This is a genomic window from Rhizobium sp. L43 (assembly GCF_002531725.1).
GTDB lineage: Bacteria > Pseudomonadota > Alphaproteobacteria > Rhizobiales > Rhizobiaceae > Rhizobium.
The window spans coordinates 1-105,087 of sequence record NZ_NWSQ01000024.1 but is presented as its reverse complement, the minus strand read 5'-3'; the positions used below and the strand labels follow the sequence as shown (position 1 = coordinate 105,087).

At 58.7% G+C, this 105,087-nt stretch carries 110 protein-coding genes and 4 pseudogenes; 75 read left to right on the top strand and 39 right to left on the bottom strand.

Going from position 1 to position 105,087, the window contains the following annotated elements; genetic code table 11:
• Positions 1-81 precede the first annotated feature (81 nt).
• Positions 82-336: pseudogene (locus CO667_RS36000) on the top strand (LuxR C-terminal-related transcriptional regulator); the annotation flags it as partial.
• Positions 337-407: 71 nt separating this feature from the next.
• On the opposite strand, the gene CO667_RS26920 reads toward CO667_RS36000, so the two are convergent.
• Both CO667_RS26920 and cysQ read right to left on the bottom strand, forming a co-directional pair.
• The gene (locus CO667_RS26920) at positions 408-1,133 is read right to left on the bottom strand and encodes a sugar transferase (RefSeq protein ID WP_097621328.1); all 726 of its coding nucleotides are present in this window, start codon (positions 1,131-1,133) and stop codon (positions 408-410) included.
• Positions 1,134-1,761: 628 nt separating this feature from the next.
• Positions 1,762-2,559 (bottom strand): 3'(2'),5'-bisphosphate nucleotidase CysQ, encoded by a 798-nt coding sequence (gene cysQ / locus CO667_RS26915; protein ID WP_097621327.1) that lies wholly within the window; start codon positions 2,557-2,559, stop codon positions 1,762-1,764.
• A gap of 540 nt (positions 2,560-3,099) precedes the next feature.
• On the opposite strand from cysQ, the gene CO667_RS26905 reads away from it, so the two are divergent.
• The 6 genes from CO667_RS26905 (at position 3,100) to CO667_RS26880 (ending at position 8,628) form a co-directional block, all read left to right on the top strand.
• Positions 3,100-4,002, top strand: a complete 903-nt coding sequence (locus CO667_RS26905) for a branched-chain amino acid ABC transporter permease LivH (protein ID WP_097621326.1) — start codon at positions 3,100-3,102, stop codon at positions 4,000-4,002.
• 4 nt (positions 4,003-4,006) lie between these two features.
• On the top strand, positions 4,007-5,398 hold the full coding sequence (livM, locus tag CO667_RS26900; protein WP_097621325.1) for a high-affinity branched-chain amino acid ABC transporter permease LivM: 1,392 nt from the start codon (positions 4,007-4,009) through the stop codon (positions 5,396-5,398).
• Positions 5,398-6,276 (top strand): ABC transporter ATP-binding protein, encoded by an 879-nt coding sequence (locus CO667_RS26895; RefSeq protein ID WP_097621324.1) that lies wholly within the window; start codon positions 5,398-5,400, stop codon positions 6,274-6,276. Before livM ends, CO667_RS26895 begins: the two co-directional genes overlap by 1 nt.
• Positions 6,276-7,019 carry an ABC transporter ATP-binding protein gene (locus tag CO667_RS26890; protein WP_179874224.1) on the top strand — a complete coding sequence of 248 codons (744 nt, stop codon included), beginning with the start codon at positions 6,276-6,278 and terminating at the stop codon, positions 7,017-7,019. Before CO667_RS26895 ends, CO667_RS26890 begins: the two co-directional genes overlap by 1 nt.
• A 19-nt stretch (positions 7,020-7,038) precedes the next feature.
• On the top strand, positions 7,039-7,392 hold the full coding sequence (locus tag CO667_RS26885; protein ID WP_097621323.1) for a DUF6867 family protein: 354 nt from the start codon (positions 7,039-7,041) through the stop codon (positions 7,390-7,392).
• Between the two features lie 120 nt (positions 7,393-7,512).
• Entirely contained in the window at positions 7,513-8,628 is a 1,116-nt protein-coding gene (locus CO667_RS26880) for a branched-chain amino acid ABC transporter substrate-binding protein (RefSeq protein WP_097621322.1), read from the top strand.
• 194 nt (positions 8,629-8,822) lie between these two features.
• On the opposite strand, the gene CO667_RS26875 is transcribed toward CO667_RS26880, so the two are convergent.
• Both CO667_RS26875 and CO667_RS26870 read right to left on the bottom strand, forming a co-directional pair.
• Positions 8,823-9,740, bottom strand: coding sequence for a response regulator transcription factor (locus CO667_RS26875; RefSeq protein WP_097621321.1), 918 nt, complete (start codon positions 9,738-9,740; stop codon positions 8,823-8,825).
• On the bottom strand, positions 9,733-13,119 hold the full coding sequence (locus CO667_RS26870; protein WP_097621320.1) for an ATP-binding protein: 3,387 nt from the start codon (positions 13,117-13,119) through the stop codon (positions 9,733-9,735). Before CO667_RS26870 ends, CO667_RS26875 begins: the two co-directional genes overlap by 8 nt.
• Positions 13,120-13,297: 178 nt before the next feature.
• On the opposite strand from CO667_RS26870, the gene CO667_RS26865 reads away from it, so the two are divergent.
• The 19 genes from CO667_RS26865 to ureG all read left to right on the top strand — a co-directional run bounded on the left by CO667_RS26865 (position 13,298) and on the right by ureG (position 30,316).
• Entirely contained in the window at positions 13,298-15,193 is a 1,896-nt protein-coding gene (locus CO667_RS26865; protein ID WP_097621319.1) for a phosphatase PAP2 family protein, read from the top strand.
• A 190-nt stretch (positions 15,194-15,383) separates the two neighbouring features.
• A complete protein-coding gene (gene urtA / locus CO667_RS26860; protein ID WP_097621318.1) occupies positions 15,384-16,676 on the top strand; it encodes an urea ABC transporter substrate-binding protein in 1,293 nt (430 codons plus the stop codon).
• Positions 16,677-16,788: 112 nt separating this feature from the next.
• Positions 16,789-18,441, top strand: a complete 1,653-nt coding sequence (gene urtB / locus CO667_RS26855; protein ID WP_097621317.1) for an urea ABC transporter permease subunit UrtB — start codon at positions 16,789-16,791, stop codon at positions 18,439-18,441.
• Complete coding sequence (gene urtC / locus CO667_RS26850) at positions 18,438-19,601, top strand: urea ABC transporter permease subunit UrtC (RefSeq protein WP_097621316.1); 1,164 nt, start codon at positions 18,438-18,440, stop codon at positions 19,599-19,601. Before urtB ends, urtC begins: the two co-directional genes overlap by 4 nt.
• Before the next feature lie 5 nt (positions 19,602-19,606).
• Entirely contained in the window at positions 19,607-20,362 is a 756-nt protein-coding gene (urtD, locus tag CO667_RS26845; RefSeq protein ID WP_097621333.1) for an urea ABC transporter ATP-binding protein UrtD, read from the top strand.
• 76 nt (positions 20,363-20,438) lie between these two features.
• Positions 20,439-20,957, top strand: coding sequence for a hypothetical protein (locus CO667_RS26840; RefSeq protein ID WP_097621332.1), 519 nt, complete (start codon positions 20,439-20,441; stop codon positions 20,955-20,957).
• An 18-nt stretch (positions 20,958-20,975) separates the two neighbouring features.
• On the top strand, positions 20,976-21,671 hold the full coding sequence (gene urtE, locus CO667_RS26835) for an urea ABC transporter ATP-binding subunit UrtE (RefSeq protein ID WP_027683363.1): 696 nt from the start codon (positions 20,976-20,978) through the stop codon (positions 21,669-21,671).
• Between the two features lie 152 nt (positions 21,672-21,823).
• On the top strand, positions 21,824-22,645 hold the full coding sequence (locus tag CO667_RS26830; protein ID WP_097621315.1) for an urease accessory protein UreD: 822 nt from the start codon (positions 21,824-21,826) through the stop codon (positions 22,643-22,645).
• Positions 22,646-22,673: 28 nt separating this feature from the next.
• Positions 22,674-22,976 (top strand): urease subunit gamma, encoded by a 303-nt coding sequence (locus tag CO667_RS26825; RefSeq protein ID WP_097621314.1) that lies wholly within the window; start codon positions 22,674-22,676, stop codon positions 22,974-22,976.
• 9 nt (positions 22,977-22,985) lie between these two features.
• Entirely contained in the window at positions 22,986-23,237 is a 252-nt protein-coding gene (locus CO667_RS26820) for a DUF1272 domain-containing protein (protein WP_097621313.1), read from the top strand.
• 11 nt (positions 23,238-23,248) lie between these two features.
• Positions 23,249-23,554 (top strand): urease subunit beta, encoded by a 306-nt coding sequence (locus tag CO667_RS26815; protein WP_003542314.1) that lies wholly within the window; start codon positions 23,249-23,251, stop codon positions 23,552-23,554.
• A 17-nt stretch (positions 23,555-23,571) separates the two neighbouring features.
• Complete coding sequence (locus tag CO667_RS26810; protein WP_097621312.1) at positions 23,572-23,979, top strand: lysozyme inhibitor LprI family protein; 408 nt, start codon at positions 23,572-23,574, stop codon at positions 23,977-23,979.
• A gap of 49 nt (positions 23,980-24,028) precedes the next feature.
• Positions 24,029-24,619: a Urease operon accessory protein gene (locus tag CO667_RS26805; RefSeq protein WP_179874226.1), complete on the top strand. Its 591-nt coding sequence runs from the start codon at positions 24,029-24,031 to the stop codon at positions 24,617-24,619.
• Between the two features lie 3 nt (positions 24,620-24,622).
• The gene (gene ureC, locus CO667_RS26800; RefSeq protein ID WP_097621310.1) at positions 24,623-26,335 is read left to right on the top strand and encodes an urease subunit alpha; all 1,713 of its coding nucleotides are present in this window, start codon (positions 24,623-24,625) and stop codon (positions 26,333-26,335) included.
• A 31-nt stretch (positions 26,336-26,366) separates the two neighbouring features.
• Positions 26,367-27,038 (top strand): TIGR02117 family protein, encoded by a 672-nt coding sequence (locus tag CO667_RS26795; protein WP_097621309.1) that lies wholly within the window; start codon positions 26,367-26,369, stop codon positions 27,036-27,038.
• 330 nt (positions 27,039-27,368) lie between these two features.
• On the top strand, positions 27,369-28,232 hold the full coding sequence (locus CO667_RS26790; protein WP_097621308.1) for a GGDEF domain-containing protein: 864 nt from the start codon (positions 27,369-27,371) through the stop codon (positions 28,230-28,232).
• 84 nt (positions 28,233-28,316) lie between these two features.
• Complete coding sequence (gene ureE, locus CO667_RS26785; RefSeq protein ID WP_097621307.1) at positions 28,317-28,907, top strand: urease accessory protein UreE; 591 nt, start codon at positions 28,317-28,319, stop codon at positions 28,905-28,907.
• Positions 28,908-28,913: 6 nt separating this feature from the next.
• Positions 28,914-29,585, top strand: a complete 672-nt coding sequence (locus CO667_RS26780) for an urease accessory protein UreF (RefSeq protein WP_097621306.1) — start codon at positions 28,914-28,916, stop codon at positions 29,583-29,585.
• A gap of 119 nt (positions 29,586-29,704) precedes the next feature.
• Positions 29,705-30,316: an urease accessory protein UreG gene (gene ureG, locus CO667_RS26775; RefSeq protein ID WP_097621305.1), complete on the top strand. Its 612-nt coding sequence runs from the start codon at positions 29,705-29,707 to the stop codon at positions 30,314-30,316.
• 122 nt (positions 30,317-30,438) lie between these two features.
• Here ureG and CO667_RS26770 read toward each other — a convergent pair whose 3' ends face one another.
• From CO667_RS26770 to CO667_RS26740, 6 genes are all read right to left on the bottom strand, one after another.
• The gene (locus CO667_RS26770; protein WP_097621304.1) at positions 30,439-33,762 is read right to left on the bottom strand and encodes an efflux RND transporter permease subunit; all 3,324 of its coding nucleotides are present in this window, start codon (positions 33,760-33,762) and stop codon (positions 30,439-30,441) included.
• A gap of 12 nt (positions 33,763-33,774) precedes the next feature.
• Positions 33,775-34,965, bottom strand: a complete 1,191-nt coding sequence (locus CO667_RS26765) for an efflux RND transporter periplasmic adaptor subunit (RefSeq protein WP_097621303.1) — start codon at positions 34,963-34,965, stop codon at positions 33,775-33,777.
• Between the two features lie 398 nt (positions 34,966-35,363).
• Positions 35,364-36,335 (bottom strand): ABC transporter substrate-binding protein, encoded by a 972-nt coding sequence (locus tag CO667_RS26760; protein ID WP_097621302.1) that lies wholly within the window; start codon positions 36,333-36,335, stop codon positions 35,364-35,366.
• A gap of 58 nt (positions 36,336-36,393) precedes the next feature.
• Positions 36,394-37,521 carry an ABC transporter permease gene (locus tag CO667_RS26755; protein WP_097621301.1) on the bottom strand — a complete coding sequence of 376 codons (1,128 nt, stop codon included), beginning with the start codon at positions 37,519-37,521 and terminating at the stop codon, positions 36,394-36,396.
• Complete coding sequence (locus CO667_RS26750; RefSeq protein ID WP_097621300.1) at positions 37,518-38,447, bottom strand: ABC transporter permease; 930 nt, start codon at positions 38,445-38,447, stop codon at positions 37,518-37,520. Before CO667_RS26750 ends, CO667_RS26755 begins: the two co-directional genes overlap by 4 nt.
• 231 nt (positions 38,448-38,678) lie before the next feature.
• Positions 38,679-39,464, bottom strand: coding sequence for an ABC transporter ATP-binding protein (locus tag CO667_RS26740; RefSeq protein WP_097621298.1), 786 nt, complete (start codon positions 39,462-39,464; stop codon positions 38,679-38,681).
• A gap of 94 nt (positions 39,465-39,558) precedes the next feature.
• Between CO667_RS26740 and CO667_RS26735 the strand changes: the two genes are divergently transcribed.
• On the top strand, positions 39,559-39,972 hold the full coding sequence (locus CO667_RS26735; protein ID WP_097621297.1) for a cupin domain-containing protein: 414 nt from the start codon (positions 39,559-39,561) through the stop codon (positions 39,970-39,972).
• 58 nt (positions 39,973-40,030) lie between these two features.
• On the opposite strand, the gene hydA is transcribed toward CO667_RS26735, so the two are convergent.
• Genes hydA through CO667_RS34995 form a run of 4 tightly spaced genes read right to left on the bottom strand, consistent with a single transcriptional unit; the run spans position 40,031 to position 43,611 of the window.
• Complete coding sequence (gene hydA / locus CO667_RS26730; RefSeq protein ID WP_097621296.1) at positions 40,031-41,485, bottom strand: dihydropyrimidinase; 1,455 nt, start codon at positions 41,483-41,485, stop codon at positions 40,031-40,033.
• Positions 41,482-42,072, bottom strand: a complete 591-nt coding sequence (locus CO667_RS26725; protein WP_097621295.1) for an endonuclease domain-containing protein — start codon at positions 42,070-42,072, stop codon at positions 41,482-41,484. The genes hydA and CO667_RS26725 overlap by 4 nt, the downstream gene beginning before the upstream one ends.
• Positions 42,072-43,325, bottom strand: coding sequence for a Zn-dependent hydrolase (locus CO667_RS26720; protein WP_097621294.1), 1,254 nt, complete (start codon positions 43,323-43,325; stop codon positions 42,072-42,074). Before CO667_RS26720 ends, CO667_RS26725 begins: the two co-directional genes overlap by 1 nt.
• Positions 43,326-43,353: 28 nt before the next feature.
• The gene (locus CO667_RS34995; RefSeq protein ID WP_143540752.1) at positions 43,354-43,611 is read right to left on the bottom strand and encodes a hypothetical protein; all 258 of its coding nucleotides are present in this window, start codon (positions 43,609-43,611) and stop codon (positions 43,354-43,356) included.
• Positions 43,612-43,627: 16 nt separating this feature from the next.
• Here CO667_RS34995 and CO667_RS26715 point away from each other — a divergent pair, with 16 nt between their 5' ends.
• A complete protein-coding gene (locus CO667_RS26715) occupies positions 43,628-44,278 on the top strand; it encodes a TetR family transcriptional regulator C-terminal domain-containing protein (RefSeq protein WP_097621293.1) in 651 nt (216 codons plus the stop codon).
• A gap of 3 nt (positions 44,279-44,281) precedes the next feature.
• Here CO667_RS26715 and CO667_RS26710 read toward each other — a convergent pair whose 3' ends face one another.
• From CO667_RS26710 to CO667_RS26700, 3 genes are all read right to left on the bottom strand, one after another.
• Positions 44,282-46,852, bottom strand: coding sequence for an HWE histidine kinase domain-containing protein (locus tag CO667_RS26710; protein ID WP_097621292.1), 2,571 nt, complete (start codon positions 46,850-46,852; stop codon positions 44,282-44,284).
• Positions 46,849-47,382, bottom strand: coding sequence for a biliverdin-producing heme oxygenase (locus CO667_RS35995; protein WP_097621291.1), 534 nt, complete (start codon positions 47,380-47,382; stop codon positions 46,849-46,851). Before CO667_RS35995 ends, CO667_RS26710 begins: the two co-directional genes overlap by 4 nt.
• 159 nt (positions 47,383-47,541) lie before the next feature.
• Positions 47,542-48,441 carry a LysR family transcriptional regulator gene (locus CO667_RS26700; RefSeq protein WP_097621290.1) on the bottom strand — a complete coding sequence of 300 codons (900 nt, stop codon included), beginning with the start codon at positions 48,439-48,441 and terminating at the stop codon, positions 47,542-47,544.
• A 100-nt stretch (positions 48,442-48,541) separates the two neighbouring features.
• Between CO667_RS26700 and CO667_RS26695 the strand changes: the two genes are divergently transcribed.
• On the top strand, positions 48,542-49,564 hold the full coding sequence (locus CO667_RS26695) for an NAD(P)-dependent alcohol dehydrogenase (RefSeq protein ID WP_097621289.1): 1,023 nt from the start codon (positions 48,542-48,544) through the stop codon (positions 49,562-49,564).
• A 105-nt stretch (positions 49,565-49,669) separates the two neighbouring features.
• Here CO667_RS26695 and CO667_RS35990 read toward each other — a convergent pair.
• Positions 49,670-49,825 (bottom strand): annotated as a pseudogene (locus tag CO667_RS35990) (rhodanese-like domain-containing protein); the annotation flags it as partial.
• A 304-nt stretch (positions 49,826-50,129) separates the two neighbouring features.
• Between CO667_RS35990 and CO667_RS26685 the strand changes: the two are divergent.
• The 16 genes from CO667_RS26685 (at position 50,130) to CO667_RS26605 (ending at position 60,223) form a co-directional block, all read left to right on the top strand.
• Positions 50,130-50,492 carry a DUF2958 domain-containing protein gene (locus CO667_RS26685; protein ID WP_097621288.1) on the top strand — a complete coding sequence of 121 codons (363 nt, stop codon included), beginning with the start codon at positions 50,130-50,132 and terminating at the stop codon, positions 50,490-50,492.
• Positions 50,493-50,717: 225 nt separating this feature from the next.
• The gene (locus CO667_RS26680; RefSeq protein WP_097621287.1) at positions 50,718-51,044 is read left to right on the top strand and encodes a hypothetical protein; all 327 of its coding nucleotides are present in this window, start codon (positions 50,718-50,720) and stop codon (positions 51,042-51,044) included.
• 131 nt (positions 51,045-51,175) lie between these two features.
• Positions 51,176-51,589 (top strand): hypothetical protein, encoded by a 414-nt coding sequence (locus tag CO667_RS34990; RefSeq protein ID WP_143540751.1) that lies wholly within the window; start codon positions 51,176-51,178, stop codon positions 51,587-51,589.
• Positions 51,586-51,963, top strand: coding sequence for a hypothetical protein (locus CO667_RS26670; RefSeq protein WP_097621285.1), 378 nt, complete (start codon positions 51,586-51,588; stop codon positions 51,961-51,963). Before CO667_RS34990 ends, CO667_RS26670 begins: the two co-directional genes overlap by 4 nt.
• A 309-nt stretch (positions 51,964-52,272) precedes the next feature.
• A complete protein-coding gene (locus CO667_RS26665; RefSeq protein ID WP_097621284.1) occupies positions 52,273-52,839 on the top strand; it encodes a hypothetical protein in 567 nt (188 codons plus the stop codon).
• Positions 52,840-53,262: 423 nt separating this feature from the next.
• Complete coding sequence (locus tag CO667_RS26655) at positions 53,263-54,723, top strand: VapE domain-containing protein (RefSeq protein ID WP_179874223.1); 1,461 nt, start codon at positions 53,263-53,265, stop codon at positions 54,721-54,723.
• Positions 54,724-55,175: 452 nt separating this feature from the next.
• Positions 55,176-55,409: a hypothetical protein gene (locus CO667_RS26650; RefSeq protein ID WP_097621281.1), complete on the top strand. Its 234-nt coding sequence runs from the start codon at positions 55,176-55,178 to the stop codon at positions 55,407-55,409.
• A complete protein-coding gene (locus CO667_RS26645) occupies positions 55,409-55,813 on the top strand; it encodes a hypothetical protein (RefSeq protein WP_097621280.1) in 405 nt (134 codons plus the stop codon). The genes CO667_RS26650 and CO667_RS26645 overlap by 1 nt, the downstream gene beginning before the upstream one ends.
• Positions 55,814-55,817: 4 nt before the next feature.
• Positions 55,818-56,129, top strand: coding sequence for a hypothetical protein (locus tag CO667_RS26640; protein ID WP_097621279.1), 312 nt, complete (start codon positions 55,818-55,820; stop codon positions 56,127-56,129).
• 24 nt (positions 56,130-56,153) lie between these two features.
• Positions 56,154-56,600, top strand: coding sequence for a hypothetical protein (locus CO667_RS26635; protein ID WP_097621278.1), 447 nt, complete (start codon positions 56,154-56,156; stop codon positions 56,598-56,600).
• Positions 56,601-56,602: 2 nt separating this feature from the next.
• A complete protein-coding gene (locus tag CO667_RS26630) occupies positions 56,603-57,064 on the top strand; it encodes a hypothetical protein (protein WP_097621277.1) in 462 nt (153 codons plus the stop codon).
• Entirely contained in the window at positions 57,061-57,357 is a 297-nt protein-coding gene (locus CO667_RS26625; RefSeq protein WP_097621276.1) for a hypothetical protein, read from the top strand. The genes CO667_RS26630 and CO667_RS26625 overlap by 4 nt, the downstream gene beginning before the upstream one ends.
• Before the next feature lie 43 nt (positions 57,358-57,400).
• The gene (locus CO667_RS26620; protein ID WP_097621275.1) at positions 57,401-57,778 is read left to right on the top strand and encodes a hypothetical protein; all 378 of its coding nucleotides are present in this window, start codon (positions 57,401-57,403) and stop codon (positions 57,776-57,778) included.
• 135 nt (positions 57,779-57,913) lie between these two features.
• On the top strand, positions 57,914-58,354 hold the full coding sequence (locus CO667_RS26615; RefSeq protein ID WP_097621274.1) for a lysozyme: 441 nt from the start codon (positions 57,914-57,916) through the stop codon (positions 58,352-58,354).
• Positions 58,355-58,371: 17 nt separating this feature from the next.
• A complete protein-coding gene (locus tag CO667_RS26610) occupies positions 58,372-58,578 on the top strand; it encodes a hypothetical protein (protein ID WP_097621273.1) in 207 nt (68 codons plus the stop codon).
• Positions 58,579-59,014: 436 nt separating this feature from the next.
• Positions 59,015-60,223 (top strand): GDSL-type esterase/lipase family protein, encoded by a 1,209-nt coding sequence (locus CO667_RS26605; RefSeq protein WP_179874222.1) that lies wholly within the window; start codon positions 59,015-59,017, stop codon positions 60,221-60,223.
• A gap of 122 nt (positions 60,224-60,345) precedes the next feature.
• Here CO667_RS26605 and CO667_RS26600 read toward each other — a convergent pair whose 3' ends face one another.
• Both CO667_RS26600 and CO667_RS26595 read right to left on the bottom strand, forming a co-directional pair.
• Complete coding sequence (locus tag CO667_RS26600) at positions 60,346-60,900, bottom strand: hypothetical protein (RefSeq protein WP_245433300.1); 555 nt, start codon at positions 60,898-60,900, stop codon at positions 60,346-60,348.
• Positions 60,901-61,103: 203 nt separating this feature from the next.
• Positions 61,104-61,370 carry a hypothetical protein gene (locus tag CO667_RS26595; RefSeq protein ID WP_143540750.1) on the bottom strand — a complete coding sequence of 89 codons (267 nt, stop codon included), beginning with the start codon at positions 61,368-61,370 and terminating at the stop codon, positions 61,104-61,106.
• A gap of 264 nt (positions 61,371-61,634) precedes the next feature.
• On the opposite strand from CO667_RS26595, the gene CO667_RS26590 reads away from it, so the two are divergent.
• Positions 61,635-62,252, top strand: coding sequence for a recombinase family protein (locus CO667_RS26590; RefSeq protein WP_097621269.1), 618 nt, complete (start codon positions 61,635-61,637; stop codon positions 62,250-62,252).
• Between the two features lie 103 nt (positions 62,253-62,355).
• Positions 62,356-62,739 (top strand): hypothetical protein, encoded by a 384-nt coding sequence (locus tag CO667_RS26585; RefSeq protein WP_097621268.1) that lies wholly within the window; start codon positions 62,356-62,358, stop codon positions 62,737-62,739.
• A 411-nt stretch (positions 62,740-63,150) separates the two neighbouring features.
• Here CO667_RS26585 and CO667_RS26580 read toward each other — a convergent pair whose 3' ends face one another.
• The gene (locus CO667_RS26580) at positions 63,151-63,609 is read right to left on the bottom strand and encodes a hypothetical protein (protein WP_097621267.1); all 459 of its coding nucleotides are present in this window, start codon (positions 63,607-63,609) and stop codon (positions 63,151-63,153) included.
• Between the two features lie 495 nt (positions 63,610-64,104).
• Here CO667_RS26580 and CO667_RS26575 point away from each other — a divergent pair, with 495 nt between their 5' ends.
• Entirely contained in the window at positions 64,105-64,560 is a 456-nt protein-coding gene (locus CO667_RS26575; protein ID WP_097621266.1) for a hypothetical protein, read from the top strand.
• Positions 64,561-64,583: 23 nt separating this feature from the next.
• Here CO667_RS26575 and CO667_RS26570 read toward each other — a convergent pair whose 3' ends face one another.
• Positions 64,584-64,964 (bottom strand): hypothetical protein, encoded by a 381-nt coding sequence (locus tag CO667_RS26570; RefSeq protein ID WP_097621265.1) that lies wholly within the window; start codon positions 64,962-64,964, stop codon positions 64,584-64,586.
• A gap of 119 nt (positions 64,965-65,083) precedes the next feature.
• Positions 65,084-65,398, bottom strand: a complete 315-nt coding sequence (locus tag CO667_RS26565) for a hypothetical protein (protein ID WP_097621264.1) — start codon at positions 65,396-65,398, stop codon at positions 65,084-65,086.
• A 202-nt stretch (positions 65,399-65,600) separates the two neighbouring features.
• On the opposite strand from CO667_RS26565, the gene CO667_RS26560 reads away from it, so the two are divergent.
• Positions 65,601-66,059 (top strand): hypothetical protein, encoded by a 459-nt coding sequence (locus tag CO667_RS26560; RefSeq protein WP_097621263.1) that lies wholly within the window; start codon positions 65,601-65,603, stop codon positions 66,057-66,059.
• Here CO667_RS26560 and CO667_RS26555 read toward each other — a convergent pair.
• The gene (locus tag CO667_RS26555) at positions 66,056-66,343 is read right to left on the bottom strand and encodes a hypothetical protein (protein WP_097621262.1); all 288 of its coding nucleotides are present in this window, start codon (positions 66,341-66,343) and stop codon (positions 66,056-66,058) included. The genes CO667_RS26560 and CO667_RS26555 overlap by 4 nt on opposite strands.
• A gap of 157 nt (positions 66,344-66,500) precedes the next feature.
• Here CO667_RS26555 and CO667_RS26550 point away from each other — a divergent pair, with 157 nt between their 5' ends.
• From CO667_RS26550 to CO667_RS26480, 15 genes are all read left to right on the top strand, one after another.
• Positions 66,501-67,901 carry a terminase family protein gene (locus tag CO667_RS26550; protein WP_097621261.1) on the top strand — a complete coding sequence of 467 codons (1,401 nt, stop codon included), beginning with the start codon at positions 66,501-66,503 and terminating at the stop codon, positions 67,899-67,901.
• 157 nt (positions 67,902-68,058) lie between these two features.
• The gene (locus tag CO667_RS26545) at positions 68,059-70,290 is read left to right on the top strand and encodes a hypothetical protein (RefSeq protein WP_097621260.1); all 2,232 of its coding nucleotides are present in this window, start codon (positions 68,059-68,061) and stop codon (positions 70,288-70,290) included.
• 9 nt (positions 70,291-70,299) lie between these two features.
• Entirely contained in the window at positions 70,300-70,551 is a 252-nt protein-coding gene (locus tag CO667_RS26540; protein WP_097621259.1) for a hypothetical protein, read from the top strand.
• 65 nt (positions 70,552-70,616) lie between these two features.
• On the top strand, positions 70,617-71,612 hold the full coding sequence (locus tag CO667_RS26535) for a hypothetical protein (RefSeq protein ID WP_097621258.1): 996 nt from the start codon (positions 70,617-70,619) through the stop codon (positions 71,610-71,612).
• A 16-nt stretch (positions 71,613-71,628) separates the two neighbouring features.
• Positions 71,629-72,561 (top strand): DUF5309 family protein, encoded by a 933-nt coding sequence (locus CO667_RS26530; protein WP_097621257.1) that lies wholly within the window; start codon positions 71,629-71,631, stop codon positions 72,559-72,561.
• A 72-nt stretch (positions 72,562-72,633) separates the two neighbouring features.
• Positions 72,634-72,984: a hypothetical protein gene (locus CO667_RS26525; RefSeq protein WP_097621256.1), complete on the top strand. Its 351-nt coding sequence runs from the start codon at positions 72,634-72,636 to the stop codon at positions 72,982-72,984.
• On the top strand, positions 72,984-73,568 hold the full coding sequence (locus CO667_RS26520; protein ID WP_097621255.1) for a hypothetical protein: 585 nt from the start codon (positions 72,984-72,986) through the stop codon (positions 73,566-73,568). The genes CO667_RS26525 and CO667_RS26520 overlap by 1 nt, the downstream gene beginning before the upstream one ends.
• The gene (locus CO667_RS26515) at positions 73,562-75,088 is read left to right on the top strand and encodes a hypothetical protein (protein WP_097621254.1); all 1,527 of its coding nucleotides are present in this window, start codon (positions 73,562-73,564) and stop codon (positions 75,086-75,088) included. Before CO667_RS26520 ends, CO667_RS26515 begins: the two co-directional genes overlap by 7 nt.
• A gap of 29 nt (positions 75,089-75,117) precedes the next feature.
• Positions 75,118-76,383 (top strand): hypothetical protein, encoded by a 1,266-nt coding sequence (locus tag CO667_RS26510; protein WP_097621253.1) that lies wholly within the window; start codon positions 75,118-75,120, stop codon positions 76,381-76,383.
• Positions 76,373-76,765, top strand: a complete 393-nt coding sequence (locus tag CO667_RS26505; RefSeq protein ID WP_245433298.1) for a hypothetical protein — start codon at positions 76,373-76,375, stop codon at positions 76,763-76,765. The genes CO667_RS26510 and CO667_RS26505 overlap by 11 nt, the downstream gene beginning before the upstream one ends.
• 2 nt (positions 76,766-76,767) lie before the next feature.
• Entirely contained in the window at positions 76,768-78,090 is a 1,323-nt protein-coding gene (locus CO667_RS26500; protein WP_097621252.1) for a tail fiber domain-containing protein, read from the top strand.
• Positions 78,080-79,966, top strand: a complete 1,887-nt coding sequence (locus tag CO667_RS26495) for a hypothetical protein (RefSeq protein ID WP_097621251.1) — start codon at positions 78,080-78,082, stop codon at positions 79,964-79,966. Before CO667_RS26500 ends, CO667_RS26495 begins: the two co-directional genes overlap by 11 nt.
• 65 nt (positions 79,967-80,031) lie before the next feature.
• Complete coding sequence (locus CO667_RS26490; RefSeq protein ID WP_097621250.1) at positions 80,032-80,844, top strand: phage tail tip lysozyme; 813 nt, start codon at positions 80,032-80,034, stop codon at positions 80,842-80,844.
• Positions 80,844-83,012, top strand: coding sequence for a hypothetical protein (locus tag CO667_RS26485; protein ID WP_097621249.1), 2,169 nt, complete (start codon positions 80,844-80,846; stop codon positions 83,010-83,012). The genes CO667_RS26490 and CO667_RS26485 overlap by 1 nt, the downstream gene beginning before the upstream one ends.
• A 182-nt stretch (positions 83,013-83,194) precedes the next feature.
• Positions 83,195-84,265, top strand: a complete 1,071-nt coding sequence (locus tag CO667_RS26480) for a phage tail protein (RefSeq protein WP_097621330.1) — start codon at positions 83,195-83,197, stop codon at positions 84,263-84,265.
• 4 nt (positions 84,266-84,269) lie between these two features.
• Here the strand turns inward: CO667_RS26480 and CO667_RS26475 are convergent, their stop codons facing one another.
• Both CO667_RS26475 and CO667_RS26470 read right to left on the bottom strand, forming a co-directional pair.
• Entirely contained in the window at positions 84,270-86,066 is a 1,797-nt protein-coding gene (locus tag CO667_RS26475) for a recombinase family protein (protein ID WP_097621248.1), read from the bottom strand.
• 82 nt (positions 86,067-86,148) lie between these two features.
• Positions 86,149-86,421 (bottom strand): annotated as a pseudogene (locus CO667_RS26470) (rhodanese-like domain-containing protein); the annotation flags it as partial.
• Between the two features lie 70 nt (positions 86,422-86,491).
• On the opposite strand from CO667_RS26470, the gene ftrA reads away from it, so the two are divergent.
• A complete protein-coding gene (ftrA, locus tag CO667_RS26465) occupies positions 86,492-87,493 on the top strand; it encodes a transcriptional regulator FtrA (RefSeq protein ID WP_097621247.1) in 1,002 nt (333 codons plus the stop codon).
• Positions 87,494-87,570: 77 nt separating this feature from the next.
• Here the strand turns inward: ftrA and preA are convergent, their stop codons facing one another.
• From preA to CO667_RS26445, 4 genes are all read right to left on the bottom strand, one after another.
• On the bottom strand, positions 87,571-88,884 hold the full coding sequence (preA, locus tag CO667_RS26460; protein WP_097621246.1) for an NAD-dependent dihydropyrimidine dehydrogenase subunit PreA: 1,314 nt from the start codon (positions 88,882-88,884) through the stop codon (positions 87,571-87,573).
• A 15-nt stretch (positions 88,885-88,899) separates the two neighbouring features.
• A complete protein-coding gene (locus tag CO667_RS26455; protein WP_097621245.1) occupies positions 88,900-90,261 on the bottom strand; it encodes an NAD(P)-dependent oxidoreductase in 1,362 nt (453 codons plus the stop codon).
• Positions 90,262-90,660: 399 nt separating this feature from the next.
• Positions 90,661-91,656 (bottom strand): HWE histidine kinase domain-containing protein, encoded by a 996-nt coding sequence (locus CO667_RS26450; RefSeq protein WP_179874225.1) that lies wholly within the window; start codon positions 91,654-91,656, stop codon positions 90,661-90,663.
• A 191-nt stretch (positions 91,657-91,847) separates the two neighbouring features.
• A complete protein-coding gene (locus CO667_RS26445; protein WP_003581798.1) occupies positions 91,848-92,642 on the bottom strand; it encodes a response regulator in 795 nt (264 codons plus the stop codon).
• A gap of 253 nt (positions 92,643-92,895) precedes the next feature.
• Between CO667_RS26445 and CO667_RS26440 the strand changes: the two genes are divergently transcribed.
• Complete coding sequence (locus CO667_RS26440) at positions 92,896-93,102, top strand: NepR family anti-sigma factor (protein ID WP_007630755.1); 207 nt, start codon at positions 92,896-92,898, stop codon at positions 93,100-93,102.
• A gap of 10 nt (positions 93,103-93,112) precedes the next feature.
• A complete protein-coding gene (locus tag CO667_RS26435) occupies positions 93,113-93,670 on the top strand; it encodes an RNA polymerase sigma factor (protein WP_007630757.1) in 558 nt (185 codons plus the stop codon).
• Positions 93,671-93,999: 329 nt separating this feature from the next.
• Here the strand turns inward: CO667_RS26435 and CO667_RS26430 are convergent, their stop codons facing one another.
• The 7 genes from CO667_RS26430 to CO667_RS26400 all read right to left on the bottom strand — a co-directional run bounded on the left by CO667_RS26430 (position 94,000) and on the right by CO667_RS26400 (position 99,015).
• The gene (locus CO667_RS26430) at positions 94,000-94,401 is read right to left on the bottom strand and encodes a hypothetical protein (protein WP_097621244.1); all 402 of its coding nucleotides are present in this window, start codon (positions 94,399-94,401) and stop codon (positions 94,000-94,002) included.
• Positions 94,402-94,410: 9 nt separating this feature from the next.
• Positions 94,411-94,755 (bottom strand): DUF883 family protein, encoded by a 345-nt coding sequence (locus CO667_RS26425; RefSeq protein WP_097621243.1) that lies wholly within the window; start codon positions 94,753-94,755, stop codon positions 94,411-94,413.
• Positions 94,756-94,902: 147 nt separating this feature from the next.
• Positions 94,903-95,697 carry a heme ABC transporter ATP-binding protein gene (locus CO667_RS26420; RefSeq protein WP_097621242.1) on the bottom strand — a complete coding sequence of 265 codons (795 nt, stop codon included), beginning with the start codon at positions 95,695-95,697 and terminating at the stop codon, positions 94,903-94,905.
• A gap of 24 nt (positions 95,698-95,721) precedes the next feature.
• Positions 95,722-96,831, bottom strand: a complete 1,110-nt coding sequence (locus tag CO667_RS26415) for an iron ABC transporter permease (RefSeq protein ID WP_097621241.1) — start codon at positions 96,829-96,831, stop codon at positions 95,722-95,724.
• Between the two features lie 2 nt (positions 96,832-96,833).
• Positions 96,834-97,763, bottom strand: a complete 930-nt coding sequence (locus CO667_RS26410) for an ABC transporter substrate-binding protein (protein WP_097621240.1) — start codon at positions 97,761-97,763, stop codon at positions 96,834-96,836.
• 11 nt (positions 97,764-97,774) lie between these two features.
• Positions 97,775-98,824: a ChuX/HutX family heme-like substrate-binding protein gene (locus CO667_RS26405; protein WP_097621239.1), complete on the bottom strand. Its 1,050-nt coding sequence runs from the start codon at positions 98,822-98,824 to the stop codon at positions 97,775-97,777.
• 8 nt (positions 98,825-98,832) lie between these two features.
• Positions 98,833-99,015 carry a hemin uptake protein HemP gene (locus CO667_RS26400; RefSeq protein WP_012758649.1) on the bottom strand — a complete coding sequence of 61 codons (183 nt, stop codon included), beginning with the start codon at positions 99,013-99,015 and terminating at the stop codon, positions 98,833-98,835.
• Between the two features lie 178 nt (positions 99,016-99,193).
• On the opposite strand from CO667_RS26400, the gene CO667_RS26395 reads away from it, so the two are divergent.
• From CO667_RS26395 to CO667_RS26375, 5 genes are all read left to right on the top strand, one after another.
• The gene (locus CO667_RS26395) at positions 99,194-99,616 is read left to right on the top strand and encodes a hypothetical protein (RefSeq protein ID WP_097621238.1); all 423 of its coding nucleotides are present in this window, start codon (positions 99,194-99,196) and stop codon (positions 99,614-99,616) included.
• Positions 99,617-99,762: 146 nt separating this feature from the next.
• The gene (locus tag CO667_RS26390; protein WP_097621237.1) at positions 99,763-101,088 is read left to right on the top strand and encodes a TonB family protein; all 1,326 of its coding nucleotides are present in this window, start codon (positions 99,763-99,765) and stop codon (positions 101,086-101,088) included.
• Positions 101,089-101,196: 108 nt separating this feature from the next.
• Positions 101,197-101,604, top strand: coding sequence for a DUF2325 domain-containing protein (locus tag CO667_RS26385; protein WP_097621236.1), 408 nt, complete (start codon positions 101,197-101,199; stop codon positions 101,602-101,604).
• Positions 101,601-101,873, top strand: coding sequence for a hypothetical protein (locus CO667_RS26380; protein WP_097621235.1), 273 nt, complete (start codon positions 101,601-101,603; stop codon positions 101,871-101,873). Before CO667_RS26385 ends, CO667_RS26380 begins: the two co-directional genes overlap by 4 nt.
• An 8-nt stretch (positions 101,874-101,881) precedes the next feature.
• Positions 101,882-102,196: an antibiotic biosynthesis monooxygenase gene (locus CO667_RS26375; RefSeq protein ID WP_097621234.1), complete on the top strand. Its 315-nt coding sequence runs from the start codon at positions 101,882-101,884 to the stop codon at positions 102,194-102,196.
• Between the two features lie 276 nt (positions 102,197-102,472).
• Here the strand turns inward: CO667_RS26375 and CO667_RS26370 are convergent, their stop codons facing one another.
• Together CO667_RS26370 and CO667_RS26365 are read right to left on the bottom strand one after the other, a co-directional pair.
• Positions 102,473-102,844, bottom strand: coding sequence for a DUF423 domain-containing protein (locus CO667_RS26370; RefSeq protein ID WP_097621233.1), 372 nt, complete (start codon positions 102,842-102,844; stop codon positions 102,473-102,475).
• A 2-nt stretch (positions 102,845-102,846) separates the two neighbouring features.
• A pseudogene (locus CO667_RS26365) lies at positions 102,847-103,265 on the bottom strand (group II truncated hemoglobin).
• A gap of 164 nt (positions 103,266-103,429) precedes the next feature.
• Here CO667_RS26365 and CO667_RS26360 point away from each other — a divergent pair.
• The 3 genes from CO667_RS26360 to CO667_RS26350 form a co-directional block, all read left to right on the top strand.
• A complete protein-coding gene (locus CO667_RS26360) occupies positions 103,430-103,993 on the top strand; it encodes a TetR/AcrR family transcriptional regulator (protein ID WP_097621232.1) in 564 nt (187 codons plus the stop codon).
• 18 nt (positions 103,994-104,011) lie between these two features.
• The gene (locus tag CO667_RS26355) at positions 104,012-104,353 is read left to right on the top strand and encodes an SMR family transporter (protein WP_097621231.1); all 342 of its coding nucleotides are present in this window, start codon (positions 104,012-104,014) and stop codon (positions 104,351-104,353) included.
• 195 nt (positions 104,354-104,548) lie between these two features.
• The coding region (locus CO667_RS26350; protein ID WP_097621230.1) for a ThuA domain-containing protein at positions 104,549-105,087 on the top strand (539 nt) is incomplete at its 3' end.

Below are 105,087 nucleotides of genomic sequence, written 5' to 3'. Positions count from 1 at the left end.
TCGTTCAATTCTCCTGCTTGCAACAAGAGAATCAGAAGGCAATCCCATAGGCAATTTTAAATGTGTGAATGCCATAGGCCGGAGGAGGGGAGGTTGAAGAGGCTGAACCGACACGAAATCGGATGTCTTCGCTGATCTGCGGCCGGCAAGAGCAACGACGAGATCGCGATCATTCTCGATCTCTCGTCGCATATGGTGGGTTATCTGAAGAGCGGGATGCGCAAGCTTGATTCGCTCAGCCGTATGCAGGCGGCCGTCAGTCGCTATCCCGGAAATGCTGCACGCTTCCGGGCGTGCATTCAAGCGCGTCACCGCGCGCCTCAGGTTCCGTTTTAACGCATGTAGGCCAAAACCGATGCACGGTTTTGGCCTACATGCGTAAAGGCAGCCGGTTATTCTCGGAAAACTTAGAAACCTTTTCCGCGGGTCAGCTCCGACACGACAGTGCCGGCAATGATGCGGATATCCATCAGGATCGAAAAATTGCCGACGTAATAGAGATCGCTGGCGATACGGGCGCGCGCCTTGGCCGGACGATCGGTCGGGCCGCGCAGGCCGCGCATCTGGGCAAGACCCGTCATGCCGGGGCGCATGGCGTGGCGCTGATGATATTCTGGCACAAGCTCTTCGTAGAGCATGCCGCCGGCGCGCATGCCGATCGCATGGCAGCGCGGACCGACGACGGACATGTGGCCCATCAGCACGTTCAGCAGCTGCGGCAGCTCATCGACGTTCGTGCGGCGAAGAATGGCACCGATACGGGTGATGCGCGGGTCGTTCTTCACCGTCTGGGCAACACCCGAGACATCGCAGAGATCAGTGCGCATGGAGCGGAACTTGTAGACCTTGATGGCCTTGCAGTTCTTACCCCAGCGGGTCTGCTTGAAGAGCACCGGTCCCGGGCTGTCGAGCTTGATCAGCAGCGCGACGAAAAGAAGGAAGGGGGCAAGGACGAGGAGGGCGCTCAACGACGAAACGATGTCGAACGCCCGCTTCAGGGCAATGTCCATCAGCGGCGCCTGCGGCGCATCGCTATGGATGACGGGGGTCTGAACCTTCAGGCTCGGCTGCTGGCGGCGGCTCGGCCTGAAGGAGTCAGTCGAAATGCTGTTGTTTAGTTCCGTGATGCTCAAGGATCGTACTCTGTTGTCTTCGAGGGGCGCGGCGGCAATAGGCGATCAATGGTTAACCCTGTCACCAGGGGTGCACTCAGGTCTTGGTAACCCTACTAAAACGGAAAAATGCGACAATTGTGTAATGGTGTCCAGAGAAATATCGCATCGCAATAAATCTTTCGCATCTGCGTTAAGTTGAGGCAAGCTCATGATATTTTGTTAATAAATGGAATTTCGTCAAAGTTTTTAGGCCTTTGACGAGAGCTTCCAGGGGTGGTCCGACGTGTGGTTTCGGCACGCGACCAATACCCGTTAACCGATATTTTTAACCGGATCCTAAGCGAAATTTTTTTGGCGAAGATGCCCGGTCGGCATCAAACTGTGTCACAATATGACAAAATCAAGGCGGGATCGGCAGCATCCGGCACGGAAGATTCGGCGAATCGGATTCGCGCCGGGGTATCGCCTGGCCCATCCTGGCGTTGCAAATCACACTCTACAGCTGTCCGCATTCGAAGCTGTGCAGACAGCGGCCTTAAAGAAGGGGGCGAACGGGAGCCACGTGCCGAGGCCGGCGACAGGCACGAGGTATCGCTTGGTGCGAGCGATTTACCCGGTGTCGGTCGTTCGTGCCTGCTGCGGGGGATTACGCCGGTTCGAGGACGCGCTTCCTGCCGCCCCATGAGATGAAGTTCGGGTTGGCGAAGTCGAAATCGGCCGCGGTTCCGGTCTTGCCGTAGGTCAGCGGCGCTCCGTCGAGCGTTACCGTCGAACCGCCGGCGGCGCGCAGCACCGCATCTCCGGCCGCGGTGTCCCATTCCATCGTGCGGGTAAAACGCGGATAGACGTCGGCCTTGCCTTCGGCCAGCAGGCAGAACTTCAGCGAGGAGCCGATATTGGTGCACTTGAAGATCGCGTGATCGGCAAGGAAGCTCCCGGTCTCCGGACTGTTGTGGCGAAGGCTTGCAAGCGCCAGCCTGTCGGCCGGCTGTTCGCGCACGGTGATTGCTGCGCGCGCGCCAACCGCGAAATCGTCGGTGACGACGAGCCGTTCGGCCCGGCCGCGTTCTCCGGAGAAGGCAAGCCCGAGCGCCGGCGCGTAGACGATGCCGGCCACCGGGGCGCCGCTCTCGATATAGGCGATGTTGACGGTGAATTCCTGCCGTCCGTCGACGAATTCGCGCGTGCCGTCGAGAGGGTCGACGAGGAAGAAGCCTCGGCCGGCGATATCGGGCACTTTTCCGGCGGCGACCGATTCTTCCGCCACGACCGGTATTTCGGGATAATCTCTGGCGAGATGCGCGAGGATGATGCGTTCGGCCTCCTCGTCGGCGACCGTGACCGGACTGGCATCCGCTTTCATGGCGACCGGGAAGCCTTGGCGCAAGACCGTGATAATGGCCCTGCCGGCTTCGAGCGCCGCCCTTTCAAATGTCCTTAGCATTGTCGTTTTGCCGTTTCGCCACGCGGGCCGAGCACCCCACTGTCGCTCGTCCGCAAACCATCCCTGTCACCACTAATACTTGATATGGTGTTTCCCGTCGCGCTCCGCCTCCCCGATAACGCCGTTGACGATGCTACCATAAGCTTTCAGCCTTGTCAGACGAAGATGGGGCATTTGCCGGCGAAATGGTATTCGTAAAAGCAGCCGGCTTGAGGTTTGAATTTGCGCCATCTTCCAATTCTATGGAATAGCTTGCGCAGTAGGCAGCGTAGGGAATCGCCGGCGACATCCGCGGATGGTTAACTCAGTGGCAGTTTCTGACTGAAAATACGCCCTTCCCTGCCGATTTTCTGTGGATTTTGGTTTAAAATGCGCCACTTCGGCCTGTTCGGGCAAGAATTTGGCGGAGTAAATCCTTTTTGTCTTCACATTTTCAACGAAACCGGTATGCATTCGGCCTATGAGGTTCTCTGAAACGGGGAACCAAAGAACCAAAAAGAGATGCAGCCTGTTCGGCTCGCATCCAGGGGAAAACGACATATGGAGTATTTCGTCCAGCAGCTCTTCAATGGGCTGACGCTTGGATCCATCTATGGCCTTGTGGCTATCGGCTATACGATGGTTTACGGCATTATCGGCATGATCAATTTCGCCCATGGCGACATCTTCATGCTCGGTGGTTTCGCCGCTCTTATCGTCTTTCTCGTCCTCACATCCATCTTCGCAGGTCTTCCGGTGGCAGTTCTGCTGCTGGCGATGCTTGTCGTCGCGATGCTGATGACGAGTTTATGGAATTGGACGATCGAGCGCGTCGCATACCGTCCGCTGCGTGGTTCCTTCCGCCTGGCGCCGCTGATCACCGCGATCGGCATGTCGATCACGCTGTCCAACTTCATCCAGGTGACGCAAGGTCCGCGCAACAAGCCGATCCCGCCGATGGTGAGCACGGTTTACCAGTTCGGCAACATCTCGGTGTCGCTGAAGCAGATCATCATCATCGTCATCACGGCGGTGCTGCTCACGATCTTCTGGTATATCGTCAATCGTACCGCACTCGGCCGCGCCCAGCGCGCCACGGAGCAGGACCGAAAGATGGCGGCACTGCTCGGCGTCAATGTCGACCAGACGATCTCGATCACCTTCGTCATGGGCGCGGCGCTGGCTGCCGTCGCCGGCACGATGTATCTGATGTATTATGGCGTCGCTTCGTTCGCCGACGGCTTCACGCCGGGTGTGAAGGCATTTACCGCAGCTGTTCTCGGCGGCATCGGCTCGTTGCCGGGCGCCGTTCTCGGCGGGCTGATGATCGGCCTCATCGAATCGCTGTGGTCGGCCTATTTCACCATCGCGTACAAGGATGTCGCGACCTTCGCCATCCTCGCTTTCGTGCTGATCTTCAAGCCGACAGGTATCCTTGGGCGGCCGGAAGTCGAGAAGGTATAACGTCATGGCAAACATTACGAATTCTGCAGACAAGCCCGATGCCGGACTTGTCCGCAAAGGCCTTACCGAAGCCCTTTTCGCCGCCGTATTGTCGTTCGGCATGTTCGTTCTCTATGTCGGCCTCAAGACCGACCAGAATATCAACAACGAGTTGATCATCGTCCAGCGCTGGGGATTGCTTGCGATCTTCGTCGCAGTCGCCGCGATCGGCCGTTTCGCCATGGTCGTTTTCATCAAGCCGAGTATCGACCGCCGCAAGCTCCATAAGGCGCGGGAAGGCGATCTCGACATCTCGACCGAGAAGAACTTCTTCCATCGGCATTTCCTGAAGATCGCGCTGATTGCACTGCTGCTCTATCCTGTGGTGATCGTGGCGTTGGTCGGTGCTCAGGGCTCACTGAAATGGGTCGATAACTTCGGTATCCAGATCCTCATCTACGTGATGCTTGCCTGGGGCCTCAACATCGTCGTTGGTCTCGCCGGTCTGCTCGATCTCGGTTACGTCGCCTTCTATGCCGTCGGCGCCTATTCCTACGCGCTGCTGTCGAGTTATTTCGGCCTGTCCTTCTGGGTGCTGCTGCCGCTGTCGGGCATCTTCGCAGCACTCTGGGGCGTCATTCTCGGCTTCCCGGTGCTGCGCCTGCGCGGCGATTACCTCGCCATCGTGACGCTTGCCTTCGGTGAAATCATTCGCCTCGTCCTCATCAACTGGACTGACGTGACCAAGGGCACCTTCGGCATCTCGAGCATTCCGAAGGCAACACTCTTCGGTATCCCCTTCGATGCGTCGGCCGGCGGCTTTGCCAAACTCTTCCACCTGCCGATGTCGTCTGCCTACTACAAGATCTTCCTTTTCTATCTCATTCTGATGCTCTGCATGCTGACGGCCTATGTCACCATCCGGCTGCGCCGCATGCCGATCGGGCGTGCCTGGGAAGCGCTGCGTGAAGATGAGATCGCCTGCCGTTCGCTCGGCATCAACACCGTGACGACCAAACTCACGGCATTTGCAACGGGTGCGATGTTCGGCGGTTTCGCCGGCTCGTTCTTCGCGGCCCGCCAGGGCTTTGTCTCGCCGGAATCCTTTGTCTTCCTGGAATCGGCCGTCGTTCTTGCCATCGTCGTTCTCGGCGGCATGGGATCGCTGACCGGCATTGCCGTCGCCGCGATCGTCATGGTCGGCGGCACCGAAGCGCTGCGCGAGATGGACTTCCTGAAAGCGGTCTTCGGCCCCGACTTCACGCCGGAACTTTACCGCATGCTGCTCTTCGGCCTCGCCATGGTTGTCGTCATGCTGTTCAAGCCGCGCGGTTTCGTCGGCTCACGTGAACCGACCGCCTTCCTCAAGGAGCGAAGGGCGATATCAGGAAGCTTCATCAAGGAGGGCCATGGTTGATGAGCCCGGTAGCAACGAACACGATGTCTGACGACACTCTTCTCAAGGTCGAGCACCTGTCGATGAAGTTCGGCGGCCTAATGGCCATCAACGACTTCTCCTTCGAAGCCAAGCGCGGCGATATCACCGCGCTGATCGGGCCGAACGGTGCAGGCAAGACTACCGTCTTCAACTGCATCACCGGTTTCTACAAGCCGACGATGGGCATGATCACGCTCAATCAGAAGAGCGGCAAGCAGTACCTGCTGGAGCGTCTGCCGGACTTTCGCATCACCAAGGAAGCCAAGGTGGCGCGCACCTTCCAGAACATCCGGCTGTTTTCCGGTCTGACTGTTCTCGAAAACCTGCTCGTCGCCCAGCACAACAAGCTGATGAAGGCATCGGGTTATACCATCCTCGGCCTTATCGGCGTCGGTCCCTATAAGCGGGAGGCGGCTGGAGCGATCGAGCTTGCGCGTCACTGGCTTGAGAAGGCGGATCTGATCGACCGTGCCGACGATCCGGCAGGCGATTTGCCCTACGGCGCCCAGCGGCGCCTCGAAATCGCCCGTGCCATGTGCACTGGTCCGGAGCTGTTGTGCCTGGACGAACCGGCCGCAGGCCTGAACCCGCGGGAATCAGCAACGCTCAACGCGCTGCTGCAGAACATCCGGGCCGAGACGGGAACATCGATCCTGCTTATCGAGCATGACATGTCGGTGGTCATGGAAATTTCCGACCACGTCGTCGTTCTCGAATACGGCCAGAAGATTTCGGATGGCACGCCGGATCACGTGAAGAACGATCCGAGGGTCATCGCGGCCTATCTCGGCGTCGAGGATGAAGAAGTGGAAGAGGTGATCGCAACCGTCGAGCAGCTCGAAGGAGGCGCAAACTGATGGGCGATGAAGTAATGACGGGTCAACCGCTCCTTCAGGTGAATGGCGTCGAAACCTATTATGGCAATATCCGTGCGCTGGCCGGCATCGATGTCCAGGTCAACAAAGGCGAGATCGTCAGCCTGATCGGTGCCAACGGCGCCGGCAAGTCGACGCTGATGATGACGATCTGCGGCAGCCCGCAGGCCCGCACCGGTTCGGTGGTCTTCGAGGGCCGCGACATCACGCGCATGCCGACGCATGAAATCGCCCGCCTGCGCATCGCGCAATCACCGGAGGGCCGCCGCATCTTTCCGCGCATGACGGTTCTGGAAAACCTTCAGATGGGCGCCGGCCTCGACAATCTCAAATACTTCGCCGAAGACGTCGAGAAGATCTTCACGCTCTTCCCGCGTCTCAAGGAACGTCATGCCCAGCGTGGCGGAACACTTTCGGGCGGTGAGCAGCAGATGCTGTCGATCGGCCGCGCGCTGATGGCGCGCCCGAAGCTACTTCTTCTCGACGAACCTTCGCTCGGTCTTGCGCCGCTGATCGTCAAGGGCATCTTCGAGGCGATCAAGAAGCTCAACGAGGCGGAGGGGCTGACCGTTTTCCTTGTCGAGCAGAACGCGTTTGCCGCCCTCAGGCTTTCGCACCGCGCCTACGTGATGGTGAACGGCAAGGTGACGATGAGCGGCTCCGGCAAGGAGCTTCTCGCCAATCCCGAGGTCCGCGCTGCCTATCTCGAAGGCGGAAGACACTAGGTCGAAAGGAGAGTTTGATATGCAGGGACTTTTCTTCGAAGGCGATGCCGGCCCCCTTGTGGCGATCCGTGTCATCGTCGTGCTCTTGGGCTTCTGGACGGCTTGGCGTGCCGGCAAAGCAGTCGCCGAGGGCTGGAACAACTATCCGCTGGCCGTCGTCTACACCTTCCTGCTGGCCTGGGCGATGCAGTTCCTGCACCACGCCCTGTTCAATGGGCCGATGCTTGACGCTTTCTACTACATCATCGATTTCGTGACGCTGCTGGTCTTTTCGACGGCCGGCTTCCGCTACCGCCGCACCAATCAGATGGTCAACAACTATTACTGGCTGTACGAAAAAACTTCCGCGTTCTCGTGGAAGGACAAACATTGACAGTCCGTTGAAACTAGGCATGAATTGCCTTCCGAGTGGAACAGCTTCCCTGGCGCAGTCAATGGTGGGTAATGCGCCGGGTCTTGGACCGAAACCCGCCCAAAAATTGGGAGTAACAATATGAAGAAGTCTCTTCTGTCGGCAGTGGCTCTGACGGCGATGGTCGCCTTCAGCGGCAACGCTTGGGCCGACGTCCTCATCGCTGTCGCTGGTCCGCTGACTGGTCCGAACGCCGCATTCGGCGCTCAGCTTCAGAAGGGTGCCGAGCAGGCGGCCGCCGATATCAACGCTGCCGGCGGCATCAACGGTGAGCAGATCAAGATCGAGCTCGGCGACGACGTCTCCGACCCGAAGCAGGGCATTTCGGTCGCCAACAAGTTCGTTGCTGACGGCGTCAAGTTCGTCATCGGCCACTTCAACTCGGGCGTTTCGATCCCGGCTTCGGAAGTCTATGCCGAAAACGGCATCCTCGAAATCACCCCGGCCGCGACGAACCCGAAGTTTACGGAACGGGGCCTCTGGAACACGTTCCGCACCTGCGGCCGTGACGACCAGCAGGGCGCCATCGCCGGCAAGTATCTTGCCGACCACTTCAAGGACGCCAAGATCGCCGTCGTTCACGACAAGACCCCCTATGGTCAGGGCCTTGCCGATGAAACCAAGAAGGCGATGAATGCCGCCGGTCTCACCGAAGTCATCTATGAAGGCATCAATGTCGGCGACAAGGACTTCTCCGCCCTCATCGCCAAGATGAAGGAAGCCGGCGTCTCGATCATCTATTGGGGTGGCCTGCACACTGAAGCCGGTCTCATCATCCGTCAGGCGGCTGACCAGGGCCTGAAGGCGACGCTGGTTTCGGGCGACGGTATCGTTTCGAACGAACTGGCCTCGATCGCCGGCGACGCAGTCGCCGGTACGCTGAACACCTTCGGTCCCGATCCGACGCTGAACCCGGCCAACAAGGAACTCGTCGAAAAGTTCAAGGCCGCCGGTTTCAACCCGGAAGCCTACACGCTCTATTCCTACGCTGCGATGCAGGCGATCGCCGGTGCTGCCAAGGCTGCCGGTTCGACGGACGCAGAAGCCGTTGCCACGGCCATGAAGGAAAAGGGTCCGTTCCCGACCGTTCTCGGCGACATCTCGTTCGACGAAAAGGGCGACCCGAAGATCCCCGGCTACATCATGTATGAGTGGAAGAAGGGTCCGGACGGCAAGTACAGCTACTTCCCGCAGTAAGCTTTCCCCATTCTGGGACATGACTATCGAAGCCCGGTTCCGACCGGGCTTCTTTTTTGGGACGTTTGCATTCCCTTCCGCCTGCGACAATCATCGCGGAAGTGTCAGGCATGTCTCCGAACACCTGTCAGCCCGGCATCAGGGCCGTAACAGGTGGGGAGATGGCCGGCCGCCAGAGGGAACTTCAATATTCCTCACATCTCGTGCAGCACATGCGTCGCCTTTACGGCGGCTGATGCCCGGTTCTCGACGCCGAGCTTCACGTAGATCTGTTCGAGGTGCTTGTTCACCGTGCGCGCCGACAGTCCCAATATTTCGCCGATGTCGCGGTTGGCTTTGCCCTTGGCGATCCAGAGCAGCACTTCGGATTCACGCTGGGTAAGCGAAAAGCGCTGGCGCAGCATCTCGTCGTCGCTGCGCTGATTGGCGGCGGTGAGGCGGAAGAGATATTCGTCGGGGCCGATCGCGCCGAGGAAGGCGAGCTGCAGCGCCGCCTGGCCGGCATGGGCGATCGAGATGATGCCGTCACGCACCGCGGCGACGCGGTCGCGCATCCAGCCGGCGATATGGCGAACGACGATGTCCATGCCGTCGTCGCTGCCCATGGCGGCATTGACCAGCCGTGTTGCCTGCGGCGTCGACCAGTGGATGGCGCCGTCACCTTTGACTGCCAGCAGATGGCGGCCGGCGGCGTCGAGCGCCACGCGGGCGCTTTGGGCCGAGCGGGCGTTGCGCAGATGGACACGGATGCGGGCGCGCAGCTCGTCGATGTTGATCGGCTTGCTGAGATAGTCGACGCCGCCGGATTCCAGCGCGTGCACGACATGCTCGGTCTCGGTCAGGCCGGTCATGAAGATGACAGGCACCTGCGCCACCGCGGCATTCGCTTTCAGCCGGCGGCAGGTTTCGAAGCCATCCATGCCGGGCATCACCGCGTCGAGCAAGATGAGATCGGGGGTGATGCGCTCGACGATACCAAGTGCTGCGGTGCCCGACGTGGCGATCAGCACGGAAAAGCCGGATTGTTCGAGCGCGTCGGTCAGGAAGCCGAGCGCTTCGGGCGAGTCGTCGACGAGCAGAACGATGTCGCGGGGGAGGGCCGGCTCAGCCAATGGATTCCACCTTTTCGTCGAAGTCGTGCAGGAAGGTCATGAAGCCGGCGAGATCGAAGGCGGCGACATAGGTGCGGAGTTTCTCGGTGAATGGCTGATTTGCCTCCACCTTGGCAAGGTCCGAAAGCTTGGCTTCGATGCCTCTGATATAGCCGATCTCGCCGAGCCGCAGCAATTCCTGCACATGGGCGGCACCGGGGCTCAGCATCGGTGCCTCGGCCTTGACGGGAACGGCGGGTGCTGCGTCGGCATAGATCCACTTCAGGCCAAGATGCAAAGCGAGCTTGTCGCGGAGCTGACGGATGTCGACCGGCTTGCCGATCGCATCATTGTGGCTGTCGTCACTGTCGCCGAGAACCGCCGCATCGCCGATATTGGCCGAAAGCATCAGTACCGGCGCCGTCTGACCGGCCTCGCGCAGACGCGAGACGAGCTGCCAGCCGTTCATGCCGGGCATCAGTATATCGACAAGGAAGAGGTCCGGTATAATTCCCTCGATCAGCGTCAGGCATTCGGCGCCGCCCGCCGCCGTCAGCACGATGAAATCGAGCGGCGCCAGGATTTCCCGCATCATCTCGCGATGGTCTTCGTTATCGTCGACGACAACGATCGTGCGGCGCGGGCCGTCATAACCGACGATGCGTTTTTCCTGCGGTGCGGCGGCCACGGCGCGCATGACGGCGGACAGCATCAGCCGGACGCGGAAGGTCGAACCCTCATCCTTCACGCTCGAAACCGAAATCTCGCCGCCGAGCGTGTTGGTCAGAAGCCGGGTGATGGTGAGGCCGAGGCCGAGGCCCGGCATCGGCCGCACGCTTTCGGCCTCGCCGCGCTGGAAGGGTTCGTAGATGCGGGGCAGGTCTTTCTCGGTGATGCCGCGGCCGGTATCGGCAATGGTAAAGGTCGCGACCTGGCTGCGATAGCCGACATCGAAGGTGACGCTGCCGTCGTCGGTGAATTTGATGGCATTGGAGAGTAGGTTGACGAGGATCTGACGCAGCCGTTTTTCGTCGGTGCGGACGAATTGCGGCAGCGCGGTTGAGCGCTGATGGATGAAGGCGAGCCCCTTGGCCTGCGCCTGCGGGCGGAACATGTCGACGATCTGGTCGAGGAAATCCTGGATGTTGATCTCGTTGGAATAGACCTGCAGGCGGCCGGCCTCGATCTTGGAAATATCCAAGAGGCCGTCGATCAGCCCGGAGAGGTGTTCGGCACTGCGGCGGATGACCTTGATCGAGGATTGGCGCGGCGCCGGGATGGTCTCGTCGCGTTCGAGGATCTGGGCATAACCGAGCACGGCGTTGAGCGGTGTGCGCAATTCGTGGCTGAGACCGACGACGTAACGGCTCTTGGCGCGGTTGGCGGCCTCGGCCGTCTCCTTGGCGTTCTGCAGGGCGGTGTCGGTCTTCTTGTGGGCGGCGATCTCCTTGAGCAGCAGCGTGTTCTGGCGTGAGGATTCCTCTTCGGCGACGACGCGGCTGTCATGGGCGAGCACATAGAACCAGCAGACGACGCCTGAGATCACCGAGAAAACGAAGAAGACGATGAGGATGGTGCGGTTGACGACCTCGGCCGTTTCGGGTGAGGCGGCGGCGACCTGATGGGCGATCATCGCCAGGATGGCACCGATGGCGGTCAGGGCCAGCACGACGGCGATGCCGTAGCGGCCGAGGCGTGTCGTCAGCTTTCCCAGAACGGTTTCCGGCAGCAGTGCCTTGGCGACGGTGCCGACCTGCGCGTTGAAACGGGCGGCCGGCTTGCACATGTCGTGGCAGCGGCTGTCGAGCGAGCAGCAGAGCGAGCAGATCGGCGCGGCATAGGCCGGGCACCAGGCCATGTCCTCCGGCTCGAACGGATGTTCACAGACCGAGCAGGTGATGCTCGTCAGCTTCTTCCAGCTCTGGCGCGGCTTGCGGGCGAGGTAGAATTTTCCTTTCGTCGCCCAGGCGAGCGCCGGCGTGGCGATGAGTGCGATGACGAGGGTGATATAGGGGGCAAGCGAGGCGGCGGTCTCGCCGAAGGCGCCGAAATGGGCGATCAGCGACACCGTCGCCGACAGCGTCATGGCGCCGAGGCCGACCGGATTGATGTCGTAGAGATGGGCACGCTTGAACTCGATGCCGGGAGGGGCAAGCCCCAGCGGCTTGTTGATGAAGAGATCGGCGGAGATCGTGCAGAGCCAGGCCATGGCGACGATCGAAAAGATGCCGAGCGTCTCTTCCAGCAGCCGGTAGATGCCGAGCTCCATCAAAAGCAGGGCGATGGCGACGTTGAAGACCAGCCAGATGACGCGGCCGGGATGGCTGTGGGTCAGCCGCGAGAAGAAGTTCGACCAGGCGAGCGAGCCGGCATAGGCGTTCATCACGTTGATCTTCAGCTGCGAGACGACGACGAAGGCGGCCATCAACAGCAGCGCCGCATTGTGCCAGGGGAGCATGTAGCCGAAAGCGGTCAGATACATCTGCGCCGGATCGGCGGCGCGGTCGAGGGGCACGCCCGAGGCGAAGGTCAGCACGACGAGGAAGGAGCCGGCAAGCAGTTTCGGCGCGCCGATAATCACCCAGCCGGGTCCGGCGAGGAAGACGGCGAGGCGATGGCGCCACTTGCGCTGCGGGTCCGGCGGCAGGAAACGCAGAAAGTCGGCCTGTTCGCCGATCTGCGACATCAGCGCCAGGATGACGGCGGAGGCCGCGCCGAACTCGACCAGATCGAAATCGGCGACAGTGCCGGGCGGACCCGAAGCATGATGGATGCCGGCAAAGGCGCGCCAGAGATCGAATTTTTCCCAGTCCAGAAAGGCGATGAAGATGAAGGGCAGGATATTCAGCACGATCCAGAAGGGCTGGGTCATCAGCTGGAACTTGCTGATCAGCCGCACGCCGTGCGTCACCAGCGGGATGACCATGACGGCGCTGAGGATGTAGCCGATCCAGAGCGGGATGCCGAGGGTGAGCTCCAGCGCCCCGGACATGATCGAAGCCTCGATCGCAAACAGCATGAAGGTGAAGCTTGCATAGATCAGCGAGGTGATGGTCGAGCCGATATAGCCGAAGCCGGCACCGCGCGTCAGAAGGTCGATGTCGACGCCGTGGCGGATAGCGTAGCGGCTGATCGGCAGGCCGATCGCCAGCATGGCGATCGAGGCGACGATGATGGCATAAAAGGCGTTGGTGGTGCCGTAGGAGAGAGTGATCGCGCCGCCGATCGCCTCGAGCGCCAGGAAGGAGATCGCGCCGATCGCCGTCTGCGAAATGCGCTGCGAGGAAAAATGGCGGGCGCTCTTTGCGGTGAAGCGCAGCGCATAATCTTCCAGCGTCTGGTTGGCGACCCAGCGATTATATTCGCGTCTTACCGGAATGATGCGTTGGCGCGCTGCCATGTCTTCCTTTCGGCATTCCGGTGGGGCTCATCGTCTTTCAGCCAGTTTTGGCGGGATGGATGGGAAAGGCAAGAGGCGGACGCCGGCTGGTTCACAGAATGGCAATATTTTTGAAATTGATCTGTCACATAAGAGCTCTAACTCTCCCCGCGTTCGTTCAACCATTTCGGGTATCACCATGTCTGCTTTAAGCCTTTGCCGCCTGAGCACTGCCCTCGTCTGCCTTCTTTCCATCGTGCCGTCTTTTGCCAGCGCCGAGCAGGCAATAGCGCCTTATGCGGAAGCCGGAAACACCAACAAGCGCGGTGACGCCTGCTTCTCGACGGTGGACACCAACGCCGCCGTTCACCTTCTCTCCGGCTTCCTCGAAATCTGGACCCCGCGCACAGCTTTCGTCGATGCGGGTGTCGACGCCCCGGCCAAGGACAATTGCCCGGCGGTCGCCAAGACGGATTGGGACGGCATTCCCGCCAGCAAGACCGACGGTCAAGTCGTCAACCAGGCCGTCCATGACGCCAACATCGCCTATGTCGTCAAGGCGACGCGGGCGCGGACGGCCGAGCAGGCGGTGGCCGCCTATCTCGACGATCGGCGCGGCAAGAATGCCAGCATCGTCGATGGTCTCGGCCCGCTGACGGATGCCTGGAAGGCCGGCTCCAAGCAGACCACGACGATCACCGAGGTGGCGGCTGACGCAACGACGGTCAAATATGATGACAAGGGCAATAATCGCGGTGCCGGCAGCAAGCCGGACACGGAAAACAAGACCGATGCCAACCCGGACATGGGCCTTGCAATCGACTTCATCAACGCCGCAAGCGGTGACGGCTCGACCGAGCCCGCCAAGCGCTATTTCAAATATGGCCGCCCCTATCGCTGGAGCCAGGACGTGTCGGTCGTTCCCACGCTGGAGCCTGCCAAGAGCGGCAAGCCGGTCGAGGACGGCGGGTTCCCGAGCGGTCATACGGCGGAAGCCTGGCGCGATGCGCTCGCCATGGCTTACCTCGTGCCGCAGCGCTTTCAGGAAATGATCACACGCGCTAGCGAACTGGGCGAAGACCGCATCCTCGCCGGCATGCATTCCCCTCTCGACGTGATGGGTGGCCGCATGCTCGGCACCGCGACGGTGGTCTATAATCTGAACAAGGCCGACAACGCGGCGCTGAAGGGCGATGCTTACGCCCAGGCGCAGTCATGGCTCGTCGCCAAGTCGGGCGTTGCGGATGCGGGCGCACTCGAAGTCGCCGCGCACGCGGCACCGCTCGCCGCAGACCGTTTTGCCGATCATGACGCCAACCGCGCCTACGTGCTGCAGCGCCTGAGCTACGGGCTGCCGACGATCCATGCGACCGACCAGCCGGCGCGCGTGCCGCAGGGTGCCGAAGCGCTTCTCGAAACGCGTCTGCCCTATCTCAACGGCGAGCAGCGCCGCGACGTATTGAAGACGACGGAGATCGCGTCGGGCTATCCGCTCATCGATGATGCGGAAGGTTACGGCCGCCTCAACCTGTTTGCCGCCGCCGATGGTTACGGCGCCTTCGAGCAGGATGTGACCGTGACGATGGACGATGCAAAGGGCGGCTTCAATGCGATCGATAGCTGGCGCAACGACATCGGCGGCAAGGGTAGGCTGGTGAAGCGCGGCAGCGGCATTCTCGGTCTTTCCGGTGCCAACAGCTATGCCGGCGGTACCGTGTTGGAAGAAGGGGTGCTGGTTGCCGGGTCGTCCTCCGCCTTCGGCACCGCCGGGCTGACGATCAATGGCGGCTCGCTCGTTGTGGCGGCCGACAAGCCTCTGACCGTGGGCGGCGATTATCAGCAATCCGCCAATGCGGCGGCGAAGCTGGCACTCGGCGCGAACGGCGCAGGCACGCTGACCGTCGAAGGCAAGGCGGCGCTGGCCGGCGATCTCGACGTGACGCTTGCCAATGGCTATGCCCCGGCGCCCGGGACGAAGATCGAGATCCTGAAGGCGGGTGCCCTTTCCGGCGCCTTCGGCAAGGTCACCGTTCCCGGCCACAAGGCCAGCCTCTCCTATGGCCCGACGGTCGTGACCTTGACGATCGACGGCTAATTCCCCGTCTCCGAACCAAGAGGGCATCCCCAGCTGCGGGATGCCCTTGCTTTTCCAATCAGCCCGTTTGCCCCCTGCGCCTACGTCATTTTGCGTATGTGTTTTTGCGTTGCAGCGCCCGATAGTCCCCTCGGCAACAGTTAAATTCCGTTTCCGGCCTGTTGCGGAACAAGAAGAGGGGCTCAAACAGATGAATTTCAGATCCACGATCACCGGTGCTGCGCTCGGTGCCGTCATGGCGGCGTCGGCCGCTTTCCACGGCGCGGTGGCTGCCGAAGATACGATCAAGGTCGGCGTATTGCATTCGCTTTCGGGCACGATGGCGATTTCGGAAACCACGCTGAAAGATGCCATGCTGATGCTCATCGATGAGCAGAACAAGAAGGGCGGCCTTCTCGGCAAGAAGCTCGAGGCCGTCGTCGTCGATCCGGCTTCCGACTGGCCGCTGTTTGCCGAAAAGGCCCGCGAGCTGATCGAAAAGGACAAGGTCGCCGCCGTCTTCGGCTGCTGGACCTCCTCCTCGCGCAAATCCGTGCTGCCTGTTTTCGAAGAGCTGAATTCACTGCTCTTCTATCCCGTGCAGTACGAAGGCGAAGAATCCTCGCGCAACATCTTCTACACCGGTGCGGCTCCGAACCAGCAAGCCATTCCGGCCGTCGACTATTTGATGGAAAAAGAAGGCGTCAAGCGCTTCGTGCTCGAAGGGACCGACTACGTCTACCCGCGCACGACCAACAAGATTCTCGAGGCATACCTGATTTCGAAGGGTATTCCGAAAGAAGACATCATGACCAACTACACGCCGTTCGGCTTCTCCGACTGGCAGACCGAAGTTTCCAAGATCAAGGAATTCGGTTCGGCCGGCAAGAAGACCGCCGTCGTCTCGACGATCAACGGCGACGCCAATGTTCCGTTCTACAAGGAACTGGGTAACAAGGGCATCAAGGCAACCGACATCCCGGTGGTCGCCTTCTCGGTCGGCGAAGAAGAGCTTGCCGGTCTCGACACCAAGCCGCTCGTCGGCCATCTCGCTGCCTGGAACTACTTCGAGTCCGTGGAAAGCCCGGCCAACAAGAAGTTCATCAAGGACTGGCATGCATTCACCAAGAACGATAAGCGCGTGACCAACGACCCGATGGAAGCGGCCTATATCGGCTTCAACGCATGGGTTAAGGCCGTCCAGGCTGCCGGCACGACCGATACCGACAAGGTTCTCGACTCCATCATTGGCGTCAGCGTTCCGAACCTCTCCGGCGGTTATGCCACCGTTATGCCGAACCATCACATCACCAAGCCGGTGCTGATCGGTGAAATCCAGGCTGACGGCCAGTTCGAAATCGTCCAGCAGACGCCTGCCGTCGTCGGCGACGAATGGTCGGATTACCTTCCGGACTCCAAGGATCTGATCTCCGATTGGCGCAAGCCGATGTCCTGCGGCAACTTCAACGTTGCCACCGGCAAGTGCGGTGGCAAGGGCTCCTGACAGATCCTTCGAACGATCGATGCCGCGTGACTTCCGTCCGGGTGATCCCGGGCGGAAGCTCCGTCCCGGCGATTGCGCCGCAAGGCCGACGATATCAAGGGCGAGAAAGCATATGTATCGCGCCATAAAGATTTTCCTCATCACGCTTTGTCTGACTTTTTCGGGCCTGACTTTTTCGGACCTGTCCTTTTCAAGTCTGACATTTTCGGGCGAAGTCCGGGCCGAGGGCGATATTCATGTCCTCATCGACGCGCTCGGCGTCGGCGATTTCTCGGAACGTGAAGCGGCCATCAAGGCGCTGGTCGCCTCCAAGGACCCGCATGTCAGCCAGATCCTGCAGCAGTTGAGCGGCGGCCTTCTCTACGTCAACTCCGACGGCGGCCCGGTGCTCCTTCAGGGCGGTACCGATGACGAACCGACCTATTCCGATCCGATCACCGGCGAAGCCGCTGACGATGTCGATCCTGACATGATGACCAAGGTCAAAATCAACAACGCGCTTCGCGGCGTCATCAGCGCCGCCAACAGCCAGCTGACGCTGATGAGCCCGGATCGTTCCGCGCGGCTTGCCGCCGCACAGGGACTGCTGAAAGACGCCGATCCCGCCAATCTCGAGCTGCTGAATTCGGCGCTTGCGACCGAGAAGGACGCGGAGATCAAGACTACGATGGAAGCGGCGCGCGCCGTGCTGCTGTTGAAGACGGATGCGAGCGTCGAGGACAAGAAGGCTGCAATCGATACGATCGCGGCGCGCGGCAATCGCGATGCGCTGACCATTCTCACGACCACGCTCGAAACCGCGCCCGATGATTTGAAGCCGGCGATCCAGTCGAATATCAGCTCCATCAATCGCGACCTGGCGTTGTGGGACGTCATCCAGAACGTCTGGTATGGTCTGTCGCTCGGTTCGGTGCTCCTGCTTGCGGCGATCGGCCTGGCGATCACCTTCGGCGTCATGGGCGTCATCAATATGGCGCATGGCGAAATGGTGATGATCGGCGCCTATACGACCTATGTCGTGCAGGAGTACATCGCCGCGGCCTTTCCGGAACTGGCCGATTATTCCCTGGCCTTTGCGGTGCCGGCCGCCTTCGTTTTTACCGGCTTTGTCGGTCTGGTTATCGAGCGGGCCGTCATCCGCTATCTCTACGGCCGGCCGCTCGAAACGCTGCTCGCCACCTGGGGCGTGTCGCTGATCCTGCAGCAGGCGGTGCGCAGTATTTTCGGCCCGACCAATCGCGAGGTCCGCAATCCGAGCTGGATGTCCGGCGCGTTCGATCTCGGCGGGCTCGCCATCACCTGGAACCGGCTCTGGATCATCGTCTTCTCGATGGTCGTGTTCCTGGCGCTGCTCATGCTTTTGAAACGCTCCGCCTTCGGCCTGCAGATGCGCGCCGTCACGCAGAACCGGCGCATGGCCTCGTCGATGGGGATCCGCACCGGCTGGGTCGATGCCTTCACCTTCGCGCTCGGTTCGGGCATTGCCGGCATTGCCGGCGTGGCGCTCAGCCAGATCGACAACGTCTCGCCGAACCTCGGCCAGTCCTACATCATCGACAGCTTCATGGTCGTCGTCTTCGGCGGTGTCGGCAATCTCTGGGGCACGCTGGTCGGCGCTCTGTCGCTCGGTGTCGTCAACAAGTTCCTCGAGCCCTTCGCCGGCGCCGTGCTCGGCAAGATCCTGGTGCTTGTTCTCATCATTCTCTTCATCCAGAAGCGTCCGCGCGGGCTCTTCGCACTCAAAGGAAGGGCGGTGGAAGCATGATAACGGCCTTCCTTCTCCGGTCTCTCGATCGCAAGATCGTCATTGCCATCGCCCTCTTGCTTCTGGTCGCCATTCTCGTTCCAGTCCTGAACCTGATGACCGGGCCGACCAACCCGCTGCACGTGCCGACCTATATCATGTCGCTGTTCGGCAAGTATCTGACCTATGCGCTGCTGGCGCTTGCGCTCGATCTCGTCTGGGGCTTTTGCGGCATCCTCTCGCTCGGCCACGGCGCATTCTTCGCGCTCGGCGGCTATGCGATGGGCATGTATCTGATGCGCCAGATCGGCACCCGCGGCAGCTACGGCGATCCTGTTCTGCCCGACTTCATGGTGTTCCTGAACTGGAAGGATCTGCCCTGGTTCTGGTACGGCTTCAACCATTTCTGGTTTGCGGCGCTGATGGTTCTCGTCGTGCCCGGCCTGCTTGCCTTCGTTTTCGGTTGGTTCGCCTTCCGCTCACGCGTCAACGGCGTCTATCTCTCGATCATCACCCAGGCGATGACCTACGCGCTGCTGCTCGCCTTCTTCCGCAACGACATGGGTTTTGGCGGCAACAACGGCCTGACCGATTTCAAGGATATTATCGGCTTCAACGTCCAGGCCGACGGCACGCGTGCAGCCCTCTTTGCGGCAACCGCGATCTTCCTGGCGCTGTCGTTGCTGCTTGCCTCGGCGATCGTTCGTTCGAAGTTCGGCAAGGTGCTGGTCGGCGTGCGTGATGCCGAAAGCCGCACGCGCTTCCTCGGCTACCGCGTCGAGCATTTCAAACTTTTGACCTTCGTCGTCTCGGCGATGATGGCAGGCATTGCCGGCGCGCTCTACGTGCCGCAGGTCGGCATCATCAACCCCGGCGAATTCGCTCCCGCCAACTCGATCGAAGTCGTCATCTGGACGGCTGTCGGTGGACGGGCGACGCTGATCGGCCCAATCATCGGCGCGATCCTCGTTAACGGCGGCAAGACGATCTTCACCGGTCTCTTTCCGGAGTTCTGGCTGTTTGCGCTCGGTGGCCTCTTTGTCGCCGTCACGCTGTTCCTGCCGAAGGGTGTCGTCGGCACGATCGCGCAATATCTCGGCAAACGGAAAGCCGTCTCCGCTGCGGTCCCGCCCGCGGTGCAGGAAGACGGCATCGAACCGAAAATCCAGGCGGCGGAGTGAGCACGATGATTCCCGATGTCAAACCCACCAGCGTGCTTTATCTCAGCGGCGTCTCGGTTTCCTTCGACGGTTTCAAGGCGTTGAATTCGCTGTCGATCGTCATCGAGCCCGGCGAACTCAGAGCCATTATCGGCCCGAACGGCGCCGGCAAGACGACGATGATGGATATCATCACCGGCAAAACCAGGCCCGACGAAGGCGAGGTGTTCTTCAACGGCACGATCGACCTCACCAGGAAAGACGAGGCCGACATCGCCCAGCTCGGCATCGGCCGCAAATTCCAGAAGCCGACGGTATTCGAAAGCCATACGGTCTGGGACAATCTGGAGCTGGCGCTGAACCGGCGCCGTGGCGTGTTCTCGACGCTGTTCTACCGGCTTTCGGGCGAGGACAAGGCACGTATCGAGGAGATCCTCGAAACGGTGCGGCTGACGCACCGCCGCGACGAATTCGCCGCCAACCTTTCGCACGGGCAGAAGCAGTGGCTGGAGATCGGCATGCTCTTGGCGCAGGAGCCGAAGCTGCTGCTCGTCGACGAACCGGTGGCCGGCATGACGGATGCGGAAACGGCGGAAACCGCGATCCTGCTCAAGGATATCGCCAGGACCCGCTCGGTGGTCGTCGTCGAGCACGATATGGGCTTCATCCGCGACCTCGGCGTCAAGGTGACGTGCCTTGCCGAGGGCTCGGTGCTGGCGGAAGGGTCGATCGATTTCGTCAGCTCGGATCCGAAGGTGATCGAGAATTATCTGGGGCGGTGATCAATGCAACTTACAGGCTTGAACCTGACAAAAGAAAACGCTCTAAAACGGGCGGGTTTTATTGTGGGGTTTCATCATGGCTTTTCTCGGTATTCTGGTCGCGGCGATCAGCGGCGCGGTCATCTGGTATTGGCGTCTTAAAATGGTGCGTGAGGCAGGAAACGAGATCATCGATTCCGTCGAACGGATGCGCGGCGCTTATAAGCGCAAAAAGTTTCGCAAGCAGGCCGAGGTCGCGCCGCTGGCCTCGATCGCCGATCCGGCGATTGCGGCGGTGGCCTTTTTCTTCTGCCTTGCCAAGGAAAAGCCGATGTATCTCGACGCTGCGAAAGAGGTCATCCGCAGCCGCATGAAAGGCATCATCCGGCCGGGCGACATGGAAGAGGTGCTGGTTTTCGGCGAATGGGCGTCCAAAAACGTCACCAGTCCCGAAGATCCGATCCGCCGGTTCCGGGATCTCTGGTTGAAGATGCTCGACATGCAGGAGCGTCAGCAACTGATCGGCATTGCCGAGGAGGTGGCCGAGACCGGCGGCGAAAGAACGAAAGAACAGGAGCACGCCTTGCAGATGCTGAGGCGCACGCTGATGAACTGATGGGGAACGGGTGAACGGATGCTGACAGTCGAAAACGCAAATCTGCACTATGGCGCGGCCCAGGCGCTGCGCGGCATCTCGATCAAGGCCGAGATGGGCAAGATCACCTGCGTGCTGGGGCGTAACGGCGTCGGCAAGAGCTCGCTTCTGCGCGCCGTGACCGGCCAGCATCCGCTGTCGGCCGGCACCGTCACCTTCAACGACACCAGGCTCAACGGCCTGCCGCCCTTTGCCCGCGCCAAGCAGGGCATCGGCTATGTGCCGCAGGGCCGCGAGATCTTCCCGCTGCTGACCGTCAAGGAAAATCTCGAAACCGGCTTTGCCCCGCTTGGCCGCCGTGACCGCAATATTCCCGACGACATTTTCAGTCTCTTCCCGGTGCTGAAGTCGATGCTGTCGCGGCGCGGCGGCGATCTTTCCGGCGGGCAGCAGCAGCAACTGGCGATCGGCCGCGCCATGGTGACGCGGCCGAAAATCCTCGTGCTCGACGAGCCGACCGAAGGCATTCAGCCGTCGATCATCAAGGATATCGGCCGGGCGATCCGCTATCTCCGCGATTCCACCGGGATGGCGATCCTGCTCGTCGAACAATATCTCGACTTTTGCCGCGAGCTTGCCGATTACGTCTACATTATGGATCGTGGCGAGATCGTCCATGAAGGGCTTGCCGAAACGCTGGATACGCCGGAGGCTCGCCGCCATCTGACTGTCTGATCGGCAGACGCCGTTTTTTGCGGCAGGGGATGCGGCAATTCGCAAATCCCCTGCCGCCGCTGCGGGCATCCCTGGACGGCATGGGAATTGCTTACTTTCCGCTATCCCCGCGCTTGAGCGAAAGCCCGGGGTCGCGACCAAAAAGGGACGATATGACGATTGCGGCGGTGAGCACGAGACCGCAAAGAGCGGAGGGACGCGGGCATCTGGCGGCAAAGCTGTTCGATGGCCGCACGCGTATCCGTGAGCTCTATCAGGAGGGCGCGGCGAAGATCCGCCTGCCGGATACCTTCAATGGCTCGATGGAAGCCGTCATCATCAATACCGCTGGCGGGCTGACGGGCGGCGACCGGATGGATTGGAGCGTCGATGCCGGCGCCGGCACGCGCATCGACGTCACCACACAGGCCTGCGAGAAGATCTACAAGGCATCGGCCGGCATCGCCGAGGTGACGACCAGCATCAAGGTCGGAGCCCAGGCCCGCGTCGACTGGCTGCCGCAGGAAACGATCCTCTTCGATCGGGCTGCACTTTTCCGCCGACTGGATGTCGATCTTGACGACAGCGCCGAATTTCTGGCCGTCGAGGCCGTGCTGCTCGGCCGCAAGGCGATGGGCGAGACGGTGGAGACGGGGCTGTTCCGCGACCGCTGGCGCATCCGCCGCGCGGGCCGGCTGATCCATGCCGAGGAGCTCAGACTTTCCGAGGGTATCGCGGCACTGGCCGCGCGCCAGGCTGTGCTCGGCGGGCAGGTGGCCTTTGCAACGCTGCTTTATACCAGTCCGCTGGCGGAAGCCCATCTCGGCAAGGTGCGGCCGCTCGTCGAAGGGACGATGGGCGGGGCAAGCGCCTGGAGCGACAAGCTCGTCGTTCGCCTTGCGGCAGCAGACGGCTTCGCGCTGAGAAAAATCCTGATCCCGGTCATTTCCGTCTTGCGCAACGGTGCGCCTGTGCCGAAAGTCTGGAATCTATGAATTTGACTATGAAGCAGATGGGCAAGCGATGAACCTCACTCCGAGAGAAAAAGACAAGCTGCTGATTTCCATGGCGGCGATGGTGGCGCGGCGGCGGCTGGAGCGCGGCGTCAAGCTGAACTATCCCGAAGCGATCGCGCTGATCAGCGATTTCGTCGTCGAAGGCGCCCGTGACGGTCGTCCGGTCGCCGAGCTGATGGAGACCGGCGCCCATGTGATTGGCCGCGATCAGGTGATGGAGGGGATTGCCGAGATGATCCACGACGTTCAGGTGGAGGCGACCTTCCCGGATGGCACCAAGCTCGTCACCGTGCACGAACCGATCCGGTAGGGAGAGAGCATGCTCGAGCTCAGGCCCAATTGCGAATGCTGCGACAAGGATTTGCCGCCGGAGAGCACCGAGGCGCGGATCTGCACCTATGAATGCACTTTCTGCGCCGATTGCGCCGATGGCGTATTGAAGGGGGCCTGCCCGAATTGCGGCGGCAATCTCGTCGCGAGACCCATCCGGCCGGCCGCCATGCTCACCAAAAATCCGGCATCAACGAAACGCGTGCTGAAAGCCGAGGGCTGCGCGCCCAAGGCAGCTTGAAGGAGAACGAGATGATTCCGGGCGAAATCATTGCCGCAAGCGGTGACATCGAACTGAATGCCGGTGCACCGACGGTGACGCTGGAAGTTTCCAATACGGGCGACCGGCCGGTGCAGGTCGGCAGCCACTATCATTTCGCCGAGACCAATGCCGGGCTTTCCTTTGACCGCGCCGCGGCGCATGGCAAGCGGCTCGATATTCCGGCGGGAACGGCGGTGCGCTTCGAGCCGGGACAGACGCGCTCGGTGACGCTGATCCCGCTTTCCGGCAAACGCGAGGTCTACGGCTTCCGTCAGCTGGTGATGGGCAAGCTTTAGGATAACGGGAGAGAGATATGCGGTTGAATATCTGCCTCGCGGGCACGGCGATCCTGCTGACGGCAGGTGCTGCCTGCGCTCAAGATATCGACTGCCAGAATCCCAAGACGCAATCGGACATGACGTCCTGCGAGGCGGTGCGCCATGAGGCCGCCGACAAGGCCCTGAATGCGCAATACAAGAAGACCCGCGCGGCTCTTGCGGCGGTTGACAAGGATCTCGACGGCGACATGAAGGGCGCGGAGCGGGCGCTGGTCAAGGCGCAACGCGCCTGGATCGATTATCGCGACGCCGAGTGCGACGCCTTCGGCTTCCAGGCGCGCGGCGGCACGATGGAGCCGATGCTGGTCGCCGGATGTCTCGCCAATATTACCGACAAGCGTACCAAGGAGCTGAAAGAGCTCGCAGATACGATGAGCAACTAAGGTGATCAGGAAGATCGTAATCGTCGGCAATGGCGAGATCGGAGAAGGAATGGCAGGCATCATCGATGCCGCGGATTTCGTCATCCGCTTCAACGATTGCCGCTCCTATGGCGCCGGTGGCAGCCGCACGGATGCCGTTGCGGTCTGCAATACCGGCCGGCCGGCAAAGGCGATGCTCGGTTCGCCCGAGTGGCGCGCCCATCCCGGCGTCGTTTCGGCTGGCGAAATCTGGAGCGTGCGCGATCCGGAAACGTTTGCCGCGATGCGAGCGCCGCTTGCCGTCTCGCATCCGGAACTCGACGATTTCTGCGACGACTATACCGATGCGTTCACTGCCTTCTGCGCCGATACCGGCAAGACACACGTCGTCATCGACAAATCGGTTCATGAAGCCGTCGACGCATCGCTTTCGGCTTTTGATCCGCAGCCCTATGTGGTGCCGAGCAGCGGCATGATCGTCATTGCTGAAGTGCTGGAGAGATATGCCGAGGCCGAGGTGTCGCTGGCCGGCTTCGGCCATGCCGGCTGGGAATGGCACCCGTTCGCGGCTGAACGGCAGCTTGTCGATAGTTGTATTGCCGCCGGCCGCCTAACGCGGCTCGGCGGAAAAATGCTTGTTTCTTCCTCCCACGGAGCCTGATGGATGCCCTATAAGATCTCGCGCGCCGCCTATGCCGGCATGTTCGGACCGACGACCGGCGACAAGGTGCGCCTTGCCGATACGGAGCTCTTCATCGAGATCGAGAAGGATTTCACCACCTATGGCGAGGAGGTGAAGTTCGGCGGCGGCAAGGTGATCCGCGATGGCATGGGCCAGAGCCAGGTGACGCGGGCGGACGGAGCGGTCGATACCGTCATCACCAATGCGGTGATCGTCGATCATTCGGGCATCTACAAGGCCGATATCGGGCTCAAGGGCGGCCGCATTGTTGCGATCGGCAAAGCCGGCAATCCCGACATGCAGCCCGGCGTCAATATCATCGTCGGCCCGGGCACCGAGGCGATCGCCGCCGAAGGCAAGATTATCACCGCCGGCGGCATGGACAGCCATATCCACTTCATCGCGCCGCAGCAGATCGAAGAAGCGCTGATGTCAGGCATGACCTGCATGCTCGGCGGCGGCACGGGGCCGGCGCATGGCACGCTTGCCACCACCTGCACGCCCGGTCCCTGGCATCTCGCGCGCATGATCGAGGCCGCCGACGCCTTCCCGATGAACCTTGCCTTTGCCGGCAAGGGCAATGCCTCGCTGCCGGGGGCGCTGACCGAAATGGTGCTGGCCGGCGCCACCTCGCTGAAGCTGCATGAGGATTGGGGCACGACGCCTGCTGCCATCGACTGCTGCCTGTCAGTCGCCGACGAGTACGACGTGCAGGTGATGATCCACACCGACACGCTGAACGAAAGCGGCTTCGTCGAGGATACGATCGGCGCCATCAAGGGCCGCACCATTCATGCCTTCCATACCGAAGGGGCGGGTGGTGGCCACGCGCCTGACATTATCAAGATCTGCGGCCAGCCGAACGTCATTCCCTCGTCCACCAATCCGACGCGGCCCTATACGGTCAACACCATCGCCGAACATCTCGACATGCTGATGGTCTGCCATCACCTGTCGCCGTCGATCCCCGAGGATATCGCCTTTGCCGAAAGCCGGATCCGCAAGGAGACGATCGCGGCGGAAGATATTCTGCACGATATCGGCGCCTTCTCGATCATCTCTTCCGACAGCCAGGCCATGGGCCGCGTCGGCGAGGTGGCGATCCGCACCTGGCAGACGGCCGACAAGATGAAGCGCCAACGCGGCCGGCTCAAAGAGGAACAGGGTGACAACGACAATTTCCGCGTCCGCCGCTACATCGCCAAATACACCATCAATCCGGCGATCGCCCACGGCCTCAGCCGTGAAATCGGTTCGGTCGAAGTTGGCAAGCGTGCCGACCTCGTACTGTGGAATCCGGCCTTCTTCGGGGTGAAGCCCGACATGGTGCTGCTCGGCGGCTCGATCGCGGCTGCCCCGATGGGCGATCCGAATGCCTCGATCCCGACGCCGCAGCCGGTGCACTACCGGCCGATGTTTGCCTCCTACGGCAAGAGCCTCACCAATTCCTCCGTCACCTTCGTCAGCCAGGCCTCACTCGACGCCGGCCTGAAGGGCCGGCTCGGTGTCGCCAAGGAGCTGGTGGCGGTGAAGAATACGCGCGGCGGCATCTCCAAGGCATCGATGATCCACAACGATCTGACACCGGAGATCGAGGTCGATCCGGAGACCTACGAAGTCAGGGCGAACGGCGAACTGCTGACATGCGAGCCGGCGACGGTGCTGCCGATGGCGCAGCGCTATTTCCTGTTTTAGGCGCACGCCCGATGTGTGACCGGTGGTTCCGATGAGGACGGGCATCCGCTGGTTGCTGCGGATCGTATTGCTGCTCGTATTTTTGGCGGCCTGCGGAACCTTCATTCCCCGGCCGCTGATTGCCCCGGTCGAGGCGTCGTCTGTGGCGGCGACGCATCGGATTCTCCTGCTGTCGGGAGCGATCCATACCGATATTGCCATTCCGCTCGACGAAAAGACGCGCGCCACCTTCTCCTTCCTCGACAATCCCGATTTTCCACTCGGCCATCCGAATGCGGAATGGCTCATCGTCGGCTGGGGCGGCCGTGCCTTCTATCTGGAGACTCCGACCTGGGCGGAGCTGAAGCCGCTGCCGGTGCTGCGGGCGCTGACGATCGATCGTTCGGTGCTGCACGTGGACCTTGCCGGTCACATCACCGAGCCGCAGCCCGCCGTTGCGGCATTCGATGTCAGTGACGATCAATTGGCGCGGCTAATCAATTTTATCTCGGACAGCTTCGTTCGCGACGCGGGCGAGATCGCGCCGATTCCGAATGCGGGTTACGGGGAGATCGACCGGTTCTTCGAGGCCAAGGGATACTTCAACGCTCTCGTCGGCTGCAACACCTGGACTGCCGCAGCACTCCGGTCGGCGGGGCTTCGGACCGGCCTATGGAATCCGCTTCCACAATCATTGCGGTTATCTCTTTCTGTCTACAATTGAAGCATTCGCCGAGCGGTCCGTTCGTAAACGAAATTGTGAACAACACTCTCCGTCCGGTTGTAAAAATCACTGAGAAACCCTGTGTTTTCCCCAGGTAAACCATTCTGGAACAGCTCCCTCGTGAAGGCCGAAAAAGACATTTTACGTCAATGACATAGATGACACCCTGTCCTGTCCGATTCAGGGATTGGACGTTTGCAGCCACTGCTAGAAAAAATCTGCCGACGGAATCGTCCAAAACCGGTCGAATTTTAACGAGTCGATTAAGACACCCGCAGCAATTGGGCTCTTATCAATGCCTTGCAACGCCGGGCAGGAAGGTTGATTCTCATGAGTAACTGGATGTCGCTGCAGGCCGAATTCGGCAATTTTCAACATCGCAGGAACGTCTATCTCTTCGCTCTGAAGATGAGCTTTCTTGCCGTCATTCTCTCCGGCGTCATCATATCGCTGACGATACCGCCGCTCGGCTTTTTCGGGCTGCTGCCGGTGACGCTCTCGCATGCGATCGGCTTCGGCGCCATTTTTTCCTGGCTCGTTGGTGGGACGGTTTCCGGCATGCTGTCGCTGGCTGCCGGTTTTGCCCTGCATGAGCTGACGCTGTCGCGGGCGGAGTTCGAAAAGCTCAGCCGCACGGACACACTTTCTGGCCTGCTGAACCGGCGTGCCTTCACAGAGGCGCTCGAGAATACCGAGGGCAACGCCTCGCTCGTCATTTTCGATGTCGACCGCTTCAAGGCGATCAACGATCGCTTCGGCCATGCCTGCGGCGATGCCGTCATCACCGCCGTCTCGGCCATGCTCACATCCGCCTTCGATGAGATGTCCGTCGTCGCACGGCTGGGTGGGGAGGAGTTCGGCGTCATCGTCTCCGGCGAGCCGCTGGAGGCGCGGATGGAGCGCATCGAGGGTGTCCGGGCCCGGATCGCCAGCGGCGCGATCGCGGCCGAGGGCCACGATATTCGCATCACCGTTTCCGGCGGTGTTGCCGATCTCGGCACCGGGTGCAACAAGCAGGCGGTTTATGCTTCGGCAGACCGAGCGCTCTATCTCGCCAAGGCGCTCGGGCGCAATCGCGTCGTCCACGAGCGGGAAGGTTTGCATCACGCCTGGCACGGGCTCGTCGACAACAGCCTCGATGCCAAGGGCCGGGGAGCCGAGAGCGACAACGTGATGCAGGCTTACGGAATATAAAATCCCCGTTGCGAGCAAAAGGCCATTGGTGCTTGCGTCGGGAGAGGCTATTTTGCGTGGTCGCCTCAGCAAAACGGACATATCATGCAGCGCGTTACCTCCTATCTTCCCGCCGGAACCCCTTCCTCCCATCCGACCGCCCAGGTCAAGCTGCCGCACGATCTGCGCCATCTGCGCCGCAAGCTGCTGCATCTGGAAAATGGCGAGATGGTCATGCTCGATCTCAAGGACCCGGTGCTTTTCGCCAATGGCGACCTGCTGGTGCGCGACGATGGCGAGTTGATCGAGATCCTCGCGGCCGATGAGAAACTCTTCGAGGTTCGCGGCCGCGACCGCACCCATCTGGTCGAGCTTGCCTGGCATCTCGGCAACCGTCATCTCGCCGCGCAGATCGAGGAGGACCGCATCGTCATCCTGCGCGACCACGTCATCCGCACCATGCTGCAGGGGCTCGGCGCCACCGTCCTCGATATCGACGAGCCCTTCCAGCCGGCGCGCGGAGCCTACCATTCCCATGGCGGGCATTCGCACGATCACGGCCATGCGGCTCATGACCACGGGCATGACCACAAACATGATCATGGCCACGACCATGTGCATGGACCGGGATGTGATCATGACCACGGTCGCGATCATGATCATGATCACGGACATCATGATCATAAGCACGACTGAGAGCCGATGACCGGGGACTCTGAGCTGAAGGCATTGCTGCGCCTGACGGCATGGCTCTCGCCGGCCTTTCCGATCGGCGGCTTTGCCTATTCGGGTGGGCTGGAGCGGGCCGTGGCCGACGGACTCGTCACCGATGCGGCCTCGCTTGCGGCCTGGATCGGCACGCTGATCGACCATGGGTCGGTCTGGAACGATGCGGTGCTTCTGGCCGAAAGCCACAGGGGCCAAGCAGAACCCGCGCGCCTTGCCGACGTCGCCGCACTCGCCGAGGCGCTTGCTGGATCGCGTGAGCGCCATCAGGAAACGATGCTGCTCGGAGACGCCTTCCTGGCGGCGGCGCGGGCCTGGCCGAACGAGGTGTTCGAAAGGCTGCCCCGCAAGGCCGCTTATCCCATTGCGGTCGGGGCAGTTGCGGGCGCGCATGGCATAGGGCCTGAGAAGGTGCTTGCGGTTTTTCTGCACGCCTATGCCTCGCAGGCGGTGTCATCAGGCATCCGTCTCGGAGTCGCCGGGCAGAAGGATGGCGTTGCAGTGCTTGCTGGCCTCGAAGAGCGTATCGCGGAGGTCGCCCGGCGCGCGGCGGCCTCGACGCTCGATGATCTGGGCTCGGCGACGGTGCAGGCCGATATTGCCAGCCTGCGCCACGAGACGCAGGCGACGCGGCTGTTCCGCTCGTGATCGTCCGGAATTGCGTAAAAATAAAAGCTTAGAGTGGTCAGCTGAACCGCTCTAAGTCATTTGACGGTGGCGCGCGCCGGCGGCGTCGCTATCATCGGGCTTCGATTGGAGTAAAACAGATGAAATCAAGAAACGGACCTCTGCGCGTCGGCATCGGCGGGCCGGTCGGCTCGGGCAAGACGGCGCTGACGGAAAAGCTCTGCAAGGCGATGCGTGACGACTATTCCGTCGCCGTCGTCACCAACGATATCTACACGACCGAAGATGCCGAAGCGTTGGTGCGCATGCAGGCACTGCCTTCGGACCGCATCGTCGGCGTCGAGACGGGCGGTTGCCCGCACACCGCCATTCGCGAGGATGCGACCATCAACCTTCAGGCGATCGCCGGTCTCAACCAGCGGATCCCCGATCTCGACGTCGTCTTCATCGAATCCGGCGGCGACAATCTGGCGGCGACCTTTTCGCCCGATCTTGCCGATATCACCATCTATGTCATTTCCGTCTGCCAGGGCGAGGAAATCCCACGCAAGGGCGGGCCCGGCATCACCCGCTCGGATCTGCTGGTCATCAACAAGAAGGATCTGGCACCTTATGTCGGCGCCGATCTCGAGGTGATGGACCGGGATGCGGCGCGCATGCGCGCGACGCGTCCCTTCGTTTTCTCCGACATGAAGCGCGGCGACGGTATCAACGCGATCGTCAGCTTCCTCAGGGAGCAGGGTGGGCTCTGAGCGGTCAAGGAGGTGGGCGCCGACGGCAAGGAGAAATCCGTCCCGTCTGCCGCATCCATCAAGGCAAAGCGAAACGGGCCGGGAGATCGCTCCCGGCCCGCTTTGATTTCCTGAGCCTTTGCTCACTCGGCCGCGAAGGGCGGCAGGCGAAGCACGTTGGTGTCGTTGGCCTTCTTGCGTTTGTCTTCCGGCTTTTCGATCGCGGTCAGACGCTCGTCCAGCGAGTCGATATCGCTGCGGTTCTCGCGGGTGACGCGGGTGAGATCCTCGCGCGACAGCGGTAACTCTTCCTGATCCTTCCTGCCGACCAAGCGGCCGAAGGCCCAGCCGAGCAGGCGGGACAGATCATCCATGATCAGGAAGAAGGAAGGCACGACGACGAGCGAGAGCACCGTCGAGACGATGATGCCGCCGATCACCGCGATCGCCATCGGCGCGCGGAACGAGCCGCCTTCGCCGACACCGAGCGCGGAAGGTAGCATGCCCGCCGACATGGCGATCGAGGTCATGATGATCGGCCGGGCGCGCTTGCGGCCGGCTTCGACCATGGCCTCGACGCGGGCCATGCCCTGGTGGCGCATCTCAATCGCGAAATCGACGAGCAGGATGGCGTTCTTGGTGACGATGCCCATCAGCATCAGAATGCCGATCATGACAGGCATGGACAGCGGATTGCTGGTAAGGATCAGAGCCGCCGCGACACCGCCGATGGCAAGCGGCAGCGAGAACAGGATGGTGAAGGGCTGGATCACGTCCTTGAAGAGCAGGATCAGCACCGTCAACACCAGCAGGAGGCCCATCAACATGGCGTTGACGAAGCTCTGCTGCATCTCGGTCTGCACCTTGGTGTCGCCGCTTTCGGCAAGATGCACCGTGGCCGGGATGTTGGCCTCCTTGACGATCTCGCGGAAGCGGGCCGAGGCCGTATCGAGCGCCACGCCCTGCGGCAGGTCGGAGCCGATCGAGACGACGCGGTAACGGTTGTTGCGCTTGATCGAGCTTACGCCTTCCGAATAGTCGATATTGGCAACGCTCGCGAGCGGAACGGTGCCGCCGCTGGCAGTCTGGATCTTTAGTGCCCGGAGGGCAGCAAGATCGCGGCGCATGTCGAGTGCCGCCTGGACTCGGATCGGGATCTGGCGATCGTCGAGCGAGATCTTGGCAAGGGCGGCATCGACATCGCCGATGGTAGCGACGCGGATCGTTTCTGAGATCTGCTGCGGCGTGATGCCGAGGCGGGCAGCTTCGTCCTTGCGCGGGTAGACCTGCAGTTCCGGACGGGGCAGGGCGCCGTCTGCGCTGACATTGGCGAGCAGCGGATCGGCGCGGAGCTTCGATTCCAGAATGCCGACCGCGTCGTTCAGGTCCTTCTCGTTCTTGGAGAGGAAGTTGAAGGAGAGTCCACGTTCGCCGCGGTCGTTGAGCTTGAGGATGTGGACGTCGGGAATATCGCGTAGCCTGGCGTAGACTTCCGTTTCGATGTCCCATTGCGGGCGTTCGCGGCCGTGGACTTCCACCTTCGGCAGCTTCGGCCCGATGACCGGGATAGCGCCGAAGACGTCGTTGACCACCTTCTTGATCAACGACTGGTCGAGCTTGTGAAGTGCCAGCGTGATGGTCGCGCGGCGCAGCTCGAGATCGCCCTTCGGCGATGCGCCACCGAGGACGAAGACGCTTTCGACGCCATTGATGTCCTTCACCCTGTCATAGATTGCATCGGTCGTCTTTTCGGTGTCGTCGAGCCGCGCATTGGGCGGCAGTTCGACGGAGAGAACGATGCGCGAAGCGTCTTCCGTCGGCAGAAAGCTGCCGGGCACGAACATGAACAGCGCCACGACCGAACCAACCGTGAAGAGGAGGGCTACGATCAGCGTCGTATAACGCCAATACCACTTGCGGGTCGTGCCTGTGACAAGGCGCGTATAGCCCTTCATTAGAAGGCCGTCATTGTCGTGATGGTCGTCGACGCCGTCTTCGGCGCGCATGAGATAGGCGGCCATCATCGGGGTGATGAGGCGCGCGACCATCAGCGAGAAGAAGACCGAAAAGGCAACCGTCAGGCCGAACTGGATAAAGTACTGGCCCGGAATGCCCGGCATGAAGGAAACCGGCACGAAGACGGCGATAATCGTGAAGGTGGTGGCGATGACGGCAAGGCCGATTTCATCCGCCGCCTCGATCGCCGCCCGGTACGGTGTTTTGCCCATCTTGATGTGGCGGGCGATGTTTTCGATTTCGACGATCGCATCGTCGACGAGGATGCCTGTTGCGAGCGTCAAAGCGAGGAAGCTGACGAGGTTCAGCGAGAAGCCCATCATGTCCATGATCCAGAAGGTCGGGATCGCCGACAGCGGAAGGGCAATGGCCGAAATCAGCGTCGCGCGCCAGTTCCTCAGGAACAGGAAGACGACGATGACGGCGAGCAGCGCCCCTTCGAGCAGCGTATGGATGGCGGCTTCATAGTTGCCGTAGGTGAAATAAACCGAATCGTCGATCAGCTCGATCTTCACGTTCGGGTTTTCGGCCCGCACCTTGTCGAGGCTCTGCGCCACGGTTTCGGCGACGCTGACTTCGCTGGCGCCCTTCGAGCGGAAGACGCCGAAGGTGACAACCGGCGTGGCGTTGAAGCGCGAGAAGGATTTCGGCTCTTCATAGGTGTCCTTGATGACACCGAGATCGGACAGTTTGACGAAGCGGCCGTTCGGCAGCGCGATCGTCGTGTCGGCGAGCTCGGCGACATTGCGGGCATCGCCGAGAACTCGGATCGCCTGCTCGCTGCCGGCCACCTGGCCGCGGCCGGAGCCGAGGTCGATGTTGGTGCCGCGCAGCTGCTGGTTCACGCTTGCGGCGGTGATGCCATAGGCATCGAGCTTGCCGGGGGTCAGTTCGATACGCACTTCGCGCTCGGCGCCGCCGTAACGGTCGACGCGGCCGATGCCGGCCTGGCCCTGCAGTGCACGCTTGACGGTATCGTCGACGAACCAGGAGAGTTCTTCCAGCGACATAGCCGGCGAGGAAACGGCGAAGGTCTGGATTGCCTGACCCTCGACATCGACCTTGGTGACGATTGGCGCTTCGGCCGTCGCCGGCAGATCGCTGCGAATGCGATCGATCGCGTCCTTGACGTCCTGCACGGCCTGTTCCGTCGGCACTTCCATCCGGAACATGACGTTGGTCTGCGAGCTGCCGTCGGTTACCGTCGACGAGATTTCGTCGATGCCGGTGATGGAGGCGATCGCGTCTTCGATCTCCTTGGTCACCTGCATTTCGAGTTCGGCCGGGGAAGCGCCGCTCTGCGTCACGCTGATCGAAACGAGCGGCACGTCGATGTTCGGGAAGCGCGTGATCGGCAGCTTATTGAAGGACTGTATGCCGATGAATATCAGCAGGCAGAAGGCCAGGAGCGGCGCGATCGGATTTCGAATGGACCAGGCTGAAAAATTCATCGGATGGTCTCTTTAGTTGGAAGCCGGGGGCTGTTCACGCACCGGCGTAATGTGGTCGCCGTCGCGGACATAGGCACCCGCCTTGGCCACGACCTCGTCGCCGCTCTTCAATCCATTCACGATCTCGACATAGGCGCCGTCCTGGATGCCGGTCTCGATCTTGGCGAATTTCACCACGCCGTCCTCGACCTTGCGGGCGGAGGAGCCTTCGTTGCCGGTCAGCACGGCGGTCAGGGGAAGCGATACGCCCTCGGTCTCCCGGACGATGATCTCGGCGCTGCCATACATGCCGGAACGCGCCTTGCTGTCATCGTCGATGGAAATATGGACGAGACCGAGGCGGGTGGTCGGATCGACGGTCGGAGACACCAGGCGTACGGCGCCGGAGAGCTTCTCGCGGCTGCCGGAAAGGGAAATCGTCGCCTTCTGGCCGGCCATCACTCTGACGATATCGCTTTCGGCGACTTCGGCGACAAGCTCGATATCGCCGTCGCGGATGAGGGTGAACAGCGGATCGCCGTTGCCGGCGGCAATGGCGCCGACCTTGGCGTTCTTGGCCGAGATCGTGCCGGCGACCGGCGTCTTCACATCGGTGCGGGCGAGCTTCAGATCGGCATCGGCGATCTGGCTGTCGAAGACCTTGAGATCGGCTTCGGCGACCTCGATCGCCTGTTCGGCAGAGACGACGCGGGCATTGGCGGCGGCGGCGTTTGCATCGGCCTGCTCGACCTGGGCGGTGGAAACCGTGCCTTTCTTGCCCATTTCCTGGGAGCGGGCCTGTTGCTGCCTGGCCTGTTCGGCATTGGCCTGGGCTTCGATGAGCTGGGCGCGCAGCTGAGCGAGGCTTGCCTCACCCTTGGCCTTCGTCGCCATCATCTGGCTCTTCTCCAGCACCAGCGCGTCGTCGTTGAGCGTCGCCAGCGTGCTTTCCGCCTGGACCTTATCGCCGATATCGGCTTTCAGCGTGCGGATGGAGAGGCCTTCGACCTGCGGCTGAATATAGACTTCCTCGACGGGCTTGACCGTTCCCGTGCCGATGACACGATCGACGAGCGTCCGGTTCGTCGCCTTGGTGACGACAATCGCCGGCAGGTTCTGCTGCGGTTTTTCGACCGGCTTTTCCTGCGAAAATGCAGTTGATGCAGCAAGGGCCGCTGCAAAAAGGGTAGCGGCGCCTAGAATTCCAATCGGCTTGCGTGCCATGCGTCTTCGTCCAATCTTATGATAAGGTTGGCCGAACTCGCGCGTCTGCCACTCAGCGCGCGATCAGGCCACTGCCCTTCCTGCATTCTCAGAGGTATCCGCCGATCCTTTGCCGTCTTCATCCCTCGTCGGCAAATTCGGTTTGTAGGTGGTATCGATTTGCTCGATCTACAAGTCCGGCAGAAAACAATTCCCCATGAGGCGATATTAATGACCATTCCGACGTCAATCAATCACCGCAAGGTTATGTCAACATTACGAAGATTGATCGCGCTTCTACCCCATGACGTTTGACGCCGGATAAATGCGACAGTTGCAAGGCGTTTTTCCACCTTGCGCGGAAAAAACAAAACGCGCGGAAAATCTTCCGCGCGTTTGCCTTCGCAATATTGCCGGAACTACTTGGAAGCGGCGTCGGTAATGTCGTGCGTCCAGGCGCCCGCGGGCTCCTTGCTGATGATCTTCTGGTCGAGCAACGCCTTTGCCGTGCGGGCATAGAGCGCCTCGTCGAGCTTGCCGGAGCCGTCGCCGACCAGCTTGGCGACTTCGCCCATCATGCGCTTCTGATGGTTCTCGTCCTGGCCGCCATTGTCCATGACGATCTCGGCGGCTTCGTCGGGATTCTCAGTGGCATATTTCCAGCCCTTCATAGAGGCGCGGACGAACTTGACCATTTTCTCCTTGAAGGCCGGGTCCTTCAGCTTGTCCTCCATCGCATAGAGGCCGTCTTCCAGAAGGTCGTTGCCCATCTCGGTGTAGTTGAAGACCGTCAGTTCCTCCGGCTTGAAGCCGGCATCGATCGCCTGCCAGTATTCGTTATAGGTCATGACGGAGATGCAGTCGGCCTGCTTCTGGACGAGCGGCTGCACGTCGAAGCTCTGCTTCAGCACGGTGACGCCGTTCGCGCCGCCTTCCGTGGACAGGCCGAGCTTGTTCATCCAGGCGAAGAAGGGATATTCGTTGCCGAAGAACCAGACGCCGAGCGTGTGGCCCTTGAAGTCGGCTTCGGTCTTGACCGGGCCGTCCTTGCGGCAGATCATTTCCAGGCCGGACTTCTGGTAGGGCTGGGCGATGTTGACAAGCGGAACGCCCTTTTCGCGGGCAACCAGCGCGCCGCCCATCCAGTCGACGATGACATCGGCGCCACCGCCTGCGATCACCTGCTCGGGGGCGATATCGGGACCACCGGGCTTGATGTCGACGTCGAGGCCTTCTTCCTTGTAGAAGCCCTTGTCCTTGGCGACGTAGTAGCCGCCGAACTGGCCCTGGGTGACCCATTTCAACTGCAGCACCACCTTGTCGGCGGCCATCGCATGGGCTGCTGCAAGCGACATTGCGCTTGCCATCATTGCAACCATCAACTTTCTCATTTTCTTATCCTTACCCTCTGAAGTTATGCCCGGGCTCATTTTCGAACCCCGTGCGCGCCTAGCCACCACGGATAGACGGATGCCAGAACGTCACCGCCCGTTCGGTCAGGGCGATGATGCCATAAAAGATCGAGCCGGCCAGCGCCGCGACGGCGATTTCCGCCCAGACCATGTCGACATTCATGCGGCCGATCTCGGTGGAGATGCGGAAGCCCATGCCGACGATCGGCGTTCCGAAGAATTCGGCAACGATGGCACCAATCAGCGCCAGCGTCGAGTTGATCTTCAGTGCGTTGAAAATGAAGGGCATGGCTGCCGGCAGCTTGAGCTTCAGCAGCGTTTGCCAGTCGCTCGAGGCATAGGTTCGCATCAGGTCGCGCTCCATGCTGCCGGAGGCTGCCAGCCCAGCGACGGTGTTCACCAGCATCGGGAAGAAGGTCATGATGATGACGACGGCGGCTTTCGACGGCCAGTCGAAGCCGAACCACATGACCATAACAGGGGCGACGCCGATGATCGGCAGGGCCGACACCATGTTGCCGATCGGCAGCAGGCCGCGGCGCAGGAAGGTGATGCGATCAGCCAGCACTGCCACAGCGAAGCCGCTGAGGCAGCCGACGATATAACCGATCAGCACCGCCTTGAAGATCGTCTGCCTGACGTCAGCACCGAGGATCGGCAGGGAGGCCATGATGCGTATGCCGATGGCGCTCGGCGGCGGCAGGATGATGAACGGGATGCCGGCGCCGCGCGTGACCGCTTCCCAGAGGATGAGGATCCAGGCGCCGAAGATTGCCGGGATCAGCAACTGGAGTGTCGATTTGCCGAAGGTGGTGACGGGCTGCAGTTTCGACAGCTCGGTAACGCATCGCCAAGCCAGCAACCAGCAGGAAAAGAGCAGCAGGAAGAAGGCCCGCGTCGCCATGCCCTCATTGCCGGAAAGAGCGGAAAGCAGCATCCAGGCAGCACCATGCGCGCCGATGAACAGCACGGTGGCGCGGTAGGACGGCGGCTGCGGCGCAAAAGACAGCAGGGCGGCCGCGATGACGATGATGAAGACGAGGCTTGTCGTGCCGTCGGTGAGCGGCCGCGCCGCGCCCTCGGCCAGAAGCGGCAGAGTGATCAGCGCCGCGAAGCAGAGGAGGAGGGCGGTCACGCCCTGCCAGGAGAAGGTCAGATGTCTCATGCCGGCCTCCCGCCCATGGCGCGGTCGACGATCTTTGCGGCAATGCCGACGATCGCAACCAGGAAGCCCGCCAACAGCGATCCGGCGACCAGAGCTGCCCAGATATCGATGGTCTGGCTGTAATAGGAGCCGGCGAGCAGCTTCGAGCCGATTCCGGCGACAGCCCCGGTCGGCAGCTCGCCGACGATGGCGCCGACGAGGCTGGCGGCGATCGCGACCTTCATCGAGGTGAAGAGGAAAGGGATCGAGGCGGGAACACGCAGCTTCCAGAACGTCTGCGTCGGGCTGGCATAATAGGTGCGCATCAGGTCGAGATGCATGATCTCAGGCGACCGCAGCCCCTTCACCATGCCGACGGCGACCGGAAAGAAGGAGAGGTAGGTGGAGATCAGCGCCTTGGAGACGAGGCGGGAGGCGTCGGAATCGAGGTTCAGCAGATGGGCAATCGCATTGTCGCCGGTCAGCACATTGTAGGAGATGATGACGATCATCGGCGCAATCGCAAGGATCGGTATGGTCTGGCTCGCCACCAGCCAGGGCATCAGCGAGCGGTCCATGGCGCGGTTATGCACGATCAGCACCGCTAGAAGGATGCCGAGCAGCATGCCGAAGCCGAAACCCAGCAGGGTGGAGGAGAGCGTCACCCAGCTATGATAGACTAGGCTGCGATTGCTCGAAAGACTGCGCAGGACGGTGTTTTCATAGACGTTCTGCGCCACCTGATGCGGCGCCGGCAGGATCGGCTTCGGCTGGGCGAGCGTCTTGCCGATAAATTCGAAGGTGGTCGGGGTGACGCCGGCACGGCCGTCCATGTCGCGCTGGAACGGCGCGTTCATGAGCACGGCGGCGACATACCAGATGGCTATGAGAGCGAGCAGGATGGTGGTGACGGGGATGATCTTGTTCTTGAGGGTGTCTGACTTCATGGGATTTGCTCCCATGTGGTGTTGAGTGCGGCGACACCCCCCTCTGCCCTGCCGGGCATCTCCCCCACAAGGGGGGAGATTGGCAAGAGGATAGCGCGTCGGTCCCCACTGCTCCCGCGCCGGATCAGGGGCCTTTCGTTGTTTGGGGAAGCCGTTTCGGCATGTCGATCTCCCCCCTTGTGGGGGAGATGCCCGGCAGGGCAGAGGGGGGTAACCCTCGAACTCAACGCCCTATACCTCATGGCTATGCCCCGTCCTCAGCCCTTCGCGAACGCGATGGGCGATTTCCAGGAATTCGGGGGTGTCGCGGATGTCGAGCGGGCGGTCGGCCGGCAGGGTCGAGTCGATCACGTCGGTCACCCGGCCCGGGCGCGGTGACATCACCACGATCTTGGTCGAGAGATAGACCGCCTCGGGGATGGAATGGGTGACGAAGCAGATCGTCTTGTTGGTGCGGGTCCAGAGTTTCAGCAGCTCTTCGTTCAGATGGTCGCGGACGATCTCGTCGAGCGCGCCGAAGGGCTCGTCCATCAGCAGCAGGTCGGCATCGAAGGCGAGTGCGCGGGCGATCGATGCGCGCTGCTGCATACCGCCCGAAAGCTGCCAGGGGAATTTCTTTTCGAAGCCGGAAAGGCTGACGAGGTCGAGCGCCTCGGCGATGCGCCTCGCCCGGTCGGCGCCGCCATAACCCATGATCTCCAGCGGCAGGGCGATGTTGCTTTCGATGGTGCGCCAGGGATAGAGCGCCGGCGCCTGGAAGACATAGCCGTAGGCGCGGGCCTTGCGGGCCTCCTCCGGCGTCATGCCGTTGATCGAGATCTCGCCCGAGGTGCTCTTCTCGAGATCGGCGATGACCCGCAGGAAGGTTGTCTTGCCGCAGCCCGACGGGCCGATGAAAGAGACGAAATCGCCCTTGCGGACATCGAGATTGACATCGCTCAGTGCGCGCACCGGGCCGTCATTCGCCTGGTAGGTGAGACAGAGATCCTTGGCGGATACGACGGAGGGTGTTTGCATCAATGCGACCAGTCTTGTTTTCGCCGCGGGAACGCGGTTTGCGTGCTATCATTACCGCCGGTTTTATCGACGATACACTTCATGGAGGATGAGGATGGACGTGACATCAAAGCCCACCTGCCACATCGTTCGCCCCAACCATGCCTATGACGGCAAGCAGGGGCTCAGCTATTTCCAGGGGATCGCGGCCGAAACGGTCGGCGCCAAGGGCATCTGCATGCACCTGCTGACGATCCCGCCCGGCGTCCGCGCCAAGGCGCATCTGCACGAGGCGCACGAGACGGCGATCTACATGCTCTCCGGCGAGGCGCATACCTGGTACGGAGATCGGCTCGAGCATCACGTCGTCGTTCATGCCGGCGAACTGTTCTATATCCCGGCCGGCGTGCCGCACCTGCCGGCAAACCTCAGCAGCACGCCGTGCACGGCGATCATCGCGCGCACCGATCCGAACGAGCAGGAAAGCGTCGTACTTCTGCCGGAACTGGACGTGCTGGTGCCGGCGTGAGGTCATCGGCATCAAAGCAGCGGTCCCCGGTTGATGGCCGTTTCGCGACGCTCCATCGTCAGACGCCGGTCGCCGGAATGCCGCTGCGCTCCACCTTGCGCGGAGACGTGATCTCCTTCCAGGTGGACAGCGCCTTGCTGACGGCCGTCACCGGTTCGCGCCGGACGAATTCGCCGTGGCCCTCGCGGGTCTTGATGGTGCTTTCCTCGATCGCGACGACGCCGCGCGTCAGCGTATAGCGCGGCAGGCCGGTCACTTCCTTCCCCTCGAAGACGTTATAATCGATCGCCGACTGCTGGGCCTTGGACGAGATGGTCTTCGAGCGTTTCGGGTCCCAGACGACGATGTCGGCATCGGCGCCGACGAGGATCGCGCCCTTCTTCGGATAGATGTTGAGGATCTTGGCGATGTTGGTCGAGGTGACGGCGACGAATTCGTTCATCGTCAGCCGGCCGGTGTTGACGCCGTGCGTCCAGAGCATCGGCATGCGGTCTTCGAGGCCGCCGGTGCCGTTCGGGATCTTGGTGAAATCGCCGACCCCGAAACGCTTCTGCGCGGTGGTGAAGGCGCAATGATCGGTGGCGACGACCTGCAGCGAGCCGGAGGCAAGGCCCGCCCACAGCGAGTCCTGGTGCTGCTTGCTGCGGAAGGGCGGTGACATCACCCGGCGGGCGGCGTGATCCCAATCGGGGTTGGAATATTCGCTCTCGTCGAGCGTCAGGTGCTGGATCAACGGTTCGCCGTAGACGCGCATGCCCTTGGCGCGGGCGCGGCGGATCGCTTCGTGCGCCTGTTCGCAGGAGGTGTGGACGATATAGACGGGGCAGCCGGCCATGTCGGCGATCATGATGGCGCGGTTTGTGGCTTCGCCCTCGACTTCGGCGGGCCGCGAATAGGCATGCGCCTCGGGGCCGTTATTGCCTTCGGCCAGCAGCTTTGCCGACATCGAGGCGACGACGTCGCCGTTTTCGGCGTGCACCAGCGGCAGCGCGCCGAGCTCGGCGCAGCGCTGGAAGGATGCGAACATCTCGTCATCGTCAACCATCAGTGCACCCTTGTAAGCCATGAAGTGCTTGAAGGTGTTGATGCCCTTGTTGCGGACGATGGTCTCCATCTCCTTGAACACCTGCTCGCTCCACCAGGTGACCGCCATGTGAAAGGAATAATCGCAATTGGCCCGGGTCGACTTGTTGTCCCACATGGTCAGCGCTTCCAGCAGCGACTGGCCGGGGGCGGGCAGGGCGAAATCGACCACCATCGTCGTGCCGCCGGAAAGGGCCGCGCGCGTGCCGCTCTCGAAATCGTCGGAGGAATAGGTGCCCATGAAGGGCATTTCGAGATGGGTATGCGGATCGATGCCGCCCGGCATGACGTAGCAGCCGGTGGCATCGAGCGTCTCGTCGCCCGAGAGGTTTGGCCCGATCTCGACGATCTTGCCGCCGTCGATCTTCACGTCAGCCTTGTAGGTGAGGTCGGCGGTGACGATGGTGCCGTTCTTGATGACTGTGGTCATGGTCGTTCCCCGTTCTTGTCTGTAGATTCGGCTGGTGAATAGAAGCTGAGCGTCTCCTTGCTGGCTTCAAACCGGCCTTCCAATGCTGCCAGGATTGTTTCGAGTACCGAGCGTCTTTCGCGAGAGACTTCCTGATTCCAGAAGCGCAGGACCGAATAGCCATTTGCATTGAGCCATTCGGTTCGCCGTTGATCGGTGACGCTTTCGGCATGCTGGAAGCCGTCGACTTCGACGATCGATCGTTTTTCGCGACAGAGGAAATCGACAATGAACGGACCGAGAGGAACTTGCCTTGCAAACTTATAGCCGTTCAAGCGGCGGGAGCGCAGGTCGCTCCACAGATGGTATTCCTCTTCGGTTTCATTGCGGCGAAGAGCCCTGGCCTGGTCGGTTTTGTCGGTGCGATGTTTCCGGATATCCTGCTTGATAATTTTCGTCGCACCCGGAGCCCCCTCATCCGCCCTCCGGGCACCTTCTCCCCGAGAGGAGAAGGGGGAAGCCGCAACGTGCACCGTTCCCTTCTCCCCAGCGGGGAGAAGGTGGCCCGAAGGGTCGGATGAGGGGGCTCCGGGCGCGACGCTAGCCATCACACCACAATCTCCGCCGTCTCGACCACTGCATGGAACAGCACATCGGCGCCCGCCGTCGCCCATTCCTTGGAAATCTCCTCGGCCTCGTTGTGAGAGAGACCGCCGACGCAGGGGCACATGACCATCGTCGCCGGCGCGACCTTGGCGGCCCAGCAGGCGTCGTGGCCGGCGCCGGAGATGATGTTCATGTGGCTGTAGCCGAGCCGTTCGGCGGCATCGCGCACCGAGGTGACCAGTTTCGGATCGAAGGTGACCGGCTCGAAATGGCCGATCGCCTCGATGGAACAGCCGACACCGAGCGCATCGGTGATCTCAGGCGCTTCCGCCTCGATCTTCGCCCGCATGCGGTCGAGCTTGGCCTTGTCGGGCGAGCGGATGTCGACGGTGAAGACGACCTTGCCCGGCAGGACGTTGCGCGAATTCGGCGAGAAGAACACCTGGCCGACGCCGCCGACGGCACCGGGCTGCTCGCTCATCGCCACGCCCTGGACCATCTCCAGGATGCGGGCCATGGCGAGGCCGGCATTGACGCGTAGGTTCATCGGCGTCGAGCCGGTGTGGGCCTCCTTGCCGGTCAGGGTGAATTCCAGCCACCACAGGCCCTGGCAATGGGTGACGACGCCGATCTGCTTGTCCTCGGCTTCGAGGATCGGGCCCTGCTCGATGTGATATTCGAAATAGGCGTGCATCTTGCGGGCGCCGACCTCTTCGTCGCCGACCCAGCCGATGCGCTTCAGTTCGTCGCCGAACAGATTGCCTTCGGGATCCCTGCGGTTATAGGCAAAATCCAGGCTGTGCACGCCGGCGAAGACGCCTGAGGCCAGCATGGCGGGGGCAAAACGCGCGCCTTCCTCGTTCGTCCAGTTGGTGACGACGATCGGGTGCTTCGTTTTGATGCCGAGATCGTTCATGGTGCGCACGACTTCGAGGGCGGCAAGCACACCCAGCACGCCGTCATATTTGCCGCCGGTCGGCTGGGTGTCGAGATGCGAGCCGACATAGACGGGCAGGGCATCGGGGTCGGTGCCGGGGCGAGTGGCAAACATCGTGCCCATGCGGTCGATGCCCATGGAGAGGCCCGCTTCGTCGCACCATGTCTTGAAAAGGCTGCGGCCTTGCGCATCCGAATCCGTCAGCGTCTGGCGATTGTTGCCGCCGGCCACGCCGGGGCCGATCTTCGCCATGTCCATGAGACTGTCCCAGAGACGGTCGCCATTGACGCGCATGTTCTCGCCTGGTGCTGCCACCATTTCCTATGCCCTCACCTGTTTGCGGCAGTCACGCGAAGGGACATGCCTGCCTGTTCCCGTGGTCCTTCCTGCGCCCCCTTATTGGTTTTGTCGAGCGCCGGAAAATCGCCAGTTGCCTTTGTTTTTCATCTGGCGGATAATTTGACCGATTGGTAAACATTACAACTTCCACCGCCGGGCTCAAGACGAAAATCACGAAAATTGCCGATAAAAATAAGGGCAGTTGCTCAAGAAAGCGGCAGGGGATGCCTTCCGCTAAAACTTGAGCGAAGAAGTTGAATTTCAAGGGGAAATAACAGCCTGTGACCATACCGAGAGCAGCGAAAACCCTGAGGCGGACGCGAATCCAGGAGGAGAAGGAAGAGCAGATCCTGGAGGCGGCGCTCGACGTGTTTTCGGCAAACGGCTTCCGCGGCTCGACCATCGACCAGATCGCCGAAGTGGCCGGCATGTCGAAACCCAACCTGCTCTATTATTTCCGCACGAAGGAAGCCATGCACCGGGCGCTGATCGACCGGGTGCTCTACACCTGGCTGGAGCCGCTGCGCGCCTTCGACGCCGAGGGCAATCCCGAGGAGGAAATCCGCAGCTACATCAGGCGCAAGCTGGAGATGGCGCGCGATTTTCCCCGCGAAAGCCGGCTCTTCGCCAATGAGGTGCTGCAGGGGGCGCCGCATATCGAAGACGAGCTGAAGGGTCCGCTGAAGGAGCTGGTCGACGAGAAGGCGGAGGTCATCCGCGCCTGGGCGAAATCGGGCAAGATCGTCAAATGCGACCCCTACCACCTGATCTTCTCCATCTGGTCGACAACGCAGCATTACGCGGATTTCGACGTCCAGGTTCGCGCGGTGCTCGGACAGGAACATGCCGGCGAGGGGCGCTTCGAGGATGCGGCGCGGTTTCTGGAGCAGCTCTTTATTGGCGGGCTGCGACCGAATGGTCTTGAGAGCTGACCTTTATTGCCTTTTGGCAAGCGGCATCCGGGCGAGGGTGTCCGTCACGCCTTCCATCGTATAGGGCTTTTGCAACACGGGCGCGTCGGAATGGCTGTTCGCCTGGGCAATGCCCTCCCCATAGCCTGTGGCAAAAACGAAGGGCACGCCGTCGGCTGCCAGCCGGTCGGCAATCCCGAAACTCGTCTCATCGCCGAGATTGACATCGAGCAGCGCCAGATCGAAGGACTGGCCGGCCAGGATTTCCATCGCCTCCGCGACACTGGGCGCCGTTGCCACTTCGGCGCCCAGCCGGCGCAGGATTTCCTCCCCGTCCATGGCGATGATCAGGTTGTTTTCGACCAGCAGCACATTCAGGCCGAAGAGCGGCTGGTGATTGTCGTGAACCGTGTTGCGTTCGCTTGCTCCGACCGGAGCTGAATGTGAGCGTTCGCTCGTCGGGCCCACGACATAACGCGCCGGAATATTGAAATCCGCCTCGAGCCCGTCCCTGCTATAGCGGACCTCCGCCTTGCCGCCGAGGTCGTAGGGAATCGAGCGCCGGATGATCGTCGAACCGAAGCCGTGGCGCGTGGGTTCGATGACGGGCGGACCATCCCTTTCACGCCAGCCGATGCGCAGATTGCCTTCGTCATCGCGGTGCCAGCCAAGTTCGACCGTGCCGCTGCCGGCGCCGGAAAGGCTGCCATATTTGGCGCTGTTGGTCATCAGCTCATGGAAAACCAGGGCGGCGGTGGAAAAGGCCTGCGGTTCGAGCAGGACGTCGTCGCCGCTCATCTTGATGCGTTGCGCATTTTTCCCGAGATAGGCGGCGGTCTCGGCCAGCAGCAATTGCCTGAGCGAAGCGGGTGCCCAGTGGTCGCGGGTGATCTGGTCGTGAGCGCGGGCGAGCGATTGGACCCGGCCCTCGATCTGGCGAATGTAGTCGCCAACGCTGACCGAGGTCGTCTGCGATTGCCGGATGATCCCGGTGATCAGGCTCAATATGTTGCGGACGCGGTGGTTCAGCTCGGCGATCAGCAGTTCCTGGCGCTCGTTTGCCATCTGGCGCGCCATGCTGACCTCGTCGGCCAGGCGCAGCACCACTTCGATCAGCGTGACGCGGATCGTTTCGGCGACACGGCGCTCGGCCTCCGAGAAGGGGAGCGAGCGACCGCGCACCAGTTCAGACCAGGCCTCGAAACTCTTGCGTGGCGTCAGCCGCGGGCCGTTGGGTCCGTATTCCACCGGCTTATGCGGGTCGCCGGCCCAGCGGACGGTGCGCACCAGCTCCTGACGGAAGAGCACGACGTAATCGCGCGGCGAACGCGAGATCGGGATGGCGAGCATGCCTGCCACTACATCGTCGACCTCAAGATCCGGATAGGTTTCCGTGAGCCTGTCGACGGCATAGATGCGGCCGGCGGCGTTGCGGTTGAGATGGCGGACAAGGGCTGCGAAACTTCTCTCATCCGGCCCGATGCCGGCAACGGCCAGCCGGCCGTTGATCCAGACGCCGATGCCGTCGGCAGGAATGGCGTCGGCGAGGGCCTCGATCAACCAGGCCGGATCGTCGAGCAGGCTGGCATTGTCTGCCACGGAAGTCAGAAGCCGGTCGGCGATGCGGCGTGCCTTGGTTTCGTAGTCGAGAGCCAACCGCCGTTCGCGGCTTTCAAGGCGCGAGGCAAACATCTGGCCGAAGAGTTCGGCGGTGGAGCGGCTTTGGGCCGAAGGCAGACGTGGGTTGTAATGGTGGCAGGCAAACAGGCCCCAGAGCTTGCCGTCGACGACGATCGATATGGAAAGCGATGCGCCGACACCCATGTTTTTCAGATATTCGATATGGATCGGCGAGACCGAACGCAATACCGACATGGAGAGATCGAGCGGCTGGCCAAGCGCGTCAAGGTGCGGAAGGACCGGCACGGGCAGGGCGTCGATATCGGCAATGATGCGGAACAGGTTGCGCAGATAAAGCGCGCGCGCCTGCACCGGAATGTCGGACGCCGGATAGTGCAGCCCGAGGAACGAGCCGATGCCGGCCCGGGCGGCTTCCGCCACCACTTCGCCGGAGCCGCTTTCGTCGAAACGATAGACCATCACCCGATCGAAGCCGGTCAGGGCGCGCGCCTGTCTTGCTCCCTCTCGGAAGAAAGCTTCCATTGTTTCCGCGTGGTCGAGGCGGGACATCATGCTGCGCATGGAGAGCGAAGGGGCGTTGTGCCTGTCTTCCTGGCAGCGTTCGCCTTCGATGATGACCTGACCTTCGTTCAGATGTACGGCAACGTCGAACCGGTTTTGATCGGGCGTCAGGGCAATGCCGAACATGCGCTCGACGACGTCGGAACCGCGCAGCGTGGTAAGCTTGTTGCGGATTGTATGGAGGGCCTCGGGTGTGATCACCGAGGAGACAGGGCGGCCGAGCGCGTCGGCCTGAGTAATACCGAGGAATTCCACCAGATTTGCGGAGGCGCGTGTGACGATCCAGTCCAGGGATATCACCAAAAGGAAGCCGAAAGGCTGAACTGCGCCGAACTGGTGGATCGGTTCGCGATCGCAATTGGTGAGATCGACGGGTTCAGGCGTGCCGCTCATGGGACGGCTTCCAGTTCGAGTTGCCCGGCCTTGAGGAAAAGATCGAAGACATCGCGGGCCGCCGAGACCGCGGCGAGATCGTCAACATTGCTCGCGTCGAGACGATCTATGAAGAGCCGCATGGCGCCCCTCGGGCCTTGGAGGCTGAGGTAGCTGCTGGGCAGGTGATCAGCTACGGCTTTGTTGAGCAGCGCACCGCCAAGCTTGGAGCCTTCAAGGACATAGGCGGCGCCCCAGATCGCGGCTTTGCAGCGCAATGCCGGTTGCGGAAGCAGCGCGGGCAATCGATCGTCGAGCGCCCTTATGTCGGCAGCGAGCAGGTGCGCGCGCCTTCGTTCCGGCCAGTCGGGCAGCAGCTGGGCGATTCCCGCTTGCTCAAGCGCATGTTCGACGGATGGTACGACCCGGGCATGAGCGCGCAGGAACGCCTTATAATCCTCGCGGCGTGAGAGGTTGAAACTGCCGAAGAGAGTGTCGACCGCGGCGTGGCAATCTGCTGTTTGTGCGCGGAGGGCGCTGCGAAGTGACATGCTGACCGTGTTCCGAGTGATGTGGCAGGCGCCACAAAGGACGACGAACTAGCGGATATACTGCGGCATCGGGTTATTTCCAGAGAAACGCCTAGGAATAACATAGGTTTCTCGTCACCTTGCGGCTGCAATCCACCATTGGCGATCAGCACCGAACGTTCAGCCCATCATTGCCGGTAATCTGGCGGCCAGCGTATCGATTGCGAGCCTCACTTTCGGCAGCATGACGGGGGAGCGCAACCAAACGGCATGGGCATCAAAGACATTGGCCGGTTCCTGCTTCAGCAGCTGAATGAGCCGGCCAGCCAGCACCTCCGCGCGCACCAGCCAGCAAGGCAGCCAGGCTAGGCCGCGTCCGGCGACGGCGGCATCGGAAATCGAAGCGAGATCGTCGAGCCGCAGTCGCGCTTTTGGCACCAGCCGCCGCCCGGGATCGGTTGCAGTGGGAAAGATCCAACCCTTGTCATCATCGCCCCGCCTGTAGACGATGCCTTCATGCCGCGGAATATCGAAGACCGTCTGCGGCGCCCCATATTTTTCCAGATAGGCGGGCGATGCGCAGACGGTCATGCGCTGGCGGGCGATCGCCCGGGCCATCAGATCCGGATTATCCTTCAACGGCCCGTTGCGAATGACAAGATCGAAGCCGTCCTCGAGCAGGTCGACGATACGGTCGTTGAAGGAAAGGTCGAGTTCGAGGTTCGGATGGTCATCGAGCAGGCGTGCGAGGATCGGCGCGATGCAGTGGCGGCCGAAAAGCACAGGCATCGAGATGCGCAATCGGCCGCGGACGTCACGCCGGCCGGATTCCAGCATGGCTTCCCCGAGGCGGATTTCCTCAACCGCCCGCAGGCAGCGCTCGTAGAAGAAGCGGCCTTCCTCGGTCAGGCTCTGCATGCGCGTCGTACGGTTGAAGAGCCGCACTCCGAGGCGCTGTTCGAGCCGTGCGATCGTCTTGCCGACAGCCGAGCGGGTGAGGTGGAGCCGGTCGGCGGCAGCCGAAAAGCCGCCGGCCTCGACAGTTTCGACGAAGATCGAGATCCCCTTCAATTGCTCCATTTGTTGCCTCCATGGAACCATTCTGGTGAATTAATATCGCAACTGGTGCGAAATATTCAACGATATGTTTTGCTCCCTGCAATCGACAAGGAGCAAGGCAATGCAGACGACACGGCAATGGCAGATTGATGCGGTCGGATCGGACCGCCACCTCGCGATCGGCGAGCGCACGCTCGAACCGGTGTCGGAAAACAAGATCCTCGTCCGGACGGAAGCCGTCTCGCTCAATTTCCGCGACCGGCTGGTGATGGAAAGTGGTATGGGATTGCCGCTGAAATTTCCCTTCGTACCGGGTTCCGATATGGCGGGGGTCGTGGAGGCGGTCGGGCCCGAGGTCAGCCGTTTCAAGCCGGGCGACCGGGTGATCTCGACCTTTTCGCCCGACTGGATCGATGGGCGCGGGCTGGGCGACTCGCGCACGCCGCCTTACAAGACACGCGGCGGCTTCTATCCGGGCGTCCTCTCCCATTACACCGTGCTTTCCGAGGAATGGTATTCGCGCGCGCCTGATACGCTCGATGCGGCGCAGGCGAGCACCTTGCCCTGCGCCGGTCTGACCGCCTGGTTCGCCTTGATCGAACGCGGTGGTCTTAAGGCCGGCGACAAGGTGCTGGTGCAAGGCACCGGCGGCGTGGCGCTTTTCGGCCTGCAGATCGCCAAGGCGCATGGTGCGGAGGTCTTCATTACCTCAGGCAGCGCGGAGAAACTCGAGCGCGCCATCGCCCTCGGTGCCGATCACGCGATCAATCGCCACGAGGGCGACTGGGTAGAGCAGCTCTATCAGCTGACCGGCGATTATGGCGCCGATCACGTGCTTGAGATTGTCGGCGGCCCGCATCTCGACCAGGCACTGAAGGCGGTGGCGATCAATGGCCGCATTTCCGTGATCGGCGTGCTCGAAGGGTTCGAGGTCTCCGGCCAGGCCGCCCCGCTGCTGCTCAAGGCGCCTGTCGTGCAGGGCATTTCCGTCGGCCATCGCCGGGCGCTTGAAGATTTGGCGCGGGCAGTGGATCAGACCGGGCTGAAGCCTGTGATCGACAAGCTCTACGCCTTCGACGAGTTCCCGCAGGCGCTCGATCATCTCTACCGCGGGCCTTTCGGCAAGGTGGTCGTCGAGTTCTGACGGTAGCGATTTTCTCTTCTCCCGACTGCATAATTCCTTCAAATTGCTACAGCGCCGCGCGCCTGAACAAAGACGCGCGACGCTGTCAGGAAGAAGGGAGGCCGCTCAGGCCGCGGCGGGAACGCCCTGTTCGAAGGTTAAGCCTTCATCGGCCCAGCCGGTCATGCCGCCGATCATCAGTTTCACGGACAGGCCGAGGCGGGAGAGGCGAAGTGCGGCCTTATCAGCGCCGTTGCAATGCGGGCCGCTGCATATAACAATTGTGCGTTTTAGGTTTCAACCTATTTCTAAGCCACTGATTTCACTGATAAAAAGGTTCCAAAAACTGGAATAAACTGCTCGCTTCTTTGGACAACGGCTTTAGTGTTCGACTTGTAGTTGAAACACGGAGCATTCCAATGCAGACACAAGTAGAAACGAAGCAGACTTTTCGGGTGTGGGGAACAATGGCAGCAGAACGTTTTGATCGCACTTTTCCTAGTGTCGAGTGCTGGCGCGCGTGGCGTAGGCTGAACGAACGCCGATATCCGATTGAGGTGTTCGGCATGAAGTCGGAGGCCGCATAATGCTGCTGGTAACACTCGAACAACGCGAACAACTTTTCCGCAACAATCTGGACCGTGATGGGGATCATTTCCCGGTTGTCAAACTGTTCACGCCCTGGGCATCAGCAAGATGGCTGATCACGGACATGGACCGAGGTGATGAAGATTTACTTTTCGGCCTTTGCGATCTCGGTCTAGGCTCGCCCGAACTCGGCTACGTCTTGTTGAGTGATTTGGAAGAACTAAGAGGGCCGGGCGGTCTTCGTGTGGAACGCGATCTGCATTTCACGGCCAAGTTCCCATTGTCCGCTTATACGATAGCGGCTCGTGCCCATCAGCAAATCATCACGAGTGAGGTGATCGTCGGCGGTTTCGCGAAATGAAAAGACCCTTCCCACCATGACAAACCGTGGGAAGGGTCGAAGGAAAAACAATGAGAAAGCCTATGCAGGGCTAATCCATCATCCGTATTTAGTCCCGGTAAATATTGGCGACATCGTCGTTGACGTGTTGGCTGCTCAAGCGGGGTCGGCATAAGGCTGACCCCGTAGTCTTGAATATCGACGGTTCAACTCCTGCGGCTGCATAATAAGGAAAAAGGAGCCGCTATGAACCACGCCCAAGAAGCCCATTTCACCCGCTCACACTCGATATATTTGCGTCGCTATCGTGACGATTTTCAAATCTCCATGCCTGACTGGCTCGCCTACTGGCGTAAGAGCCCGCTTCGGAATGATCGGTTCGAAATGGGCGCCGCCGCTGTTGTTGTGGATCGGATCGACGCCACGAAGCCGTGGACTATCAATAACCTGTCGGTGACACGCCGGGTCATCAAAGGGGTAAAGCGCAAAGGCCGGAACTCGGAGGTTGTTACGCCTTATGAGGATTCCCGCACATTGAGCCTCAAGCAGTGGCTCGCTGAAGTCCGCAACTAAATACATGCGCAGCGGCTTAGTCATGGCCCTGCACCCCTAAGACGGTTGCCCCTTCTGCCAACGCTCCGGCAGAGGGGGTTTTTCTTTGGCCGGTAAATACGGACAGCAATAACAAGAGGAGCGAAATCCCAATGACAAATTATCTCGAATTCAACGCCGAACGACAATTCCTGCGTGGCTGCTTAGACCACCATGCAGCACGAAACGATGCCGGTGTAACCACACGTGGCGACTGGGCTCGCCATATCGCAGTTCAGCACAAATGGAACGCCCTGCTTCCTCGTAAGCGATTCTGGCATGACCTGAAACTCAGGACCGTGACGCCTTGGACCGAGCGAAAAGCAGAGGCCGACTTCAGTTCCCAAAAAACTTCCCGCAATCCCAAATGGTCTGATCAGCCCGAGCATATCAAAGACGTATTCCGTCTCCGCCATTGCTGGTTCTTCGAATTGCCGGAGATCAAGTTGCGGCAGGTGATAAACCGACGCGTTGACCGATTGGCTCAAGCAGCGCACCGCGCCCGTTACGGTGGAGGTGCAGCATGACCCAAGAATTCACCCGCAACGATGTCGCAGCGATCAAGGTTCTCGGCAAGATCATGGACCGACTAGAAGCGGATAAAGCCGCGTATGAGGCTCACCGAGAGGCGCAATCCGCTGCGATCAATAATCTCAACGCTATGCTCTCTGGAACGCAACTACAGGCGCAGCAAGCGGCGCAATCGCAGTATCAGGCGGCTATGCAACAACTCGGCGGCTATTCCCAAAATTACGTCCATTTCACCCCAGGCAGCACTCGTCACGCGAACATCGCATTTCCCGAGTGGGAACCAACCCTGACACGTTCGGAATATGCGACGCTGAAGGCGTGGGCCGATGGGGAAGAGATTATCCTGCACGTGCTGGCAGAAGAACGCTAATAGGACACCGGCAGCTTGTGCCGGTGTTTCCATGTCAGACGCATAAAATGCGACTGTTTTCCTAAACGCCCAGATAACCTTAATTCACGCAAATCGTTGCCGTATTGGGTCGATATGGTACAAACGGCGGTCCCTCGGGACTGTTCTTTGATATGACATTTTCGCAAGTGCTCTGCTGCTGAGACTTTGCCGTTCAAATCGGCGCGTTACCAGCGTGTGGGCAGTCAATGCTTTGGTCCGACCGGAGGTCTGCTCCGGGCGTCAAGACCCTGAAAGGGCTTGATAACAAGCGAGAGCAAAGGCGAAAGAATGTCTTTCAATCTGACAATAACTCATAATCCTCTCAGCCCACTCGGCGATCAGTACGATGTGTGGCTACTCGGCTACAAACTGTTTGGGTTTGCGGTCGAGAATAAGTCCAAGCCTCAAGGCGATTACTACTGCTTCAGTTTCAGCGGTCCCGGTCGGACAGAACTACTCTGCCCCTCTGGATGGGTGCAGGTGCCAAATGGGCCGATCAACGCGCCTTATTTGCTCTTCCCACTCCACTCGATCAATGCAGCTGCGGATCAGATCGCCGCGAGCATGTTCCCAGAAATGGCTCAAACGCAGATCGTGGCTGATGCGACTGGGTTCTCAGTCGATGTAGCTGGAAAAACGCAGCTGCGTTATCTCCAGTCCAACGGCCAATACTTCGTCATGAATGCCAATATGGTTTTTATGATGTTGCACGGTCCATCCCCGAGCGAACCGTTCACCTTCGCAAATGAAGGGATCGATCAATCCGCCGTCGCTTTGTTCGATCAGGATGACGTGATGGCACTCACGCCCATCTTTTTGATGGCGTGGCGTGCTTTCGTGAAGAGCCAGAAGTGAGGTGGGCCGATGCGTAGTAATCGCCAAAAGCCTCTTTACGAGTTCAAAAATCCGGTCAGTCGGACGAAGCAGCTGAAGGGGTCGAAGGTCGTCCAGCGGGTCAAACCTATCTCGCGAGACGACGTGACGCTCAATGGGGATTATGAGCCCGTAGACGCTTGGATCAAGGCGAACACTCGCCGCTGGTTCAAGTAACAGATTGCCGCGCATCTACCAAATGGATGCGCGGCAAATCAAACAAAAATATCGCATTTCGAGCGCCTTTGAGCGTATATTAATAAATAGAACGTAATGCTTCTGTCTGGAAAACGAGGTCGTTACAGACTATCGGCAGATGGAAGCACTTATCTCCAAGATGAATCAAGTGAAGACCCTGCATGTTTCCAGACAGATGCAGGGTTTTTCTTTATCAAGGAGATTATAATGTCTGGACAACCTAATAATACCGACAATTTTGAAGACGAGATTGTCAAGGAACTGCGCACGCAGTTTGCCAATGGCAAGGAAATCGACGTTTTCGAAACCGCAATACAGCTAGATCTGCGCCCTGAAATGAAGGCGGTCAAGAAGTGGTTTCTCGACAACTCGATCTGTGACAAAGCCGAATACGCAGGCGCGCTCAAGCAGGCTCGCATCAAGCGAGAACTCGGCTACATCCCCAAGACTGCCGTCGAATACGTGGATAAGTGGATCGCCCACAACAAGATCAGCGTCAACTACCAGCAGATTATGAAGCAGGAGATTCCTGCGCAACTCGATGGAGTCGAGGTCACAGCGGATGCCCGCAAGGATAAGACCATCGACGGCATCGCCCGTATCATCGAAAACAGCGAGATCAATATCGCTACGCTAGGCCGCGATCTCCGATTGAAGGCTGCGGAACTCGGGCTGCGTTTCCGTGATTCTGAAATCTCCGATGCTATCGACAAATGGTTTGAAACGGCGCTGAATCGCCGTGTGGTCGATGTCTTCGCGCAGATCGCTTTTACGGGCTCTCCGAAGGCCAAGGATAAGCTAGATGCATGGGATGCAGTAGCTAGTCAGTTTGAGGTTTCCGAGACGTCAGCGGCTTTCGTTGTGGCGGTTCTGCAAAAATTCATCTGGCAGGTAAAGCGCAAGATGATCGGACTGCCAATCAGCAATCACTTGATGCCGGTGATTTTGGGTCCGCAAGGCGTGGGCAAGTCTACGTTCGTGCGCGATATCATGTTGCAGCCGGTCGAGGAACTGACAGGTGCGACCGATTTTAAAATGATTGAGGAAGACCGCAACACCGAGCAGTGGCGCAATTACGTGCTGTTTCTGGACGAGATGGGTTTCGCCGGTAAAGCGGATATCGATGCGGTCAAAAACAAGATCACGGCGCCGAGCGTGACCGGTCGCCCGATGCGCACGAACTCGAATGTGCAGTATCGCCAGAACGCAACATTCATCGGCTGCTCGAACAAGGAACTTAACCAGCTTATCCGAGACGAGACCGGTAACCGCCGATTTGTCGCGCTGCGTTATTCCTCTACGCCGGATTGGTCGCTGACGAAGGGGCTCAATCCCATCCTGTTGTGGAACTCCGTAGACGAGCATGGAGCGGACCCCACCACAAGCATTACTGACCAGCTGCGCGAGCAGCAGGAATACGTCAGGGAGCGTTCTGTGGTCGAGCAGTGGCTTGACGAGCATAAGGTTCCGTCGTCGTGGATCGGCAAGCGCAAGAAGGCGAAGGAACTCTACGACGAATTCAAGCCGTGGGCTGAGACTTACACGGCTGGTCGCGTTTGGGACTTGAACAATTTCAGCAAGGAAATGGTTCGCCTGATCCGCTCCGGTCAGGTCACAAATTGGTCGATCGGATCGCAGGGTGGGGCAAATGTTTATATCCCAAGCTGACAGAGATCGTCCTGGCTTCTGACATCGCCGTAGCTAAGAAAAAGTGGGGGAGTGCCCCACTTTTTTTGTGGCTGGATTGGTGTCCCCCACCCTGTCAAAACCCTTATTTTCCAGTGCTTCTAGCGTCTTAGGGTGGGGGAAGTGGGGGAAGTGGGTCACTTTTCATTAGATGCGATTTCGCATGTCATTCTGTTTCCGGCTAATTGGAAATTGAGCGTTTTCCCCCACTCTGCCCCACTTCCCCCACTTCTGGAAGAAATGGCTATGCCAAATTAAAATAATTTGTGGGCTATTCCAAAAATTATTCTTTGTCCCCATCCGATTGATTTAGACGAGAACTCGACCCGCAGCCAGAAGCTGGCAGTAAAGGCAAAGATATATTGCGATTTGACTGCCAGATTTGTTAAATTTGATAAATAATAACGTAGATAACAAGAAGGAGCAAACTCCCAATGGCAAAGTTTAAAAATTCATCCATCGACACAAAAGCAGAGTTTGAAACGATGCGTCTCAGCATCATCGAGCGCCACCTTGCTGGTGAAGATCCAATTACACCGTTCATGAAGTCGATGAAGGAGACGGAGTTCAGCAAAAAGGTTAGCGCTGCACTCTCTGGTACCGACGAGGAATACACCGACTTTCTCGGCTATATTCGTAAGAGAAATGCAGAGGGAGGTAACTCCTAATGGCAAAGAAAGGCGAAAAACTAACACCGGAACACCGCGCTGCACTAGATGCGGGCCGTTCGAAAGCACTCAAAGGGCGCAAGCAAAGTCCCGAGCATGTCGCGGCTCGTTTCGAAGGTATGGCACGTGTCCGCGCAGCTACCGTCCGAGTGTCGCGGAATGATGCGGCGATGCTTGAAGTGCTTCGCAAATTCTGGACCACATACTGTTATGTAAGGAGCGAGGCATCATCAAGAGGAAATTCCGTCTCGTTTTCCATTAGTGAGCAAGGAACAGTCTCCAACTTTGCGGCTGTACTTACTCGAAACAATATTCTGTCCAACGAATTGGCAAGTTTCACTAACCTGACCGACGCGTGGCTCGACGGTCAGGACGTTTTACTCGCCAAGCTGGCGCAGGAGTAGGACGATGGACAAGAAGATTAATTATAGGCCGTCACAATCATCGTTGACTACAACTTCCTACGAGCGTGATGCAGCATTCGACATCGAAAAAGTCATCGAGAACCAGTCCTATCTTGAAGACCGTATTTTGGATCTTCATGCGAAAATCGACAGTCTGTTTCCGCCGAAGACTACGCCTGACGATCTGATCAACGTGCATCCCGGTAGAGTAGTCTCCTCAGAAGCGTCCAAGATTGCAGCCTTTTGGGAAAGGCTCAACGAGGAAGAACGCTCGAACAACGAGCGTTATGTTCAGAAATTTTTCGATCAGAAATAAAACTAAGAAGAAGGAAAACACCCCATGCAAATCGCGGATATTTTTGAAACCACCCCCACGCAGGCAACGGCCCCGGCAACGCTTGTAGCCCGAAGTGAACTCATTGAGCGACCATCCAAGCACACCCAGCGAAACGTCCGATACGTTCGCCTTTGCGATGCCGAGCACGCGGAACTTCTATCCTACGTGAGTGCGATGAACATCATGAGGACCGACAAGAGCGATCCGACCTCGTTTATCACACTGAATAATATCCTCGACCGTAGCAGCGGGATTTGGGGAAGCCGCTTGCGTAAGTTCAGCACGCTTCGTGAAGTCCTCGACGGTGTAACCGAGAAACTTGCCCGCGCTCATAAGTGGGTGAAGGGTCGCCGTGGTGAAGACCTCAGCGTTGAACAGCTAACGGCGATCAACGTGATCATCACGGCGATGGGCTGCACTTGTATCGCTATCCCGGCGAAGGAGGCTTGATCATGAGTAATAATCCGAACGGAAATTCGTTCGCTAAGCAGATCGCGGAATTGGAAGCGCAGAGGAAAGTAGCCCTTGAAGCACTGATTGGCAGTGGCGGCTACGCCAACACCTCACGGCCTTCACAAAGTGCGATGAAAGCAATGGGCGGCTTTGCTTCAATCTTTAAGCACTTCTACAAAGACGCTCGGCCCGCAGTCGAGCGTATTCTGACTCTTGCGACAAAGGCCGACATTGCAAAATTCGAGGAACGTGTGGATGCAGAGCATTGGAAGGTAATCCGTGACGAACTTTGTGAAATGGCGGATTGGTACGCAGCGCACAAAGATGCTGATTACATAGACGATCAAACCCATCGGCCCTACGATGAACGCGAAGCGTACCTGAAGCATATGCTCGATGCATTCGAGCGAGGTGACCGATTCATTGTTGCGAAACTCTCCTACGATGGAGGTGAGGCATGAAAATCGAAAACGCAGACCGTTACAAGCAACTCATGTTCAACGAAAGAGATGTCGACAAACAGTGGGACAAGCAGGTTTGGTTTTGGAACCGACCAAAGATTGTGCGTTTCTGGATCGAGTTGATTGGTCAGGTCGACGTGTTTGAATTCGGTGAATCTATGAAACCAGTGCTGGCAGAGTTCAAGGCGCTGCACGGCATCGGTATGGATTCGGATCTTCGAAAAATCAAGGTAGCGTTCCCCGACAAGAAGCAGGCGATGCTCTTCAAACTTGCTCATGGTGGCGGGCAATAACTAACTGAAACAACATTTTCATAAGAACAAAAAGGATAAGAAAATGATCATTACACGTGACCGTACAATTCAGGACTTTGCACTTTTCGAAGGCGACACAGGTGCTCTAAAGCCGCTCAAGTTTACCCGCGCAGAGGGCGGCGAGTTCGTAGACTGGGCCAACTTTAAGGCTGGTGACAACGTTCAGACCATCGTTCTCGATGACAACTTGACGACTTGGAATGACCGCGACGGCATTACAGTCGTAGGTCCGGCGCTCGAAGTATTCTTGGCAGGCCCGGTAAATGAAGAACCCGTAGTAGAAGCAGTCGAGCCGGTCGAGGAAACGCCAGTGGCCGAATCCACCCCAGCAGAGGTCGAAGCGATCACTGTAGAAGCGCCAAAGAAGAAGGCTTCACCTCGCAAGAAGAAGACTGTCTAACGGTCTCTTGCAGAGGCCAATCGATGGCAATACGATAATCATGTGACGATTTAATTCGATCTCTCGTCACCCACTAAAGCCGCTGCGTGGTCAATCCGCAGCGGCTTTTTCTTTGCGTCATTCGGTATATACTGGATGGCTATTAACAGTGCATCTGAACAACTCATCAAGTCTTTCGAGGCTTGCAAACTAACCTGCTACGCGGACGCTATCGGCGTTCCAACCATCGGATGGGGCACGACCAAGGGCCTCAAGAAATCCGACATCGGCAAAAAGACCATCACTCAAAGTGAAGCCGACAGGCTGTTCTCGCGCGATGTCGCGCAATTCGAGAAAGCCGTTCTCGGACTAGTCAAAGTCCCACTTACGCCGAACCAATTCGGCGCGCTCGTGTCGTTCACTTACAATTGCGGCAGCGCGAACCTTGCGGCAAGCACCTTGTTGAAGAAGGTCAACGCCAAGGACTTCGCTGGCGCAGCCAATGAGTTTGCCCGATGGAACAAGGCAGGCGGTCAAGTCCTCGCTGGCCTTACTCGTCGCCGCGCAGCAGAAGCCACTTTGTTCGCCACCCCGTAATCGCCAAGGAGAAGCCAATGCGACCGATTACCGACGCCCCAAACCCGCTCGATCCAGAAACCGGACAGAGCATCCGCCTTGAAGCATTCACCCGCGAACCTGATGGCCCATGGATCATGATTGAGGATCGACAGCGCGGAGAAGGCTTTGTCGCCGTGCGTTACGCGGACGGCACTATCTGGGATTCAGTGCTGGCTGATGCTGGCGGAGACGGCTGGCGATAACGCCCGTTACACGCGCAAGTAGGGCCTAAAGTGGCGGATTTACCCGAAGTAGGTAAATAGAGGGATATCAATTTCGAGGTACACTTATGGCAACAACTACCCCAGCTATCACCGCAACTAATGCGGATTGGACACTTGTAGCAGATGGATCGACTACAGCGACAATCGGCTTGCAGATCGACCCAACTACTCCGAGCGTACAGATTGCAATCGCAAGCGCAAAACCATCAGTTACGAGCAACGACTTTATCGTTCTACAGCGGGAACGCGATACTTCGGTTAGCATTGATCTGGCTACAACTGACAAGGTCTATGCGAAGAGCCCATCAAGTGCAGCTGCCACAGTGCGAGCAATTCTTGGCGGTCGCTAATGGGCATTAAGTGGCGCTTCAATTTGTGGAATCATGGGGGTTCATCGGCTCCCACGGTTAACAGCGTGAAACTTGTCGCAGAAGGCGACTCGATCACCGCTGGCAACCTCGTGGATAACCCAGAGACAAATGCGTACCCCGCCGTCGCAGTCGCAGGTATTCCAAATCCCCCGACAATCACGCTCGCTAACATCGGCACGACAGGCACACTTGCGTTGCAGATGAACGAGGATTTCGACACGCGTAGTGGTGCCGAATATGACGCTAGCAAGGACCTCAACGTGTTCACGATCCTAGCAGGGGCGAACGATAAAAACCTCACCTACGCGGACAAAGAAATCTATCTGAACCTGCGCAGCGTTCTCCATAAGGCAAAGGCCAAGGGTTTCGACCGCCGACTAATCGGTACACTCATCGCTACGGACGAGGACGCAAACGAGTATCGTCAGTGGGGCGGCGATATCCTATTGAACCAACTTATCCGGCAGTATTGGAACTCCGATCTGGACGCCGATGGCATTTTCGATTTCGGCAGTGATCCGCATTTCGATGAGATCGCGGACGCTGACGACCTCACATACTACGACGCGGATAAGGTTCACCCTACACAGGCGGGCCATGTGGTTTTGGCCGCCATTTATAAGCCGGTGGTAGCCGCTGCTATTGCAGGCCCAACTGCGCGAGTCGAACTACCGGCAACATGGTTTGAGGTCGATTGTTCCAGCGAACTCGCTTTGAAGAACGGAGATCGCACCGCATATTGGCCCGTCGAGGGTTTCACCAACGCCAGTGTACGCGGGGCGAGGGGAAAGAGCCAGGGCAAGTGGTATTTCGAAACCCAACACAAGGTTGTCGATACCACAACCGGCGTCGGCCTGATGAATATCGATTTCGCTGGCAACTTGTTCGCAAATTGGAACGACATCGGCAATGACCCGAACTCCATCGGCTACATGGGCAATGAAGGGGAAATCCGATATAATGGCACGAACCTCGCCACGATGGGACAAATCCTAGACACCGACGTAATCGCCATAGCATTCGATGCAGATGCACATTTGGTTTGGTTCCGACGGAATAGTGGGAATTGGAACGGCGATGCACTTGCTGATCCCGCAACAGGCATGGGCGGCATTGATATCTCCGCATTGGGCACAGGCCCGCTCTATCCAGTTGGGTTCATCTTGAACAGCGGTTGCGAGATCACCTCACGATTTGCAGCTGGTGAGACTACAGGGACAATTCCCACAGGCTTCACAGTGATCGGCGCATAAATAAGCACGGAAAAGGTATCCTCTTTTCTGAGCATTGGTTTTGGATGAACTTTCCTAGGGCAAATCCAAAACGAGTAACAATATTTGGGCCACCACTCGATCAAACGGGTGGTGTTTCCATATCAGACGTAGAAGCGGTCGCCGTGGACGCCATCGGGGATATCCGCCTCGGTGTGGCAGACGAGCAATAGCAGGGCCATCGACATACGAAACGTCGCAAAGTGCGCGCTCATGTTCATCGTATCTCCTGCGTACACGCTGGAATACTCGAACTGATCGGCAACCCGAAACTTGCCCATTTCCAACGTCTGACCCTCACCGAACAAGCCGAGAGCATCCTTGGGCATGTCGCCGGTAAACGCATCGACATTGCTGAACCGAGCAACGACAACCACGGCACCCTTCGGCGCAATGCAGCGGGTAATCTCATAGTGAAGGGCCAGCCCGAGTTTCACCGCAAACGCACTGATAGACTTAGTGCAGATAGGCCCGCCGACATTGAGGAAATTCCACGAGGGAAGCAGAGCAGCCTGATTACCCAACCGCTGCAAATGGCCGAGTTGATCGGTGTTCATTTCCGCGTGGAAACCCGGATTGTGCTGTTCGGCTGCCCGCATCAGTTTCTTGAATTCGGCGCGTTGAATGCGGGTGGTCGGATCGGGATAAAACCGCGACAATACGGCAAATACAGTCTCGGCTTTTCGGGTGGAATCTTGGCATGGCTGGCAAGAGGGAAACTCTAGTCCTTTGGGTCGGTGCTTCCCATCAAACAGAACCCGAGAAGGCATATGCTCACGTGTGGTTGCCCGAGTAGTTCCTCCGCAAAATACGCAGAGTGGTTGGGCAGCGATCATCTGTTGTGTTCGGGTGAGAGGTTCACTCATTTAACGATGAGCCGCACGCGATTTCCCCCGGCAAACTCGATCTGTTTCTGTCGAGCCAAATTCTCCAGCGCAAACACGATCTCATCCTGCGTATAACCCTGAGCAACTAGGTCAGGTCCGATCAACAAGAGATCGATCGGATCTCCATTGGGAACCCGCGTTTGTAGCTGTGAGATAATCTCTTCGGTGATAGGCTTGAGCATCCAACAAAGATAGAACAGACGTGGAACATCTGCAATACGAGTATCAGGGGAAAAGGTCATGACGCTTAAGAGAGCGACAGGATCAGCGGCACAACAGCAAACGGAAACTGTCCCTACGGCTCAACAGTCCTTGTGGAATAATCAACAGCAGGCAGCGGCTAAATCAACACATCCAGCCGCACCGCCCTGGCACGAGCCAGACTTTCCGGCCAAACCTTCACGCGCGTTATTTCCACTCGGGGCAAAGGGCAACCGAAAAGATCGCTCGCCCTTTAGTTTTTTCGGCAGCAGACAAAGAACGCACATTCATTGTCAGAGGTTGTCATGCAATACGTTGCTTATTACCGCGTTTCCACTCAACAGCAGGGCAAGTCCGGTCTAGGGCTTGAAGCGCAACGCCGCGCTGTTCTCGATTACACTCGTTGCGATCCGCTCGCCGAGTTTACAGAGGTCGAATCTGGCAAGCGTGATGATCGGCCCGAGTTGGCAAAAGCCCTAGCGCTGGCAGCTGCAAATAAAGCCGTGCTGGTCATTGCAAAGTTGGACCGGCTTTCTCGCGATGTTCACTTCATATCCGGTCTGCTCAAGTCGGGGGTTCCGATTAAAGCCTGTGACATGCCCAACGCGGATAACTTCCAGTTCCACATAATGGCAGCTGTAGCGGAGAAGGAACGCGAGATGATCGCGGACCGGACAAAGGTTGCCATCGCAGCAAAGCGGGCGAGGGGGCAGGAATGGGGCACAAATGCTGCCCGAGTAGAGGAAGCAAACACCTTTGCGGATTCGCTAGCGGAAGTCCTACAGGGGCTCATAGACAGCGGCATCGACAGTCCAGCAGCAATTGCTAAGGCACTTAATGATCGCGCTATACGGACGCCACGTGGTGCCCAATGGGGTACGGGGCAGGTAGTCCGACTGCTAAGCCGTAACGGTTTGAAATAATTCAACTTTTAGGAAGTCTTCGGTTGCCCTGAGTAATCAAAGGCTATTGGACGGATGATGTGGGCAGGCAATAACGCAGGCCTAGATCGAAAGGAACTAGACAATGGCAAACGCACTGGAACTTCTCAAATCAGCGGCAACCGCAGGCGTAGTTGGTGGGCAGAGCCCGCTGGAAATCTTCTACAGCAAGTTGGATCAACAGGTGAAACTCGCTGGTGAGGTCAAGGACGGTAAAACCCATAAAACGCGGTCGCTGTGGTTCCGCAAGGATCGTGATGGTTATGTGGTTCGGATCGGTCGCAATGCTTTCGAGGTCGCTGGTTCGAAACTCTTCCGCGCTGCTGATCTCGATGCAGTGGTTGCGATCCTGACGGCAGCGAAGGAAGCAATCGCCGCTGATGACAAACTGCAAGCGGTGATCGCCAAGCACTCAGCTGAACGGTCGGCTCGGCTGAAGGCTGGACGTGCAAAGAAGGCGAAGAAGTAAACAGCAGTCCACTTGCGCAAGTGGATGGAAGCCCTCGGGAAACCGGGGGCTTTGCCATGCTCTGCAACGTATGGCCTGGCTAAGCAGCGCTGCGCTATCAGAGGGTCCTCAGATTACCTCAGGACTGGCGCGCTGCACGTTTTTGTACGCTGGTGTAGCAAGGGCTTAACGCGCAAGGACGATATGTCTGCTGGACTCTACGGCTTAGTGTCTTACCGAACCTCAGACATATCACTGGCTGGCTTCTGCTTGGCGCTTACTGTGCAGCGTGTGAGGGCAGGGCCGTAGCGAACGGGGCTCTACTGGTCCCAGCGACTGTTTTCCTAGCAGGACCGCACCCTTTGACCCCCCTGCCTGCCCTTCTAAAAAGTCCTATACATCGCCAACCATTTGATATGATTTTTAAACTTTTCAGACGTTGGTTCGCCGTTCAATTCGATAGTCGGTTCCATCCGCTTCATGATCAAAGCGAAAGCGTTTAGCGAGCGGCCATTCGCTAAAACATACGAACATAAAATTCGTTCTTCGCCAGTTCGTGCCTTCAAGGATGTTGGACCAGATCATGTCAATGCCGCCGTACAGCTGGCGAACCTTGATAATGTAGTCGTGATTGCCCCAACCGCTGTCCCACTCATACGCGAGCCAGTACGGGGAACGCGTCTGGAACTCGCCCAGCTGGCGGATGATCATGCCGTAATGCTGCGCCCACTGCTCTGCATTCTCAGGATCATAAATTTCTAATTTTTCGAGATGGCTCTCAAGGAAGTAAAATGATGGCGGCTGCTTGCTAACAGGTGCAGCGCTCATTGCAGCGAACACCCGATCCAATGTTTCTCTTGCGTCCCGCCGCCTTGCGAAATCATGCATCATCTATTCGCACCCTTTGAAAATGATGGAGGTGGCATTCGCGCCACCCCCAGTTAGTGCTTAGCCGCAGCACCTCCAATGCGCCCTGACGTGTTCGAGACGGCCGAACCGAAAGCGGACATAAGAGTGTACCCAATGGCATGCACGAGAGATCTTAGAGGGCATAAGCCCCTCCATCGGATGTCTCGCATTTGACCAGACCGGATGCCTTTGCTAGACTCAAACCGCCAAGAAAGAGGTCTGCTTCGGCATGACCGTATCCCCGAATGGCTTGCGAGACACCTCTGGGTTCTAACTCGCCATTCGGTATTTCTTAATGGGGTGGAGCCTTTGGGTTCCAGACCCGTACAACTCCACCCCATTAAGAGATGATTAAGAGTATCGAAGGAATCCATTCCGCGCAAGATGGACATTCCGGTTTCAACCGTTCTCCCATAAAGTCATTGAAATAACGGGAATATTCCCATACATTCACGACACACATAGGGGAGCCCGGTCATGACGTCCAATATTGCTGAATCGCTAAAAACTCTTTTAAATCAATTATATGAAGAGCGAGACAAGACAAAGGCGCAGCTGGATAGTCTCGAAAAGGCAATTTCCGACATGGAAGGAACATACAGTGAACTACTTTCGCTCACTGTGTCGCCCGTTGTGGAAAAGGTGGATAAGCCGAAAAAAATAACTCTCCGCGTCAAAGGCAAAGTGAGAATCAACCCTTCAAAGGAGAAGGTTGCCAAGATCGTACGGCAGATGCTTGAGGATTCAGACAAGCCTTTGTCGCGCAGCGAAATCTACAAGTCCCTTGACCGGCAGGGGATTAAGATATGGGGGAAAGATCCCGAAATGGTTCTCTCGACAATGCTGTGGAGGGCAGGGCCAGAATTGGGAATCGAGAACAAAAAGGGTGTCGGTTACATTCTAAAGGGCAAGGATTACGGCATTCTTAGCTAGCCTGTATCCTCTGTAGAGGACATTCAGTCCTCTATGTCCTTCACCAGCTCGGCCTCAATAACATTGCCTTCGATAACCGGGGCTTCACTCCGAGTGAGGGTTTTTGCCACATTGTGGGCGTCCAACGCGCTGAGCAGCGCTGACCAATCCTGCTTATGTGTGTGTTCGACATCAACCTGCTGTGTGGGTGCGCCCCATCCGCGATTCAGCATTGCAACCGCACTGTTCACGCGGCTCGCTTCGTTCTTCCCGTTTTTCATCACGTCCACGAGGGTTTCGATTGCCAGCAGCGTATGCGCTTTTGCCGCTTCCTTCACTTCCGGTGGGATCGCGGGTCGGCCATTCAAATTTCCCGACTGTCCTTTGGCGAAGGGCTTGCCGACGACTTTTGGTTTATCGGTCACGCTTCACCTCTTCAATCACTGCCTCGGTGGCTTGTTGCAATGGTATCCACCAAGACAGGGGTTTGCCGCGCTTCGAACTGACGAACTCGGTGAGCAATTCGATTAGCAGTTCCTTTCGCTCATTCGTCATCCGGCACCTCCGATGGAATGATCTTGCCACCGACGTTGCGGATGAAGGCGTCTTCATCATTCGGGTTTTCGAAGTCCAAGTAGAAGACGCATTCTTTCTCGCCCTTATCAGTGGTTTCGAAATCCACGGAGACGAATGTCCACGGCGATGCATCGCTCATGTGCTTGGTGATCCAGCCGCCGTATCGGCGCTCTACCCAATCCCGAATGTTCTCTAGTTCTGACTTTTGCGGGTTGTTCTCGATCTGGCCGAGGATTTCACCTCGCATGTGACCGCCCGCGATAACGAAGCGAATTTTGCTCATTTAGCACTCCCTAAAGCCATATTTAGGCGGAAGCGCTGTTTCCGTGCGTTCTTACACTTTGGCTTCTGGTTGGCTTCTATTTGAGCCTCCATTCCGCCTGTTCCGATTAAATATGGGACGACTACTAAACGGATCGGACAGGGCAGAATGTTCAAAAAATACCTAATCATCGCCGCGCACACGTGGCTCCAGGCGGTGCGCTTTGCTTGAATCTGTTACCGCGTTTCTCCTCTCCATCGGCATCAATCCCACCCATTTTGTAGCTGGTGTAGCCGGGGCAGGCGTCCGCAGTCTGCTCAATAAGGGTGCTTCCAAATGGGAGAAGATTTCAGGTGGTTTCGTCGGAACGTTCTGCGCGGTCTACCTGACACCACTGTTTGTGCAGTGGATGAATCTAGATGCGACCAATCTCTCAACGACCAACGCCGTTGCATTTGGCATCGGCATCATTGGAATGTCATTGGCCGAAGGAGCCGTGCGGATGGCTCAGAATTGGTCGGAGAAACCCCGACTGCCAACGGAAGCAAGTCTCAAGGGTCTAGCCGATGCGGTAAATCCGCAAGAGCCGCCAGCTATCATCGTCCCGCCCATCGATTGCCCAGAGGATGAAAAACCGGAGCCGCATAGAGCCCCGGTTCGCAAACCTCGTCGCCGTAGTTAATCGGCTTTCTGTGCAGGCTTGGCCAAGCCCATTTTGATCAGGCAGTAATAGACGACCATGTAAGCGCCGAATAGCAGCAGAGCGGCATCAAACGCGTAGACGATGACCATTGCCCACAGCGTGTTGTGGGCCATTCCATATAAAAGTAAGCCAATTCCCGCTACCGGGCCGACGATCCACTTGAGCGTCCACCAGATCGCCTTGAAGAACATGAACCAGTGTTCACATGTCATGTATAGGGCGAGCAGTAAAAATATCGTACCGATCCAGCCTAGATGAAGCATAAAACTCTCCTTTTGCAAGTAACAACTGCTCTAAGGATTTAGCCAAACTCCGCTAAGGTCAAGAAAAACAACAGAAATACGTTAATTCCTAAGTTTTCCATAAATATCGGAGTTCAAACAACTTCGGTGTATTGTGGCAAATATTACTCCGCAGCAGATGCAGAAATTGCTCGCTGCTTTCAGAAACGACCCTCAGTTTTTCGCGACTACTATTTTCGGAGGGCAAAACGCCCTCCGTCCAAAGCAGCTAGAATTCTTCGAGAAATTCATTGCAAACGACCACATCACATTCAAAGGCGGTGTTGGCTTCGGCAAGACCCGCGTCATGGCGATTCTGGTCTGGTGGGCGCTGTTTTGCTTCAACGATGTGAAGGTCAATATTTTCGGACCCTCTGAGAAGCAAATTCAAGACAACCTCTGGAACGAGGTTGGTATGCTTTACAATCTCATTCCGAAGGCTCTTGCCGAGGAATTTGAGTACACCCCATCACGCGCCTATCGAATTTCAAGCCGCAACGAGTGCTTCGCCACCTACAGCGCGGCGAACAAGGACAACTTGGGTACGGTTCGCGGTATTCATGCGACCAACAATTTCGTTCTGGTAGACGAAGCCGCCGACGTCCCGAATGTCGTTTTCATGAATCTTGAGAACATCATGTCGGACGTAAATCCGAAACTGGTGGTGGTTTCAAACCCTGCCTACACGAGCGGCTTTTTCTACGACACTTGGGAACACAAGGACATTAGCAAGGCATGGGCGAAGGTGCATGGCCGTATGTCCGACAACCCCAATATGACGCCTTCGAAGTTGGCCGCGTTCACGGCTCTATATGGTGGAGCGGGAACAAACCAGTACCGCGTTATGGTCGAGGGCGAGTTTCCCATCGGTTCGACTAGTGGTGTCATTCCAACCTCAGCGGTCATCGAAGCGATGAATAACGAGGACGCGGTTGCACCTGCTGACAGTCCTATCATTTGGGGTCTCGATCCCAACGGTGGCGGTAAGGACCGATCAATTCTTGTGAAACGTCACGATAACGTGGTTCCCGAAAAGCCTATCGATTTCGGTAATCTCGATGCCGTGCAGTTGGCTCAGGCCGTTTACGATGAGTGGCGCGTCACCCCAATTCAGCAGCGCCCTGTCGAAATTTGCGTTGACGCGAACGGCCCCGGCTATGGCGTCTATACAATGCTGTTCAACATGGGCGTGCCGGTCCGAAAGGTCATGGCTCAGAGTAGCCCGACCCGCGATCCTCAACTGTATTCGCGTATGCGTGACCAGTTGTGGTGGATGTGCCGCGAATGGTTCATCGAAGGCGGAGTTTCCATCCCGAATGATCCTGACTTGCAGCAGGAATTGACCCTCCCGTTTTACGACTACGAAAACGGCGGCAAGATCAAAGTCGAAAGCAAGCCGGAAATTCGCAAGCGCAACAAAAAGTCTCCGGACTTGGCCGACGCGCTTTGTCTTACCTTTGCAAGCACAAAGACTGGCGGTGCGAAAGGTTGGGCTTGGTCGAAGCCAATCGATTACCCCGGTCTCGGCATTTACGAATGAGCCGATAATCCGGCGCTCCGACTAAATATGCGGAGTAGGGAGCGAACCATGACAAACGATAATTCCGCGCTGATCGCAGCGATCGACAACGCCACAGCGGCGATTAGTCGAGCGATCCAAGAACTAGAGGCACGCAAAGTGTCCGTGAAAGGCATTAATGGCGAACAAGAAGGCCGAACCGAAGGCCCTGAGCGACGAAGAAGTCCTGAGCAATATCGCGAAAGAGGTTCAAGACGCCGTTGGATTTTCGCAAGACGCGATCGCTAACAAGCAGGATCGCGGCCTCGAATTTTACAATCGCGAACTGTTTGATTCGGACCGTGCAAAAGACGGCAAGCCTGATCCGCTCAAGGGCCGTTCCAAGTATGTCAGTCCTGATGTTGCCGAGCGTGTTGACTGGCTCACTGCACAGCAACTCCGGGTCTTGGATAGTCAAACGAAGGTTGTCGAGTTTACCACCAAGAACGACGAAGACATTCCTCTCGCCCAGCAGATGACGACAGTCGTCAACGCGATTGTTCGGAACCTCAATTCCCATGCCACGATGCTCACACCGTGGATGAAGAACGGCAATATCACCGGTCTGGGTGTCGTCCACGTCGGTTTTCATCAGGACAAGGGCTGGCGTCCACCGGAAACCATCAAGGGCATCCCCGAAGAACAACTAGCCGAATATGTCACCGAAGATGAAAAAGACGACGGTGACTTGAAGATACTCAACCGCGTTGGCGAACCATACCCGGCGCCGCTGCCACCAGAAGCAGTGCAGCAGGGACTGACCCCAGAAATGCTCACACAGATGGGCGTGCAGCTGCCAATGCTCCGCGATCTCAAAATCCGCCGTCGTAAAAATACCTGGCAGATGGCAATTAAGAACATCAAGCCAGAGGATTTCTTCGTATCCAAAGACGCAGACTTCGACCAGCAGACCGGTGGTATCAAGGCCGATCTCCAAGGCCATAAGTGTGTCGTTGACCGCGCGGCGCTCCTCGAAATGGGTCACAAAAAAGAAAAGGTGGATCTGATCGAGCGGTCAGACGGAGATGATACCGGCATCGCTCAGGAGCGTGCCAAGCAAGTTGGTTTTACTCTAGGACGCCAGAACAAAGATAAGGTCGATCTGTACGAAGTTTATACCCGAATGGATATCGACGGTGACGGTTGGCGCGAATACGTTCACCTGACCATCGCTGGCGACATAGAGCATTCTGGTGTCCTCCTTAACGTTGAGGAGGTTTCAGAATATTTCCCGTATGCGGCCTACTGCCCGTTCCCGCTGCCCAACACGCTGTTTGGTCATGGCGTTGCGGACAAGATCGGTGACGACCAGCGCTTGATCTCAAATATCATGCGCGCAAATATCGACGGCCTGAACGCCTCTGTGAACCCGCAGAAGGTCGTCAACATGCAGGCTATTCCGAATTTCGATGACCTGTTGAACCCGCACCCCGGCAAGATCATCCGCAGTGATGGCGATCCGAGCGCAGCGGTCAGTTTCCTCAATACGCCTTATAATGGCGCAGCGTCGATGCAGTTCATCGAGGCGATCAAGCAGAACATCGATTACACAACCGGCGTTGGTGGCTCGATGATGGCTGTTTCCGGTGCGGATTTCCAGTCAACAAGTTCGGCCTTCCTGAGCCAGCGCAGCAACTCCATGCAGCTGCTCATAGAGTTGAGTATCCGCTTTTTCGCGGACACCGGCTATCGCTACATGTTCCGTGTTATCGTCGATCTGCTCCGCAACAATCCAGAAGGTGCGGAAGCGCTCATCAAGCGGTTGACCAATAACTTTGTCCCGATCTCCGTCGATAACTGGAATCCAGATATGGACATGAATACGACGGTCGCCTTCGGCATCATGAACCGCGACTATAATCAGGCAATGTACGAGAAAATGCTCGGCCTACAGCAACAGGCTGTTGCAGCGCAGAGCCCATTGGCGACCGAACAGAACATCTACAACACAGTCGTTGCGATGCTCGAAAACGCCGGTTTCAAGAACTCGTCGGCATTCGTGAACGATCCGTCGAAGGCGCCTCCACAGCCTAAGCAGGACAAGCCATCGGCAGAGGAATTGCAGGCACAGGCATTCCAAGCGGAGACGCAGCGCAAGGCAGCAGCGGACAAGGCAAAGAATGATCTGAAACTGCTCGATCTTTACATGGAAGACGACCGCATCCGCGACAAGAACGAAGCGGACACAGATTTGAAGGCAGCAGAGATTGCCGGAAAGTACGCGGTCCAAGTCGATCTCGCGCACATTGAATCTCAGCAGGCAGCGCAGCGCGACACGCTACAGCGCGGCTTTGCGCAGATCGCGGCGATGCAGCCGAAACCACAGCAGCAGCCGGCACCTCAGATGCCGCAGATGCCACCACAGCAATAAGGGAGCGGAATGACAGACGAAGAAATCATCATGCGCGGCGTGCAAGCCGACCGCATTTGTAGCGATCCTGTTTATCAGGCCGCGTGGGAAGCAGTCATGAAAGACCTGTTCAACGCGTGGTCTACCAGCCCACTTGAAGATGTCGCAGGCCGTGAACGCCTCCGTTTGGAACTGGATGTTCTCAACCGGTTGAAGGGCAAATTCGCCGGTTACATGAACGAGGCTGAACTATCCAAGCACTATTCGGCCAACGCGCAATAAAATTACGTTTTAGCTAAATAATGAACAACAAAATAACAATAATAACAACAAATTAGGAGCAACTAATGGAAGAAGCCAGCAACTCCGAAAGTGGAATTGGCCAGTCGCTAGAAGACGCGGCAAAGCGCATTGAAAGTATTCTAGGCAGCGGCAACGCTACAACCGATGTGAATGCGGAAAGTGCTGAGGACGAAGTCGAAGAGACTTCAACACCGTCCGACGACGTATTCGAAAACTCCGACGAACAATCCCTCGAGGACTCGGACGAGCGACTAGAAACGGAAGAAGATGAAGCGGCAGTAGCCGAAGTAGCCCCAATCAAGATTGCGGATGACCTCGTTTTCGAAATCGATGGCGAGAAAATCACCGGCAAGCAGTGGAAAGAGGCTAACCTTCGATACTCCGATTATACGCGAAAGACCCAAGCGCTTGCGGAAAAAGAACGCGGCGTAGACACCCAGGTCGACAACATTCGCGGCCAAGCAATCGCACACCTCCGAAATTTGGAGAGCACGATTGCCTCGTACCTCCCACAAGAACCGAACTGGGCACAGTTGGCGCAGGATGATCCTGCCGAATACATTGCGCAGAAGGAATTTTGGGCGGCACGTCATGCTCAGATTGCGAAAGTTCGACACGAACGCACCGAACTGGAAAAGCAGGAAGTCGCTCGACAGGAAGTTTATTTCAAGCAGGCATTGGCCGATGGTCAACGTCGCCTGCACGAAATGCATCCTGAACTAGCGAAACCTGAAACCGGCAAAGCCGTCGCGCTAGGCGAATATCTCGTCAAAGCGGGCATTCCAGCCGATGCGATCAGTCGCGAGACAAACCCGACACTTTTCAGCATCGCCTACAAAGCCATGCAGTTTGATCAGCTGCAAGCACAGAAGGCAAAGGCAGTGAAGGTCGTGGACGAAAAGCCACTTCTAGCAAAGCCGGGTTCTTCCCCGGTTGGCACAAAGGGTTCTCAGTCGGCTTACGCGAAGAGCAAAGCAGCACTTAAGCGCTCCGGCAGTCTTGAAGACGCCGCAGCAGTTCTCATGCACAGACTAAAATAATAAGGAGAAGGCAAAAATGCCCACTTTGAATACATATCAAATCCCAACGGCTCGCGAGGACCTTTCTGACGTTCTTAGCGACATCAGCCCGGAGGATCACCCAATCCTCGATGCCATCGGTTCCACAAAGGCTTCCGGCAAGTATCACGAATGGTCTCAGGACGAACTCGGCGCAATCGACATCAGCGCAGGCGCTGTTGACGGTGCAGACGCCGTTTCTGCAACTCTAGTTGCTCCGGTTCGTCTCGGTAACTACACGGAAATCCGTACAAAGACAGTTCAGGTTGCTGGTACAGCCCGCGCGATTGAAGTAGCGAGCATCAAGGACATGATGCCCTATCAGGTCGCTAAAGGTATGGCCGAACTGAAGCGTTCCAAGGAAGCACTCATCGCTTCTGCTCATGCATCCAATGCCGGTAGCGGCTCTACACCTCGTGCTCTCGGCGGTGCAGAGGCTTGGATCAAGACAAATGCTTTGCACGGCGCAGGCGGTTCTACAGCTGGTTTTTCCGGCAACACTGTAGGCTCTGTTACGGCGGGTACTTTGCGTAATCTCACAGAAGCCCTCTATCTCGATGGCATCCAGAAGGCTTGGGTCGCTGGCGGTAACGTCACTAAGACTTTTGCTCCGGCCCCGCTGAAGGAGAAGATTTCTCAGTTCACCGGCAACGCTACAAAGCAGCAGCAGGCGAAAGACAAGACTATCACTGGCGCTGTTGACTACTACGTTGGCAACTTCGGTAAGCAGCAGATCATTCCTCACCGTTGGATGAGCACAACTACTGTTCTGGCCCTCGACGTGTCGCTTTGGAACGTTGCGGTTCTCCGCGCGATGAAGGCAAACGATATTGCTAAGTTGGGTGACTCCGACCGCAAGCAGTTGATCGAAGAGTACACGCTGGAATGCCTGAACGAAAAGGGTAACGCGAAGATCGCAGACGTCCAGTAATGAACTAAAATGGGGCCAGCAAAATACTGGCCCCATTATTATCGCCAATAAAAACAAGAACAAAGGCGACCTATGTCCAGCGATACAACTTTGAATTACACAATCGGTGATCTTGTACCTTATGGTACGCTTGTTTGGGAAGATGACGAAGACAAGACTGTCTACATCACCCGCGACGGTGACCGCATGATCATCCGCACGGAGTGGAAAAACGTCCGCGCCGTGCTTGAACGAAACGCCCGCGAAGCATCCGATTTCAACGCTACTGGTAGCCACGGCGAAATGGTCAAAATCGCCAGCGTTCCTCTAGGTCTCCACTATGAGTGGGAACGCGAGGGGATCACCCACGATGAGGCGGCTCTTTCTCGCCGCCTCAATGACGGTGATTTCGCTAAACTGCGCACGAACAACTGGAGGGTCTAATGGCCCTTCAAACCTATTCCGATCTCATTTCCGCAATCGATTCCTACACCGTCAGTGCTGGTGCACCCGCGGACCTCTGCATCACACTCGCAGAGGAAGCACTGCGCCCTTTGCTCAAGCATTACCTGATGGAGAAGAAGCAGACACTTAACGTGCTGGCTGGACAGTCTCCCACGTTACCCGATGACTATCAGGAAGGCCGCGCAATCCTCGTCAACGGTTGCTATGCGAAGCCTCTGAGTTTCCGCAATCCAAACCTCAATACGGGCGAACTCGGCTATGTCGTCACCGGCAACACGTTGGAAATCCGCCCTGTGCCTTCCACCGATTATGTGGTGGACCTCTACTATTTCGCTCGTCTGCCCGCTCTCAGCGACACAAATCCTACGAACTGGCTGCTTACACGTTTCCCGACAGTCTATCTCCGCGCTTCGCTTGCACAGGCCTATCACTGGCTGAAAGACCCTGATGCGGAACAAGCAGAGAAGAACCTCACTTCCGACGCTCTCAGCGCAGTTCAACGTGATCACACACTAGCGACGGCTTCCGGCAACACCATCATTGAGGAGTTGTCGAATTGGTAATCGATAGCGTTTTCGGCCCATGGCGTCCTGACATTGCTGCGCTCAACAATCCCGGCGTGACCGTGGCTCGCAACGTGTTGCCTGCGCTCGGCGCCCTCAATGGCTCGATTGCCTATGAGCCGATGCAGCGCGCTAGTCTGTTCTCCGATGCTTCGCTGCCTTCGCGTCCTCTCGGCGCTATCAGCGGTCAGGATATCAACGGCAATGGTCGCGTTTATGCGGGTTGCTCAGAGGGCTTGTTCAAGATCAATCCCAGCGACCTCTCTTGGCAGGATGTTTCCCGAACCGATCCGTACACTACGGGCACAGAGAAATGGAACTTCACCAAGTACGGATCGTGGGTAATCGGCACGAATTTCGTCAATTACCCTCAATACATCGATATGAACGAGGATGAGCGTTTTGATGACCTGACCACGCTTGTTCGCGCAAAGCATATCTGCAACGCTCGCGGCTTCGTGGTCGTCGCAAACACTAATGATCCATTCGACGGCGATATTCCCTATCGTGTTCGCTGGTCCGGTCTCGATCAGCCTCAGAGTTGGGATTTCTCACTCACCACACAGGCAGACTTTCAGGACATCAACGGCGGTTCCGGTGTCATTCAGGGCATCGTAGGCGGTGAAGACGTGACAATCTTCACGCGCAACAGCGTTGTGAAAATGACCTACGTCGGAACTCCGCTTATCTGGCAGTTTGACGAAATCATCACCGATAAAGGCTGCGCAGTTCCCGAAAGTATCATCACCGTGGAGGGCAAGACCTACTTCCTCAGTGATGATGGCTGGTACATGTTCGACGGCACTTCGCAGTTGAAGCGCATCGGTGAGGGCAGCGTAGACAAATACTTCCTGCGCTATGTGAACACCGACCAATACAAGTACATGAGCGCGGCGGCTGATCCGGCCAAGAAACTCATCTACTGGTGCTATTCCAGCAATGACTCGATTGCCGGTACGCCCGACAAGATGCTCATCTTCAACTACTCGCTAGGTGAGTGGACAGAAGCGGACGCAGAAACAGGCATCGACTTTCTGTTCAACAGCGTGACGCTGCCTTGGACTATCGCGCAGCTGGATATCTTCGGTACAATCGAGAATTTGCCAGCGCCCTTCGATAGCCCGGTTTGGGCAGGTGGCAACAGTCAGTTGTCGGGCATGTCGATTTCCGGCGCAATCTATCTGTTCACCGGCACAAATCGCACCGGCACAATTGAGTCCGCCGAATACTTCACTATCCAGCAGCTACAGGCGATGAACCCCAGAATTCAAGGTGATCGCACTAACGTTCTGCGTGTTCGTCCGTTTGTCGATGGCAACGGCTCGGTTGCTGTGAATGTGGGCTCTCGCTTGCTTCCAAAGGGCGATATCTCGTGGAGTATGATGGCTGCACCCAACACTAGCGGCTGGGCAAACATCCGCCAGGGCGGTCGATACCATCGCATTCGCCTGACACTTACGGGCGATTTCAAACAGGCCTCCAGTGTCCAATACGACGCTGTTCCTGCTGGCTTCCGGTAAATACGGGAAGTCGGAAAGGAGCCGGTAAATTGCTGAAACTCAAACAAAACCATACACCTCGTGATGTGAAGGTACTGACCGATCAACTAGTTGATGCGGCTGGAACCATTCTGCCTGCGAGCCCGTATATGGCTTCTGTTTTGCTCAGTGACGATGCCAGCGAGGCGCAGACCAATTTGGGTTTCTCGACGTTTGGTAAGTCGCTGATCGATGATGCAGACGCATCGACAGCACTTTCCACACTCGGCGTTTCGTCTTTCGCTAAAACATTACTCGATGACACCAGTGCGGCAGCTGCTCGTACAACATTGGATGCTCTGTCCAAGACGGACTACGACAATCGAAAGCAGTACGTTTGGAATAACCTGATCACCAATGGCGATTTCTATTGGTGGCAGATCAATACAAGCCAAAACTTCGACGGCTTCGGTTCCGATGATCGCTGGAACAATGGCAATATCGGCTCTACGAAAGTCCATTCGTGGCAGACGTTCGCCAGTGGCCAGACCGACGTTCCGGGTTTCCCAGCGGACTTCTCGCGCACCGTTGTTACCAGTGTGGCCGGGGCTAGCAACCGGGTCTTCAAGCGCCAGTCGCTTGAGTACGTCAGCACGCTTGCGGGTAAGACGGCTACTCTGACTTTCTGGGCGAAGGCCGACACTAACCGCAGCATCGCAATCGAGTTTGTCCAAAATTTCGGAACTGGCGGCTCACCGAGTGCGGCGGTTACGGGGATCGGTTCTCAGAAATTCAATCTCACAACGGCATGGCAGAAGTTTCAGGCAGTCGTCAGCATTCCGTCGATAGCCGCTAAGACGATTGGAACGGATGGAACGGATACGCTCGACGTCAACTTTTGGTTCGAAGCAGGTTCGACCTTCAATGCGAGAACGGTCAATCTCGGGCAGCAATCCGGGACGTTCGATCTTGCGCGCGTCAGCCTGCTTCAAGGCGATGCCAGCGATGTAGCTGATCCATTCCCTTACCGCCTCAAGGGCGATGAACTCGCTGAGTGTCAGCGTTGGTATCAGTTCTACAGCAACGTCTTTATTAGCGGCTACAACGCTGCGAACGCGTTCATTTACAACGACATCTATTTCACGACGCAGATGCGGGCGAACCCATCGTTCTCATTTTACTCGACCACTTACAGCAACGCCTCAACCCTTACATCGAACCTCGCGCCATCCCGCACGCATCATCGGATGCAAGCGAAGATCACCGCTGCCGGTGCAGGTTGGTGTCAGACCGGCGTCGAATATTTCGCACTCTTATTTGGATACAATGGCAATTAAACGGATCACGACATTTGAGGAATTCAAAACGGAATATCCCCGTGTTCGTGGTTGGCTGAGTGAAGCCCTCAAGCATTCGACAAATGCTGATGAGCGAGCCGTTTTGGACGGCATTACTAACGGCAGTTATGCGCTTTGGACTGGCGATGCCAGCGCAGCGGTCACGCAGAACATGGATTGGGATAATCGCCCTGTCTGCATTTTGTATCTCGTAGGCGGCGATCTCGCAGAGATTTTAGGCGAGGGGCAAGAGGTCATTTCGACCTGGGCTAAAGCAAATGGCTGCGAGGGCTTTGTCCTCTTTGGCCGTCGTGGATGGGAGCGCGTGCTTACTCCCCATGGCTTCGAATTTTCATCCATCGTCATGTTTAAGGAATTTTGAGAATGGCAAGTACACCAAAAACGACAGAAACTAAGACCACTACGGAAGCACCCGCTTACGCTCAGCCATACATCAAAGATGCGCTTGCTTCCGCTCAGTCTGCAATAAAAAACGGTAACCCAAATTACTATCCGGGCTCGACCGTAATCGACCTTTCCAACGAAACGAAGAACGCGCAGCAGAGCATTCTCAACACGGCAGCTGACGGTTCGCAGATCATCAAGAACGGTCAAAATGCTGTAAATGGCGTGACGACCGGCTCGGCCTTCAATCCAGCGGGTGCAAACACACTTGCGGCGGGAACGACGTTTACAAACGGCGCAGCTGGCAATGCTCAGTCGCTATCCGATATTTTGAAGGGCAGCGCTAATCCGGGTCAGGCACTGTTGCAGGGTACGGCGAACGGAGATTACCTCAACGGCAATCCTTACCTCGATCAGATGGTGAAGAACGCTAACGCCTCGGTCGTATCTGATTTCAACAACAACATTGCACCGGGCATCGACAGCGCATTTGCGAAAGGCGGTCGCAACGGTTCCGGCGCATACGCAAGCGTTCGCAACACGGCCGAACAGACCGCCGCTGACGCGATGGCGAAGAATGCCGAGAACATTTACGGCCAGAATTACGCAACAGAACGCCAGAACCAGATCGACGCCTCGAAGAGTATCGGTTCGCTTTACGATCAGAATGCAAACACGCAGATCGGCGCGAATAATTCGCTCGCTGGCATTTTGCAGGGTCAGCAGGACAGTCGCAATCAGGCGGCTTCCGGTCTTATGGCTGGTCAGCAGGGTCAGGCTCAGACGCAGTTGCAGGGCGCAGGCATGGCGGGCGATCAGCGTGCTAACGATTACTACGATGCAAATCAGGTTGCGGGTGTCGGTGCGCAGAAGGACGCTTATGCGGACATGCTCAAGCAGGCCGATATCAACAAGTGGGATTTCAACCAGAACAAGGACATCAACAACGCCGCGCAGATGATCGGTCTCGCAACGACTGGTGGCTTCAATTCGCAGACCACATCGAAGCCGGTTTTCTCGAATGGTCTTTCGACTGCTTTGGGCGGTATCGGTTCGCTCGCATCGATCTTTGGCATGCTCTGCGATATTCGCGCAAAAGAGAACATCGTGTTCGTCGGCTACATGCTGAACGGTACCCGCATCTATGAATTCACCTACAAAAACGATCCATCCGGCCAAGTCTACGAAGGTCCGATGGCGCAGGAAGTCGAAATTACACGTCCGCACGCGGTTCGCGAAATCGATGGTTTCAAGCGCATCGACGGTCGCGCTCTAATTGGAGAAACTGCATATGTTCAGTAATTTTGAAGAAATCCTTGCTGCGCTTAAGGGCTTGCCTCCGGGCGCAATGGGCGGTGCAATGTCCGCTGTTACACCGGGTGGCGATGTGAAGTTGCCACCATCTGATGTGCAGGTTCCGCAGACATTCAATCCGCCTCCGCAGGCTCAACCTGATCCGACGCAAACGGCTTCGGTTCCTCCGCAGTATGCGAGTTTCGCTAATCCGACGGGCCCGACACAGCCGGGTCTGACAGGTCAATTCCCGGATGCACCGGGCATGTTGGCTGCTGATAAGCCAAAAGGCGCAAGCGCGTTCGGTGGTTTGCTCAAGTTTAAAGACGAGGACGAGAAGCAGGCAGTGTTGCGCGGCCTTCTCGGTGCGTCCGGTAGTTTGATGGCAGCTGGCGGTCCTTCCGATAAGCCGACAAGTTTTCTCGGTAATCTCGGTGGCGCTATCTCGAATGGTGTTGGCTTCTACGAGGGTGCGAAAGACGGCGCAGCGGATCGCGCATATAAGAATGCGCAGACAGCCCGCTACGGTGTGGCGAATGCGCAGGACGAGTACAAACTGAAGCAGGCTCAGGCTCAGGAAACAGCGCGACAGAACTATTTTAAAAATCGCATGGGCGGTGGCGCAGGTTTTGACGGAGGTAGCAACGCTGGCGCTACCGCTGGTCCGGTTGCTGCCAGTGGTTCGCCTGTTGCTGCTCCATCCGCTCCGACAAATGATCTAGCTGGACAGATTAACCGTCAACGTGCGCAGCTAGACGCAGACTACAATTTCTATGCTTCGCAGGGCGATAGCGCTATGGCGGGCAAACTTTTCGATCAGATGAACTACCTGGATAATCAGGCTGCGCAGAAATTGCTGGTTTGGAATGGGCAGAACTATACCAACGCACCGGGTACGATTGAGGGCGTTTCTCGCAGTGAATACGCGACGAAGGCAGCGGGTCAGGCAGGCACAGAAAGTCAGGTCCGCACAGACGATCAGCGCAATTACGATGCAACGCAATCCGACACTGGTTTCGGCTCCTACTTGGACAAGCAGGCCGATGCAAAGCGTCAGGCTAACCGCTTGCAGAAGGAAGGTGCTTACATCGATCCGAAGTCGAACGCTCGCTACTCCTCTACATTCGATAACGCGACCGGTAACGTCATCTACAAGGATGGCTTGAACAACGTCATCACCGATCCCGTTGTGATCAACCGTCTGGTTCAGGACACACCGGGCCGCACAAAGGCAAATATGAGCGATCCTGTTGTGAAGGACGAGCGCACAGCGGAAGCAGCGCTCGCACAGGCAGCGGGCCGCACAGCGCAGACCGTGGGCACGGTGGATCGTATGCAGGCTATCGCAGGCGATATCAACCGCAACAGCTGGTTCCAAACTGGCGGTTACAACGGCTTTGCGAAGACATTGGACAACGTTCTTCCCGGCGACAACTTCAGTGGTTCGAAGCGTCAGGAACTCGACAATCTCATGCAGGATCAGATCAAGACGGAAATTGAAAGCCTGCGTGGTCTAGGTGCGATGTCGGATAGAGACTTGGCGTCCATTCAGGATCGCGTGCTTAACGGCAACCTCAACCCCGCTGCACTCAAGGACATTGGTGATCGCCTCCGTGGCATCGCTCAGTACAACGCAGCGAAGTACGAGGCTTGGAAGGGTTCGGGTCAGACTGACGATTTCCGCAACTGGTCCTACACCTTCGACAAGGACAACTACGAACAGTTCATGTCGCAGGGCTCCGGTCAGTCGCAGCCAGATCAGCAGCCTACGGGCAGCACCAACACAGCGGCAATTCCGCAGATCAGCGGCGTTGATGATTTCCAGAAGTTGCCAAGCGGAACGGTCTATCTCGATCCGCAAGGCGTGAAACGCACAAAGCGATAAGTACGTGAAGTAACCGGCCCAAAAGAGGCCGCGACAAGAAGCCCGGAAAACGGGACGAGGTGAGAATGGCGTTGAACCAGAACGCGCAATACGCATACCGTTATTTGCAAGACAAGTACCGACTATCTCCGGCACAATCCGCTGGCGTTGTCGGCAATCTCTACGGTGAAAGCAGCCTGAACACTGGCGCCATCAATCGTGGCGATGGCCGTGACGGCTCAAACAGTATCGGCATTGCCCAGTGGAATGGTGATCGCGCCCGCAATCTGCGAGGATTCGGCGGCGACAACTACAACAACTTGGATACCCAACTTGATTTCGTGATGCACGAATTGCAGGGCTCAGGCGGCAACGGCGGTGGTTCTGAAAGTGCCGCGTGGAAACGCCTACAGGCTGCGCAGGACGTGCCAAGCGCCACACAGGCATTCATCGGATACGAACGTCCGCAAGGTTGGTCCGCTGACAATCCGACTGGTGGTCACAACTACTCGGGCCGTCTCGGTTACGCTGGTCAGCTATTCGGCATGACGCCCGAGCAAATTGCAGCAGCGCAGCCTACCAGTGCGCCTATTGCAGCGGATGCAGTCACAGCGTCCACAGGAGCGCCGTCCGCTACGGCAAGCGCACCCGCTGCAACAGCGGACGCATCGAAGGGACTGCTAGGCATTGATATCCCTGGCCTTACAGGAAACAAGGGCCTTCCGGGGCTTCTGCAGTTTTCGCAAATGGCAATGAACCAGCCGCAGCCACAGGATGACACCCCGCGTGGTGGCCTGTTGCAGTCGCAGCCCGTTCAACTCACTCAGATGACCGCACCTAAGCAGACTTACAAGCCGTGGGAGCAATACCTCTCGATGTTCAGTGGGAGGAGCGCATAATGGTTAGTATTGGCCGTTTGCCTCAGAAGGCACCCGTAGTTGATCCCGTAGTTACCGGCGCGACAAAAACAGATCGCCAAGTCATGCCGTGGGAAAACGATCCCATCGTAGAGGACAACAATGCGTCCGCTCCGTGGGAGAGTGATCCTATCGTTGAGCCAGCCGCGAAAAAACTCAATCCCGAAGACATCGATCCGAGCATGGAAGCGCCTCCGCTGGTGCGTGCACAAGTCGGCGCGCTCGATAAGCCGGAAGACCGTTTGACCGCTCTGCGCAAGTCCTACCCGGATGCGCAGCCGTTGGATGATGACAACTTCATCATGAGCGATCCGAAGACCGGCAAGACGATGATTTATAATCAGCCGGGTTGGATACCTTCATTGGGTGACTTCGCGAGTATTGCTCCTGAAATCGGTGAGGGTGTCGGTGCAGTCGGTGGCGCAGTTGGCGGCGGCATTGCTGGTGGCACTAGTGGTTCCATTATTCCACTCGCAGGTACAGCAGCGGGTACGGTAACCGGTGGTATGCTTGGTGCTGGCCTTGGCGCAACAGCAGGCCGTGAAGCGACACAGCGCGGTTTGAACTACCTGTTCGGCAACGAGGACACTCGTACAGCTGGCGAGCAAGTATGGGACGCAACAAAGACCGGCCTTATCAACGCAGCGGGCGAGGGCGTCGGTGTGGTTGCCGCTCCAATCATTCGCGGTGGCGCTCGCGCTGTAAAAAACACATTCGGTACAGGTGGTCGTAACATTCTCGTCGGAACTGCCGATGATGCCGCCCTTGCTGGTGAACGTGCTACTGACCTCCGAGCAATCGGAGCCGAGCCCTCCGCTGGTATGGTCGCTGGTAATCCTAACACGGCTATTCGCGAACAAGCACTCGCAGCAACACGCGCGGGCAAGCCTATTCAGGATCGCATTGAAGGTGCTTTCAGCGCGATGGATAACGAGGCGAACCGCATCGTTAACGGGCTTACACCACAGACGATGACACGTCAGGAACTCGGCCAAGCCCTCAAGGATCAAGCCGCAGCATTAAAAACTGCATCCAAAGCACGCAACGATTACCTGTACGAAGAGGCTGGTAGATCGATTGGTGATGGTCCCGCAACGGGCGCAAATACTCGTCAGTTCCTTGATGGTCTACAGGCCGAACGCGCTGGCATGACCAAATCCGCAGCGCTCAATAACGGCAAAGCCCTTGATGATGTGATCACACAGGCGAAAGCGGTTGTCGATGATCTAGGCGCTGGCATCAACTTTAATCAATTAAAGGAAGCCCGCACAAATATCGGCAAGATCGCAAACGACCCTTCTATGAATCAGGCCACGAGAGATTATGCATCCGGTCTCTATACAGCTATGGGGAAGGACATGGGCGAAACCGCCGAGGCTATCGGTGGCAACGCTTTGCAGGATTGGAAAAAAGCAAACAATCGTTTCCGTCGCACCAACGATCCGAATAGTGCTTTCGGTACAAAAAACACGCTCGATCCGATCCTACGCGCACAGACGCCGGAACAGGCAGCGGATTGGGTTCTCGCACAGGTCAACAAAGGCGGTACGCGTATCAATGCGGTTCGTCGTCAGATCGAGCGCAGCGAAGGTGGGCCGGAATTGTGGAACACCCTGACCGGTTCGACCGTCGAACGCATGGGCATCGATGCTTCCGGCGAATTCAATCCTACAACGATGCTCCGCAATTGGGCGAAGATGAGTGACGAGGCGAAGAGCGCGTTGTTCAGCGGCACAGCGCGTGCGCAGTATCGTCAGGACTTGGACCGTCTCGCACGCATTGCAGAAAACATGAAGGGCTATCGACGCCTCGACAATCACAGCGGTACGAACAAAGCAGCAAATGCGCTTGAAGAGTTAAACCTCGCAGACGGCAAAAGCCTGCTTGGTGCGGTTCTCGGCGGCCCGAAAGCGCTTCTCGGTATTGCAGCGGGTAAGGCCGGTCGTTTCGGTCTCAACCGTTGGCAAGCAAAATTGCTCACGAGCCCCGAAACTGTGAATTTGCTGGCACGATTGCCTCAAGCGCAGATGCAGAAGGGCGGCACAAGGGCCTACTTGGAGCAGCTGTCGAAACTCGCAGCAAGCACGAGCGATACTGCACTGGCCGTCGCAATCAACGATTTCCAACGGGAGATTGGCTACTCCGAATAACAAAATGCCCCGGTCACAAGGCCGGGAAGCACCCCAACAACAATAAGAAAATGTGGTGAACAATGGTAGATTATACAGACCCAAGGTGGAATGAGAGCGATTCTCAGAACACTTCCCCAAGCCCAAACGGTATCGCACCGGGCCAGGCTCCTAGCGCGGTTCCCGCTGTTATCCGCGCTGGCATGGGTGCACAGAAACGCGCATTCGACCGTGAAAACGCACGTGGACTTTGCACCAATTCAGGTAATGCCTATGCGCTGACTTACGATGTCCCGCCTGACGATTACTATAAGGGCGCGTTCTTCTCGTTCTTTGTATCAGCGACCAACACAGGCGCAGCAACCCTCAGCATCAATGGAATGCCCGCTAAGGCGCTGACACAGAACAATGGCAGCGCATTGACCGCTGGCGATCTCATTGCAGGCGTTCCGATCACGGTCACTTATGATGGCACAAAGTTCCGCTTGTTGACGACCTCGGCTAATCAATCGTTCGCTGGCTTGTCAGCAACTTCTGTGTCTGCAACTTCTGTGACAGCAACGAGTGTTGCGGCAACTACTGTTGCAGCGACAACCGGTATGACTATCAACAGTTTGCCAGTGTTTACCACGGCCAACGACGGTGCAGGCTCTGGCCTGGACTCGGATAAATTGGATGGTCAAGAAGGCTCTTGGTATCAGGCTCGTGCAAACCACACAGGTACGCAGGACGTTGCAACAATCAGCGGGTTGCAAGCGATCCTGGATACCATCGTTCCTGCTTCCACTGTTATCTACGTCGCGCAGGCAACTGCTCCGACTGGCTATTTGGCGGCGAATGGTGCGGCTGTTTCTCGCACTACCTACTCTCGCTTGTTCACGGCAATCGGCACAACATTTGGCGCGGGCGATGGCTCAAATACGTTCAACGTTCCTGATCTGCGTGGTGAGTTCGTTCGTGGTCTTGATAGCGGTCGTGGTGTTGACTCGGGTCGAACTCTGGGTTCTGCACAGTCTTCGCAAAACTTGGCTCACAGCCACGGTGGCGCTACTGCGAGCAACGGTCCTTGGGGTCTATCGGTAACTGCTTATACGAGTACTGAAGATAGTCTGGAAACGCAGGCCGGTGGTACGCCATACGCACAGGGCAAACCGAAGTCTACGACCACTATGGGCACCGGCACAGTTCCTGCGCACGGTCACTCAATCTCATCGGATGGTGGCTCGGAAGCACGTCCGCGTAACGTCGCGTTGCTCGCGTGCATTAAAGTGTAAGGCTTCACTCAAAGTGAAGCGGTTTTGGCTTTGCTTGCGGGGTGATACCTGCGCGAGACAGGATTTGGGCGGCTGCTTCCTTGGCGGTCGCCTTTTCCACGTCGGAGAAGCCTAGTGCATCCATGTGATTTGTAAGATGCTCTTGTGTCCACGGAGTTTCGCCGTCGATGGCCTTGAAACTTGAGGTCAGATCGAAGCGGCCTGTCAGCGCACCAGCGCTATCGAAGCGATAGCCCTTCAATCCGCCAGCTACGAAGACGATGCTTTCCTGTTGATCCAAGTTGACTTCAATGCGGCTGATAAACTTACGCAGGGCCAGACTTACTCGTGACCGGCTTTGCAGGATTTCATCATCTGTGCCGGTGGTCCATCTGAGCCGTTCCATTGCGATCATTTCCGCAACATTGCTGCGCTCGGCTTCCTGCTCCGTGATCTGACGAAGCGTGATTTCATGCTCTGTCAATTCCGCTTTGTCAGCCTCGATCTGTTGACGCATTGCGGAGGCTTGGTTCTGATATTCGAGCCGTTCCGCTGCATCTTCTGCGCTACCGACGGCTGCGACGAAGTTGGCCCGCTTCTTCTCGTTTTTGGTGATCCGCTCGGATAGCTGCGTGATCATTCGTTTCAGGTCGCTTTCGCGATACGCCAGCGTTCCAGCGAGATCACTTGCCAGATAAAACTCGGTCGCTTTGTCGAGGACTGCTTTCTCTAGCGGTTCATAAGGGACCGACTTGCGCTGCGTGTTGCAAACGCTTTTGCCCATCACCTCATAGCCCATACAAGCGTAAAGCCGATAGCGAGGGTCATCACCCGCCTTCTTTATGCCACCGGAATGCTTGATCCGCATCCGACTTCCACAAACGCTGCAACGGGACAACTGATAGAGCAGGTTCGTGTGGTGGCGGCCTTTAGCACCTCTTGTTGTCAGCTGTTTGTTTTTGCCTTGCACTCGCCAGAACAGGTCTTCATCAACAGCAGCAGGGAAATAGTTCTTGATTGGCTCGCCCATTGGCACGCGTTTGCCGTCGACGGTTTCAAACACATGGTACGTTCCGATTGCTGCCTCGTTTTGCAGGATCAGCCGAATAATCGGGTCTTTCCATTTCTGTGTTTTCGACATGCCGGGTTTCAGCACAGGTATATTGCGGTCGTTCAGATGCTTCGCAATCGACCTCGCACCCATACCGATATCGCGGAGTTCGAATATCTCTTTGATCGTGTCTGCGTGCTTGTTCAGGGTAAATTCGAAATCACGTTCTGTGCCCGGAACCTTCTTCTGATCGATCCATCGCACAATCGTCTGCACTTGCCGGGGCTTGCCCTCAAGTGCTTCCAGGCGGTTCTTTTTCACATTGTAGGTCGAGCGTTCGTGCTTGGTTTGGCTTTCGTCATTCGCCCGCTTCATAATCGAGAGCGACATAATCAGCTGAGTGAAATCGCGGTCTTTGTGGTAGACCTGATTATCAAGCAGCGTGACGATTGTTATACCAGCGCGCAGGATGTCGATGAACTGACTTTGCGCGGTCAATACGTCTTCGCGGGAAAGTCGGTCGAGGCTTTCGACAATCAGTGTCGAGTTGTCAGGGATTTTACCGGCTCGGACCAGTTTGAGAAATCCGCCGAGTGCACCAAACCGTACGTGGTCGCCGTGATAGCCGGAACCTACATCGCGTAGATCGGTGTCGAGTTCGAGATTGTTGTCCCTCACATATTTGAGGGTCTTTTCCATCTGGCGGGTGATGCCGAGACCATCAACCTGCTTTTTGCTGGATATTCGAATGTAGGAATATGCTTTTGTCATTGTGCCATCCGCGCTTGTCCCAACCTACGTCGGCGGGTGTTAAAAAAGCGCGCATTGCCGAACGCACAATTCGCTAGTGCGCGCCGGCGCAATAGACGACGAACAGTGCGTCGGCGGGCCAGGCCGACATGCGGTGCGCGGTCATCTTGCCATGCGGCAGGTTGATGGCGCCGGGAATGTGGGACTGGGCAAAGAGCGTCGGCGAGCGTGCATCGAGAAGAACGAAGTCGACCTTTTCAGACGCAAAGGCGGCATGGACGTCGGAGCAATCGGTCTCGAAGGCAAGCTTGGCGGCAAAATGGGCGGCGGCGATATCAGCGGCGGCGGCGGGGATTTCTGCGACAGGGCTTGGCATCAGTCTTTCCTTTCATGTTGTCATTGCTGTCTGGTATCGCCGATGTTACTGCTTTGCGAAATTGGCCATCATGACCGACAGCGTAAAGATCATGCCAAACTCCTCATCACAGCAGACGAAAGGGCCGCTGGTCGCGGCGCTTGCCTATGACGGGCTCTGCACCTTCGAATTCGGCATTGCCTATGAGGTCTTCGGTCTGCCGCGCCCGGAGATGGGGGAGGATTGGTATCGCTTTTCGGTCTGCGGCATCGAGCCGGGGCCGCTTCGCGCCGCCGGAGGGCTGACGGTCGCGGTCGACAAGGGCCTGGAAGTGCTTGATGAGGCGGACCTGATCGTCGTGCCCGGCTGGCGGGCGATCGATGCGCCGGTGCCGGCACCGCTTGCCGCAGCGCTGAGGGCAGCGCATCAGCGCTGTGCGCGCATCATGTCACTCTGCTCGGGCGTTGCTGTTCTTGCCGGATCCGGGCTGCTTGCCAACCGCAGGGCGACGACACATTGGCGCTATGTCGCCTCGATCGCCGCGCGTTATCCCGACATTACGCTCGATGCCGACGTTCTCTACATGGACGAGGGCAGCCTGCTGACGGCGGCAGGCAGTGCTGCCGGCATCGATCTCTGCCTGCATGTGGTGCGCGGCGATTTCGGTTCGGAGGCGGCAAACAGCGTCGCCCGCCGCCTCGTCGTGCCACCGCACCGCGAAGGCGGGCAGGCGCAGTTCATTCACGCGCCGGTTCCCGAGGAACGCGAGGGCATCCGCTTGGGGCCGCTGATCGAATGGATGCGCGAAAGCCTTTCCGAGGACCAGCCGATCAGCCTGCTTGCCAAAAGAGCGGGTATGAGCATGCGCACCTTCCAGCGGCGCTTCGAAGCGACGACGGGTCTCAGCGTCGGCGAATGGCTGCTAAAGGAGCGGCTGCGGCATGCCCGCGATCTTCTCGAAAAGCAGCTCGCCGTCTCGCTCGACGACATCGCGATCTCAAGCGGTTTCGGCACGCTGGCGACGATGCGGCATCATTTCCGCAGGCGACTGGGGACGAGCCCCAATGCCTATCGGAAGTCATTCGGCGGGTAGACTGGCCTGGCGCTTCGAACGTTGCTGGCAAGATGGCAACGCCGCGGATCGATCTTTTCCGCGGCGTTGCAAAGCCGTCACTCCGCCGCCTGGCGGGCCATCGGGTTGTTCGGGTGCGTCGTCCAATTGGCGTAGTTCGGGTCGACCACGCGGCCGGTGCGCTTGTCGAGGGTGCCGGCGGGAAGCTGCTCCATGGTGATGCAGTTCTCAACCGGGCAGACGCTGACGCAGAGATTGCAGCCGACGCATTCCTCGTCCATCACCTCGAAGTGGCGCAAGCCGTTGACGACGTTGGTGATCGCCTGATGCGAAGTGTCCTCGCAGGCGATGTAGCAGCGGCCGCATTTGATGCAGGCGTCCTGGTCGATCTTCGCCTTGGCGATATAGTTGAGGTTGAGATACTGCCAGTCGGTGACGTTGGGCACGGCGCGGCCGGTGATGTCGTCGAGGGTTTTGTGGCCCTTTTCATCCATCCAGTCGGAAAGGCCAGTGATCATTTCCTGCACGATCTTGAAGCCGTAGGTCATGGCCGCTGTGCAGACCTGGACGTTGCCGGCGCCGAGAACGAGGAACTCGGCGGCGTCCCGCCAGGTGGTGATGCCGCCGATGCCGGAGATCGGCAGGCCGTAGGTTTCGGGATCGCGGGCGATCTCGGCCACCATGTTGAGCGCGATCGGTTTCACCGCCGGGCCGCAATAACCGCCATGGCTGCCCTTGCCGCCGACCGTCGGGTTGGGGGCGAAGTTGTCGAGATCAACGGAGACGATCGAGTTGATCGTGTTGATCAGCGAGACGGCATCGGTGCCGCCGGCCTTGGCGGCGCGCGCAGGACGGCGGACGTCGGTGATGTTGGGCGTCAGCTTGGTGATGACGGGCATGCGGGTGTACTGCTTGCACCAGCGCACGACCATTTCGATATATTCCGGCACCTGGCCGACGGCGGAACCCATGCCGCGCTCCGACATGCCGTGCGGACAGCCGAAATTGAGCTCGATGCCGTCGGCGCCGGTCTCTTCGACGAGAGGCAGGATCGATTTCCAGGCCTGTTCCTCACAAGGCACCATGATCGAGGCGATCAACGCCCGGTCCGGCCAGTTCATCTTCACCTGCTTCATTTCCCGCAGGTTGGTGTAGAGGTCGCGGTCGGTGATGAGTTCGATGTTGTTCAGACCGAGCAGGCGGCGGTCGGCGCCCCAGATCGCGCCGTAGCGCGGGCCATTGACGTTGACCACGGGCGGGCCTTCCTCGCCCAGTGTCTTCCAGACCACGCCGCCCCAGCCGGCCTTGAAGGCGCGCTCGACGTTGTAGGCCTTGTCGGTCGGCGGCGCAGACGCCAGCCAGAACGGGTTCGGGGATTTGATGCCGACGAAATTATTGCGGAGATCAGCCATTGTTCATTCTCCCCTTCAGGCAACCGCGACAGCCGGAGCGGCTGCTGCGGACAGGGTGCGATGGATGGATTCAGCCGCATCGCGACCGTGGGCGACGGCGGAAACCGTAAGATCGTCACCGCCGAAGACGCAGTCGCCACCGGCCCAGACGCCGTCGAGCGACGTGCGGCCTTCGACATCGACGGCGATACGGCCGGATTCCATGCGCAGCGAACCGAGGCCCGCCGCGTCAAAGCTCTGGCCGATCGCCTTGAAGATCTGGTCGGCGGCGATCACGCCGGTTTCGCCGGTGCCGATAAGGCGACCGTCGAGCAGCTTCGTATATTCCACCTCGATGGCGGCAACCTTGCCGTCCTGCGACAGGATCGATTTCGGCGCCAGCCAGTGGCGGATGATGACGCCCTTGGAGCTTGCCAGATCCTGCTCGAATTCGGAGGCGTTCATCTGCTCCTTGCCGCGGCGGTAACAGATCGTCACCTCCTCGGCGCCGAGCAGCTTTGCCTGTACGGCGGCGTCGATCGCCGTCATGCCGCCGCCGAGGACGACGACCCGGCGGCCGATGGCGATGTCGCTCTTGTCTTCGGCCTGGCGGAGCGCTGCGATGAAATCGACGGCATCGTCGACGCCTAAAAGGTTCTCGCCGTCGATGCGCAGCGCGTTGACGCCGGCAAGGCCGATACCGAGGAAGACGGCGTCATGCTGCGCCTGCAGATCGGAAAGCGAAAAATCGCGGCCGAGAAGAGCGCCTTGGCGAACTTCGATACCGCCGATCGACATGATGTAATCGACTTCCTTCTGGGCGAAATCGTCGACCGTCTTATAGGTGGCGATGCCATATTCGTTGAGGCCGCCGGATTTTTCCCTGGCATCATAGATGACGACGGAATGGCCTTTCACGGCCAGGCGATGGGCGGCGGCAAGACCTGCCGGGCCCGCGCCGACAACGGCGATCGTCTTTCCGCTCGGTTCGGCCCTGGCGTAGAACTGCCGGCCGGCCTGCATGGCGGCATCGGTCGCATAACGCTGTAGGCGGCCGATCTCGACGGGCCGCTCTTCAGCCGTGTTGCGCACACAGGCCTGTTCGCAGAGTTCTTCGGTGGGACAGACGCGGGCGCACATGCCGCCGAGGATGTTTTGATCGAAGATCGTCTTGGCCGAACCGAGCGGATTGCCGGTCGAGATCTGCCGGATGAACAGCGGAATGTCGATCGAGGTGGGACAGGCCGTCATGCACGGCGCGTCGTAACAGAAATAACAGCGGTCGGCTGCGACCAGCGCCTCGTGATTGTCGAGGCGCGGATGAAGATCGGAAAAATTAGCCTCATACTCGGCAGGCGACAGCCGGCCGGCATGAATCCCGGTTTCCAGTCGTTCCATTGAAGTTCCCTCATTATTGGTAAACGGCCTGTGAGGAAAAAGGTAACTCAGGTTTAAAAATTTATCAAACGGTAAAATTTTGACGGTCTGCACTGGCGTGCCTTCGGCTAAGCAACTGTTTTCTGCATTAATTTCGACAGGACCGGATCAGTGGAATGGCTGAGCGTGGGGCGGGGCAAGGGGATCCGAAAAAAGATTCAAAAAAGTCGAATTTTTTTCGTTCGGCGGGGAACCAATATTTGATGTCGTCGTTATTGCGATATCCGGATGGTGATCGCATCGACCCAACATGCGCGCCCCCAACCCACTATCCGGACGTACTCACGGTCCCCTCCCGGTGAGTGAAGACAGCCGGTGCGCCGCCCTCGCACCGGCTGTTTTTCCGTTATCCTTGGGCTTTCACAGGCGTTTGAAGATTTCGAATTCGGTTTCCGGAATGGTTAGGCGATATTCGATGCGGCCGGGAGCGAGGCTCAACTCCGCCTTGCCGTTGACGGACGAGGGTACGACACGCTCCAGCACGGTGCGGCCGAAGCTGTTGTCGCTGAATTCGTGAATTTCCGATTGATCTTGCAGCACCTCTGCCCAGGCAACCTCGATCGCCTTCCTCTCGCCGATCATGGCTTCCCGGCAATTCAGCGTGATCGAGGCGGCGCCGCCTGCTATCGCGCCGTAGGAGGCGGAGTTGACGATCAGTTCGTGAAGGGCGAGCCCGAGATGCACGGCGGCATTCGGGGTCAGATGGGCATTGATGCCATAGATCGGCATGGAGCCCGATGTTTCCGGCCAATAGGGGGCGAATTGTTTTTCGGCGAGTTCGAAGAGATAGGCGCCGCGCCAACTCGAATCCGTGATCAGATCTTGCGAGTTGGAAAGCGATTGCAGCCGTCCGCGAAACTTGCCGAGGAAACTGTCGAGAGAGAGCGTGTTGCGCGCGGTCTGCGTGGCAATGCCCTGGATGATGGCGAGAAGATTTTTCGAACGGTGCGAAAGTTCGCGCAGCAACGATTTCAGCACCTTTTCGCGATGCCGGCTTTCGGTGACTTCAGCCATGACGGACAGAAGACCATATTTGCCGCGCTCACTGGTTCGCTGGATTTTCAGTTCATAGGTGCGCATTTCGCCGTCGACGGTGATCTCGACCTCGGCATTGTTGGGGACGCCGGTTTCCAGCACCTTGTGTTTCAGCGCTGTCAGATATCGCCCATGCGCGTCGCCGAAAAGAGCGGCGTCGCTGCCGCCGGGTGCGAAGAGTGCCGCGAAATGCGGCGGCAGATTTTCGGCGTAGAAGATCGAAAGCCGGGCATCCTGGCAGAGGATTGAAATCCCGGCGCTGCCGAGCGCGCGTTCCATCATTGCGGCTTTGCCTTCGAAGGTAAAAGGCATGCCGGACAATGGTTCAGTCCTATTCACTCGGCCGCCTTTCCCTGTGACATCTTGAACCTCGCTGAAGGGAGCGCCCTCGAGGCTCCGCCTGTCAACTCTAGAACAAAGCGCTGCAAAAACCATTAAAGCCACCGGAGCGTCCCGGTAGCACCGGAACGCCTGTTTTGGCGATTTGGTTCCGAAGGCCGAAGAATTGCGTCTCAGGCGGCAACTCTGGTCGATTCGTTGAAGAAGAGAGCCTGGCTGATCAGTGCCTTGACCATGTCTGGATTGAAGGGCTTGGTGACAAGGAAAGTCGGTTCGGGGCGCTCGCCGGTCAGAAGCCTTTCCGGGAAAGCCGTGATGAAAATCACCGGGACGCTCGATGTCTTGAGGATGTCGTTAACGGCGTCGATCCCGGAGCTGCCATCGGCAAGCTGGATGTCGGCCAGGACCATGCTCGGCTTGGTCTTGTTGTAGAGTGCGACGGCCTCGGCATGCGTGCGGGCAATGCCGGTGACGCGATGGCCGAGGCTTTCGACCATTTGCTCGATATCCATGGCGATCAGCGGTTCGTCCTCGATGATCATGATATCGGTCGCGACCTGACGGGAAATCTCCTGCGAGGCCATGTCGAGCAGGCGCATGACGTCCTGTTCGTCGAGTTCCAGGATTTCGCCGATCTCGGCGACGCGGAAATTCTCGACGGAGGCAAGCAGGAAGGCCTGACGGGCGCCCGGTGAAACCTTCGAAAGGTTCAGCGTGGCGCGCTGTTCCCAGGCATAGGGCGATGTCGGCTCCGGAATCTGGACTGCGGTGGAACCAAACAATTGCGTAAACAGTTTGTAGAGTGCCACCCGGTCATTCGCCGTATCCGGGAAAATCGTGAGATCGGCGATGATGGCTTCGAGTACGGCGGCGACATAGGCATCACCCGAAGTCTGAGTGCCGGTAAGGGCGCGGGAATAGCGGCGCAGATAAGGAAGGTGCGGCGCGATTCGAGTGGAAAGTGTCATTAAGGGCTCCCGTATACAGGCCGGCATTGGCTCCAATGACCGGTTAACGTCGTCTTGCTAAAAAAGTTCCGGAACGGCAGGAACTTTTTTTGTCGCGCCGCATTATTCCAGCCGACAAGGAAAGGGCGTAGCGTTTTGACCCATGAAGCAAAAAATGCCAGGGACATCGACAATAGAAGGCTCGGTGTCGATGGTTGAAATCATGATTGATCCCCTGCACGCCCCAACAGACAACCGGCGAGAAGACGAATTGATGACGACACGCAAGAAAGAAGCAGCCGATCAGCGTAAGCTGGAGCTGCGGGCAAGCGATATCCTGGACCCGAATAATCAGATCGGTGTCAGGCTGCGGTCGCTGTATGCCTCCGCGCAGGAGGAGGCGATCCCGGATCGTTTTCTCGATCTTCTCGAAAAGCTTGACCATGCCGAAATGATGGCTTCCGCCAAAATGGCCGAATAGGATCATCTGCATGGAAGATAAAGCGCAACCCAGCTTCAAGCGGGAACTGCTGGCGGCACTCCCAAGTCTCCGCGCCTTCGCAATTTCTTTGATCGGGCGGCACGATCGTGCCGACGATCTCGTCCAGGACACCATCATGAAAGCCTGGGCCAAACAGGATCATTTCGAGATGGGCACCAATATGAAGGCCTGGCTCTTCACGATCCTGCGCAACGAACTTTACAGCCAGATGCGCAAGAGCGGCCGCGAGGTGCAGGACAGCGACGGCCTGTTCACGGAATCGATGGCGATGCACCCCTCGCAATACGGTGCGCTCGATCTGCAGGACTTCAAGAAGGCGCTCGACCAGTTGCCGCCGGACCAGCGTGAGGCGATCATCCTCGTCGGTGCCTCGGGTTTTTCCTACGAGGAGGCGGCCGAAATCTGCGGCTGTGCCGTGGGCACCATCAAGAGCCGCGTCAACCGGGCTCGCCAACGGCTGCAGGAGTTGCTGCAGATTTCAGGCGAGGCCGATTTCGGCCCCGATGCCACCTCGGCGCCGCTGACGTCGAAGGCGTTTGCGTTCTGATAGAGAGTTATATTTGGGAGGAAGGCCGGTTGTCCCTCGGGGCGCCGGCTTTTTTGGTTTGTAGGATCGGGGGAAGGACGCGTACCCAAGTCATCCATAGCTGTTCAAGGCAACTACCTCTCCTCCCTCATTCCCGTGCTCGTCATAGGAATCCAGTGCGTCCAAGTCCTTGGGCGCGAAAGACTTATCCTGTTGAGAGTCTTTTGGTTCATTCACGGCGCGGACGCGCCGTGGCTGGATTCCTGTGACAGGCACAGGAATGAGGGAGGGTGGGGTGGGTGGATCTGCCTAATCTTAGCGTTGGTACGTGAGGCGGAGTAAGTCCCCCCTCAATCCTCACGCTTCGACCCCACCAGATTCGCCGCGACGATGGCCGCTAGGACGCCGGCGGTGAGGAGGGGCTGGGCGCGGATAAGGCCGAGGCCGACAGTGGCGAAGGATTCCAGCGCGGCGCGACGTTCGCGGGCGCGACGCTTCTCCCGGGCATTGATGACCGCCATGACCACCAGTGCGATGATGGCGATCAGCAGCGCGCAAGCGGCCAGGAAGAGAACGGCGCCGAGCGCGCCGTAGATGCCGGCGAGCCAGATGGCGCCCGCGGCGACAACAAGCGCGTAGGCGGTGAGGAGAAAAAGTGCGGCAAGCGCGATGAAGATGCTATTGCGCTTGGCGCGCGCAACGGTCCGGTGCACGCTTGCGCCCGTCAGCACACTGAGGATCGAAAACAGCATCGCGCGTCCTCAGCGCCGAGCGAGGAAAGCGATGGCCAGGCCGAAAGCGGCAGCGGCGCCGATCGTTGCCAGCGGATGTTTGCGCACGGTCGCGCGCATTTCCGTCGTACCGCGCTCATAGCCGCGCTGCAATTCGCGCAGCAGATCCTCGCTGCGGCCGAGCAATTCCTCATAACCGGCGCCGGCCTGGCTGCGGATTTTTTCACCCTGGTGGCGCGAACTCTTGCCGACGAGGCGTGTCAGTTCCGCGAGTTCGTCGCGCAACGCCTCGATCTGCTCCTCGATGCCGGATTCCAAATTGTGGAAGGTGCCGTTGCGGCGGCTGCGGCCGGACTGGAAAATAGAATAGCTCATGGCTGTCTCCATTGGCTGGGGCGCGCGCAAGCCCGCCTAAATCGCACTGGGGTCACCACCGTCCGTTGCATGAATCATATCGCCCGGCATTGACCCAGATCACTGCCGAAAACGTGTCGCACGGTCAAAAGTTCCGTACCGGCAGGCTCAGCGGCGGGAAACGGCGCTGTGGGCGAGCACGAAGGGTGTGCCGTCTGATGGTACCTGGTTGATCCTGAGCGCGCAGCCGAACACCGAGAGCATGGTTTCGTCAGTCAGCACGTCACCGATGCTGCCGGCGGCGGCGAGGCGGCCGGATTTCATCAGCACGATGCGGTCGGCAAAGAGCGCCGTCAGGTTGAGATCATGCATGACGGCGATGACGCCGCCGCCGCGTTCGCAGAAGTTGCGGGCGAGCGTCATGATTGTCAGCTGGTGGCTGATGTCGAGGCTTGAGACCGGCTCGTCGAGCAGCAGCCAACAGGGTTTGCCGTCGACCATAGGCTCGGCGATCTGGCAAAGCACGCGGGCAAGCTGCACGCGCTGCTGCTCGCCACCGGAGAGTTCCTGATAGAAACGGCCTTCGAAACCGGTCAGGTCGACCGAGGCAAGCGCTGCCGCCGCCGTCTGCTCTGATTTGTCGGGATTGAGGTTGAGGCCCGATGTCAGGCCCATGCGGACGATCTCGCGCACGGTGAAGGGAAAGGAGATCGTGCTTGCCTGCGGCAGCACGCCGCGAACAGCGGCAAGCTGCCAGGGTTTCAGTTCCTTCACCTCGTCGCCGCCGATGCGCACCGAGCCGCCATAGGCGAGCTCGCCGGAGATCGCTTTCATCGTCGTCGTCTTGCCGGAGCCGTTCGGCCCGGCAATCGCCGTCAGTTCGCCCGCCTTTGCCGTGAACGCGACGTCGCTGATGATGGCCTTGCCGGAAAGGCGCACGGAGACGCCGGACACTTCGATCATCTGAACGTCACTCCCAACATCCGCTCACAGGGCAAGACGCGAACGCTGCCGCAGCAGGATCCACAGGAAGAACGGCCCACCGACCGCCGCGGTGATGATGCCGATCGGCAGCTCGGCCGGGGCGACCAGAGTGCGGGCCAGCACATCGGCGAAGATCAGCAGCGAGCCGCCGAGCAGTGCTGCGGCCGGCAACAGGAAACGATGGTCCGGGCCGATCGCCATGCGCAGGATATGCGGCACGACGATGCCGACGAAACCGATGCCGCCGCTGACGGCGACGGAGGCACCGGTCGCCGCGGCTACACCGACGATCGCGACATTCTTCAACCGCTGCACCGGCACGCCCATATGGAAGGCGGCGGCCTCGCCGAGGGTGATGGCATTGAGGCCGCGGGCCATGAAGGGCAGGGCGGCGAAGGACAACAGGATGATCGGGCCGGTGGCGGCGATCTTCGTCCATGTGGCGCCGGCAAGCGAGCCCATACTCCAGAAGGTCAGGTCGCGCAGCTGCTGGTCGTTGGCCATGTAGATCAGCAGTCCGGTGAGCGCCAGCGCAAGCGCGCCGAGCGCGATGCCGGCAAGCAGCATCGTTGCCACCGAGGTTTGGCCGTGGCGGGTGGCGATCCGGTAGAGCAGCAGTGTCGTGACGAGGCCGCCGCCGAAGGCGGCCGCCGGCAGGGCGTAGATGCCGAGCAGTGCTGTGAGCGGGGCTGCAAGGCTGCCGCCGAGCACGATGATGGTGACTGCGCCGAGGCTTGCGCCGGAGGCGACGCCGACGAGGCCGGGATCGGCCAGCGGATTGCGGAACAGGCCCTGCATCACCGTGCCGGAGACCGCCAGCGAGGCGCCGATCAGGAAGCCGAGGATCGCCCGGGGCAGGCGGATATCGAAGATGATGATCCGGTCACGCGTGCTGAGCGCCGTATCGGAGCCGGCCATGTTGCTGATGACATCGAGGATCGAGGCATCCGAAGCGCCTGTCGTCACCGAAAACAGCATCGAGAAGACCGAGCCGGCGACAAGCAGCGCGATAACCAGCAAGGCAAGCCGTGTCCTGTCGCCCGCCTGCCGGCTTGCGCGAATGTCCGCCATCGGGAAGTGTCGCCCTCGTTCCATGGCTTGCGGCAGGGCCATGATCAGCCCCCGTAGATCGCCGTGTTGAGATCCCGCGCGGCGGCTGCCGTGCGGGGGCCGAAGCCGAGCAGGTAGACGCCATCCATCCGAATGATCGCTTTCTTCTCGCCAGCCGGCGTCAGCGCGATCGCCGGCTGCGCCAGCAGGTCCTCGTTCTTGGTGCCGGCGCCATCGCCGCGGTTCATCATCAGGATGATGTCGGGCTTGGCCTCGATGATCGCCTCGTCGGTCAGCGGCTTGTAGCCGGGGAATGCGCCGACGGCGTTGACGGCCCCGGCGAGCTTGACGATGCCATCGGCCGCCGTGCCGGTGCCCGAGGCCATGATCCGGCCGTTCTGGGCGCTGAGGATGAAGAGAACGCGCTTGCGCTCGGCTTCCGGACGTTTTTCGGCATCGGCGATCGCCGCGTCGAGATCGGCCGCGACCTTTTCTTCAAGCGCCTTCGCCTTGTCAGGCACGCCAAGCAGCGTGCCGACCCGGTCGATCTTGGCGATGATGCCGTCGCGGGTGAAGGCGTTCGGCACCATCTCGAAGGGCACGCTGGCATTTTTTAGCACGGTCAGCGCCTCCGGCGGCCCGGAACCCTCGACGGCGATGATTGCGGTCGGGTTCATCGCAAGGATGCCTTCCGGCGAGAGCGCCCGCATATAGCCGACATTGGGCAGCTTCAGCGCTGCCTCCGGATAAAGGCTCGTCGTATCGCGGGCGATCAGCCGGTTTTCCTCGCCGAGCGCATAGATGATCTCGGTGACGTCGCCGCCGACCGAAACCAGCCGCGACGTGTCGAGCTTCTTTTCCTCGGCATGGGCGGCGCGGACGAGGGCGAAGCCTTTGACCGTCGGCGCCGACGGGATCAGCGGCAGTGCCATGACAACAGCCGTCAGGGCCAGTTGCCAGGGGCGGAACCGGCGCAGATTGTTACGCATCGTCATCACTATGATCCTTATGCGGCCACGCTGGCTGCCCGCGGCAGATTTTCTATGATCTCGCGCCACTCGGCGCGTTCGTCTGAACCTTCCTGCCGCTTGCCGAAGAACTGGATGATCATCTCGCCCGCGGCATCGTAAGCCTCCAGCGAGGTGACGTGCCCATCCTTGGTCGGCTTGCGCACGGCCCAGGTCTCGGCAATGTGATCCTGGCGCAGATGCAGGTGGAAGGTCGGATCCATGATGTTGATCCACGGGCCCATGGCCTGCACGTTGAAGATGGGGCCGGAATGGATCTGGACGATGCCGTTATTGGCGACGAAACACATGATCGGCAGGCCTGACTTCACCGAGGCATGCATCATGTCAGCCGTCGCTGTGTTGTCGAGCTTCCAGGCATAGTCGTCGCCGACGCTGCGCACGGCCGCCTGACGGCCGATCTTCAGGCGCTTCAGCATGCCGAAGAACTCGTGCGTATCGGTGAGCTTGCTCCAATTGTCGCGCAGCTCGTCGCGGCTGACGTCGGCGGTTTCGTCGACGGCATTTAAGGTCTCAGCCTCGACGAAGTCCTGCGACTGGTATTCCAGCCTCAACTCGGCGACGATCGCGTGATAGGCCTCGACATTCGAATTCGGGCGCAGGTGCACCTTGTGCACGGCACTGCCCGCCTTGTCGAAATATTGCAGGCTGAGGCGCACCTGGTCGCCATCCTTCTTGGAGACGGCGAAACCATGTTCCCAGCGGCTCGGGAAGATGCGCAGGTCGATATTTTCGCCGAGAACGATCGCGGCCTGCGCGCCGCTCTTGATGTTTTCGAAGACGCCGATCTTTTCGTGCACGGCGCTTTCGTTGCGCGACAGCGCCATCACTTCGCCAAGGCCGGCCACGCGTTCGAGAAGCTTCAGCGCACTGCCGTCAATGCGGGTTACGCTGATGCCGGTTTCGGCGGCGACAAGGGCTGCCTCCGATATCTTCAGCTGGGCGGCGATCTCGCGCTCGCGCATCTTTGGATTTTCGGCGCGAAACGCCCGGATTTCGGCTGGCGCCGGTCTTGTCTGTTCGGTCATGTCTTACCCTACTTATTGAGAATGAGCTTGCCCTGACGGGTGATCTTCAGACGATAGACCAAGCCGTCATGTCTGATCATGATCTCGTTCGTGCCGCGGAAAAGATCCGCGCTTTCGACGATCCGGTGCTGCGCCGCAGGCTCGCTCTGCAGCGGCACGTGCTTAAAGTTATCTGGCTTTTCAACCATCATTTCGGTTTGGCAATTCCGTGGGGCCGGGGATCAGGGGTCCCCGGTTGTGATGACATTTATCTTGACTTTCTTACTCATAGTTTTTTAAAGACGCAATAGGAGACTAATGCAGTCAAGTTTTTGAGATTGCTGATTTGAAGCCGTCTGGCGGCGGTTCGCGACAATGGCGGAGAAGATGATGACGGTTAGGTTTGCGGCTGTTGCGGCCGGCATGGTGATGGCGGTTTCAAGCGTATGCCAGGCGCAGGATGCGGCAAGCGCCAAGCTGGGTGTCGAACTCAATGCTCTGGCGCCATCGCAAAAGGGCTGCATGATGACCTTCGTCGCCGAGAACAATCTGCAGGCGCCGATCAACAAGATCTCCTTTGAGCTCGCCTTCTTCAACGACAAGAATGCCGTCGACCGCATCACCGTGCTCGACTTCCGCGATCTGCCGCAGGGCAAGAAGCGCGTGCGCCAGTTCGACATGCCGAATGTCAAATGCGAGACGGTCACGCGCATCCTCATCAACGACACGCCGGTCTGCGACGGGCCGGCTGCCGGCGAATGCATGAAGGGTCTCGTCACCCGCTCGCAGATTTCAGTTCCCTTCGAGGGCTAGAGCATTTCCATGCGGGAAATGCTCTAGCTCTTTGTTTTCACGCAATTCCGGATGCAAAACCGCTGCGCACTTTTGCTGGAATTGCTCAAGAATACGCCGGGGATGAACCCCGGCGGACATGTTTCAGGCTGTCCGAGGCATACACAATGGCAATTTCAGCGAAGTCCAGATCGAGACAGGTGCTCATCGCGGAGCCGGACGCTGACGGCAGCTTGAACGACAATACTCCCGGCATGCATCCCGGCCACGAGCTTTCCGATCTACGCAATGTTCAGCGGCAGCCGGCCGGCGAGGCGGTGGTCCACTATGCGCGTTTCGCGCAGATACCTTCTTTTCCCGATCATCCGGAAGCTGCGCCGACGGCTCCCGCTGCCGCGCCGCCGATGGATGCGGCGGTGGAAAAGCAGGAGGATGAAAAGGCGCCGGTGCGGCGGCGGGTGATGCTGACGTGTGTCGGTTCGTTCTTCTTTCATGCTGGTCTGGTGGTCGCTCTTAGCGTGTTCATGCCGACGCCGCCGAACGAAGCGATTGAAGATGCTGGTGAGGCTGTCAGCGTTGTCGTGTATGGCGACTCTGACGTTGACCAGACATCGGCCGGCGATCGGGAGTTAGAGCGGCAGCCCGAGCAAGTTGCTTCGGAGGAGGTTGAGCCGGATACAGTTCAATCGGAGAAGGCCACCGAACTAGATGCCACGACCGTGCCGCCGGAGCAGACCCAGCCGGTGGAGATCGTTCAGTCGGTGCAGGAAGTTACGCGGGTTTCTCCTGAGGCTGTTGTCGCTGCCGAGCCAGAGGTGCTTGTCTCCGAGAGCCCTGCAGAATCTTTTGTCGTTCAGCCGATGGCAACGGCTGCGCCCGAACAGCCCAACCCTGATATCGCGCAGGCAATGGTACCGGAAGAAGTGGTGCCAACGGCTGTACAGCCCACCGAAATTCCGGCGGAAGAAGTAAAGCCTGTCGAAGTCTCGCCGGAACCTGAAGACAAGCCGGCGCCAAAACCGAAGCCGAAAGCGGAAAAACCGAAACCGGTTGAAAAGAAGCAGCCTCAGAAGAAGGCCAAGCCTGCTGGTGGGGAAGAGGGCTCAGATCGTGAGGAGTCGAGGAGAGGCGTGGTCAACGGCCAGGACGGGCCGCAAACTGACGGCACGTCGACCACGACAGGCGGAACTGATGGTATGGGAAGTGCTGCCGTAGCCAACTACCCTGGTAAGATACAGAAGCGGATCCGTCGCGCTGTTCGCGTGCCTGATGAATACAAAAACAAGAGCGGCGGTATGACCGTAGGGATTCGATTGACGATTAACGGAACAGGCAGGGTGGCGTCGGTCTCCGTTGCTCGCAGTTCGGGTATTGCAGAGTTGGATAAAGCTGTTCTGGATGGTGTGCGGCGCGCGGCGCCGTTTCCGCCGCTGCCTTCGGAGTGGGGCAAGCCTAGCTGGACTTTCACCCAGGAAGTTCAGGTCACCAGATAATATGATAAAAATAATCAACTTTATACTTTACTCTAAAAATCAAGTTTAATAAGGTGCCACCCGCACACGCAGGAATCGTGTGACGATCAACGAGCGAACGGGTGGTATATGGCTCGCAAGGGCAAGAAGGGTTCGAACCGGGAGGTCCGCGACAGCGCGGGCGAGGACGCCAGCCAGGCATCCACCGGACGATCCAAACTGGATGGCCGCAGTTTCCTCTATGTCGGCGGCCGTGACTGCCAGGTGGCGCATCTTCGGCAGATCTGCAGCAATTTCGGCGCCGAGCTCATTCATCACGATGGCGGCTTGCGCGAAGCGGTTTCCCGTATCGATACCGTGCTTCCCTCGGTCGACTGCGTGTTCTGCCCGATCGACTGTATCAGCCACGATGCCTGCCTGCGGGTGAAAACCGGCTGCAAGAAGTTCGGCAAGGCCTTCATCCCGCTGCGCAACGGCAGCAAGTCCAGCCTGGAGCGTGCGCTGCAGACGATGAACGAACGAGACAATGCCCGATGAACGACCAGCGCCCCGACGGCTTCACCATGATCGGCCTGCACAAGCTCGCCGCGCAGACAGGCGAGGGTCTCGTGCCCGAGCTCTATGAACTTTTCCAGCAGCATGCCGAACGCCAGCAGATCTACCAGAATGTGACGCTGTTCCCGACCTGGGAAGCGCGCATGCCGGGAGAAGCCGCAACAAGGCCGCTTGGCCAGGCGGCGGCAAACGGCAATAATATTCTCGCCTTTCCCTCGCGTGCGGCAAGGGCGGGCGAGAGGAAAGCGTAGGAGATTCCATGTATATCGCAATGAACCGCTTCAAGGTTGCAACCGGGAGCGAGGGTGATTTCGAAACCGTCTGGCGCAATCGCGATTCCACTCTCGCCGAGGTGCCCGGTTTCGTCGAATTCCGCCTGCTGCGCGGCAAGGTCAGCGAAGAGGAGGGTTATACGCTCTATTCCTCGCACACGGTCTGGAGCAGCGAAGCGGATTTTCAGAACTGGACGAAGTCCGAGAGCTTTCGCGCGGCGCACCGCAATGCCGGCGACCGTAAGGCGATGTATAAGGGACCGCCGGTTTTCGAAGGTTTCAATGTGGTCGACGGCATTTGATTGATGCAGTTTTCGTGCATGGAAGGCGAGGCGTTCCCGCTCTCCTCATTCCTGTGCTCGTCACAGGAATCCAGCAACGGCGCGTCTGCGCCGTGAATTGACTCCTTGCAATGAACGAGTCTTTCGCGCCCAAGGACTTGGGCGCGCTGGATCCCTGTGACGAGCACAGGGATGAGGGAGGAGAGGTAGGCGCCTTCCATCAGCGGTCAATTTGTGGATGAATATTCTCATGTACCGCATCCCCGGAAACAAGACGTCAGGGTTCCAAAGCGTTTCTCAAGCCTTGACACGAAACACGGCACCTGCCGCCACAACCAGCCAGCCAAGCATCATTGCCCAGCCGCCGGTCGGGGCGGCATAGGGGAATAGGCCGGAGCCGGTGAAACGCAGGGTAACGAGATCGCCGGCAAAAAGCAGCGTTCCCAAGATCATCAGGAAACCGGCCAGCCAGGCGGTTCTGAGCCTGCCGGTGCCGAGAGCCAATGCCAGCAGGGCAGGGGCGTGGGCAAGGCACATGGCGGATGCGGATGCGGCAAGATTGGCCTCGCCGCCGCCATGGGCGGCAAGGGCGGCAAGCCCTACGCCGGCCACGCCGAACAGGCCGGCGAAGAGATAGAGCACCGGCTCCAGACGCGCGTTCAAGCTCATGGTCAATCCTTATCGTCAGGGGCCTTGTTGTCTGAGGCCTTGTTCTGCATGTGATAGGCGAGGCGCTCGACCGGCGCCCAGATCAGATCGCGCAGCGCCTGGCTCGATATCGTCTCGTCCAGGGCGCGGCGGAAGCAGAGCAGCCACTCGTCGCGCTCGAGAGGGCCGATCTCGGCGACGAAATGGCGGCTGCGCAGGCGCGGATGGCCGCGCTTTTCGGTATAAAGCGGCGGGCCGCCGAGATACCGCTCATATATTCGTAGAATTTCTCTTCGCTGCCCTCAAGGCTCGGCGGATGCACGGCGCGCACGTTTTTCGCCTCCGGCAGCCTGTCCATTAGTTCGTAGAAGCGGTGCGTCAGCGCCCGCACGACGGGATCGCCGCCGATCGCCTCGTAGAGTGTGGTGACTTTCTCCGTCACGAAACCATCCCTGAATAGCATTATCCCCGCCTCTTCATGCACCTCTCGGAAAACGATCGCAACTGTCATCAAGCTGCCGCGGCATTTCGCGCATAATCCCGGCACCACAGGGGTTCCAATCGATTCTTCTTGACAAAACCGTCCGGACGGTATCTTTTATTTGCATGTCGAACGCTCACCATCGCAAGAAACAACCGGCTCTCGTGCGCCAGCAGTTGCTGGAAGTCGCCGCGCGCCTTGCCGCCAGCGACGGCATGGCCGCCGTCACGCTCGATGCGGTGTCATCCGCCTCCAGCGTCAGCAAGGGTGGGCTGCTGCATCACTTCCCGACGAAGAATGCGCTGCTCGATGCGCTGTTCGAGAGCCTGCTCGAAAAATTCGACGCCGATATTGAGGAGTTGATGCGCGGCGACCCGCAGCCGCAGGGCCGCTTCACCCGTGCCTATCTCAGGGCGGTATCCGGTCTCAAGGATCGTCCCGACGATTCCAGGAGCTGGACGCAGGTAACGATCGCGCTTCTTGCCGAACCCCGGCTGCGTCTTCGCTGGCGCCAGTGGGTGCAGGCGCGAGCGGAGGAGTACATCGGCACCGATTCCTCCCTCGACGCACAGGTCGTGCGTTTTGCCGCCGACGGCCTGTGGTTTGCAGATACGCTGGAAAGCCACGATATCGACGACGTTCTGAGGCGGGATCTCATCGGTCGCCTTGTCGAACTGACCGGGAAATAGTCCGCAAAGGAATTCGCCATGAGCCAGGCTGCCGTCTACGGGCTGCTATTTGCCGCCATCGTGCTCGAGGTCATCGGCACGACGGCGCTGCAGTTGTCGCAGCAGTTCACCCGCATCGGGCCGACGGTTCTCGTCGTCGCCTGTTATGCGGCTGCCTTCTATTGCCTGTCGCTGACGCTGAAAAGCATCCCGGTCGGTATCGCCTATGCGATTTGGAGCGCTTTGGGAATCGTGCTGATTTCCTCGGTCGGCCTGGTCTTCTTCAAGCAGCGCCTCGACCTGCCGGCCATCGTCGGGCTCGGGCTGATCATAACGGGGGTTATGGTCGTCAACCTGTTCTCGAAATCCGTTTCACATTGATATTGCTGTGGTATTGCCGGGCGGATTTTCGATCCTCCGCCGGCAAATTTTCCCCTTTGTCAAAATACCGACAAGGGGCTATGTGTTGCTTGGACGCGGAGGAGACGGAGGCGCAGCCAGCTGCGTTTTCCAAAGCGCTTTGAATTCATCTGCTTTCCCGCCTATCGATACTTCCAGGTTCCACAGGAGCACATCATGGCCATTCGCACCGTCGTCTGGGGAGAGAATATCCACGAGAATACCAATGAAATCGTCCGGGGGATCTATCCCGAAGGCATGCACACGACGATCGCCACCGCGCTGAATACAGATCCCGCTATCTCGGCGACGACGGCGACGCTGCAGGAGCCGGAACACGGCCTCAGCGAAGCCCGCCTTGGCGAAACCGACGTCTTGACCTGGTGGGGCCACAAGGACCACGGCGCAGTCTCCGACGTCGTCGTCGAGCGTGTCGCCAAGCGCGTCTGGGAGGGCATGGGCCTGCTCGTGCTGCATTCCGGCCATTTCTCCAAGATCTTCAAGCGGCTGATGGGCACGCCCTGCGCGCTGAAATGGCGCGAGGCGGGTGAGCGCGAGCGTCTGTGGACGATCAATCAGCGCCATCCGATTGCCGCCGGTATCGGCGAGCATTTCGAGCTTGAGAACGAAGAAATGTATGGTGAGCAGTTCTCGGTGCCGGAGCCGCTCGAAACGGTGTTCATCTCCTGGTTCCAGGGCGGCGAAGTGTTCCGCTC

Bases quoted from the DNA above. Each gene is read 5' to 3' on its own strand.
- CO667_RS26500 (WP_097621252.1), top strand. From the start codon at position 76,768: ATGGCAAGTACACCAAAAACGACAGAAACTAAGACCACTACGGAAGCA.
- ureG (WP_097621305.1), top strand. From the start codon at position 29,705: ATGAAATCAAGAAACGGACCTCTGCGCGTCGGCATCGGCGGGCCGGTC.
- urtB (WP_097621317.1), top strand. From the start codon at position 16,789: ATGTATCGCGCCATAAAGATTTTCCTCATCACGCTTTGTCTGACTTTT.
- CO667_RS26885 (WP_097621323.1), top strand. From the start codon at position 7,039: ATGCAGGGACTTTTCTTCGAAGGCGATGCCGGCCCCCTTGTGGCGATC.
- CO667_RS26390 (WP_097621237.1), top strand. From the start codon at position 99,763: ATGGCAATTTCAGCGAAGTCCAGATCGAGACAGGTGCTCATCGCGGAG.
- CO667_RS26770 (WP_097621304.1), bottom strand. From the start codon at position 33,762: ATGAATTTTTCAGCCTGGTCCATTCGAAATCCGATCGCGCCGCTCCTG.
- CO667_RS26505 (WP_245433298.1), top strand. From the start codon at position 76,373: ATGGCAATTAAACGGATCACGACATTTGAGGAATTCAAAACGGAATAT.
- CO667_RS26380 (WP_097621235.1), top strand. From the start codon at position 101,601: ATGAACGACCAGCGCCCCGACGGCTTCACCATGATCGGCCTGCACAAG.
- CO667_RS26595 (WP_143540750.1), bottom strand. From the start codon at position 61,370: ATGACCTTTTCCCCTGATACTCGTATTGCAGATGTTCCACGTCTGTTC.
- CO667_RS26700 (WP_097621290.1), bottom strand. From the start codon at position 48,441: ATGGAGCAATTGAAGGGGATCTCGATCTTCGTCGAAACTGTCGAGGCC.
- livM (WP_097621325.1), top strand. From the start codon at position 4,007: ATGGCAAACATTACGAATTCTGCAGACAAGCCCGATGCCGGACTTGTC.
- CO667_RS26795 (WP_097621309.1), top strand. From the start codon at position 26,367: ATGAGGACGGGCATCCGCTGGTTGCTGCGGATCGTATTGCTGCTCGTA.
- CO667_RS26385 (WP_097621236.1), top strand. From the start codon at position 101,197: ATGGCTCGCAAGGGCAAGAAGGGTTCGAACCGGGAGGTCCGCGACAGC.
- CO667_RS26405 (WP_097621239.1), bottom strand. From the start codon at position 98,824: ATGACCGAACAGACAAGACCGGCGCCAGCCGAAATCCGGGCGTTTCGC.
- CO667_RS26420 (WP_097621242.1), bottom strand. From the start codon at position 95,697: ATGATCGAAGTGTCCGGCGTCTCCGTGCGCCTTTCCGGCAAGGCCATC.
- urtD (WP_097621333.1), top strand. From the start codon at position 19,607: ATGATTCCCGATGTCAAACCCACCAGCGTGCTTTATCTCAGCGGCGTC.
- CO667_RS26565 (WP_097621264.1), bottom strand. From the start codon at position 65,398: ATGAGCAAAATTCGCTTCGTTATCGCGGGCGGTCACATGCGAGGTGAA.
- CO667_RS26545 (WP_097621260.1), top strand. From the start codon at position 68,059: ATGGCGAACAAGAAGGCCGAACCGAAGGCCCTGAGCGACGAAGAAGTC.
- CO667_RS26725 (WP_097621295.1), bottom strand. From the start codon at position 42,072: ATGGCTAGCGTCGCGCCCGGAGCCCCCTCATCCGACCCTTCGGGCCAC.
- cysQ (WP_097621327.1), bottom strand. From the start codon at position 2,559: ATGCTAAGGACATTTGAAAGGGCGGCGCTCGAAGCCGGCAGGGCCATT.
- urtA (WP_097621318.1), top strand. From the start codon at position 15,384: ATGAATTTCAGATCCACGATCACCGGTGCTGCGCTCGGTGCCGTCATG.
- CO667_RS26825 (WP_097621314.1), top strand. From the start codon at position 22,674: ATGAACCTCACTCCGAGAGAAAAAGACAAGCTGCTGATTTCCATGGCG.
- CO667_RS26580 (WP_097621267.1), bottom strand. From the start codon at position 63,609: ATGATGCATGATTTCGCAAGGCGGCGGGACGCAAGAGAAACATTGGAT.
- CO667_RS26550 (WP_097621261.1), top strand. From the start codon at position 66,501: ATGCAGAAATTGCTCGCTGCTTTCAGAAACGACCCTCAGTTTTTCGCG.
- CO667_RS26355 (WP_097621231.1), top strand. From the start codon at position 104,012: ATGAGCCAGGCTGCCGTCTACGGGCTGCTATTTGCCGCCATCGTGCTC.
- CO667_RS26655 (WP_179874223.1), top strand. From the start codon at position 53,263: ATGTCTGGACAACCTAATAATACCGACAATTTTGAAGACGAGATTGTC.
- CO667_RS26480 (WP_097621330.1), top strand. From the start codon at position 83,195: ATGGGTGCACAGAAACGCGCATTCGACCGTGAAAACGCACGTGGACTT.
- CO667_RS26530 (WP_097621257.1), top strand. From the start codon at position 71,629: ATGCCCACTTTGAATACATATCAAATCCCAACGGCTCGCGAGGACCTT.
- urtE (WP_027683363.1), top strand. From the start codon at position 20,976: ATGCTGACAGTCGAAAACGCAAATCTGCACTATGGCGCGGCCCAGGCG.
- CO667_RS26415 (WP_097621241.1), bottom strand. From the start codon at position 96,831: ATGGCCCTGCCGCAAGCCATGGAACGAGGGCGACACTTCCCGATGGCG.
- CO667_RS26765 (WP_097621303.1), bottom strand. From the start codon at position 34,965: ATGGCACGCAAGCCGATTGGAATTCTAGGCGCCGCTACCCTTTTTGCA.
- CO667_RS26820 (WP_097621313.1), top strand. From the start codon at position 22,986: ATGCTCGAGCTCAGGCCCAATTGCGAATGCTGCGACAAGGATTTGCCG.
- CO667_RS26445 (WP_003581798.1), bottom strand. From the start codon at position 92,642: ATGACACTTTCCACTCGAATCGCGCCGCACCTTCCTTATCTGCGCCGC.
- ureE (WP_097621307.1), top strand. From the start codon at position 28,317: ATGCAGCGCGTTACCTCCTATCTTCCCGCCGGAACCCCTTCCTCCCAT.
- CO667_RS26435 (WP_007630757.1), top strand. From the start codon at position 93,113: ATGGAAGATAAAGCGCAACCCAGCTTCAAGCGGGAACTGCTGGCGGCA.
- CO667_RS26780 (WP_097621306.1), top strand. From the start codon at position 28,914: ATGACCGGGGACTCTGAGCTGAAGGCATTGCTGCGCCTGACGGCATGG.
- CO667_RS26455 (WP_097621245.1), bottom strand. From the start codon at position 90,261: ATGGAACGACTGGAAACCGGGATTCATGCCGGCCGGCTGTCGCCTGCC.
- CO667_RS26840 (WP_097621332.1), top strand. From the start codon at position 20,439: ATGGCTTTTCTCGGTATTCTGGTCGCGGCGATCAGCGGCGCGGTCATC.
- CO667_RS26400 (WP_012758649.1), bottom strand. From the start codon at position 99,015: ATGATGGTTGAAAAGCCAGATAACTTTAAGCACGTGCCGCTGCAGAGC.
- CO667_RS26830 (WP_097621315.1), top strand. From the start codon at position 21,824: ATGACGATTGCGGCGGTGAGCACGAGACCGCAAAGAGCGGAGGGACGC.
- CO667_RS26680 (WP_097621287.1), top strand. From the start codon at position 50,718: ATGAACCACGCCCAAGAAGCCCATTTCACCCGCTCACACTCGATATAT.
- CO667_RS26890 (WP_179874224.1), top strand. From the start codon at position 6,276: ATGGGCGATGAAGTAATGACGGGTCAACCGCTCCTTCAGGTGAATGGC.
- CO667_RS26410 (WP_097621240.1), bottom strand. From the start codon at position 97,763: ATGACGATGCGTAACAATCTGCGCCGGTTCCGCCCCTGGCAACTGGCC.
- CO667_RS26650 (WP_097621281.1), top strand. From the start codon at position 55,176: ATGGCAAAGTTTAAAAATTCATCCATCGACACAAAAGCAGAGTTTGAA.
- CO667_RS26575 (WP_097621266.1), top strand. From the start codon at position 64,105: ATGACGTCCAATATTGCTGAATCGCTAAAAACTCTTTTAAATCAATTA.
- preA (WP_097621246.1), bottom strand. From the start codon at position 88,884: ATGGCTGATCTCCGCAATAATTTCGTCGGCATCAAATCCCCGAACCCG.
- CO667_RS26645 (WP_097621280.1), top strand. From the start codon at position 55,409: ATGGCAAAGAAAGGCGAAAAACTAACACCGGAACACCGCGCTGCACTA.
- CO667_RS26620 (WP_097621275.1), top strand. From the start codon at position 57,401: ATGATCATTACACGTGACCGTACAATTCAGGACTTTGCACTTTTCGAA.
- CO667_RS26865 (WP_097621319.1), top strand. From the start codon at position 13,298: ATGTCTGCTTTAAGCCTTTGCCGCCTGAGCACTGCCCTCGTCTGCCTT.
- CO667_RS26880 (WP_097621322.1), top strand. From the start codon at position 7,513: ATGAAGAAGTCTCTTCTGTCGGCAGTGGCTCTGACGGCGATGGTCGCC.
- CO667_RS26810 (WP_097621312.1), top strand. From the start codon at position 23,572: ATGCGGTTGAATATCTGCCTCGCGGGCACGGCGATCCTGCTGACGGCA.
- CO667_RS26710 (WP_097621292.1), bottom strand. From the start codon at position 46,852: ATGAGCGGCACGCCTGAACCCGTCGATCTCACCAATTGCGATCGCGAA.
- CO667_RS26485 (WP_097621249.1), top strand. From the start codon at position 80,844: ATGGTTAGTATTGGCCGTTTGCCTCAGAAGGCACCCGTAGTTGATCCC.
- CO667_RS26635 (WP_097621278.1), top strand. From the start codon at position 56,154: ATGCAAATCGCGGATATTTTTGAAACCACCCCCACGCAGGCAACGGCC.
- CO667_RS26640 (WP_097621279.1), top strand. From the start codon at position 55,818: ATGGACAAGAAGATTAATTATAGGCCGTCACAATCATCGTTGACTACA.
- CO667_RS26610 (WP_097621273.1), top strand. From the start codon at position 58,372: ATGCGACCGATTACCGACGCCCCAAACCCGCTCGATCCAGAAACCGGA.
- CO667_RS26685 (WP_097621288.1), top strand. From the start codon at position 50,130: ATGCTGCTGGTAACACTCGAACAACGCGAACAACTTTTCCGCAACAAT.
- CO667_RS26815 (WP_003542314.1), top strand. From the start codon at position 23,249: ATGATTCCGGGCGAAATCATTGCCGCAAGCGGTGACATCGAACTGAAT.
- CO667_RS26375 (WP_097621234.1), top strand. From the start codon at position 101,882: ATGTATATCGCAATGAACCGCTTCAAGGTTGCAACCGGGAGCGAGGGT.
- CO667_RS26360 (WP_097621232.1), top strand. From the start codon at position 103,430: ATGTCGAACGCTCACCATCGCAAGAAACAACCGGCTCTCGTGCGCCAG.
- CO667_RS26540 (WP_097621259.1), top strand. From the start codon at position 70,300: ATGACAGACGAAGAAATCATCATGCGCGGCGTGCAAGCCGACCGCATT.
- CO667_RS26490 (WP_097621250.1), top strand. From the start codon at position 80,032: ATGGCGTTGAACCAGAACGCGCAATACGCATACCGTTATTTGCAAGAC.
- CO667_RS26430 (WP_097621244.1), bottom strand. From the start codon at position 94,401: ATGCTGTTTTCGATCCTCAGTGTGCTGACGGGCGCAAGCGTGCACCGG.
- CO667_RS26740 (WP_097621298.1), bottom strand. From the start codon at position 39,464: ATGCAAACACCCTCCGTCGTATCCGCCAAGGATCTCTGTCTCACCTAC.
- CO667_RS26370 (WP_097621233.1), bottom strand. From the start codon at position 102,844: ATGAGCTTGAACGCGCGTCTGGAGCCGGTGCTCTATCTCTTCGCCGGC.
- CO667_RS26755 (WP_097621301.1), bottom strand. From the start codon at position 37,521: ATGAGACATCTGACCTTCTCCTGGCAGGGCGTGACCGCCCTCCTCCTC.
- CO667_RS26525 (WP_097621256.1), top strand. From the start codon at position 72,634: ATGTCCAGCGATACAACTTTGAATTACACAATCGGTGATCTTGTACCT.
- CO667_RS26555 (WP_097621262.1), bottom strand. From the start codon at position 66,343: ATGCTTCATCTAGGCTGGATCGGTACGATATTTTTACTGCTCGCCCTA.
- hydA (WP_097621296.1), bottom strand. From the start codon at position 41,485: ATGACCACAGTCATCAAGAACGGCACCATCGTCACCGCCGACCTCACC.
- ftrA (WP_097621247.1), top strand. From the start codon at position 86,492: ATGACCGACAGCGTAAAGATCATGCCAAACTCCTCATCACAGCAGACG.
- CO667_RS26695 (WP_097621289.1), top strand. From the start codon at position 48,542: ATGCAGACGACACGGCAATGGCAGATTGATGCGGTCGGATCGGACCGC.
- CO667_RS26625 (WP_097621276.1), top strand. From the start codon at position 57,061: ATGAAAATCGAAAACGCAGACCGTTACAAGCAACTCATGTTCAACGAA.
- CO667_RS26585 (WP_097621268.1), top strand. From the start codon at position 62,356: ATGGCAAACGCACTGGAACTTCTCAAATCAGCGGCAACCGCAGGCGTA.
- CO667_RS26790 (WP_097621308.1), top strand. From the start codon at position 27,369: ATGAGTAACTGGATGTCGCTGCAGGCCGAATTCGGCAATTTTCAACAT.
- CO667_RS26520 (WP_097621255.1), top strand. From the start codon at position 72,984: ATGGCCCTTCAAACCTATTCCGATCTCATTTCCGCAATCGATTCCTAC.
- CO667_RS26735 (WP_097621297.1), top strand. From the start codon at position 39,559: ATGGACGTGACATCAAAGCCCACCTGCCACATCGTTCGCCCCAACCAT.
- ureC (WP_097621310.1), top strand. From the start codon at position 24,623: ATGCCCTATAAGATCTCGCGCGCCGCCTATGCCGGCATGTTCGGACCG.
- CO667_RS26475 (WP_097621248.1), bottom strand. From the start codon at position 86,066: ATGACAAAAGCATATTCCTACATTCGAATATCCAGCAAAAAGCAGGTT.
- CO667_RS26440 (WP_007630755.1), top strand. From the start codon at position 92,896: ATGACGACACGCAAGAAAGAAGCAGCCGATCAGCGTAAGCTGGAGCTG.
- CO667_RS35995 (WP_097621291.1), bottom strand. From the start codon at position 47,382: ATGTCACTTCGCAGCGCCCTCCGCGCACAAACAGCAGATTGCCACGCC.
- CO667_RS26535 (WP_097621258.1), top strand. From the start codon at position 70,617: ATGGAAGAAGCCAGCAACTCCGAAAGTGGAATTGGCCAGTCGCTAGAA.
- CO667_RS26630 (WP_097621277.1), top strand. From the start codon at position 56,603: ATGAGTAATAATCCGAACGGAAATTCGTTCGCTAAGCAGATCGCGGAA.
- CO667_RS26805 (WP_179874226.1), top strand. From the start codon at position 24,029: ATGGCAGGCATCATCGATGCCGCGGATTTCGTCATCCGCTTCAACGAT.
- urtC (WP_097621316.1), top strand. From the start codon at position 18,438: ATGATAACGGCCTTCCTTCTCCGGTCTCTCGATCGCAAGATCGTCATT.
- CO667_RS26905 (WP_097621326.1), top strand. From the start codon at position 3,100: ATGGAGTATTTCGTCCAGCAGCTCTTCAATGGGCTGACGCTTGGATCC.
- CO667_RS26750 (WP_097621300.1), bottom strand. From the start codon at position 38,447: ATGAAGTCAGACACCCTCAAGAACAAGATCATCCCCGTCACCACCATC.
- CO667_RS26425 (WP_097621243.1), bottom strand. From the start codon at position 94,755: ATGAGCTATTCTATTTTCCAGTCCGGCCGCAGCCGCCGCAACGGCACC.
- CO667_RS26665 (WP_097621284.1), top strand. From the start codon at position 52,273: ATGTCTTTCAATCTGACAATAACTCATAATCCTCTCAGCCCACTCGGC.
- CO667_RS26670 (WP_097621285.1), top strand. From the start codon at position 51,586: ATGACCCAAGAATTCACCCGCAACGATGTCGCAGCGATCAAGGTTCTC.
- CO667_RS34990 (WP_143540751.1), top strand. From the start codon at position 51,176: ATGACAAATTATCTCGAATTCAACGCCGAACGACAATTCCTGCGTGGC.
- CO667_RS26720 (WP_097621294.1), bottom strand. From the start codon at position 43,325: ATGGTGGCAGCACCAGGCGAGAACATGCGCGTCAATGGCGACCGTCTC.
- CO667_RS26895 (WP_097621324.1), top strand. From the start codon at position 5,398: ATGAGCCCGGTAGCAACGAACACGATGTCTGACGACACTCTTCTCAAG.
- CO667_RS26495 (WP_097621251.1), top strand. From the start codon at position 78,080: ATGTTCAGTAATTTTGAAGAAATCCTTGCTGCGCTTAAGGGCTTGCCT.
- CO667_RS26590 (WP_097621269.1), top strand. From the start codon at position 61,635: ATGCAATACGTTGCTTATTACCGCGTTTCCACTCAACAGCAGGGCAAG.
- CO667_RS26395 (WP_097621238.1), top strand. From the start codon at position 99,194: ATGACGGTTAGGTTTGCGGCTGTTGCGGCCGGCATGGTGATGGCGGTT.
- CO667_RS26870 (WP_097621320.1), bottom strand. From the start codon at position 13,119: ATGGCAGCGCGCCAACGCATCATTCCGGTAAGACGCGAATATAATCGC.
- CO667_RS26615 (WP_097621274.1), top strand. From the start codon at position 57,914: ATGGCTATTAACAGTGCATCTGAACAACTCATCAAGTCTTTCGAGGCT.
- CO667_RS26760 (WP_097621302.1), bottom strand. From the start codon at position 36,335: ATGAGAAAGTTGATGGTTGCAATGATGGCAAGCGCAATGTCGCTTGCA.